This window comes from Nitratireductor sp. ATLC21 (assembly GCF_057196525.1).
Window position 1 is genome coordinate 388,539 of sequence record NZ_JBXUOU010000003.1, and the last position, 110,551, is coordinate 499,089.

112 protein-coding genes and 1 tRNA gene (2 of these 113 only partly in view) are annotated in these 110,551 nt (G+C 61.2%); 52 read left to right on the forward strand and 61 right to left on the reverse strand.

From position 1 onward, the window contains the following. Positions 1–328 carry the 5' end (the start) of an esterase-like activity of phytase family protein gene (locus tag AC2CHD_RS16325; protein WP_484554520.1) on the reverse strand. Its footprint begins 1,871 nt before the window's first position, so only the first 328 of its 2,199 coding nucleotides appear in the window; the start codon lies at positions 326–328; the stop codon falls past the left edge of the window. Positions 329–556: 228 nt separating this feature from the next. Between AC2CHD_RS16325 and AC2CHD_RS16330 the strand changes: the two genes are divergently transcribed. Then, complete coding sequence (locus tag AC2CHD_RS16330; RefSeq protein WP_484554521.1) at positions 557–1,270, forward strand: DUF1013 domain-containing protein; 714 nt, start codon at positions 557–559, stop codon at positions 1,268–1,270. A 45-nt stretch (positions 1,271–1,315) separates the two neighbouring features. On the opposite strand, the gene AC2CHD_RS16335 is transcribed toward AC2CHD_RS16330, so the two are convergent. The 5 genes from AC2CHD_RS16335 to AC2CHD_RS16355 all read right to left on the reverse strand — a co-directional run bounded on the left by AC2CHD_RS16335 (position 1,316) and on the right by AC2CHD_RS16355 (position 5,509). Further along, a complete protein-coding gene (locus tag AC2CHD_RS16335; RefSeq protein ID WP_229449605.1) occupies positions 1,316–2,026 on the reverse strand; it encodes a helix-turn-helix transcriptional regulator in 711 nt (236 codons plus the stop codon). A 12-nt stretch (positions 2,027–2,038) separates the two neighbouring features. After that, entirely contained in the window at positions 2,039–2,413 is a 375-nt protein-coding gene (locus tag AC2CHD_RS16340; RefSeq protein ID WP_484554522.1) for a VOC family protein, read from the reverse strand. A gap of 102 nt (positions 2,414–2,515) precedes the next feature. Then, on the reverse strand, positions 2,516–2,677 hold the full coding sequence (locus tag AC2CHD_RS16345) for a hypothetical protein (RefSeq protein ID WP_229449607.1): 162 nt from the start codon (positions 2,675–2,677) through the stop codon (positions 2,516–2,518). A 60-nt stretch (positions 2,678–2,737) separates the two neighbouring features. Beyond that, positions 2,738–3,532 (reverse strand): SDR family NAD(P)-dependent oxidoreductase, encoded by a 795-nt coding sequence (locus AC2CHD_RS16350; protein ID WP_229449608.1) that lies wholly within the window; start codon positions 3,530–3,532, stop codon positions 2,738–2,740. Positions 3,533–3,607: 75 nt separating this feature from the next. Beyond that, positions 3,608–5,509, reverse strand: coding sequence for a propionyl-CoA synthetase (locus AC2CHD_RS16355; protein ID WP_484554523.1), 1,902 nt, complete (start codon positions 5,507–5,509; stop codon positions 3,608–3,610). Between the two features lie 149 nt (positions 5,510–5,658). Between AC2CHD_RS16355 and AC2CHD_RS16360 the strand changes: the two genes are divergently transcribed. Next, positions 5,659–5,820 carry a hypothetical protein gene (locus AC2CHD_RS16360; protein ID WP_223021996.1) on the forward strand — a complete coding sequence of 54 codons (162 nt, stop codon included), beginning with the start codon at positions 5,659–5,661 and terminating at the stop codon, positions 5,818–5,820. 82 nt (positions 5,821–5,902) lie between these two features. On the opposite strand, the gene AC2CHD_RS16365 is transcribed toward AC2CHD_RS16360, so the two are convergent. The 5 genes from AC2CHD_RS16365 to tkt all read right to left on the reverse strand — a co-directional run bounded on the left by AC2CHD_RS16365 (position 5,903) and on the right by tkt (position 13,471). Next, positions 5,903–6,925, reverse strand: a complete 1,023-nt coding sequence (locus tag AC2CHD_RS16365; RefSeq protein WP_484554524.1) for a class I fructose-bisphosphate aldolase — start codon at positions 6,923–6,925, stop codon at positions 5,903–5,905. Positions 6,926–7,034: 109 nt separating this feature from the next. Next, positions 7,035–8,237: a phosphoglycerate kinase gene (locus AC2CHD_RS16370; RefSeq protein ID WP_484554525.1), complete on the reverse strand. Its 1,203-nt coding sequence runs from the start codon at positions 8,235–8,237 to the stop codon at positions 7,035–7,037. Between the two features lie 165 nt (positions 8,238–8,402). Then, positions 8,403–10,193 carry a potassium/proton antiporter gene (locus AC2CHD_RS16375; protein ID WP_229449612.1) on the reverse strand — a complete coding sequence of 597 codons (1,791 nt, stop codon included), beginning with the start codon at positions 10,191–10,193 and terminating at the stop codon, positions 8,403–8,405. Positions 10,194–10,332: 139 nt separating this feature from the next. Continuing rightward, the gene (gap, locus tag AC2CHD_RS16380; RefSeq protein WP_484554526.1) at positions 10,333–11,340 is read right to left on the reverse strand and encodes a type I glyceraldehyde-3-phosphate dehydrogenase; all 1,008 of its coding nucleotides are present in this window, start codon (positions 11,338–11,340) and stop codon (positions 10,333–10,335) included. A gap of 136 nt (positions 11,341–11,476) precedes the next feature. After that, on the reverse strand, positions 11,477–13,471 hold the full coding sequence (tkt, locus tag AC2CHD_RS16385; protein WP_484554527.1) for a transketolase: 1,995 nt from the start codon (positions 13,469–13,471) through the stop codon (positions 11,477–11,479). 444 nt (positions 13,472–13,915) lie between these two features. Here tkt and AC2CHD_RS16390 point away from each other — a divergent pair, with 444 nt between their 5' ends. The 10 genes from AC2CHD_RS16390 to leuC all read left to right on the forward strand — a co-directional run bounded on the left by AC2CHD_RS16390 (position 13,916) and on the right by leuC (position 21,080). After that, entirely contained in the window at positions 13,916–14,188 is a 273-nt protein-coding gene (locus AC2CHD_RS16390) for a DUF4164 domain-containing protein (RefSeq protein WP_229449615.1), read from the forward strand. 8 nt (positions 14,189–14,196) lie between these two features. Beyond that, a complete protein-coding gene (locus AC2CHD_RS16395) occupies positions 14,197–14,559 on the forward strand; it encodes a cell division protein ZapA (protein ID WP_484554528.1) in 363 nt (120 codons plus the stop codon). Between the two features lie 50 nt (positions 14,560–14,609). Beyond that, positions 14,610–15,179 carry a ribosome maturation factor RimM gene (gene rimM, locus AC2CHD_RS16400; protein ID WP_484554529.1) on the forward strand — a complete coding sequence of 190 codons (570 nt, stop codon included), beginning with the start codon at positions 14,610–14,612 and terminating at the stop codon, positions 15,177–15,179. After that, positions 15,176–15,877 carry a tRNA (guanosine(37)-N1)-methyltransferase TrmD gene (gene trmD, locus AC2CHD_RS16405; RefSeq protein WP_484554530.1) on the forward strand — a complete coding sequence of 234 codons (702 nt, stop codon included), beginning with the start codon at positions 15,176–15,178 and terminating at the stop codon, positions 15,875–15,877. Before rimM ends, trmD begins: the two co-directional genes overlap by 4 nt. Further along, entirely contained in the window at positions 15,874–16,227 is a 354-nt protein-coding gene (locus AC2CHD_RS16410; RefSeq protein WP_484554531.1) for a DUF4260 domain-containing protein, read from the forward strand. Before trmD ends, AC2CHD_RS16410 begins: the two co-directional genes overlap by 4 nt. Before the next feature lie 211 nt (positions 16,228–16,438). Further along, positions 16,439–16,963, forward strand: a complete 525-nt coding sequence (rplS, locus tag AC2CHD_RS16415; RefSeq protein WP_065817109.1) for a 50S ribosomal protein L19 — start codon at positions 16,439–16,441, stop codon at positions 16,961–16,963. A gap of 172 nt (positions 16,964–17,135) precedes the next feature. Next, on the forward strand, positions 17,136–17,945 hold the full coding sequence (locus AC2CHD_RS16420) for a transporter substrate-binding domain-containing protein (protein WP_484554532.1): 810 nt from the start codon (positions 17,136–17,138) through the stop codon (positions 17,943–17,945). Between the two features lie 68 nt (positions 17,946–18,013). After that, the gene (locus tag AC2CHD_RS16425; protein ID WP_484554533.1) at positions 18,014–18,829 is read left to right on the forward strand and encodes an amino acid ABC transporter permease; all 816 of its coding nucleotides are present in this window, start codon (positions 18,014–18,016) and stop codon (positions 18,827–18,829) included. A gap of 45 nt (positions 18,830–18,874) precedes the next feature. After that, complete coding sequence (locus AC2CHD_RS16430; protein ID WP_229449621.1) at positions 18,875–19,396, forward strand: MgtC/SapB family protein; 522 nt, start codon at positions 18,875–18,877, stop codon at positions 19,394–19,396. A gap of 265 nt (positions 19,397–19,661) precedes the next feature. Continuing rightward, entirely contained in the window at positions 19,662–21,080 is a 1,419-nt protein-coding gene (gene leuC, locus AC2CHD_RS16435; protein ID WP_484554534.1) for a 3-isopropylmalate dehydratase large subunit, read from the forward strand. A gap of 18 nt (positions 21,081–21,098) precedes the next feature. Here the strand turns inward: leuC and AC2CHD_RS16440 are convergent, their stop codons facing one another. Then, the gene (locus AC2CHD_RS16440; protein WP_229449623.1) at positions 21,099–21,692 is read right to left on the reverse strand and encodes a hypothetical protein; all 594 of its coding nucleotides are present in this window, start codon (positions 21,690–21,692) and stop codon (positions 21,099–21,101) included. 82 nt (positions 21,693–21,774) lie between these two features. Here AC2CHD_RS16440 and AC2CHD_RS16445 point away from each other — a divergent pair, with 82 nt between their 5' ends. Then, on the forward strand, positions 21,775–22,320 hold the full coding sequence (locus AC2CHD_RS16445; protein WP_229449624.1) for a DUF2975 domain-containing protein: 546 nt from the start codon (positions 21,775–21,777) through the stop codon (positions 22,318–22,320). Positions 22,321–22,325: 5 nt separating this feature from the next. Then, entirely contained in the window at positions 22,326–22,544 is a 219-nt protein-coding gene (locus AC2CHD_RS16450) for a helix-turn-helix domain-containing protein (RefSeq protein WP_229449625.1), read from the forward strand. Between the two features lie 52 nt (positions 22,545–22,596). On the opposite strand, the gene AC2CHD_RS16455 is transcribed toward AC2CHD_RS16450, so the two are convergent. Beyond that, positions 22,597–23,424: a COG3904 family protein gene (locus AC2CHD_RS16455; protein ID WP_484554535.1), complete on the reverse strand. Its 828-nt coding sequence runs from the start codon at positions 23,422–23,424 to the stop codon at positions 22,597–22,599. A gap of 9 nt (positions 23,425–23,433) precedes the next feature. After that, positions 23,434–23,799: a hypothetical protein gene (locus AC2CHD_RS16460; protein WP_229449627.1), complete on the reverse strand. Its 366-nt coding sequence runs from the start codon at positions 23,797–23,799 to the stop codon at positions 23,434–23,436. A 134-nt stretch (positions 23,800–23,933) separates the two neighbouring features. Between AC2CHD_RS16460 and AC2CHD_RS16465 the strand changes: the two genes are divergently transcribed. The 8 genes from AC2CHD_RS16465 to msrA all read left to right on the forward strand — a co-directional run bounded on the left by AC2CHD_RS16465 (position 23,934) and on the right by msrA (position 29,933). Further along, entirely contained in the window at positions 23,934–24,425 is a 492-nt protein-coding gene (locus AC2CHD_RS16465) for a GNAT family N-acetyltransferase (protein WP_484554536.1), read from the forward strand. Between the two features lie 55 nt (positions 24,426–24,480). After that, positions 24,481–24,801, forward strand: a complete 321-nt coding sequence (locus AC2CHD_RS16470) for a hypothetical protein (protein ID WP_484554537.1) — start codon at positions 24,481–24,483, stop codon at positions 24,799–24,801. Between the two features lie 225 nt (positions 24,802–25,026). After that, positions 25,027–25,434 (forward strand): succinate dehydrogenase, cytochrome b556 subunit, encoded by a 408-nt coding sequence (gene sdhC / locus AC2CHD_RS16475; protein ID WP_229449630.1) that lies wholly within the window; start codon positions 25,027–25,029, stop codon positions 25,432–25,434. Positions 25,435–25,436: 2 nt separating this feature from the next. Further along, the gene (gene sdhD / locus AC2CHD_RS16480) at positions 25,437–25,820 is read left to right on the forward strand and encodes a succinate dehydrogenase, hydrophobic membrane anchor protein (protein WP_229449631.1); all 384 of its coding nucleotides are present in this window, start codon (positions 25,437–25,439) and stop codon (positions 25,818–25,820) included. A gap of 8 nt (positions 25,821–25,828) precedes the next feature. After that, positions 25,829–27,679 (forward strand): succinate dehydrogenase flavoprotein subunit, encoded by a 1,851-nt coding sequence (sdhA, locus tag AC2CHD_RS16485; RefSeq protein WP_484554538.1) that lies wholly within the window; start codon positions 25,829–25,831, stop codon positions 27,677–27,679. 15 nt (positions 27,680–27,694) lie between these two features. Continuing rightward, entirely contained in the window at positions 27,695–28,243 is a 549-nt protein-coding gene (locus tag AC2CHD_RS16490; protein ID WP_484554539.1) for a hypothetical protein, read from the forward strand. Between the two features lie 8 nt (positions 28,244–28,251). Further along, the gene (locus tag AC2CHD_RS16495) at positions 28,252–29,034 is read left to right on the forward strand and encodes a succinate dehydrogenase iron-sulfur subunit (protein ID WP_065816939.1); all 783 of its coding nucleotides are present in this window, start codon (positions 28,252–28,254) and stop codon (positions 29,032–29,034) included. A gap of 257 nt (positions 29,035–29,291) precedes the next feature. Further along, on the forward strand, positions 29,292–29,933 hold the full coding sequence (gene msrA, locus AC2CHD_RS16500) for a peptide-methionine (S)-S-oxide reductase MsrA (RefSeq protein WP_484554540.1): 642 nt from the start codon (positions 29,292–29,294) through the stop codon (positions 29,931–29,933). Between the two features lie 54 nt (positions 29,934–29,987). On the opposite strand, the gene AC2CHD_RS16505 is transcribed toward msrA, so the two are convergent. From AC2CHD_RS16505 to AC2CHD_RS16515, 3 genes are all read right to left on the reverse strand, one after another. Next, entirely contained in the window at positions 29,988–31,109 is a 1,122-nt protein-coding gene (locus AC2CHD_RS16505; RefSeq protein ID WP_484554541.1) for a Glu/Leu/Phe/Val family dehydrogenase, read from the reverse strand. Between the two features lie 128 nt (positions 31,110–31,237). Continuing rightward, complete coding sequence (locus tag AC2CHD_RS16510; protein ID WP_404934907.1) at positions 31,238–31,675, reverse strand: OsmC family protein; 438 nt, start codon at positions 31,673–31,675, stop codon at positions 31,238–31,240. 46 nt (positions 31,676–31,721) lie between these two features. Continuing rightward, the gene (locus AC2CHD_RS16515) at positions 31,722–32,966 is read right to left on the reverse strand and encodes a ubiquinone biosynthesis hydroxylase (RefSeq protein WP_484554542.1); all 1,245 of its coding nucleotides are present in this window, start codon (positions 32,964–32,966) and stop codon (positions 31,722–31,724) included. Positions 32,967–33,091: 125 nt separating this feature from the next. On the opposite strand from AC2CHD_RS16515, the gene tesB reads away from it, so the two are divergent. From tesB to xth, 6 genes are all read left to right on the forward strand, one after another. Further along, positions 33,092–33,958 carry an acyl-CoA thioesterase II gene (gene tesB, locus AC2CHD_RS16520; protein WP_484554543.1) on the forward strand — a complete coding sequence of 289 codons (867 nt, stop codon included), beginning with the start codon at positions 33,092–33,094 and terminating at the stop codon, positions 33,956–33,958. 218 nt (positions 33,959–34,176) lie between these two features. Beyond that, positions 34,177–34,515: a P-II family nitrogen regulator gene (locus AC2CHD_RS16525; RefSeq protein ID WP_065816944.1), complete on the forward strand. Its 339-nt coding sequence runs from the start codon at positions 34,177–34,179 to the stop codon at positions 34,513–34,515. 28 nt (positions 34,516–34,543) lie between these two features. After that, on the forward strand, positions 34,544–35,887 hold the full coding sequence (gene amt, locus AC2CHD_RS16530; RefSeq protein ID WP_229449637.1) for an ammonium transporter: 1,344 nt from the start codon (positions 34,544–34,546) through the stop codon (positions 35,885–35,887). Between the two features lie 210 nt (positions 35,888–36,097). Next, positions 36,098–38,647 (forward strand): DNA translocase FtsK, encoded by a 2,550-nt coding sequence (locus AC2CHD_RS16535; protein ID WP_484554544.1) that lies wholly within the window; start codon positions 36,098–36,100, stop codon positions 38,645–38,647. Positions 38,648–38,753: 106 nt separating this feature from the next. Continuing rightward, entirely contained in the window at positions 38,754–39,389 is a 636-nt protein-coding gene (locus AC2CHD_RS16540) for an outer membrane lipoprotein carrier protein LolA (RefSeq protein WP_484554545.1), read from the forward strand. A gap of 135 nt (positions 39,390–39,524) precedes the next feature. Further along, positions 39,525–40,334 carry an exodeoxyribonuclease III gene (gene xth / locus AC2CHD_RS16545; protein WP_484554546.1) on the forward strand — a complete coding sequence of 270 codons (810 nt, stop codon included), beginning with the start codon at positions 39,525–39,527 and terminating at the stop codon, positions 40,332–40,334. A gap of 87 nt (positions 40,335–40,421) precedes the next feature. Here xth and AC2CHD_RS16550 read toward each other — a convergent pair whose 3' ends face one another. Both AC2CHD_RS16550 and AC2CHD_RS16555 read right to left on the reverse strand, forming a co-directional pair. Then, positions 40,422–40,877: a cyclic nucleotide-binding domain-containing protein gene (locus AC2CHD_RS16550; protein WP_229449640.1), complete on the reverse strand. Its 456-nt coding sequence runs from the start codon at positions 40,875–40,877 to the stop codon at positions 40,422–40,424. Between the two features lie 55 nt (positions 40,878–40,932). Further along, entirely contained in the window at positions 40,933–41,616 is a 684-nt protein-coding gene (locus AC2CHD_RS16555) for a response regulator transcription factor (protein WP_229449641.1), read from the reverse strand. A 156-nt stretch (positions 41,617–41,772) separates the two neighbouring features. Here AC2CHD_RS16555 and AC2CHD_RS16560 point away from each other — a divergent pair, with 156 nt between their 5' ends. Beyond that, positions 41,773–42,321, forward strand: a complete 549-nt coding sequence (locus tag AC2CHD_RS16560) for a L,D-transpeptidase family protein (protein ID WP_484554547.1) — start codon at positions 41,773–41,775, stop codon at positions 42,319–42,321. Between the two features lie 25 nt (positions 42,322–42,346). On the opposite strand, the gene AC2CHD_RS16565 is transcribed toward AC2CHD_RS16560, so the two are convergent. Further along, positions 42,347–42,928 (reverse strand): peroxidase-related enzyme, encoded by a 582-nt coding sequence (locus AC2CHD_RS16565; RefSeq protein WP_229449643.1) that lies wholly within the window; start codon positions 42,926–42,928, stop codon positions 42,347–42,349. A 123-nt stretch (positions 42,929–43,051) separates the two neighbouring features. On the opposite strand from AC2CHD_RS16565, the gene AC2CHD_RS16570 reads away from it, so the two are divergent. Further along, positions 43,052–47,836 (forward strand): NAD-glutamate dehydrogenase, encoded by a 4,785-nt coding sequence (locus tag AC2CHD_RS16570; RefSeq protein WP_484554548.1) that lies wholly within the window; start codon positions 43,052–43,054, stop codon positions 47,834–47,836. Between the two features lie 28 nt (positions 47,837–47,864). Then, entirely contained in the window at positions 47,865–49,265 is a 1,401-nt protein-coding gene (locus AC2CHD_RS16575; protein WP_484554745.1) for an MFS transporter, read from the forward strand. Positions 49,266–49,283: 18 nt separating this feature from the next. Here the strand turns inward: AC2CHD_RS16575 and purH are convergent, their stop codons facing one another. After that, a complete protein-coding gene (gene purH / locus AC2CHD_RS16580) occupies positions 49,284–50,900 on the reverse strand; it encodes a bifunctional phosphoribosylaminoimidazolecarboxamide formyltransferase/IMP cyclohydrolase (protein WP_484554549.1) in 1,617 nt (538 codons plus the stop codon). 141 nt (positions 50,901–51,041) lie between these two features. Here purH and AC2CHD_RS16585 point away from each other — a divergent pair, with 141 nt between their 5' ends. The 3 genes from AC2CHD_RS16585 (at position 51,042) to AC2CHD_RS16595 (ending at position 52,763) form a co-directional block, all read left to right on the forward strand. Next, positions 51,042–51,467, forward strand: a complete 426-nt coding sequence (locus AC2CHD_RS16585; protein WP_484554550.1) for a GNAT family N-acetyltransferase — start codon at positions 51,042–51,044, stop codon at positions 51,465–51,467. Between the two features lie 215 nt (positions 51,468–51,682). Next, positions 51,683–52,135, forward strand: coding sequence for an Lrp/AsnC family transcriptional regulator (locus AC2CHD_RS16590; RefSeq protein WP_229449647.1), 453 nt, complete (start codon positions 51,683–51,685; stop codon positions 52,133–52,135). Between the two features lie 4 nt (positions 52,136–52,139). After that, a complete protein-coding gene (locus AC2CHD_RS16595; RefSeq protein WP_484554551.1) occupies positions 52,140–52,763 on the forward strand; it encodes a LysE family translocator in 624 nt (207 codons plus the stop codon). On the opposite strand, the gene AC2CHD_RS16600 is transcribed toward AC2CHD_RS16595, so the two are convergent. Further along, positions 52,754–53,752, reverse strand: a complete 999-nt coding sequence (locus tag AC2CHD_RS16600) for a helix-turn-helix domain-containing protein (RefSeq protein WP_484554552.1) — start codon at positions 53,750–53,752, stop codon at positions 52,754–52,756. The genes AC2CHD_RS16595 and AC2CHD_RS16600 overlap by 10 nt on opposite strands. Positions 53,753–54,157: 405 nt before the next feature. On the opposite strand from AC2CHD_RS16600, the gene AC2CHD_RS16605 reads away from it, so the two are divergent. After that, positions 54,158–55,177 carry an alpha/beta hydrolase family protein gene (locus AC2CHD_RS16605; RefSeq protein WP_484554553.1) on the forward strand — a complete coding sequence of 340 codons (1,020 nt, stop codon included), beginning with the start codon at positions 54,158–54,160 and terminating at the stop codon, positions 55,175–55,177. A gap of 201 nt (positions 55,178–55,378) precedes the next feature. Here AC2CHD_RS16605 and AC2CHD_RS16610 read toward each other — a convergent pair whose 3' ends face one another. From AC2CHD_RS16610 to htpX, 3 genes are all read right to left on the reverse strand, one after another. Continuing rightward, a complete protein-coding gene (locus AC2CHD_RS16610) occupies positions 55,379–57,100 on the reverse strand; it encodes a heparinase II/III family protein (protein WP_229449651.1) in 1,722 nt (573 codons plus the stop codon). Positions 57,101–57,205: 105 nt separating this feature from the next. Continuing rightward, positions 57,206–58,585 (reverse strand): RsmB/NOP family class I SAM-dependent RNA methyltransferase, encoded by a 1,380-nt coding sequence (locus AC2CHD_RS16615; RefSeq protein WP_484554554.1) that lies wholly within the window; start codon positions 58,583–58,585, stop codon positions 57,206–57,208. Beyond that, complete coding sequence (gene htpX, locus AC2CHD_RS16620; protein ID WP_484554555.1) at positions 58,582–59,562, reverse strand: zinc metalloprotease HtpX; 981 nt, start codon at positions 59,560–59,562, stop codon at positions 58,582–58,584. The genes AC2CHD_RS16615 and htpX overlap by 4 nt, the downstream gene beginning before the upstream one ends. 121 nt (positions 59,563–59,683) lie before the next feature. On the opposite strand from htpX, the gene AC2CHD_RS16625 reads away from it, so the two are divergent. Both AC2CHD_RS16625 and AC2CHD_RS16630 read left to right on the forward strand, forming a co-directional pair. Beyond that, positions 59,684–59,890: a DUF1674 domain-containing protein gene (locus AC2CHD_RS16625; RefSeq protein WP_229449654.1), complete on the forward strand. Its 207-nt coding sequence runs from the start codon at positions 59,684–59,686 to the stop codon at positions 59,888–59,890. Positions 59,891–60,022: 132 nt separating this feature from the next. Continuing rightward, positions 60,023–60,388: a thermonuclease family protein gene (locus tag AC2CHD_RS16630; protein ID WP_484554556.1), complete on the forward strand. Its 366-nt coding sequence runs from the start codon at positions 60,023–60,025 to the stop codon at positions 60,386–60,388. A 530-nt stretch (positions 60,389–60,918) separates the two neighbouring features. Here AC2CHD_RS16630 and acs read toward each other — a convergent pair. Continuing rightward, the gene (acs, locus tag AC2CHD_RS16635) at positions 60,919–62,874 is read right to left on the reverse strand and encodes an acetate--CoA ligase (protein WP_484554557.1); all 1,956 of its coding nucleotides are present in this window, start codon (positions 62,872–62,874) and stop codon (positions 60,919–60,921) included. 295 nt (positions 62,875–63,169) lie between these two features. Here acs and AC2CHD_RS16640 point away from each other — a divergent pair, with 295 nt between their 5' ends. Beyond that, positions 63,170–63,442, forward strand: a complete 273-nt coding sequence (locus tag AC2CHD_RS16640) for an usg protein (protein ID WP_229449657.1) — start codon at positions 63,170–63,172, stop codon at positions 63,440–63,442. Positions 63,443–63,512: 70 nt separating this feature from the next. Here AC2CHD_RS16640 and AC2CHD_RS16645 read toward each other — a convergent pair whose 3' ends face one another. After that, positions 63,513–64,547: an aldo/keto reductase gene (locus AC2CHD_RS16645; protein ID WP_484554558.1), complete on the reverse strand. Its 1,035-nt coding sequence runs from the start codon at positions 64,545–64,547 to the stop codon at positions 63,513–63,515. A gap of 33 nt (positions 64,548–64,580) precedes the next feature. Further along, the gene (locus AC2CHD_RS16650) at positions 64,581–65,768 is read right to left on the reverse strand and encodes an MFS transporter (RefSeq protein WP_322340305.1); all 1,188 of its coding nucleotides are present in this window, start codon (positions 65,766–65,768) and stop codon (positions 64,581–64,583) included. A 122-nt stretch (positions 65,769–65,890) separates the two neighbouring features. Here AC2CHD_RS16650 and AC2CHD_RS16655 point away from each other — a divergent pair, with 122 nt between their 5' ends. Then, on the forward strand, positions 65,891–66,799 hold the full coding sequence (locus AC2CHD_RS16655) for a LysR family transcriptional regulator (RefSeq protein WP_484554559.1): 909 nt from the start codon (positions 65,891–65,893) through the stop codon (positions 66,797–66,799). A 130-nt stretch (positions 66,800–66,929) separates the two neighbouring features. Next, positions 66,930–67,313 carry a hypothetical protein gene (locus tag AC2CHD_RS16660; protein ID WP_484554560.1) on the forward strand — a complete coding sequence of 128 codons (384 nt, stop codon included), beginning with the start codon at positions 66,930–66,932 and terminating at the stop codon, positions 67,311–67,313. A 4-nt stretch (positions 67,314–67,317) separates the two neighbouring features. Here the strand turns inward: AC2CHD_RS16660 and AC2CHD_RS16665 are convergent, their stop codons facing one another. Next, the gene (locus AC2CHD_RS16665; RefSeq protein WP_484554561.1) at positions 67,318–67,980 is read right to left on the reverse strand and encodes a YggS family pyridoxal phosphate-dependent enzyme; all 663 of its coding nucleotides are present in this window, start codon (positions 67,978–67,980) and stop codon (positions 67,318–67,320) included. Positions 67,981–68,091: 111 nt separating this feature from the next. Here AC2CHD_RS16665 and leuS point away from each other — a divergent pair, with 111 nt between their 5' ends. The 3 genes from leuS to AC2CHD_RS16680 all read left to right on the forward strand — a co-directional run bounded on the left by leuS (position 68,092) and on the right by AC2CHD_RS16680 (position 72,416). Further along, positions 68,092–70,707 carry a leucine--tRNA ligase gene (gene leuS / locus AC2CHD_RS16670; RefSeq protein ID WP_484554562.1) on the forward strand — a complete coding sequence of 872 codons (2,616 nt, stop codon included), beginning with the start codon at positions 68,092–68,094 and terminating at the stop codon, positions 70,705–70,707. A 46-nt stretch (positions 70,708–70,753) separates the two neighbouring features. Further along, positions 70,754–71,299, forward strand: coding sequence for an LPS assembly lipoprotein LptE (gene lptE, locus AC2CHD_RS16675; RefSeq protein WP_484554563.1), 546 nt, complete (start codon positions 70,754–70,756; stop codon positions 71,297–71,299). A gap of 211 nt (positions 71,300–71,510) precedes the next feature. Beyond that, the gene (locus tag AC2CHD_RS16680) at positions 71,511–72,416 is read left to right on the forward strand and encodes a 1-acyl-sn-glycerol-3-phosphate acyltransferase (protein ID WP_484554564.1); all 906 of its coding nucleotides are present in this window, start codon (positions 71,511–71,513) and stop codon (positions 72,414–72,416) included. Positions 72,417–72,595: 179 nt separating this feature from the next. Here the strand turns inward: AC2CHD_RS16680 and fsa are convergent, their stop codons facing one another. After that, a complete protein-coding gene (fsa, locus tag AC2CHD_RS16685) occupies positions 72,596–73,249 on the reverse strand; it encodes a fructose-6-phosphate aldolase (RefSeq protein ID WP_065816969.1) in 654 nt (217 codons plus the stop codon). Between the two features lie 106 nt (positions 73,250–73,355). Here fsa and AC2CHD_RS16690 point away from each other — a divergent pair, with 106 nt between their 5' ends. Next, complete coding sequence (locus AC2CHD_RS16690) at positions 73,356–75,542, forward strand: primosomal protein N' (RefSeq protein WP_484554565.1); 2,187 nt, start codon at positions 73,356–73,358, stop codon at positions 75,540–75,542. A 22-nt stretch (positions 75,543–75,564) separates the two neighbouring features. Here AC2CHD_RS16690 and AC2CHD_RS16695 read toward each other — a convergent pair whose 3' ends face one another. Then, positions 75,565–75,960 (reverse strand): hypothetical protein, encoded by a 396-nt coding sequence (locus AC2CHD_RS16695; protein ID WP_229449668.1) that lies wholly within the window; start codon positions 75,958–75,960, stop codon positions 75,565–75,567. Beyond that, complete coding sequence (locus AC2CHD_RS16700; RefSeq protein WP_229449669.1) at positions 75,939–76,352, reverse strand: HEPN domain-containing protein; 414 nt, start codon at positions 76,350–76,352, stop codon at positions 75,939–75,941. The genes AC2CHD_RS16695 and AC2CHD_RS16700 overlap by 22 nt, the downstream gene beginning before the upstream one ends. Positions 76,353–76,471: 119 nt before the next feature. Here AC2CHD_RS16700 and AC2CHD_RS16705 point away from each other — a divergent pair, with 119 nt between their 5' ends. The 6 genes from AC2CHD_RS16705 (at position 76,472) to AC2CHD_RS16730 (ending at position 82,137) form a co-directional block, all read left to right on the forward strand. Further along, the gene (locus AC2CHD_RS16705) at positions 76,472–76,867 is read left to right on the forward strand and encodes an AGROH133_08824 family phage infection protein (protein WP_484554566.1); all 396 of its coding nucleotides are present in this window, start codon (positions 76,472–76,474) and stop codon (positions 76,865–76,867) included. Positions 76,868–77,093: 226 nt separating this feature from the next. Further along, positions 77,094–77,654, forward strand: coding sequence for a F0F1 ATP synthase subunit delta (locus AC2CHD_RS16710; RefSeq protein ID WP_229449671.1), 561 nt, complete (start codon positions 77,094–77,096; stop codon positions 77,652–77,654). Then, complete coding sequence (gene atpA, locus AC2CHD_RS16715) at positions 77,654–79,183, forward strand: F0F1 ATP synthase subunit alpha (RefSeq protein ID WP_229449672.1); 1,530 nt, start codon at positions 77,654–77,656, stop codon at positions 79,181–79,183. The genes AC2CHD_RS16710 and atpA overlap by 1 nt, the downstream gene beginning before the upstream one ends. Before the next feature lie 12 nt (positions 79,184–79,195). After that, positions 79,196–80,071 carry a F0F1 ATP synthase subunit gamma gene (locus AC2CHD_RS16720; RefSeq protein WP_229449673.1) on the forward strand — a complete coding sequence of 292 codons (876 nt, stop codon included), beginning with the start codon at positions 79,196–79,198 and terminating at the stop codon, positions 80,069–80,071. 23 nt (positions 80,072–80,094) lie between these two features. Then, the gene (atpD, locus tag AC2CHD_RS16725) at positions 80,095–81,633 is read left to right on the forward strand and encodes a F0F1 ATP synthase subunit beta (RefSeq protein ID WP_229449674.1); all 1,539 of its coding nucleotides are present in this window, start codon (positions 80,095–80,097) and stop codon (positions 81,631–81,633) included. A gap of 99 nt (positions 81,634–81,732) precedes the next feature. After that, positions 81,733–82,137 carry a F0F1 ATP synthase subunit epsilon gene (locus AC2CHD_RS16730; RefSeq protein ID WP_229449675.1) on the forward strand — a complete coding sequence of 135 codons (405 nt, stop codon included), beginning with the start codon at positions 81,733–81,735 and terminating at the stop codon, positions 82,135–82,137. A 103-nt stretch (positions 82,138–82,240) separates the two neighbouring features. Here the strand turns inward: AC2CHD_RS16730 and AC2CHD_RS16735 are convergent, their stop codons facing one another. From AC2CHD_RS16735 to AC2CHD_RS16795, 13 genes are all read right to left on the reverse strand, one after another. Then, positions 82,241–82,762: an RNA pyrophosphohydrolase gene (locus AC2CHD_RS16735; RefSeq protein ID WP_484554567.1), complete on the reverse strand. Its 522-nt coding sequence runs from the start codon at positions 82,760–82,762 to the stop codon at positions 82,241–82,243. Between the two features lie 17 nt (positions 82,763–82,779). Beyond that, on the reverse strand, positions 82,780–83,970 hold the full coding sequence (locus tag AC2CHD_RS16740; RefSeq protein ID WP_484554568.1) for a divergent polysaccharide deacetylase family protein: 1,191 nt from the start codon (positions 83,968–83,970) through the stop codon (positions 82,780–82,782). A gap of 149 nt (positions 83,971–84,119) precedes the next feature. Continuing rightward, complete coding sequence (locus AC2CHD_RS16745) at positions 84,120–85,445, reverse strand: S41 family peptidase (protein WP_229449678.1); 1,326 nt, start codon at positions 85,443–85,445, stop codon at positions 84,120–84,122. Further along, a complete protein-coding gene (locus AC2CHD_RS16750; protein WP_484554569.1) occupies positions 85,435–86,742 on the reverse strand; it encodes a murein hydrolase activator EnvC family protein in 1,308 nt (435 codons plus the stop codon). The genes AC2CHD_RS16745 and AC2CHD_RS16750 overlap by 11 nt, the downstream gene beginning before the upstream one ends. Before the next feature lie 158 nt (positions 86,743–86,900). Next, positions 86,901–87,383, reverse strand: coding sequence for a 23S rRNA (pseudouridine(1915)-N(3))-methyltransferase RlmH (rlmH, locus tag AC2CHD_RS16755; RefSeq protein WP_484554570.1), 483 nt, complete (start codon positions 87,381–87,383; stop codon positions 86,901–86,903). A gap of 60 nt (positions 87,384–87,443) precedes the next feature. Beyond that, entirely contained in the window at positions 87,444–87,818 is a 375-nt protein-coding gene (gene rsfS, locus AC2CHD_RS16760) for a ribosome silencing factor (protein WP_223022467.1), read from the reverse strand. A gap of 159 nt (positions 87,819–87,977) precedes the next feature. Then, positions 87,978–88,571, reverse strand: coding sequence for a nicotinate-nucleotide adenylyltransferase (locus AC2CHD_RS16765; protein WP_484554746.1), 594 nt, complete (start codon positions 88,569–88,571; stop codon positions 87,978–87,980). Between the two features lie 62 nt (positions 88,572–88,633). Then, positions 88,634–89,920, reverse strand: coding sequence for a glutamate-5-semialdehyde dehydrogenase (locus AC2CHD_RS16770; RefSeq protein WP_484554571.1), 1,287 nt, complete (start codon positions 89,918–89,920; stop codon positions 88,634–88,636). Further along, a complete protein-coding gene (proB, locus tag AC2CHD_RS16775) occupies positions 89,921–91,075 on the reverse strand; it encodes a glutamate 5-kinase (protein ID WP_484554572.1) in 1,155 nt (384 codons plus the stop codon). Between the two features lie 11 nt (positions 91,076–91,086). Then, the gene (gene obgE / locus AC2CHD_RS16780; protein WP_484554573.1) at positions 91,087–92,124 is read right to left on the reverse strand and encodes a GTPase ObgE; all 1,038 of its coding nucleotides are present in this window, start codon (positions 92,122–92,124) and stop codon (positions 91,087–91,089) included. A gap of 104 nt (positions 92,125–92,228) precedes the next feature. Beyond that, positions 92,229–92,822, reverse strand: coding sequence for a GNAT family N-acetyltransferase (locus AC2CHD_RS16785; RefSeq protein WP_223021921.1), 594 nt, complete (start codon positions 92,820–92,822; stop codon positions 92,229–92,231). Between the two features lie 123 nt (positions 92,823–92,945). Next, positions 92,946–93,215 (reverse strand): 50S ribosomal protein L27, encoded by a 270-nt coding sequence (gene rpmA, locus AC2CHD_RS16790; protein ID WP_484554574.1) that lies wholly within the window; start codon positions 93,213–93,215, stop codon positions 92,946–92,948. Between the two features lie 83 nt (positions 93,216–93,298). Beyond that, positions 93,299–93,970 carry a 50S ribosomal protein L21 gene (locus tag AC2CHD_RS16795; RefSeq protein WP_484554575.1) on the reverse strand — a complete coding sequence of 224 codons (672 nt, stop codon included), beginning with the start codon at positions 93,968–93,970 and terminating at the stop codon, positions 93,299–93,301. A gap of 258 nt (positions 93,971–94,228) precedes the next feature. Between AC2CHD_RS16795 and AC2CHD_RS16800 the strand changes: the two genes are divergently transcribed. Further along, positions 94,229–94,318: transfer RNA gene (locus AC2CHD_RS16800), tRNA-Ser, on the forward strand. 135 nt (positions 94,319–94,453) lie between these two features. Here the strand turns inward: AC2CHD_RS16800 and AC2CHD_RS16805 are convergent. After that, positions 94,454–95,272 carry a DNA adenine methylase gene (locus AC2CHD_RS16805; protein WP_484554576.1) on the reverse strand — a complete coding sequence of 273 codons (819 nt, stop codon included), beginning with the start codon at positions 95,270–95,272 and terminating at the stop codon, positions 94,454–94,456. A 171-nt stretch (positions 95,273–95,443) separates the two neighbouring features. Here AC2CHD_RS16805 and AC2CHD_RS16810 point away from each other — a divergent pair, with 171 nt between their 5' ends. Continuing rightward, positions 95,444–95,881, forward strand: coding sequence for a hypothetical protein (locus tag AC2CHD_RS16810; protein WP_484554577.1), 438 nt, complete (start codon positions 95,444–95,446; stop codon positions 95,879–95,881). Here the strand turns inward: AC2CHD_RS16810 and AC2CHD_RS16815 are convergent. The 15 genes from AC2CHD_RS16815 to AC2CHD_RS16885 all read right to left on the reverse strand — a co-directional run. Beyond that, the gene (locus AC2CHD_RS16815) at positions 95,874–96,854 is read right to left on the reverse strand and encodes a phage late control D family protein (RefSeq protein WP_484554578.1); all 981 of its coding nucleotides are present in this window, start codon (positions 96,852–96,854) and stop codon (positions 95,874–95,876) included. The two genes, AC2CHD_RS16810 and AC2CHD_RS16815, sit on opposite strands and share 8 nt — an antisense overlap. Continuing rightward, on the reverse strand, positions 96,854–97,114 hold the full coding sequence (locus AC2CHD_RS16820) for a tail protein X (RefSeq protein ID WP_370633413.1): 261 nt from the start codon (positions 97,112–97,114) through the stop codon (positions 96,854–96,856). The genes AC2CHD_RS16815 and AC2CHD_RS16820 overlap by 1 nt, the downstream gene beginning before the upstream one ends. Further along, positions 97,111–97,539 carry a phage tail protein gene (locus AC2CHD_RS16825; protein ID WP_459438210.1) on the reverse strand — a complete coding sequence of 143 codons (429 nt, stop codon included), beginning with the start codon at positions 97,537–97,539 and terminating at the stop codon, positions 97,111–97,113. The genes AC2CHD_RS16820 and AC2CHD_RS16825 overlap by 4 nt, the downstream gene beginning before the upstream one ends. After that, the gene (locus tag AC2CHD_RS16830; RefSeq protein WP_484554579.1) at positions 97,539–99,887 is read right to left on the reverse strand and encodes a phage tail tape measure protein; all 2,349 of its coding nucleotides are present in this window, start codon (positions 99,885–99,887) and stop codon (positions 97,539–97,541) included. The genes AC2CHD_RS16825 and AC2CHD_RS16830 overlap by 1 nt, the downstream gene beginning before the upstream one ends. Before the next feature lie 83 nt (positions 99,888–99,970). Further along, entirely contained in the window at positions 99,971–100,444 is a 474-nt protein-coding gene (locus AC2CHD_RS16835) for a hypothetical protein (RefSeq protein WP_484554580.1), read from the reverse strand. 5 nt (positions 100,445–100,449) lie between these two features. Then, the gene (locus AC2CHD_RS16840) at positions 100,450–100,968 is read right to left on the reverse strand and encodes a phage major tail tube protein (protein ID WP_484554581.1); all 519 of its coding nucleotides are present in this window, start codon (positions 100,966–100,968) and stop codon (positions 100,450–100,452) included. A gap of 14 nt (positions 100,969–100,982) precedes the next feature. After that, positions 100,983–102,257, reverse strand: coding sequence for a phage tail sheath subtilisin-like domain-containing protein (locus tag AC2CHD_RS16845; protein WP_484554582.1), 1,275 nt, complete (start codon positions 102,255–102,257; stop codon positions 100,983–100,985). A gap of 197 nt (positions 102,258–102,454) precedes the next feature. Continuing rightward, complete coding sequence (locus AC2CHD_RS16850; RefSeq protein ID WP_484554583.1) at positions 102,455–103,279, reverse strand: polysaccharide pyruvyl transferase family protein; 825 nt, start codon at positions 103,277–103,279, stop codon at positions 102,455–102,457. 84 nt (positions 103,280–103,363) lie between these two features. Next, complete coding sequence (locus tag AC2CHD_RS16855; protein WP_484554584.1) at positions 103,364–103,867, reverse strand: hypothetical protein; 504 nt, start codon at positions 103,865–103,867, stop codon at positions 103,364–103,366. A gap of 11 nt (positions 103,868–103,878) precedes the next feature. Further along, positions 103,879–104,847, reverse strand: a complete 969-nt coding sequence (locus tag AC2CHD_RS16860; protein WP_484554585.1) for a hypothetical protein — start codon at positions 104,845–104,847, stop codon at positions 103,879–103,881. Between the two features lies 1 nt (position 104,848). Continuing rightward, entirely contained in the window at positions 104,849–108,121 is a 3,273-nt protein-coding gene (locus tag AC2CHD_RS16865) for a DUF4815 domain-containing protein (RefSeq protein WP_484554586.1), read from the reverse strand. 9 nt (positions 108,122–108,130) lie between these two features. Continuing rightward, the gene (locus tag AC2CHD_RS16870) at positions 108,131–108,616 is read right to left on the reverse strand and encodes a hypothetical protein (RefSeq protein WP_229450237.1); all 486 of its coding nucleotides are present in this window, start codon (positions 108,614–108,616) and stop codon (positions 108,131–108,133) included. A 2-nt stretch (positions 108,617–108,618) separates the two neighbouring features. Then, the gene (locus tag AC2CHD_RS16875) at positions 108,619–109,419 is read right to left on the reverse strand and encodes a phage tail protein (RefSeq protein WP_484554587.1); all 801 of its coding nucleotides are present in this window, start codon (positions 109,417–109,419) and stop codon (positions 108,619–108,621) included. Then, positions 109,416–110,276, reverse strand: coding sequence for a baseplate J protein (locus AC2CHD_RS16880; protein WP_484554588.1), 861 nt, complete (start codon positions 110,274–110,276; stop codon positions 109,416–109,418). Before AC2CHD_RS16880 ends, AC2CHD_RS16875 begins: the two co-directional genes overlap by 4 nt. After that, positions 110,273–110,551, reverse strand: the 3' portion of a protein-coding gene (locus AC2CHD_RS16885; RefSeq protein ID WP_484554589.1) for a GPW/gp25 family protein. Its footprint extends 108 nt past the window's final position; only the last 279 of its 387 coding nucleotides appear in the window; its start codon lies beyond the right edge, outside the window — the gene reads right to left on this strand; its stop codon occupies positions 110,273–110,275. The genes AC2CHD_RS16880 and AC2CHD_RS16885 overlap by 4 nt, the downstream gene beginning before the upstream one ends.

The window sequence follows — 110,551 nt, forward strand, 5'->3', positions numbered from 1 at the left end:
TCACAGCCGCGATGGCTTTCTGGCCTGCCACACCCACTGAGGTCGGCTCACCCTCCAGCTTGAGCATGCCGCCTGCCTTCGGGGCCTTGGCGTCGCTGATATCCACGAAACCCACGCCACCCAGCGGACTGTCAGAGTAGATCAACATCTTTCCGTCAGCGCTGCGCGCGATGATCTCCGATGAGGTCTCGGTGGCCACGTCTGTCTCTGCCGGCAGGTTCTCTGCCACCGGAAACGTTGCGATACGGTTGAATGCCATGTCCGCATACGCAGGAAAAACGGCTGCTGTGCTTGCCAGCAGGCCCAGAACAATTGCTTGGCGTCCCATGTCTGAAAACTCCCTCAAGACCCATAGGAGCGGCACAATCGAGAGGGTTGATTTCAGCCCGATGACACAACAATGACGGTTCGGTGACACTCCCCAATTGAGGGAACGCGCATTTTGTTGCGTCTGCCGGGTGTTTCAGTTTATAACGCGGACGATATTTCCCAACATCGGTGGTTATGACCACCGCCCGCGCCAGGGACGCGGGCGAAGGAAGAGGATTCTTGAAACATGGCCAACACGCTTCTCATGCCCAAGGCCACCGCCGTTTGGCTGGTCGACAATACGGCGCTGACCTTTGATCAGATCGCCGAATTCTGCAAACTGCATCCTCTCGAAGTGGGTGCCATCGCGGATGGTGACGCTGCGCAGGGCATTAAGGGTATGGACCCGGTGATGACCGGACAGCTCACCCGCGAGGAGATCGCTCTCGGGGAGGAAAATCCGAACCACAAACTGCGCCTTTCGGAGCCGAAGGTTCGGGTGCCGGAGGCCAAGCGGAAGGGGCCGCGTTACACGCCGCTCTCCAAGCGTCAGGATCGCCCGAACGCCATTCTGTGGCTGGTGCGCAATCATCCTGAACTCAAGGATGCGCAAATTTCGCGTCTCGTGGGCACCACGAAATCCACCATTGAGGCTATCCGCGAGCGTACTCACTGGAACTCTGCGAACCTTGTTCCCATGGATCCGGTAACGCTTGGGCTTTGCTCGCAGATCGATCTGGATCTGGAAGTGCAGCGCGCGGCAAAATACCTCCCGCCGCAGGAGAGCACCGGTGAAACCCTGCTCCCGGCTTCGGAGACCGAAGATCTGCCGCTCGGTGAGCAGGCCGCCTCCGACACGTCTTCCGATGAGCAGGAACTGGACGCAGATGCCGTCTTCGCCAAATTGTCGTCGCTGAAGTCGAGCGATGCAGACGAAGAAGACGAGGACGAGCGGTCCTGAACCGACGATAGAGACGCTCCCCTGCCCGGTCAGGGGAGCGACGTCTCAGCTCGCACAAGCCCTGCCCATCATGGCTTCGTGCATCTCCATCCGCCTGTAGAAATCTGCAAGCTGCTTGCCGCGCTCAGGGCGGAATGTTCGCCCGGCGAGGGTCATGGTGGCGATCCGGTCGATGCGGAATGTGCGGAAATCTCCGCGTAATTCACACCACGCTACCAGTGTCCACACCTTCCCCCAGAACCAAAGGCCGAGCGGACGAACGTCGCGCCTGGAGGTGCGCCCGGCTTCGTCGCGGTAATCGATGGAAAGCACGTCCCGCGTTTCAACGGAGCGTTCCAGCGTGTCGATGGCCTCGCGCTCGATATCGCTGACGACCCAGCGGGGTGTGTGAATTTCGGTGCGTGCAATGCGGTCGCGCTCCGGCTCCGGCAGGACGGTTCCTATCTTCACCAGCGCCTCTTCCGCCGCACGGGCCATGGCGGCGCCGCCAAAGGCGCGGACCATGCGCGCGCCAGCCACCAGCGCCACGATCTCGTCACGCGTGAACATGAGCGGTGGAAGTTCGAACCCCTCCCGCATCAGATAGCCGACGCCAGCCTCGCCGTCGATTGGCACGCCGGTGGATTGAAGATCGGCAATATCGCGATAGATCGTTCGCTCGGAAACCTCGAGGCGTTCGCTCAAAAGACGCGCCGTAACCAGGCGCCCGCCCCGCAAATGCTGGACGATTTGGAAAAGTCGGTCAGCACGGCGCATGCGTTATTCTCCTCACGCAAAAATTCCGAAGCTGTTTCCGTCGGGGTCGAGACAATACACGAAACGGCCGGCAGGGATAGTGATTATGGGTGATACCAGTCTGCCACCATTTGTTGTGACACGCTCCATCGCGTCTTCCAGTGGTGGAGGGACGGCCAGATGGATCGTGGGGCCGGTTCCTTCCGGGGCTGGCTTGCCAGGGTAAATGTGTCCGGCTACGGAATCCTGCGGGTCGCTTGTGTCAAAAATCGCAAAAGGATTGGGACCATCCTCGCGCAGAACCAGCTCGTTCTGGACAACGGCGGCATAAAAAGACCGCGCCCGATCGAGATCGGCAACAGGTATCTCCGCCCAGACCACTGCGTTCAGGGGCAACGTATCGGACATGTTTCACAACCCTCCATTGTCTCAAGGCCACAATGACACAGCCCTCCTGACAACATTCCGTCAGGAGGGCTGCAAAGCTGCTGCCTGAGATCATTGGAGGGCTTATCGCCGGTATCGACTGGTCGGATCCCAGTCGATGTCGCGTTGCACTGTTATGGGCAGGTCGTTCAGCATCCGTCTGGTCAACCGACGCCGCCGGCGATCACGGGTTTGATCGGCCCAGCGGCGGACAGCACGAATGAAGCTTCCGGGGAAGTCTGGCATGGCGAAAATCTCCTGATTCTGGCCGGAGTATTATCGCTCTGCAGTGGTGACAGCGTTTTGTCAGGAGATTTCCGGCTTGACCTCGACCGTATAGTTCAACGGCAGCCGGCCGCCGTCGGCATAGATGGTCTGGCCGGTCACATAGCTGGAGTCATCGTCGGCCAGAAAGGTTGCTATCGATGCGATTTCGCCCGGTTCGCCAACACGCCCGAGCGGGGTGCGCGACAGCATACGGTTGCGTGCGGCCTGATCGCTGTTCACGCTGGCCAGCATGTCAGTTCCGATCGAGCCCGGTCCTATGGCGTTAACGCGGATGCCATAGGGCGCCAGTGCTAGTGCCATGACGCGGGTAAGCTGACTGACGCCGCCTTTGGATACCGTGTAGGCGATCTGCTCCGGAATGGCGAGAATGGCGTTGACTGACGACATGTTGATGATCGTGCCCGCTGCACCGCCGCCTTCGACCTTTTCCACCATATAGCGAGCGACCGCTTGCCCGGTGAGGAACGTGCCTTTGAGATTGGTGTCGAGAACCCGGTTGAAATCCTCTTCCTTCAAATCCAGGAAATCCGCCGCGTGTACGATGCCGGCATTGTTGACGAGAATGTCCACGTCGCCAAAGGCATCGATCGTTTCAGCCAACAGGTTGTGGACGTCGAGCCTCTTGCTCACATCTGCTTTCACGAAACGCGCATCGCCCAGCTTTTCGAGATCGGAAAGAGCCTGTTTGCCCTTCTCACTGTCCAGATCGGCGATCATGACCTTGACGCCATGGCGGAGAAAACGCTCTGCGATAGCATAGCCTATGCCGCCCGCGCCGCCTGTTACGATTGCCGTCTTGCCGTCCAGTGCCATAGTGAATCCCCGTGCCGAACACGGCTGGACCCTGCGACGAGGGGGGGCGAAGGTCAAGTGCCCGACAACGCTCAATCAGGAATCCGACTTGCCCAGCGCTTCGCTGATTTCGTCCAGTATGGAAGGGTCATCGATGGTGGCAGGCATTGTCCATTCCCGGTGATCGGCGATCTTCTGCATGGTGGCGCGCAGGATCTTGCCCGACCGCGTCTTGGGCAGCCGCTTCACTGACACCACTTTCTTGAAGGCTGCGACAGGTCCGATCCGCTCGCGCACCATGGCGATCAGTTCCTGCTCCACGGAGCCCATATCGGTCTGTGCCTTTCCGTGCAGCACCACGAAGCCGCAGGGCACCTGTCCCTTGAGCGGATCGGCAATGCCGATCACCGCACACTCGGCGACAGCCGGATGCTCCGCTACCACCTCCTCCATGCCGCCGGTGGAAAGCCGATGGCCCGCCACATTGATGATGTCGTCCGTGCGCGCCATGATGAAGAGATAGCCATCCTCGTCCAGCATGCCGGCATCTGCCGTCTTGTAGTAGCCGGGGAACTCGGAGAGATAGGCGTCGCGGAAGCGTTTGTCGTCGTTCCATAATGTCGGTAGCGCGCCTGGCGGCAGGGGGAGTTTCACCACCACATTGCCCAGCGTACCCGCCGGCACTGGATCGCCTGCATCGTCCAGAACCTGAACATCGTATCCCGGCATTGGCACGCCGGGCGAGCCATATTTAACCGGGAGCATCCCAAGTCCGACGGGGTCCTGGCTGATCGGCGCCCCGGTTTCCGTTTGCCACCAATGGTCGATCACGGGAACGCCCAATGTCCTCTCCGCCCATTTCACCGTGTCGGGATCGGCTCTCTCGCCCGCCAGGAACAGCGTGCGAAAGCCGGTGAGGTCGTGTGGGGCCAGCAATTCCGCGTCAGGGTCGGCCGTGCGGATCGCGCGAAACGCGGTCGGCGCGGTGAAGAGAGCGGCCACATTGTGCTCCGCGATCACCCGCCAGAACACCCCGGCGTCGGGCGTACCGACCGGCTTTCCTTCGAAAAGCACCGTGGTGCAGCCGTGAAGTAACGGCGCATAGACGATGTAGGAATGGCCCACCACCCAGCCCACATCAGAGGCCGCCCAGAATGTCTCGCCGGGTTCTATGCCGAACTCGTTGAACATCGACCATTTCAGCCGCACCATATGGCCGCCATTGTCGCGCACCACGCCCTTTGGCCGTCCCGTCGTGCCCGACGTGTAGAGGATATAGAGCGGGTCGGTTGCGAGCACCGGTTCGCAGTCCACCGCGCGGCCTGCCGAGCGCGCTGCGTCCACAAGCGCCGCGTAATCATGGTCGCGGCCTTCCGTCAGGTCGCAGCGCTGTTCCTCCCGCTGCAGGATCAGGCAGGCCTCCGGCTTCGCGGCACAGAGGCGGATCGCCTCGTCGAGCAGCGGCTTGTAGGCCACCACGCGGCCGGGCTCCAGCCCACAGGAGGCCGATATGATTGCCTTTGGCGCCGCGTCGTCGATGCGTGCGGCCAGTTCGCGGGCGGCGAATCCGCCGAACACCACCGAATGCACCGCGCCGATGCGCGCGCAGGCCAGCATGGCGAACACCGCCTCCGGCACCATGGGCATGTAGATGACCACGCGATCGCCCTTGCCGACACCGAAATCCTTCAAGACGGCTGCCAGCGCCGATACCTCGTCTTTCAGCTCGCCATAGGTGAAGCTTTTCTTCCGGCCGCTGATGGGGCTGTCGTGGACGAGGGCGGGCTGATCCTTGCGCCCGCCCTCTACATGCCGGTCCACCGCATTGAAACACGTGTTGCAGGTCGCGCCGGGAAACCAGCGTCCATAGACACCCGCCTTTGCGTCGAACACCTTTTCCCAGGGACTGAACCAGTCAATCTCGGCAGCGGCTTTCGCCCAGAATCCTTCGGGATCCTGCTGCCAGCCCGAATAGACCTCGTGATAGCGCGACGTCATCCCGCCTCCTCCCTGCGGTTTGAGCCTCTTTCCAAAGAGGTTAGCGGATCGGGAGGCTGCGCGTAAATCAGACTTGCGGCGAAGGCGTGCTTTTGACAGCCGCCCGCTGGATAGGCACAACAGGGTCTGACTTCGCGAATCGGGCCTTCATGACCAAGATCCTGCTTCTTCTCATTCTGGCGATGATGGTGGTGCACATCATCAAGCCGCTTGGCCTTCCAGGCCTGAGGCGTCGCGCCGATTTCTGGAAGCTGGCCCTGATCGCGCTGGCTGCGGTCTCGCTCACCATCCTTCTGCGTGGAGGAGAGTAGAGCTTCTCGCTCGCTGCAAAGAAAATGGCCCGCCAAGTTTCGTTGACGGGCCGCGATATGCGTTCTCTATGTGCCTGACTGATCAGGCAGCCTCGAGGTCCTGCTTCCACTGGCCGGTGGCGGCGAGACTGTTCATCTTCGCGCGGTGCGCGAAGGCTTTCTGCGCTGCTGCCACGTTTTCCTTCTTGCCGGCCCAGGTCTTGAGCGCGGCAGCCTGCAGCGCGCGACCGTAAGAGAAGGTTAGCGCCCACGGCATGTCGAAGCCGGCATTCATGAGCGAGAGATGCGCGGTTGCTTCCTCGTCCGACTGGCCACCGGACAGGAAGGCGATGCCGGGCACCGCGGCCGGCACGGTCGATTTCAGGCAGCGCACGGTCTTCTCCGCCACTTCCTCGCGGCTTGCCTTGCGGGCGTTCTTGCCGTCGATCACCATGTTCGGCTTCAAGACCATGCCCTCAAGCGAAACACGCGCATCGTAGAGCTCGGCAAAGACGGTTTTCAGAACCCACTCGGTGACCTCGTAGCAGCGGTCGATGGAGTGATCGCCCGGCTTGCCGTCCATCAGAACTTCGGGCTCCACGATCGGCACAATGCCTGCTTCCTGGCAAAGTGCCGCATAGCGGGCAAGGGCCTGTGCGTTCTGCTTCACGGCCCCCCAGCTTGGCAGATCTTTCGAAATCGAGATCACACCGCGCCATTTGGCAAAGCGCGCGCCAAGACCGTAATATTCCGCAAGACGTTCGCGCAGGCCGTCGAGACCTTCAGTGATGGTCTCGCCGTCGAAACCGGCCAGCGGCTTCGCGCCGCCATCGACCTTGATTCCCGGAACGGCGCCGGAGGCCTTGATGACATCCACCAGCGGTGTGCCGTCGGCGGCCTTCTGGCGGATCGTTTCATCGTAGAGGATAACGCCGGAGATGCAGTCCTTCATCGCCGCCTCGGCGCGGAACATCATCTCGCGGTAGTCGCGGCGGTTCTCTTCCGTCGATTCCAGGCCGATCGTGTCAAAGCGCTTCTTGATGGTGCCGGAGCTTTCATCCGCCGCCAGAATCCCCTGACCGGGGGTCACCATGGCGGATGCAATATCCTCAAGCCGTTCGCTCATTTCAGGTCTCCTGTCTGTTCATGACCGGGCGATAGCAGATGCCGATGACAAACGGAATGCGCCCTCAAGACCCCTAATCGATTGAAATGACAGACTATTCACATTTTGCTTAACGGGACTTCGAAAGTGCCTCCACACCGGGCAATTTCTTGCCTTCCATCCATTCCAGAAACGCGCCGCCTGCAGTGGACACGTAGGAGAATTCTTCGGCCACGCCGGCATGGTTCAGCGCCGCCACTGTGTCGCCGCCTCCGGCCACCGAAACGAGCAACCCTTCCGAGGTGCGGTGTGCCGCGTGTTTTGCCGCAGCAACGGTTGCCGCATCGAATGGTTCGATCTCGAAGGCGCCCAGCGGGCCGTTCCACACCACCGTGTCGGCGCGGTCGAGCCATTCGTTCACCTTCTCGATGCTCTTGGGGCCCACATCGAGAATCATGGCGTCTGACGGAACGCTTTCGATCGCAACCGTTTCGTTGTCCGCACCCGCCTTGAACTCGCGCGCGACCACGCCATCCACGGGGAGGACAAGCGCGCAGCCCGATTCTGCCGCTTCGATCATGATCTGCTTTGCCGTTTGCGCCAGATCGTGTTCGCACAAAGATTTGCCCACTTCCGTGCCGCGCGCGGAGAGGAACGTGTTGGCCATGCCGCCCCCGATCACCAGTGCGTCGACCTTCTTCACAAGGTTCATGAGGAGATCGATCTTGGTGGAAACCTTCGCTCCGCCGACAATCGCCAGCACCGGCCTTGCGGGATCGCCCAACCCCTTTTCCAGGGCTTCCAGTTCTGCCTGCATCGTGCGGCCTGCGTAGGCAGGAAGGAGATGTGCGATGCCCTCAGTGGAGGCGTGGGCACGGTGTGCAGCGGAAAATGCATCGTTCACATAGATGTCGCCGTTTTCGGCCAGCGCCTTTGCAAAATCCGGATCGTTCTTCTCTTCGCCTTCATGGAAGCGCGTGTTTTCGAGAAGCAGAATGTCTCCTCCTGCCATCTCGTTGATGGCGTCTTCAGCAGCATTGCCGATGCAGTCCCTGGCGAAATGGACCCGATGGTCGAGCACGCTTTCCACCGCATAGGCGATGGGCTCCAGTGAGGCTGCCGGATCAGGCTTGCCCTTTGGCCGGCCGAAATGCGCCATCAGGATCACCTTCGCGCCCTTGCCGGACAGCTCCTGAAGGGTCGGCGCAATGCGCTCAATGCGGGTTGTGTCGCTCACCTTGCCCTCTTTTACGGGCACGTTCAGGTCAACCCGCACGAGTACACGCTTGCCTGCGATATCGTTGAGATCGTCGAGGGTCTTGAAATCGGGCATGGCGCGTTGAAGTCTCCTGTAAGGGGTTGCTCGGGGTGGAGAAACCGTACGCCCGGAACCGCAGGTTGAAGGATGATGTGAATTCGTCGGGGACCATACAACGCCTTGCGGTTGGTGCAAGATGGAGGATGGGGATTCTAAGCCGACATCGACTATGGTTTCTGGCTATGGTTTCTGGAAAATGCGCCGCACGAGGTCGCGGGGGCTGAGCAGGAGCGGCAATCGGGTTTCCGGCGTCTGAGGTTCGACGGAAAGTCCCACCGAGCTGATCCGCCCGTTTTCGTCCACATCGCGCACGATCAGTTCGATCTCGCCCAGTGTCGTCCGGTCGCCATATTCGGCGCGGCCGCCCAGCCGTTCGCGTATCAGCTCGGCAATGGTTTTCTTCTGGTCTTCTTCGCTCAGACCGGTCGCATAAGCCGCCTCAATATCGGATGCTGGCCGCTCTGGGTCGACGGCAAAAGCGCCAAAAAACTCGGCGTCCTCGGGATCCATCTCCACGGGGCTGGCAAACAGCCGGTCGAGGAGACGGGGATAGCGATCAGGCACGAAGATATAAACGTGATCGCCGGCGGCCAGCCGCCCGGCATATTGATAGGTCATGGAGCGCCCGTCGCGCACCACGAGGGAAGGTTTCGCCCAGCGTGGAATCCGTTGGCCACGTTCCACGGGGCTTCCCGCCACAACGCGATAGGCAAGAAGCTCGTGGCGGGCCGAGCCTGGCAGTTCGAGCTCTACCTTGTTCAGCGGGCCCATCCGCGGTGGCAGTGTCAGCCCCAGCCGGCGCGCCAGCGGTCCCACCGTCCAGCCTTGCACGATCAGCGAAACCAGCACGATGATAAAGACGATGTTGAACAGGGGTCTGCCATTTGGCAATTCGTCGATCAATGGCGTGATCGCAAGCAGGATGGACACGGCGCCGCGCAGGCCCACCCATGATATGAAGGCGCTTTCCGCCGGGGAAAACCGGAACGGCATCAGGCACAGGGTCACCGCTATCGGCCGGGCGATGAAAATCAGGAAAAGGCCGATGAAGAGCGCAGGCAGCACGATCTCGGCAAATTGCGACGGCGTCGCAAACAGGCCGAGCACAAGAAACATGATGATCTGCGCGAGCCAGGTCACGCCGTCCTGAAAGCGTTTGAGCATGGCGGTCGAGCGGAGCTTGGCATTACCCGCAATCAGCCCGGCCACATACACGGCAAGAAAGCCCGAGCCGCCAACGGCACCAGCCAGCGCGAAGACGAGCAGGGACAGAGCCAGAACGAAGATCGGCAGCAGCCCCTGCTCGAGCCGGAGCCGGACGACCAGTCGCACGATGCTCCAGCCACCGAGAAGGCCGGCGATGAGGCCGATGCCCATTTGCTGCAAAAAACCGAGCGCCACGTCGGCCGCAAGTTCTCCCGCCTTGATGGCCTCGCCACCTGCGATGAGGCCGACGAGAGAAAGCGTGAGAAAGATTGCAATCGGATCGTTCGATCCGGATTCGACTTCCAGAGTGGAGCGCACGCGCTCGCGCACGGAGATGTTCCCCACTCGAAGCAGGAAAAATACAGCCGCTGCGTCTGTGGATGCCACGGTGGCGCCGAGCAGCAGGGATTCAAGCCAGCCGAAGCCGGTCACGTAGTAGGCTGCGACACCCACCAGGCCTGCCGTAAGCAGAACACCGATTGTTGCGAGAATGATTGCCGGCGCCGCAGCTTGGCGAAACGCAGCTATGGGCGTGCCGAAGCCTGAATCAAACAGGATCACTGCCAGCGCCAGCGAGCCGATGAAATACGCTATGGCTGCATTGTCGAAATCGAGTCCCAGACCGTCCGTTCCTGCAGCCAGTCCGATACCGAGGAAGATGAGAAGCAGCGGGGCGCCGAAACGGAAGGCGATCAGGCTGGAAAACGCTGCGAACAGCACGAGGGTCGTGCCCACCAGCGTTATAACGTAAATGCCCTGATCCATTCGCTTCTCTTCATCCCGCCTGCCGCAAGTTGCTGTTCTTTTTTCATAAAAGGTGCGGCGGAAGTGAGATGCAAGAGCCGGGCCAAAAGAAAAACGCCCGGCGCGGTGGCCGGGCGTTCTGAATGGCTTGAAAACCGTATCAGATGGTCTTGCCGAAGGCGACAGCCGTGTCGGCCATGCGGTTCGAGAAGCCCCATTCATTGTCATACCAGGACATGACGCGAACCAGATCGCCTTCGATCACCTTGGTCTGGTCGAGCGCGAAGGTGGAGGAGGCAGGGTTGTGGTTTAGGTCGATGGAGACGAGCGGTTCATTGGTGTAGGCGAGGATGCCCTTCAGGCTGCCATCGGCGGCAGCGACGAGCGCCTGGTTGACCTCTTCTACAGTGACCTTCTTCTTCGGAACGAACTTGAAGTCGATGACCGAAACATTGGGAGTCGGAACGCGGATGGAAACGCCGTCCAGCTTGCCGTTAAGCTCCGGCAGGACAAGGCCGACAGCCTTGGCGGCGCCCGTCGAGGTCGGGATCATGGACATCGCAGCGGCGCGGGCGCGATAGAGATCCTTGTGCATCGTGTCGAGCGTGGGCTGGTCGCCCGTATAGGCGTGAACCGTGGTCATGAAGCCCTTTTCGATGCCGAAGGCGTCGTTCAGGACCTTGGCCACCGGCGCCAGGCAGTTGGTGGTGCAGGAGGCATTGGAGACCACGCGGTGCTCGCTGGAGAGCTTGTCGTGGTTGACGCCATAAACAACCGTCAGGTCGGCGCCGGAAGCCGGAGCCGAAACCAGAACGCGCTTTGCGCCGGCATCGAGATGCAGCGATGCCTTTTCCTTGGCGGTGAAGATGCCCGTACATTCCATCACGATGTCGACACCCAGCTCACCCCAGGGCAGCTTGGACGGGTCGCGCTCTGCGAACACCTTGAAGGAATCGGAGCCGATGTTGATCGTGTCGCCGTCGACCTTCACCTCGGAGGGGAAGCGGCCATGCACGCTGTCATAGCGCAGGAGGTGGGCGTTGGTCTCGACGGGGCCGAGATCGTTGATCGCGACGATGTCGATATCCTTGCGGCCCGATTCATAGATCGCGCGTACGACATTGCGGCCGATGCGGCCAAATCCGTTGATGGCAACTTTGACGGTCATGAACTTCCTCCGGAGAGTGGGTGGCCGTGCGCAAGCACGGAAAGAGACGCCGTTTCATAGCGGCGTCAGCGTCAAGAATCCAGATGGCGGGGCGGCCATTCGTCCGCCCCAAACCAAAACAAGCCCGCTAGCGGCTTCAACCAAGCTCTGTCAGCCGCTTCTGGGCGGCATTTGCAGCAGCTTCGGCCGTGATGCCGAAATGCTTGTAGAGTTCCGGAGCGGGCGCACTGGCGCCGAACCCTGTCATACCGATGAAGATACCATCGGACCCGATAATTGCATCCCAGCCCTGTCGGATACCGGCTTCAATTGCCACCTTTACGGGGGCGTTGCCGATCACCGCTTTTCGGTAATCGTCGCTTTGCTGTTCGAACAATTCAAAGCACGGCACGGAAACGACGCGGGCCGGGTGGCCGGCGGCATCGAGAAGGGCCTTGGCATTCATCGCCACTTCCACTTCCGAGCCGGTGGCGAAGAGCGTCACCTTGGCTTCGTCTTCGGAACCGGCAAGTTCATAGGCGCCGCGCGCGCAGAGATTGTCGGTTTCGTGGCTGGTGCGCACCGGCGCAAGATTCTGACGCGAGAGGGCGAGCGTGGAGGGTGCCTTACGGCTCTCTATCGCCACCTGCCAGCATTCTGCTGTCTCGATTGCATCTGCCGGGCGGAACACGAGGTGGTTCGGGATTGCGCGCAGCGCTGCCAGATGTTCCACCGGTTGGTGGGTCGGGCCGTCTTCGCCAAGACCGATGGAGTCATGCGTCATCACGAAGATGGAACGGATCTGCATCAGCGAGGCGAGGCGCATCGCCGGGCGGGCGTAATCCGAGAAGGTCAGGAAGGTGCCGCCGTAGGGGATGATGCCGCCATGCAGCGTCATGCCGTTCATGGCTGCGGCCATGCCGTGTTCGCGGATGCCATAGTGGACATAGCGGCCGGAGAAGTCTTCGGCACTGATGGGGCCGGTCTGGCTGGTCTTGGTGTTGTTGGAACCAGTCAGATCCGCAGAGCCGCCGATGGTTTCGGGAAGAACGGCGTTGATGGCCTCAAGCGCCATTTCCGAAGCCTTGCGGCTCGCTACCTTTGGCGGTTCGGCTGCGAGCTTTTCCTTGTATTCGAGCATGGCGGCCGAGAAGGTTTCCGGCAGGTCGCCGCGCATGCGGCGCTCGAATTCGCCCCGCGTTTCCGCGTCGGCAGCCGCAAGGCGATCTTCCCAGGCCTTGCGCTCCTTGGCCGAGTGCAGACCGGCAAGGCGCCAGTCGTCAAGAATGTCCGAAGGAACGACGAAAGGCTCGGCATCCCAGCCCAGCGCCTTGCGCGCGCCGGCGATTTCTTCCGCACCGAGCGGGGAGCCGTGCACCTTTGCAGTGCCGGATTTGGTCGGCGCGCCGAAGCCGATGGTGGTGCGGCAGGCAATCAGGGTTGGTTTGTCCGCCTTCTTTGCGGCTTCAATGGCGCCGGCGATCGCATCCGGGTCATGGCCGTCGATGCGCATCGTGTTCCAGCCCGAAGCCTCGAAGCGCTCGCACTGATCGGTGGAGTCTGTCAGTGAGGTGGAGCCGTCGATGGAGATCTGATTGTCGTCGAACAGGACGATCAGCTTGTTGAGTTTCAGATGTCCGGCAAGCGTCAGCGCTTCCTGGCTGATGCCTTCCATCAGGCAGCCGTCGCCGGCCAGAACATAGGTGTAGTGGTCGACCAGATCGTCGCCGAAGCGCGCATTCAGAATGCGCTCGGCAATCGCCATGCCGACGGAGTTTGCAAGGCCCTGGCCCAGCGGTCCGGTCGTTGTCTCGATGCCAGCCGCATGGCCAAATTCCGGATGGCCGGCCGTGCGCGAGCCGAGTTGGCGGAAGTTCTTGATCTCGTCGATCGTGATATCTTCATAGCCCAACAGGTACAGCAGCGAATAAAGCAGCATCGAGCCATGGCCGGCGGACAGGACAAACCGGTCGCGGTCGGCCCAATCCGGGTTTTTGGGATCGTGCTTCATGAAGCGGGTGAAAAGCACCGTGGCAATGTCTGCTGCCCCCATCGGCAGGCCGGGGTGGCCCGAATTGGCCTTCTCCACCGCGTCCATCGAAAGGAAGCGGATCGCATTGGCCATCCGGTCGTGTTTGTCGCGTGAGATCATGATTGCTCGCTGGTCCGCTTTCGGCAGTTGTCGGGCAGACTGCACAGGCAGTGCCGGCCCTTTTGAAAAAGCAGGCGACACATAGCAGTTGCGGCCTTGAAGTCAACAAAGGGACGGTTTGCGGGCGTTTTGTTGCCCCTGGGGAAGGGGAATTTTGTATCAACCTTGTTACAGCATTTTGGGGGATTAGCCGTCGTGTTTTGTTGACGGAACCTTCACACGGCGCCTAATCTTTTCGGCGTAACTGGTTAGTAAGGCCAGCGATTCGCAGCCGAGGCTTCGTAAAAGCTGTCGTGCATTTGTCTGCCGGCACAGGTCCGGGTGCGTCACTGGGCGGATGAGAGTAAGCAAGATTGCCTGTGTCAAAACATTTGCGGAGACCGCATGCCTTGGCCGCATGGGTGGCTGGCTTGTCCCGGGAATGTTCGACGGGGGGTGGCGGCCATGAGTGGTGAAAGCACGCTCAAGGAGGCGATCGAGCGCCTGAGCAAGGCGTTGTCTTCGCTGGAGGATGCAGTCGATGCGCGCATGGAGCGGGATCGCGCCGTCGCCGATTCCGATGCCGAACTGCAGCGTATGAATGCGGACCGCGCGCGTCTCGCTCAGGAGATCGACAAATCCGAGGCACGCGCCAAGCGTCTCGAAGAGGTAAACCGCGAAGTCTCGCGGCGTTTGGTCACGGCCATGGAGACCATCCGTGCCGTGCTGGATCGGTAGGGCGGGCGATGGCACAGGTTACAGTCACGATCGACGGCAAGTCCTATCGCATGGCATGCGATGAGGGGCAGGAAGAGCACCTTGTCAATCTGGCGCAGCGCTTCGACCGATACATCACGCACCTGAAAGATTCCTTCGGTGAGATCGGAGACCACCGATTGTCAGTCATGGCCGGGATCATGGTGATGGACGAGCTTTCGGAGTTGCAGAAGCGGATGCGCACCATGGAGGGAGAGGTCGCGACGCTTCGCAAGACCCGTGACGAAGCGCTCAACCAGTCCGGCAAGAACGATGCGGCCGTGACCGGCGCGCTCAACGATCTCGCCACGCGCATGGAAAGTCTCGCTGGAAAGCTTGCCGGAAAGCCGTAAAACGGCGCATAAGCCTGTTTTTCCAAACGGCGTCATGGCAAATCAGGCAAATGAGCAAACAGAAGACAAGCGATAGCCGCATTCAGCTCGGTGTAGTCGGCGCCCCGCAGGGCTTGCGTGGAGAGGTGCGCGTCAAGGCGTTTACCGCCGACCCTCTGGCTATCGGAGATTATGGTCCGCTGACCACGGCGGATGGGCGCACACTGACCGTTCTAAATGTGAGGCCGGCAAAGAACGTGGTCGTGGCGCGCTTTGCAGAGATTGGCGACCGCACCTCCGCCGAGGCGCTGAACGGAACGGCGCTGTATGTCGAGCGCGAAGCGTTGCCGGATGATCTTGAGGAAGAGGAATTCTATCACGCCGACCTGATCGGGCTCGCGGTTGTCGATGACGCGGGAGAGCAGGTCGGGAAGGTGCGAGCGATGCACAATTTCGGGGGCGGTGACATTCTCGAGGTTCTGCTGGCTGAAGGTGGCTCGGCGATGGTTCCATTCACCCGCGCGGCTGTGCCTCATGTCCGCCTTTCCAAGGGCGAGGTCGAGATCGACCGTGTCGCGGCTGGCCTGGTAGAGGATGAAGATCCCGAGATTATGCGCGAGGGCGAGGGAGAGAGCCTGTGAGTTTCCGCGCGACGATCCTCACGCTTTATCCGGAAATGTTTCCAGGCCCGCTTGATGTTTCGCTGGCGGGAAAGGCGCGTGAGGCGGGGAAGTGGTCCCTGGAGACGGTCCAGATCCGTGACTTCGCCACAACGAAACACCGCAATGTCGATGATACGCCTGCCGGTGGGGGCGCGGGTATGGTCATGCGGGCCGACGTGCTCGCCCGCGCGATCGACCATGCCGCCCCCGTTGATGACCCGCGTCCGCGCCTCTTGATGAGCCCGCGCGGGCGGCCGCTCGATCAGCAGCGTGTGCGTGAGCTGGCAGCCGGGCCAGGTGCGGTCATCCTTTGCGGGCGTTTCGAAGGTGTCGATCAGCGTGTGATCGAGGCGCGCGCTCTGGAAGAGGTTTCTGTAGGTGATTATGTGCTTTCCGGCGGTGAACCGGCGGCCCTCGTGCTTCTCGATGCGGTGATCCGTCTTCTGCCCGGCGTGATGGGCAACGATGCCTCGGGCGAGGAGGAGAGCTTTGAAGGCGGGCTTCTGGAACATCCGCAATACACCCGCCCCCAGCTTTTCGAAGAAAGGCCCATTCCCGACATTCTCCTGTCGGGCAATCATGCGAAGATTGCCGCATGGCGACGGGCCGAGGCGGAAAAGCTGACGCGCGAGCGCCGGCCGGATCTCTGGTCGGTCTACAAGGACAGAGAAGAGTGAAACGGTTTCTGCAGGTTGAAAACGCGTTTCTGGCGCTTGTCGTGATGGTGCTCTACGGGGCCTCGGGTGGCGACTGGTGGCTGTTTGCGCTCCTGATCCTTGCGCCTGACCTGTCCATGCTCGGCTATCTCGCAGGGCCGCGCATCGGCGCCTGGTGTTATAATACCGTCCATAGCTGGATTGCGCCGGTAGTGCTCTATCTTATCGGTCTCTGGCTGGATGTGCCGCTGGTGCAGCAGCTTGCCCTCATTCTTGCCGCCCATATCGGCATAGACAGGGCGCTTGGCTACGGGCTGAAGCATGAAAGCGGGTTCAGGGACACGCATATGGGGCGGATCGGTTCAGACTGATTTCGGACGCCAGAATCGCTCTCTCATGTTGATTCCGGTTGGAATGTCGTGTATGTGCGCCGCACGTAAACGGCCAAGGCCGGTTTGGATCTAACCAAAGAACACGTGAATTCGCTCCTGTTCCTCCGCGTGGAGGGCACTCTTCAGGCGGTCTTGAACTGCCCTTGGGATGAGCGCTCTGACGGTTCGTGAAGAACAAGAGGACACAGAGATGGACATTATCCGTCAGCTCGAGGCCGAGCAGGCCGAGAAGATCGCTGCACAGCGTCAGCTTCCCGAATTCCAGCCCGGCGACACGGTTCGCGTTCTGGTGCGCATCACCGAAGGCACGCGCACCCGTGTGCAGGCCTATGAAGGCGTCTGCATTGCCCGTTCCGGTTCCGGCTTCCAGGAAAACTTCACCGTTCGCAAGATTTCCTATGGCGAAGGCGTCGAGCGCGTGTTCCCGGTCTACTCTCCGCTCGTCGAGGGCGTCGAGGTGGTCCGCCGCGGTAAGGTTCGCCGCGCGAAGCTCTACTACCTGCGCGATCGTCGCGGTAAGTCGGCCCGCATTACCGAGAACACCAGCGTGCGCGCACGCCGTCTGAACGACGCCGTGCGTCAGGCCGCTGCCGAAGAGAAGGCCCGCATCGAGGCCGAGAAGGTTGCCGCTGCCGAGGCGCTCGCCGCCGAGAAGGCCGCTGAAGAGGCTGCCAAGGCGCAGGAAGCTGCCGCAGCCGAGAACAACGCCGAATAGTCAGATTCGGCATCGAAACTCTTCGAAAGGCGCGCTTCGGTGCGCCTTTTTGCATTTGATGGCTCCGCTGCCGCGGTTTTGAAGCCGTCTTGGCTCTTTTACTCGAAAACGCTCTGCTTTAAGGAGAACCAATCACCCGGCCGAGCATCGGTCCGCCACAGGGAGATTGGTCATGACGTTGCGTACGTCCTTTCTGGCTGCGTCCTTCGCAGCCACTGCTTTCATGTTCTCAGGATTGTCCACCGCTGCTGCAGAAGACCTGCCCGATCTTCAGGGCCGTGAAGTGGTCGTGGTAACGGAAAACGCCTACCCGCCGCTCCAGTTCATCGACCCCACCTCGGGTGAGCAGGTCGGCTGGGAATATGATGCGGTGAACGAGATCGCGAAGCGGCTCAACGCCAGGGTGACCTATCAGAACACGAGCTGGGATGCGATGATCCAGTCTGTCGCCGACGGCCAGTACGACATGGGCATGACCGGCATCACCATCCGCGACGACCGCAAGGAAAAGGTGGATTTCTCCGATCCCTATATGCGTTCGGAGATGTTCATGCTCGTGCGCAGCGACGAGACGAACTTCACCGATGCGGAAAGCTTCGCCGCCTATGAGGATGGTCTGATGGGCGCGCAGCCCGGCACCTCGCCCTTCTACACCGCCGTTTATGAGGTGCTCGACGGCGACGAAGCCAATCCGCGCATCAAGCTGTTCGAGACTTTCGGTGCTTCCGTGCAGGCGCTGCGTGCGGGCGATGTGGACGTGGTTTTGACCGACAGCACGGGTGGCCAGGGCTATGTGGACGCGTCGAATGGTGCGCTGAAACTTCTCGGCGAGCCGCTCGGCTCGGAAGATTTCGGCTTTATCTTCGCCAAGGGGTCCGATCTTGTCGCGCCTTTCAATGCGGCCATCGCTTCGATGAAGGCGGATGGCACGCTGGACGCGCTCAACAAGAAATGGTTCCTCGAATACAAGATGGGTGAATAGGGCGTGGCTGATCCGCGCTTTGCCGGGTGTTCCGGTTGCTCATCCCTGCGTGACTGAAGCCGATGGCGGTGTCCGGTTCCAGACCCGTCGCCAAGCGGGATTTTCCCTGGTGGCTCGTTGCCGCCGGGATCATCGCTGCCGGCGTTGCCCTCCTTATCGCCACAAGCGATCTCTACACGCAGGTCTTCACGATCGTCTCAAGGGGCATCGGCATCACCGTCTTCGTTACGGTGGTGGGTTTCGCGCTTGCCACAGCGCTTGGGCTTGGCATCGCGCTGATGAGCCTTTCCGGGTCTCTCGCGCTTCGGCAGATCGCGCGATTCTATGTCGAGATCATTCGCGGCGTGCCGGTTCTTGTCCTTCTTTTCTGGATCGCGTTTGCCGGTGTGCCTCTCGTGGTCACCGGATGGAATGCGGTGACCGCCTCATTGCAGGAAGCTGGCCTTCTGGGGGAACTCAAGGTGCGGGACATCTCGCTCCTGTGGCGAGCGATCATCGCGCTTACCATCGGCTATTCCGCCTTCATCGCCGAAGTCTTCCGCGCCGGCATCCAGTCGGTCGACGAAGGTCAGGTGGAAGCAGCCAAGGCGCTCGGGCTTTCGCGCTTTCAGCGCTTCCGGCTTGTCATCCTTCCTCAGGCGATCCGCACCATCCTGCCGCCTCTTGGCAATGACTTTGTGGCCATGGTCAAGGACTCTTCGCTTGTCTCGGTGCTCGGCGTTGCCGACATCACCCAGATGGGCAAGATCTACGCCTCTGGCTCGTTCCGGTTTTTCGAGACCTATTCCATCGTTGCCTATATCTATCTCATTCTGACTGTTGGCCTCTCGCTGGCACTCCGTGCGCTGGAACAGCGCATGCGTCGGAGCCAGGCGCAGCCTTGAAACCGCCTGCTGGGAACCTTGGCGCTTCAGGCGCATTCCTTTTGCATGGATGCTCTGGTCGCGGAATTCACGCCTCAAACCACGTTGCCCTGGCAGGTCATCGTCGCACGGCTCGCAATTGCGGTCGTGCTTGGCGGCGTTCTGGGTTTCGAGCGCGAAATGGCCGACCGGCCTGCCGGCCTTCGGACACACATGCTTGTCTGTCTCGCCTCGGCCGTGTTCGCGATCATTGCACTCGAAATCGTGGCGATGCCCGTTTTCAGTGACGACCAGGTAAAGGCCGATCCGATCCGCCTCGTCGAGGCCATCACGGCGGGAGTTGCCTTTCTCGCGGCGGGTTTCATCATCTTCAAACGTGGCGAGATTCGTGGGCTGACCACGGGTGCCGGGATGTGGCTTGCCGCCGCCACTGGTTTGGCAGCCGGGCTGGGACTCTGGCTCATCGCGGGACTTGCATGTCTTCTCGGAGCGCTGGTTCTGGCGCTTATGCGTCGGCTCGAAACGCGCCTCGACCTTAAAGAGCCGAAGGCAAATGGCGAAGGCGGGACCAGCCCGCAGGACGGATAGATTGCCGATCCCATGAAAGGCTGGTATTAGCCCTCTCATGGAAGCACTTTTTGGAAACCCGGCCTATAAGGGCTTTGTTCTGCAGGACGTCAAGCGCCTGCCGAGCCGCTTTTTTGCGCGGGTTTCCGGCTCGCTTCTGAGCCGACTGCCTTAGGCGGACACGCCAACCGGCTCGCCATTCCCATCCAGTCAATCGATCGGGAATGCAACGAGACACAAGATTAGCCGGCCAGCCTTCCATTTCGCTCCGCTAGGGATGAATAAAATGACCAAAGCACGCACGCTCTACGACAAGATTTTCGACGACCATCTGGTCGATCAGCAGGATGACGGCACCTGCCTGCTCTATATCGACCGCCACCTGGTGCATGAAGTGACGAGCCCACAGGCCTTTGAAGGCCTGCGCATGGCCAGCCGCAATGTGCGCCATCCGGAAAAGACGCTCGCCGTGGTCGATCACAATGTGCCGACCTCGCCCGACCGCAAGTTCGGCATCAAGAATCCGGAAAGCCGCATTCAGGTCGAAGCTCTCGCGAAGAATGCAGCCGATTTCGGCATCGAGTATTATGACGCCAATGACGAGCGTCAGGGCATCGTGCACATTGTCGGTCCCGAACAGGGCTTCACCCTGCCGGGCATGACCATCGTTTGCGGCGACAGCCACACCTCCACCCATGGTGCCTTCGGCGCGCTGGCGCACGGCATCGGCACGTCCGAGGTCGAGCACGTGCTCGCCACCCAGACGCTGATCCAGCGCCGCGCGAAGAACATGCTGATCGAGGTGGATGGCAAGCTGCCGGAAGGTGTGACCGCGAAAGACATCATCCTCGCCATCATCGGCGAGATCGGCACGGCCGGCGGCACCGGCCACGTCATGGAGTATGCGGGTGAAGCGATTCGTGCGCTTTCCATGGAAGGCCGCATGACTGTCTGCAACATGTCGATCGAAGGTGGCGCCCGCGCCGGCCTCATCGCGCCGGACGAGACCACCTATGCCTATATAAAGGATCGCCCGCGCGCGCCGAAAGGCAAGGCATGGGACTTGGCGCTCGCCTACTGGGATTCCTTGCGCACCGACGAAGGGGCCGAGTTCGACCGTGTTGTCAAGCTCGACGCCGCCAATCTGCCGCCCATCGTCACCTGGGGTTCCTCGCCTGAGGATGTGGTTTCTGTCACCGGTGTCGTGCCGAACCCGGATGAGATTACGGAGGAGACCAAGCGCCTCTCCAAGAAGCGCGCGCTCGAATATATGGGTCTCACTCCGGGGACGAAGATCACCGACATTGCCGTTGATCGTGTCTTCATCGGCTCCTGCACCAATGGCCGCATCGAGGATCTGCGCGAAGCTGCGAAGATTGCCGAGGGCCAGAAGGTCAAGGACGGTCTGAACGCCATGATCGTGCCGGGCTCCGGTCTCGTGAAGGCGCAGGCCGAGGCTGAAGGGCTGGACAAGATCTTCAAGGCTGCCGGTTTCGACTGGCGTGAGCCGGGTTGTTCCATGTGCCTTGCGATGAACGACGACCGCCTGAAGCCAGGCGAGCGCTGCGCCTCCACCTCGAACCGCAATTTCGAGGGGCGTCAGGGCTTCAAGGGCCGCACCCACCTGGTTTCACCGGCAATGGCTGCCGCTGCTGCAATTGCCGGGCATTTCGTGGATATTCGGGAGTGGCCGCGGCAGGGCTAAGCCCCGCCGCTTCCACGCTCACTTACAGTCAGGGATGGCTGTGAAAGGTACGCCGGCCTGCCGGAAAACATCCGACAGTTTCATCGTGCCGGTCAAAGGGACCAGCGGGGCGTCTGCGTCGGCGCGCAGAAAGCCCTGCAGGGTCGCGACGGCAGGATCCAGTGGGCCTGTCTTGCAGCCTCCCGTTACAGACACGCTGATCGACCCTTTCCCGCCGGTGGCGGCCGCTTCTCTCGCTTCCCGCGCCTTTCTCAGCGCGTCCTTGAATCGGCTGCGGTCGGTTGGCGCAATCATCGCCAGTTCGTAATGACCCGTGGTCTCGGACGCGTTCGAACTTTTCACGTCCTGTTGGACCTTGGCGATGTCGAGAATGAAGGTTTCATCGATCGCCCATTCCCTGCGCTCGCTGGGAAGCTGCATCACCAGCACGGCATCGCCTTTCTGCAGACGCAAATTCCCATTGATCTTGACGGCGATCCCGAGCGTGGCCGGATCGGCGCTCAATGGATCAAAATTCTCTGCTCTGGCGGGGCCTGCCGCCAGGCTCAAGGTAAAAGCTGCCAGCGCACAGAGGGGGAGGGCGGTGCGGCCGATGGATTTTGGGGGAAACATGGAGATAGTCCTTTTGAAAAAGGTTGAAACAGGATAATTAATTATCGTAATACATTAATTAATGCAAGCAAGAGGTGATTTGATGCATGACGTAGCCGAATTGCGCCGTCTTGGGCGCCTGATGCAGCACATTGTCCTTGGTGTTGGCCTTCTGATCGCTCTTGCGGTTTGCTGGCTGGTGCTGACCTCGATCGGAGAGCAGGTTCGTTTCGAAGGTCTCGTTCGAAACGGGCTCTCCCTTTCCGGTCCGCTGACCTTTACGCCCGCGGCCGTGGGTGCCACGGTCGTGTTGATGGCCGTCCAATTCGGGTTGCTCGCGGCGGCGCTTTATTGTGTCTGGCGGATGTTTGGTGCTTTTGCAGCAGAGGAGCCGCTGTCGGTTGAATCTGCCCATTGGCTGCGCCGCGCCAGCCTTGCATTCGTGGCCGTGGCGGGAGGAAGCATCGTGTTGCAGACATTGATGATCCTGGTTCTGACCCTCGGCAATCCACCTGGTCAGAAGGCCTTGTCGATCGGGTTTGGAAGTTCCGAGCTTCTAGCTCTTCTCATCGCCTGCGTCATGTACATGGCGGGGCGGCTGATGGCGGTGGCGGCAGAGGTGCGTGCTGAACAGCGCGACTTTGTGTGATCGCCATGCCTATAATCGTCAATCTCGATGTGATGCTTGCACGCCGTAAGATGCGTTCCAAGGAACTGGCCGAGCAGATCGGCATCACCGAACAGAATGTTTCATTGCTCAAATCCGGCAAGGTGCGCGGTGTCCGCTTCGAGACGCTCGAAAGGATATGCCGTGTGCTTGATTGTCAGCCCGGCGACATTCTTGAGTACCAGCCGGACGTGGAGGAGGGCTGACAGGGCCCTTGCTGCGTCGGCTACCGGCCAATCTGTCACGGCACATGCCTGCCTAGTTCAGCGCCAGCGACCGGGTATCTGTGACAAGCCGATACGCTCTCATCTGCTCCGGAGAGAGCACGTAAAGCGAGCGTGGCGGGGTGTCGAGCGCATGCAGCCAAAGGGCGGGGTCGACACCCATTTCATCCAGATGGCGGGAAATCCTTGCAGTCACAAGCTGGGCGTCTGAAAGGGCCTGCCGAGGATCGGCAAGGCTGCCAGGGCTGTGGAACTGATGAACGGCGATGGTGGCGTCGCGGCTCACATGGCGCTTTGTGCCGCCGGCCAGTATCAGCGGGCATGAGGAGGCGCAGGTCGCATCTGCCCTGACGCTTGTCGACAAGCCGTGCTGGCGAATCAACCGCGCCATGGCCATGGCGTCGTTAAGCGCACCTCCGGGAGAATCGAGCGTGATGGTGGTGATTGGGGCTGCCGGTGCGTTCAGCACATCACGCAGGCGGCTGGCACTCCCCGGCTGGATCACGCCCTGGAGCGAGAGCACGCCGTTTCTACCGATTGTGAAAGTGAGGCTGGAAGCTGAAGAAGAAACCGGCGTCCGGGGCGGGGCGACATCCTCAGCGGGGCTTTGCCACAGAGGATGTCTGTTTTCGGCGCCAACAACAAGCTGCACGCGCTGCGCTGCATAATCCAATGCCATGCGCAAGCTTGCCTGCAGGCCTCCCTGCCGATCGGTCAGCTCTCGCAGTTCCATCCCGAGCACGACCGCGGCGCCAAGCGCTGCGCCCACCACGGCGGCACGCAGCACAGACCCGTCAAGGGGCGCAAGTGCCCGTCTTTTGGGGAACGTCCGATCGACGGATGCTGCAAGATGATTGGTCATGAATCGCAATCAATCGCAGGGGGAAACGAGCACGGGAAGCTCGCCCTCGGAAAGGCCGTACATATAGCCGCGCCCCTTGATCAGGACACCGGCGCTGCAGGGTGCCGCGCGGCGCAGATAGAGCTTGCCGCCGCTGCGTTCCAGATAGGCTGTCTGGCGCGGCGATTCGATCTCGAGCGCGCGATAGTCGTCAGCCAGGTGTCCCTTGCCGACCAGAATACGTTTGAAGCCAGCGCGGCTGTGGATCACCAGATTGCCATAGGCATCCGCATAGACCCGGCCACCGCCTGCGTCATAAAAACCTCCGGCTATAGCCGGCACAGTGATCGCTGCGGCCGCAAGGGCCGCTGCCACGAATAGAGGTCGTAAAGGCATGCGCCATCGCTCCTTGAATCCTCGTGGCCTCCTCATTCTCCACACATTAATCCTTTCTTAACCTTTGTCACGTGGAGCATGGTTCTCAAACATGCCGATTGACAGACGTGGTTAATTTCGGGGAAGGGTGCGCCATGGGCGAGAATCATCAGATCGACATCAATCCGCTGCGTCTCAAGGATGCGCATGTTCTGGCGCCCCTTCTGGCGGCCTACACGCAGTCGCTGAAGCGCGGTGCGCCGCGTCGCCCCGACGAATACTACGCCGAAACGCTGTTGCAGGATCGCGCCGTGGAGGTGGTTGGTGCCAGCCTCGATGGCGAACTCGTTGGCTTTGCGCTGTTCTACGATCTGCCGGACCCGGTTTCCGGCATGCGCCACGGGCTGGTCGACCATCTCTTTGTGCACCACGATCACCGCCGCAAGGGCATTGGCAAGGCACTGGTCGATGTTATTGCCGATCAGGCCGAAGAGCGCGGCTGGGCGCGGCTCGCACTCAATGCGCCGCGTCAGCCGGAAGAGGGGCGCAAGCTTTACGAGGTGATGGCTGCCCCTGCCGACTGGACCACACATGTCATCCGTTTCGAGCAGTCCACCGAACGTATGCCGGCTTCAGAGCGGAAATAGAGGCTTCCCAATGACGTTTTCAGGACCGCCTTCATGGCGAACGTGCCAGTTCGGCATGCTCGGTTTCTTGCTCATCGCATCTGGGTTGGGGGTGGCCAGTTGTGTCGCGCCATCCTCTCAGGAGGCGAACAAGGCCGCCGGCCTTCCTTTTTCAGGACCGGTCAAGCTGGCCTGCGATGACGGTATGGAGATGACGATCTCTCCAAGGCGGGGCGGTATCTCCGTGGTGAGTCCTCGGGGGCTGGAGCTGGATTTGCCGGCATCGCCACCGGGACAAAGCGTCCGTTATGGCGAGTCTCTCTATGCTGTCGTGATCGAGGGGAGCGAGGCGTTGTGGATGGTCAGTGGCAAGATACCCATCACCTGCCGCCGATAGCTTGAGGGCGCAAAACGGGAAAAAATTCGTTCAATCGTTTAAAGTCCCGCAGTCCGGCTCGTCCGCAGCACTCTTCGGAATATATTCGGCCAAAGGATTGCTTTTGCGGCTTTGACGCACTGCAAAAACCGCATTAGAAAGCCTCAGCCGCAGGGCGCGAGTTCGGGACCCGATGTCGCTCTCGCAACAGCCACCCCGCCGCGCCGGTATCGAATTGGGGAAGCCATGAGCAAAACCGCAACTGTGAAGGCCAGGCCGCTTTCGCCTCACCTGCAAGTCTATCGACTCATTCCGACAATGCTTATGTCGATCGTCCACCGCATCACCGGTGGCGCGCTTTATTTCGGCATGGTCCTGTTCGTCATCTGGCTTGCCGCCGCTAGCGGCTCGAAGGAAGCCTTCGACACCGTCAACGGCATCTACGGGTCATGGTTCGGCCGTCTCGTCCTGTTTGGTTTCACCTGGGCCATGATCCACCACCTGGTCGGCGGGCTTCGCCACCTCGTGTGGGACACCGGGCGCGGCCTTGAAAAGGCGACGGCCACGAAAATGGCCAAGGCCACCATCGCCGTCTCCATCGTGTTGACCATTCTGGTCTGGATCATCGGCTATGCCGTTCGTGGAGGGTTTTGATCATGAGCGACATGCGCACACCGCTCAACCGCGTTCGCGGTCTCGGTTCGGCCAAGGAAGGCACGGACCATTTCTGGCGTCAGCGCCTCACGGCCATCGCCAACATTCCGCTTGTCATCTTCTTCATCGGCTTTGTCATCGCCAACAATGGCGCATCCTATGAAGAGGTCCGCGCGGCCATCGCCAATCCGGTCGTCACCGTGCTTTTGGCATTTGCCGTCCTGTCGGTGCTCTATCACATGAAGCTCGGCATGCAGGTCATCATCGAGGATTATATCCACGGTGAGGGCGGCAAGGTCGCGCTCCTGATCGGCAACATCTTCTTCACACTCATTCTGGGCGTCGTTTCTCTCTTCGCCCTCGTCAAGATCGCCCTCGGAGGCTGAACCCGGTTATGGCAAAGGCAACAGAAAAGAAGGCGGGAAGCGCCTACACCTATGTCGACCACAAGTTCGACGTCGTCGTCGTCGGCGCTGGCGGTGCCGGTCTGCGCGCTACGCTCGGCATGGCCGAGCAGGGGCTCAAGACGGCCTGCATCACCAAGGTTTTCCCGACCCGTTCGCACACGGTGGCGGCGCAGGGTGGCATCGCCGCTTCGCTCAAGAACATGGGCCCCGACCACTGGCAGTGGCACCTTTACGACACAGTGAAGGGTTCCGACTGGCTCGGCGATGTCGACGCCATGGAATATCTCGCCCGTGAGGCGCCCGCCGCCGTCTACGAGCTCGAGCATTACGGCGTGCCCTTCTCACGCACCGAGGAAGGCAAGATCTACCAGCGTCCCTTTGGCGGCCACATGCAGAATTTCGGCGATGGCCCGCCCGTGCAGCGCACCTGTGCGGCGGCAGACCGCACCGGCCATGCCATCCTGCACACGCTCTACGGCCAGTCCGTCAAGAATCACGCCGAGTTCTTCATCGAGTATTTCGCGCTCGATCTCATCATGTCCGACGATGGTGTGTGCACCGGTGTCGTGGCGTGGAACCTTGAGGATGGCACGATCCATCGCTTCTCCGCCAAGATGGTGGTGCTGGCGACGGGCGGTTATGGCCGCGCTTATTTCTCCTGCACCTCCGCCCACACCTGCACGGGCGACGGCAACGGCATGATCGCCCGCGCCGGCCTGCCGCTGCAGGATATGGAGTTCGTGCAGTTTCACCCGACCGGCATTTATGGGGCGGGCTGCCTCATCACCGAAGGTGTGCGCGGCGAGGGCGGCTACCTGGTCAATTCCGAGGGCGAGCGCTTCATGGAGCGTTATGCGCCATCGGCCAAGGACCTTGCCTCGCGTGACGTGGTTTCGCGCTGCATGACCATGGAGATCCGTGAGGGCCGGGGCGTCGGCAAGAACAAGGATCACATCTACCTGCATCTCGATCATCTGGACCCGGCGGTCATCCACGAGCGCCTGCCCGGCATCGCCGAATCGGCCCGCATCTTCGCCGGCGTCGATGTGACCCGCGAGCCGATCCCGGTCCTGCCGACGGTCCACTACAATATGGGCGGCATCCCGACGAACTATTGGGGCGAGGTGCTGAACCCGACGAAGGATAACCCGGATGCGATCGCGCCGGGCCTGATGGCCGTTGGCGAGGCGGCCTGCGCCTCCGTGCATGGTGCGAACCGTCTCGGTTCCAACTCGCTGATCGATCTGGTCGTGTTTGGCCGCGCCGCTGCCATTCGCGCCGGCGAGGTGGTCGACCGAGAGGCTCCGGTTCCGGCGCTCAACGAGGCAGCCTGCGAAAAGATCATGGAGCGTTTCGACCGTCTGCGCCATGCATCCGGCTCCACGCCCACGGCGGAACTGCGCGAGAAGATGCAGCGCGCCATGCAGGAAGACGCCGCCGTTTTCCGCACGCAGGAATCGCTGGAGCAGGGCTGCGAGCGCATCAGCGCCGTCTGGAAAGAGCTTCCCGACGTCAAGGTCTCCGACCGCTCAATGATCTGGAACTCGGATCTCATGGAGACGCTGGAGCTGGAAAACCTGATGGCCAACGCCATCACCACGGTTTACAGCGCCGAAGCGCGCAAGGAGAGCCGCGGCGCCCACGCCCGCGAGGACTACAAGGACGGTCCGATGGGCGGCCGTAACGACGAGGAATGGCGCAAGCACACGCTGTCCTGGGTCGATGAGAGCGGCAAGGTCACGCTCGACTATCGTCCTGTCCACACCGACCCGATGCTCAAGCCGGAAGATGGCGGCATCGATCCCAAGAAAATCGCGCCCAAGGCGCGGGTTTACTGATTGCTGAGATATGCGATGGCATCGCTTGAGCGCGTCAACTTAGGCCTTTCAATTTTGGCTCTGCTAATTGCGGTGGGGTCTCTGGGGTTCTCTTGGTATGTTTGGAGGGATTCCGAGATGGAATCCCGACCACATATAAACATCCGTGTTTCTTTGTATGAAACGCGCTTGGGTAATGGGATTGTTGTTGCCAACTCAGGCCTTATGCCAGCGAAGATATATAGCCTTAATCTGCATGATGACATAGATAATAGCGTCGTAAAAGGCGCTATACTGGATATGAATTCTGTTGGTTTTTTGCACGATCATATTATCCGTCATGCATATCAGCAAGAGATCGTAGTTCACCCCGGCGGGGATGTGCCGTTACTTTCGATTGATAAAAATATAGGCCTAACGGACATACAAATATTGGACCGTAGATTTTCGGAGACGAGAATTGACGTTTGCTATTGCACGGTTTCAGATGTCAATTGCTGGAAATACTCTTGGCTATACAAGTTTCGGGATAACGGCTTGCGTGGTGAAGTGCCGGTTAAGAGCTGTTCGGCGGCAGAAAGCTAGGTGGAAAAATGGTTGAAATCACCCTTCCCAAGAATTCCCGCGTCAAGGAGGGCAAGGTCTGGCCGAAGCCCGAGGGCGCGACCAATCTGCGCGAGTACAAGATCTATCGCTGGTCGCCGGATGATGAGGAAAACCCGCGTGTCGATACCTATTATGTCGACATGGACGATTGCGGACCGATGGTCCTCGATGGGCTGATCTACATCAAGAACAAGATCGACCCGACGCTGACCTTCCGCCGCTCCTGCCGCGAGGGCATCTGCGGCTCCTGCGCGATGAACATCGACGGCACCAACACGCTGGCCTGCACCAAGGGCATGGATGAGGTGGCGCAGGACGCGGTCAAGATCTATCCGCTGCCGCATATGCCGGTGGTCAAGGACCTGGTGCCGGACCTTTCCGTGCCCTACGCACAGCTTTCCTCCATCGAGCCGTGGCTGCAGACCATCACGCCGGAGCCTGCGACCGAGTGGAAGCAGAGCCATGAGGACCGCACCAAGCTCGACGGGCTTTACGAGTGCATCCTGTGCTTCTGCTGCCAGACCTCGTGCCCGAGCTACTGGTGGAATGGCGAGCGCTATCTCGGTCCCGCCGTGCTGCTTCAGGCCTATCGCTGGCTGATCGATTCGCGCGACGAGAAGACGGGCGAGCGCCTCGACAATCTGGAAGATCCCTTCCGGCTCTATCGCTGCCACACGATCATGAACTGCACGCAGGCCTGCCCCAAGGGGCTGAACCCGGCCAAGGCCATCGCCAACATCAAGAAGATGATGGTCGAGCGCCGCGTCTAGAGCAATCCCAGGAAAAGTGGGATCCGGTTTTCCGTCCGGAATTGCGTAAAAACAACAAGATTGAGCATTTTCGCTTTCGGAGAAAAGCGGAACTGCTCTGGAACGCTCTCTTCCCTCCCTGCTCATCGATACGCTGAGCAGGGAGGATTGCTGCTCCCTCTCTCCAGTTTCAATCACCTCACGCAAGCGTGTAGCGGCTTGATTTGAATTTGCCGCCCGGCGCGGTAGCTCTGTGCGGGAACACAGGAGAGACATTGATGTTGCGACGTTCCCTTTTGGCCGCGGCCTTTTCCCTCACCGCCATGGTGGCTGTTTCGCAGCCGGCGTCGGCTGAAAAGCAGACGGCGATTTTTGCAGGCGGCTGCTTCTGGTGCGTCGAGGCCGATTTCGACAAGGTTCCCGGCGTGCTCGACACGGTGTCCGGCTATGCGGGCGGCAGCACGGAAAACCCGACCTACCGCACCTATTCCTCAGGCGGCCACCGCGAGGTGGTGAAGATCGATTTCGACGATGCGAAGGTCAGCTATGACCGGCTCCTGGAAATCTTCTTCCGTTCGGTCGACCCGACCGATGCCGGCGGTCAGTTCTGCGACCGGGGCGAGAGCTATTCAACGGCGGTCTATACGCTCAACGATACGCAGAAGGCTGCAGCGGAAAAAGCCAAACAGGAAGCAAATGCGGCACTCGGCGGCAAGGTTGCCACACCGGTTCTGGGGTCTGCCAAATTCTGGCCGGCGGAGGATTACCACCAGAACTATTATCAAAGCGACGAGCGCATTCTTTCCCGCTTTGGGCTGGTGAAGAAGAAGGACGCCTACAAGGGCTACCGCAAGGGCTGTGGCCGTGATGCGCGTGTTCGCCAGGTCTGGGGCGAGGCGGCCTTTACGGGGATCAAGTGATCCGCGTTGGAACGGAGCGGGTTGCGCTCGTCGAGCGTGCAACCCGCCAGTTGTTCAACGCTGCCGCGCTGCATTGATCCGCTCGAATGCGATCTCTGCCGCCACATCGTTGGTCGGACGTTTCTGCGCCTCGGCGCGCGCGAAAATATCGGTGAGCGTCTCGGGAATTTTCGCAACTTTTGCCATCGTGGCTTCGCGGTCGTAACCGCCGGGCGCGAGCTCGGCTGCGACATTCAGAAGCCCGCCGGCATTGATCACATAGTCCGGCGCATAGAGCACACCGCGCTCCATCAGGAGCCGGGCATCCTCGTGCCGCACGAGCGGGTTGTTGGCAGCACCCGCAACGATCTTCGCGCCGAGCAGCGGGATGTTTTCGGCAGAAAGCACGCCGCCCAGCGCACAGGGCGCGAACACATCAGCGTCTACCTTCAAGACATCGTCCAGCGCAACCGGGGTTGCGCCGAATGCGTCTTTCGCCTGTTCCATCCGGGCTACGTCGATGTCGGTCACCGAAAGCCCCGCGCCTTCCGCGTGAAGCTTTTCACAAAGTGTCCAGCCCACGGAGCCAAGCCCCTGTACGGCCACATGCACGCCGTCGAGCGTGGCAACACCACGATGCTTCAGCGCTGCCTTGATCCCCAGAAACACACCATGGGCGGTTACGGGCGAAGGGTTGCCGCTGCCGCCAGCGGTGGTGCCCGTCACATTGGGGGTACGTTCGCGCAGGAAATCCGCATCGGCAACCGTAAAGCCGACGTCCTCTCCCGTAAAATATTGGCCGTTCAGCGCTGCCAGCATTTCCGCATAGGCTTCAAGCAGCGCGGGCGTCTTATCGGTTTTGGAATTGGCGATGATGAGCGCTTTGCCGCCGCCGAAATCCATACCCGCTACGGCTGACTTGAAGGTCATCCCCCGCGACAGACGTAATACGTCGGTGAGCGCAGCCTCGAAGGTTTCGTGCGGCCACACGCGCGTGCCGCCGAGGCCGGGGCCAATTGCGGTGTTGTGGATCGCCACGATGGCGTTCAGGCCACGCTCCTCGTCGCGGCCGTGCCAGACGCGTTCGTGATTGTCGAACGCGTCCAGCTTCGCGGCCTCGGCCGTGATGTCGGTTATGGTGAGTGAGGATTTCTGTGCCGCGGTCTTCAATGTCCGCGGTGTCTGGGTCTGCAGCATGTCATTCCTCCCGAACGACTTGTTTCGTAAGGGAATTTTAGCTGCATCGCCTGATTTTTGGTTGCGAAGTGTTGCCATCGAACGACCTTCCATTGCGCCGGCCGACGGTTTTCATCGCGAAAGTGTCGTCAGCCGTATTTGGCGTCCAGCGTGATCTCGATTGCGCCAAGCGCCTTCGAGACGGGGCAGGAGGCCTTTGCCTTTTCGGCGATCTCCACGAATTTTGCCTCGTCGAGATCCGGCACCTTGCCCACAAGCGTTAGGGCGCTTTTGGTAATCTCGAAACCGCCGCCTTTGGCCGGCTGCAGGGAGACGTCGGCTCGCACGTCCAGCTTCTCCGCCGGTGTGCCGCTCTCGGCCAGCATGTGCGAAAGCTGCATGGCGAAACAGCCGGCATGGGCGCCCGCGATCAACTCTTCGGGATTGGTGCCCGTCTTGCCGCTCTCGTCCTCGAAACGGGCCTTGAAACCGAGGGGCAAGCCCGAAAGCGCACCGCTCTGCGTGTCGAGGCTGCCTGAACCCTCGACCAGCGATCCCTTCCAGGTGACGTCCGCATGCCGTTTCATAGCCATGATCTTCTCCTTGTGGACATAGTGCGTTGAAGCCGAAAGGCTAGATTGCCTCTCCGCGCAGCAGTCTCGGTGTGCCGGGGGCCAGTCCCGAGGCCTGCTGGATGAAGTAACGCTTCATGGCCGGCATTCGTTCAACCAGGCCAAGACCAAAATCACGCAGCGCCCGCACCGGGCCGATATCGTTGGAGAAGAGCCGGTTCAGAACGTCGGTCGTCACGCCCATCTGCACCGTGTCGAACCGCCGCCAGCGCTCATAGCGCTGCAACACGTCGAGCGCGCCGATGTCCTCGCCCAGTCGTTCGGCCTCGACAATCACCTCGGCCAGCGCTGCCGCGTCCTTGAAGCCGAGATTCAAACCCTGCCCCGCAATGGGGTGGATGCCATGCGCCGCATCGCCCGCCAGTGCGAAGCGCGGCTTCACGAATTCGCGCGCCAGCGTCAGCCCCAGCGGCCAGGCGCGGCGTGGGCCTTCCACGCGGATTTCGCCCAGTTTCAGGCCGAAGCGCAGCTCCAGTTCCTGCTCGAAGACGAGGTCATCTTCCTTGACCAGCCGGTCTGCATCTTCCGTGCGCTCGGTCCATACAATGGATGAGCGGTTGCCTGTCAGCGGCAGCGTGGCGAACGGGCCGGCGGGCAGGAAATGCTCTTCGGCGCGGCCATTGTGCGGGCGCTCATGCGCCACGGTGCAGACAATGCCTGACTGGCCGTAGTCCCACTTCACCGTCTTGATGCCGGCCATGTCGCGCAGGCGCGAGCGCACGCCATCGGCAGCGACGAGAAGACGCGTGCGGCATGTGGAGCCGTCTGCAAGGCTCACCCTCACATGCCCGCCCATGTCGGCAAAGCCGTCCACGGCCACGCCTTCGATGATCTCGATCCCGCTTTCGGCGGCGCGCGCGCGCAGTGCGCCGTTCATCACCTGGTTCGGCACCATATGGGCAAAGGGTTCGCCCTCTCCAGCCTCACCGCCGAAGGTGAGGAAAACCGGCCGCACCACGTCGGCGGTGCGCGAATCGGTGATCTCCATCTCGGTGATGGGCTGTGCCTCCGGTTCTATCTCCGTCCAGCAATCCAGCCGCTTGAGCATCCGACAGGCCGCAGCCGCGATTGCCGATGCGCGGCCATCGCGCTGCCACACGCCCTCTGGTGCTGCATCCACCAGCGCCACTTTAAGGCCGGGCTGTGCGCGGGCGATGGAAACAGCAGTCGCCAGGCCCACATAGCCGGCGCCGGCGATCAGGATGTCCAGTTCGCGCCCGGATGTCTGTTTCGTATTCCTGGCCATAGCGCCACCTCATTCGTCTTCAGTGATCCTGCCGTCTCTGACCCAATCCGGGGGCCTTGACTTGGTTCCCGCCTTCGTCTTGGACATCATCAGCCATAATATTCGCTGCCGGAGGGAAGCCATTCATGTCGTCGGCCATGCAAGACCTGCTTGCCATACTCGATCTTGAGACGCTCGAACACAATCTGTTTCGTGGTCGCAGTCCGCAATCGGCCTGGCAACGCGTTTTTGGGGGACAGGTCATCGGGCAGGCGCTTGTTGCCGCCCAGCGCACCGTCGATGCCGCCCGTCATGTCCACTCGCTCCATTGCTATTTCATGCGGCCTGGTGATCCGGCAGTGCCGATCATCTACGAAGTGGATCGCATCCGCGATGGCGGCAGCTTCACCACCCGCCGCGTGGTTGCCATTCAGCATGGCCACGCCATCTTTTCGCTCTCCGCCTCTTTCCAGAAAGAGGAGCCCGGCCTCGATCATCAGCTTCCCATGCCTGAGGGTGTCACGCCTCCGGAAAATCTGCGCACCCAGCGCGAGTTTCTGGCCGAGTTCGGCGAGCGTGTGCCGGAAAACATCCGTCGCTACTGGGCGCGAGAGCGCCCTATCGAGGTGCGCCCCGTCATCATCGAGCACTATACAAGCCGCGACAAGCTGCCGCCGCGCCAGGACGTGTGGATCCGCACCACGGGTCCGGTGCCCGACGATCGGGCTCTGCAGGCAGCTGTGCTCGCCTACCTTTCCGACATGACGCTGCTCGACACCTCCACCTTCGCTCATGGTCGCAACGGGTTCGATCCGGATATCCAGATGGCAAGCCTCGACCACGCCATGTGGTTTCATAGGCAACACAAACTCGATGACTGGCTGCTCTACACGCAGGACAGCCCATCGGCGCAGGGCGCGCGTGGCTTCTCCCGTGGCAGTCTCTATGCGCTTGATGGCACGTTGGTCGCGTCGGTTGCGCAAGAGGGGTTGGTGCGCCTGCGTACAAAATAGGCAAAATGCAACTTTTGCCTATTTATTAAGCATTTATAGAGGTGTCAGTTTTTCTTCCACCAGAGTAGGTGGATCTTTTTATTATATTTTTCAATAATTTGAGGCTGGTTCATTCGAACTGGCACGGCATTTGATTCTCCTTTGCTGTCGCGGTCCGCATGGCGGTTCGCGCGATGCAGGCAACCCGCGGGATCCCGCAACAGCAAAGGTGAACTGCCATGAAAATAGTGATGGCAATCGTCAAGCCCTTCAAGCTGGAGGCGGTGCGCGAAGCGCTCACCGGCCTCGGCATCCAAGGCCTCACCGTCACGGAGGTTAAGGGCTATGGACGACAGAAAGGACACACGGAAATCTATCGCGGCGCCGAATACGCCGTGACCTTCCTGCCCAAGGTGAAGATCGAGGTGGCGGTCGATTCCGACATGGTCGACCAGGTGGTTGAAGCCATCGTCGAGGCCGCCCGCACCGGACAGATCGGTGACGGCAAGGTCTTTGTTCACGCGCTCGACAAGGCGGTGCGCATTCGCACCGGCGAGTCCGGCGTCGAAGCCCTTTAAGCGGCAGCATATTCCGATGGAGAATCAGATGATGTATCGAACACTGAAGAGCGCTGCGGGTCCGCTGGCGCTGGGCGGGCTCGCGCTGGCGGCCATGTCCTTTCCGGCTCTGGCACAGGATTCCGCTGAGGCGGCCCCGGAATTTGCCTCGGCTTCCGAGACGGCGTTTATTTTCAACACGCTGCTCTTTCTCATGGGCGGTTTTCTCGTCATGTGGATGGCAGCGGGTTTTGCCATGCTTGAAGCGGGCATGGTGCGCACCAAGAATGTCTCCATGCAGCTTTTGAAAAACGTCGCGCTCTATTCCATCGCCGGCATCATGTACTGGGTGGTGGGGTACAGCCTGATGTATGTGGATGTGTCGAGCTATATCGGCACGTTTGCGCCCTATAGCTGGCCTGCTGCCGGCACGGCCAATGAGGGCGATTATTCCGTCGCCTCGGACTGGTTCTTCCAGATGGTCTTTGTGGCCACCGCCGCGTCCATCGTTTCGGGAACGCTGGCCGAGCGAATCAAGCTGTGGCCGTTTCTCATCTTCGTCGTGGTTCTGACCGGATTCATCTATCCGATCGCGGGTTCGTGGAAATGGGGTGCCGGCTGGCTCGACGCCATGGGCTTCCAGGATTTCGCCGGCTCCACGCTGGTTCACTCGGTGGGTGGTTGGGCGGCCCTTGCCGGAGCGCTCCTTCTAGGCGCACGCAACGGGAAGTTCGCATCTGACGGCAAGGTCACGCCCATTCCCGGCTCTAACATGGCCCTTGCAACGCTTGGCACTTTCATTCTCTGGCTCGGCTGGTTCGGCTTCAATGGTGCTTCGCAGCTCACCATGGGTACCAATGCCGATGCATCCGATATCAGCCGCATCTTCGCCAACACCAATCTGGCCGCTGCTGCAGGTGTCGTCGCCGCGCTGATCCTCACGCAGATCCTCTACAAGAAGGTCGATATCACCTTCGTGCTCAATGGCGCGCTGGCCGGTCTGGTGTCGATTACTGCTGAACCGCTCACGCCCAGCCCGTTCATGGCCATCGTCATTGGTGCCATTGGCGGTGTCATCGTGGTGCTCACCGTGCCGCTGCTCGACAAGCTGAAGATCGACGATGTTGTCGGTGCTATCCCGGTTCACCTGATTGCAGGTATCTGGGGAACGCTCGCCGTTCCGCTCACCAACAGCGGTGCCAGCTTCGGTGTCCAGATTGTCGGCATCGTTGCCTATGGTGTCTTCACCTTTGTCGTGTCCTTCGTGGTCTGGATGATCCTCAAGGCCACCATGGGACTGCGCGTGAGCCCAGAAGACGAGATGAGTGGTCTGGACGTGGCCGAGGTGGGTGTCGAAGCCTATCCCGAATTCATGCCCATGCATGGGCGCTGAACGCGCAAACACTTGCCTGACAATCGGCCCTCGGGCCGGTTGCCTTCCTGAAAGGGCCCGGTTCGCCGGGCCCTTTTTTAATGATCTGAGAAATTGCAACGCACCCCTCCATGGTTAATGCCGTCTTAACCATCCGCTCGCTAGGGTCTGAAACGAGTCATCACGGCGCGTTTCGCGTCGAAAGCAACGCGCGAGCGGAGAATTGAGCGCATGAGTTCCGGGTCTTCGGCATTCTTGGCGATGGATGAAAACAGCTACGGTCTGCAGGCTTTCCTGCGCCGTCAGGCAGCGCGTGCAGGCGGCCTTGCGCTGCTGGCCTTCGTGGCGTTCGGCGTGGCGGCGCTCGCCACCTGGAACGTGGCCGATCCAAGCTTCAGCCATGCCACCGCCAATCCCGTCACCAATGCGATGGGATATCCCGGGGCGGTTTTCTCCGATCTTGCCATGCAGTTTTACGGCCTGGCGGCGCTGATCGGGCTCGTGCCGGCGGTATGCTGGGGCGTGCTCCTTCTGCTGGGCCGTCCGATTGATCGCGCTGTGAAGCGGGCTGGTGCATGGTTCCTGGGCGCGGTTTTGGCTGCAGGCATAGTCGGCGCGTTCGCGCCGCCACCCACCTGGCCTTTGCCCACGGGTCTTGGCGGCGTACTGGGTGACATGATCCTCTCCGTTCCTGCGAAATTTCTCGGCGCGTATCCGCGCGGCTTTGCGGGTTTCGTGATCGCTGCAATTCTTGGCCTGCCGGCGGGCTGGCTCCTTGCCTTCGGCGCCGGCTTGCTTTCACGTCCCTCAGCCGACGACTTTGCCGAGGAGCAAGACGACGACGCTGCCTTCGATGCTTTGGATGAAGATGATGAAAGCGGAGGTTCGGTCATCCTTGGCTATATGGCCCATTGGTGGTTGTCCTTCTGCGCATTTTTCCGACGCAACCTTGTCCGTGCCGGTCCACGCGATAGCCATCGGACGCGAGCGATCGATCTGGACGAGGATGAAGAGACGGGCTTCGACGATTTTGATATGGATGCCCGGGTTGAGCCGGACTTCAACGAGGCGCCTGCAGCCCCCCGCGCGCGCGTGGAACCCGAGTTTGACGCCCCGGTGCCGCAGCCTGTTGCCGCACCATCGCGGCAGGCAGTGTCCGCACCTGCGACGCAACGGGTTGAGAATCCTGCACCAAGGCCGGCGGAAGGTGCGCGTGTTCGCCGCGAGGCACAGCCCTCCTTCCTCGACAGTGGAACTTTTGAACTTCCAGAACTCCATCTGCTTGCGGAACCAAAAACCTCGACAAAGGACCCTTCGCTTTCCCGGGATGCGCTGGAGCAGAATGCCCGCCTTCTCGAAGGCGTTCTGGAGGATTTCGGCGTCAAGGGCGAGATCATCCATGTGCGTCCCGGCCCGGTGGTCACACTCTATGAGCTGGAGCCTGCGCCCGGCATCAAATCGTCGCGCGTCATCGGCCTCGCAGACGATATTGCCCGGTCCATGAGTGCCATAGCGGCCCGCGTGGCCGTGGTGCCCGGCCGCAACGCCATCGGCATCGAACTGCCGAATTCTACGCGCGAAACCGTTTATCTGCGCGAGCTTCTGGCAAGCCGCGACTTCGAGGCGAGCAAGGCCAAACTGGCGCTTTCGCTGGGCAAGACCATCAATGGCGAAGCCGTAATCGCCGACCTTGCCAAGATGCCTCACCTTCTGGTGGCCGGTACCACCGGTTCGGGCAAGTCGGTCGCCATCAACACCATGATCCTGTCGCTGCTCTACCGCATGACGCCCGAGCAGTGCCGCCTGATCATGATCGATCCGAAGATGCTGGAACTGTCCATCTATGACGGCATCCCGCATCTCCTGACCCCGGTTGTGACCGACCCCAAGAAAGCGGTCGTCGCGCTCAAATGGACCGTGCGGGAGATGGAAGACCGCTACCGCAAGATGTCCAAGGTCGGTGTGCGCAACATCGAGGGCTTCAACCAGCGTGTCGTTGCCGCCAAGAAGAAGGGCGAGACGATAAAGCGCACCGTCCAGACCGGCTTCGACCGCGAGACGGGCGAGGCGATCTACGAGAGCGAGGATCTGGATCTCGAGCCGATGCCCTTCATCGTCGTCATCATCGATGAGATGGCCGACCTGATGATGGTCGCCGGCAAGGATATCGAAGGCGCGGTGCAGCGACTGGCGCAGATGGCGCGTGCTGCCGGCATCCATGTGATCATGGCCACGCAGCGTCCTTCGGTGGATGTCATCACCGGCACGATCAAGGCCAACTTCCCGACGCGCATCTCCTTCCAGGTGACGTCGAAGATCGACAGCCGCACCATTCTCGGAGAGCAGGGGGCGGAGCAGCTTCTGGGCATGGGCGACATGCTTTACATGGCTGGCGGCGGGCGCATACAGCGCGTCCACGGTCCGTTTGTTTCCGATGGCGAGGTGGAAAGCATCGTCAATCATCTGAAGATGCAGGGCGTGCCGGACTATCTCGACGCTGTCACCGAGGATGACGATGAGGAGGATGGCGGCTCAGCTGGCGGCGGCGGAGGATCCGGAGGCGGCAATCTGGGCGATTCTGCCGATCCCTACGATCAGGCGGTCGCTGTGGTTCTGCGCGACGGAAAGGCGTCCACCAGCTATATCCAGCGCCGTCTCGGCATCGGCTACAACCGCGCCGCGTCAATCATTGAACGCATGGAGGAAGAGGGCATTGTCGGCCCTGCCAATCACGCCGGCAAGCGCGAGATTCTCGTGCCCACGGAGCAGGATGAGGTCTGATGAGGCCGGGCATCGGAACCGGCTTCGGTATCGGCCGTTAACCTGCAGCCAAATTTCGGCCCTACTGGTTGGTTATCCGGGAGGGCAAATGTGGAGATCGAACACGATGAATTTTGGGGTAACCGACTTTCTGGCCCGGCGACTCGCGATCGCGGCGATGGCTTTGACGGCGTTCTGCGTTGTGCCTCTGGCAGCGCAGGCTGCACAGAGTGCCGACCAGATTGCGGCGCATTTTTCCAGCGTTCGCACCATGATGGGCGAATTTGTGCAATTCGGCCCGCGGGGTGAGCAGACCGGCGGCAAGTTCTATATCGAACGTCCGGGCAAGATCCGCTTTGACTATGAAGAGCCGTCAGGCTTCCGTGTAACGTCCGACGGAAGTTCGGTCGTCATCATGAACAAGAAGCTCAATACGGCGGATCTTTACCCGCTCTCGAAAACACCGTTGAAGCTGCTTCTTGACGAACGCATCGATCTTTCGGGCGACAAGGTTCAGACCGTACGTGAGGACAATGATCTGACAACGATCAAGATGTCCGACAAGTCCGTTTTCGGAGATTCGACCATCACGATGATGTTCGATACGAATTCATACGACCTGCGCCAGTGGACCATTACCGATGCACAGGGCAAGGACACGACGGTGATGATTTTCAACGTTCAGCAGGGCGTCACCTTCGACCCGAGTGTGTTCAAGATCGACTACCGTCGGGTCGACGCGATGAGCCGCAACAAGCGTTGATACCGACGCATTGAGATCTGGCCGGCCTGTGGACAGTCCGGCCTTTTCTTTTCCGGCAGGCCGATTTGCTTGTCATTCTTTCCTGTTCCGGGCAGGTTTGCGCTTCCTGCAAGCTTTCTAGCCCGGACTGCCTTCATGCCCTTCACCATCGCCACCTGGAACATCAATTCCGTGCGGCTGCGCATGCCGCTCGTCGAGCAGTTTCTGGAACGGTACAGCCCGGACGTCCTTTGCCTTCAGGAAACCAAATGTGCCGATGACCAGTTCCCCGCCGCCGCTTTCCGGAAGGCTGGATATGAGCACATGGCGATCCATGGTCAGAAGGGTTATCACGGTGTCGCCACGATCGCGCGCCGCCCTCTCAAACTCGTCGAAAAGCGCGCATTTTGCGGGATGGGCGATAGCCGACACATTTCCGTATCCCTTGATACGGGCGCGGGGCGCTCCGTCCTTCTGCATAATTTCTACGTGCCTGCCGGTGGCGACGAGCCGGATCCGGAGATCAATCCGAAGTTTCGCCACAAGCTTGACTTTCTTGCAGAAATGCATGCGCTGCGCGCTGAAGAAAGCGACAATTCGGGGAGCATTCTCGTCGGCGACCTCAATATCGCGCCGCTCGAAACCGATGTCTGGTCACACAAGCAGCTTCTCAAAGTCGTCAGCCACACACCGGTCGAGACCGAAGGGCTGGAAAGGCTGCGGAAGGAAGGCGGTTGGGTGGATCTGATGCGGCAGATTATTCCACCGGAAGAAAAAATCTTCACATGGTGGAGCTACCGCGCCAAGGACTGGGCGCTTTCTGATCGTGGACGCAGGCTCGACCATATCTGGTCGTCACCCAATCTTTCTCCGGCGTTGAACCGGATTGAAGTGTTGCGCGAGGCGCGTGGGTGGGACCGTCCATCGGACCATGTGCCTGTCATTGCAGGCTTTGACTTCGGCTGACCGTTTTTCAGGAATTTCACTGATTTTCAGCGAAAACGCCCTTTTTGGAGGAAAAAGGGCTGAAACGCGTTTGTTTCTACGGAAAAATCAATCGGCGAACCGGGCCGCGATTTGCTCCATTCGGGCGATCATGAGTTGCAGGTTATCGGCAATTCTCTCATGCAGACGGATTGCCGTTTCGGGAAACTCTTCAAGGATCCGATGAAAGCTTGAACGACTGATCCTCACAAGCCGCGTTTCGGTTTCCGCCATCGCGTTTGTCATACGGCGGCCTTCGGCGATCAGTGCGAACTCGCCCATCATGTCACCAGGGCCGAGCCGCTCGATAATCTGGCGTTCGCCATCCCGTTCGGTAAACAGCACAACGTTCCCGGAGGCGACGATAAAGGCGCAGTCGGCAGTTGCTCCTTCGGCATAGATTTCCCGTCCGGCGGAAAGCGTCATGCTTTCGGCGCCGAAGGCCATGAGGCGCAACTGTTCGCGCGTGAATCCTTCAAACAGACCCACGCCGGACAGAATGCGAATATCATCGTCCAGCGCCATTGACGTTGTCCCCGACCCGTTCCCGGCGATCCCCGAACGCCCTCATGGCGCAGTCTCACGGAACGAGCTTATAACCACCGCTTTCTGTCACAAGAATTTCAGCTTTGGAAGGATCGCGCTCGATCTTTTGCCGAAGACGGTAGACATGGGTCTCGAGTGTGTGGGTGGTAACGCCGGAATTGTAACCCCAGACTTCTTCCAGAAGGACGTCGCGTGTCACCACTTTCTGTTCGGCGCGATAGAGGTATTTGATGATCGCGGCTTCTTTTTCCGTCAGGCGAATCTTGCCGCCGCGTTCATCGATGAGGAGTTTCTGCGAGGGTTTGAACGTGTAGGGGCCAACGGCGAAGGTGGCATCCTCGCTCTGCTCGTGCTGGCGAAGCTGCGCGCGGATGCGGGCGAGAAGCACGGCGAATCGGAATGGCTTGGTCACATAGTCGTTGGCGCCGGCCTCAAGGCCAAGGATCGTGTCCGAATCGGTGTCCTGCGCCGTCAGCATGATGATCGGCGCGCGATAACCGCCCTTGCGCAAAAGCTTGACCGCTTCACGCCCATCCATATCCGGCAGGCCGACATCCATGATGAGCAGGTCGACAATCGCGTTGCGCGCAGACTGAATGCCTTTCGTCGCCGTGTCCTCCTGAAGAATGTCGAATTCCTCATAGAGCGACAGTTGCTCGACGAGTGTCGTCCTCAGGTCTTCGTCATCATCGACGATTAGGATGGTGCGTGACGTCATGGTTGTATCCACTATCCAGGAAAAAGGCTGCCGATTCAAATGGAATTGCAGTGTTGACCGTTCCCGCTTTATGCGGAACTTAACAGTGCGAGAACACCATGGCGAACATTTGTTCCAATCAATTTAACGTAAGCTGAGACGTGGGTTATCCTCAAGATGACGTGTGAAGCCGGCAAATCGATTGATCTGATCGAGGTGCGCCGCAGGCCGGGCAGGCCGACCGAGGGATTGATGGTGGTGGGGCCACTCGTCTTTCCATGCGCGCTGGGGCGTACAGGTACGACGATGCTCAAGCGCGAAGGGGACGGCGCCACTCCAATCGGAGATTTGCGGCTCCTGTCCGGCTATTTTCGTGGTGACAGAGCCCCTTCCGGCCCGCCCAGGAGCCGTTTTCCGCTGCGTCAGATCAAAGACGGAGATGGCTGGTGCGACGCGTCAGGCGATCGCAATTACAATCGCCCGGTCCGACTGCCCTATCGGGCCAGCCATGAACGCATGACGCGCGAAGATCGTCTCTACGATATCTGCATGGTGTCGGACTGGAACATGCGGCCGGCAATCCGCAATCGCGGCAGTGCGATTTTCTTTCATATTGCCAAGCCCGGTTTCCCGCCCACCGAGGGCTGCATAGCCGTATCGCCTCGCGCCATGGCACGCATTCTGCCGCTCATCGGCCCAACTACGCGAATCAGGGTGTATCGGTAGCCTTAATAGCGATGACCCTTTGCGGTCAGTCAGATGATGGTTGCCGAGCCATCGCATGATACTCCTCATTGGGATGCATATCGACGGCAGCGGCCATGCGGTTGGTCATGTTGAAGAAGCTGGCCACGGCGGCAATATCCCAGATGTCACGCTCGGAGAAGCCGGCAGCGCGGAGCGTCTCCCGATCCGTTTCCTCAATCTTTGCAGGGCTTTCTGTGAGTTTGACGGCGAAATCGAGCATTGCCTTTTGTCGCGGATCAAGTTTTGCGGCCCGATAATTCATGACCATGAGCTCGCCCAGTACCGGATCACCGGAAAGCTGGCGGACGGCCGCACCATGCGCAGTGAGGCAGTAGAAGCAATGGTTGATGCTGGAAACCGCAACGGCAATCATTTCGCGCTCAAGCTTCGTCAGACCCGAATCACCCAGCATCAGATCATTGTACATCTGCGTGAAGGCTCTGAGCTTGTTCTCATCGAACGCGTAGGCGCGCAGCACATTGGGCACCAGGCCAAGTTTCTCCTCGCATTTTTCGAAATAGGCTTGGGTTTCCTCGCTCAGTGCTTCGAGCGGAGGAAAATGCAGTGCAGTGACCGGTTTCGTCATGATGCAGACACCCTTTCGATAGGAATAGGTTGTATTCAGCCTGCACGGTGGAATGACGGGTCGTCAAACCGCTTTTGTCTGAATACGATGGGCCAGTTTGGTCAACCAACAGGGATTTTCGGCATGGTAGCCAAAGCAAAGACCTCCAAGACCGCGAAAAAGGGCGGACCGATGGGCAAGGTCCTGCATGAGATCATCAGCGCGCGGACGCCGGCGGAGGATCTTCGCCCCTATGACGAGGCAGCGCTGCTGCGCACGGCCGAGGATGCTGTCGCCGCCATCAAGGCTCACAAGCCGGGAACCAGCGTCGTGCGGATAGACAATGTTGCGGGGATCGAACGGCTTGGCCGCCCGGTCAGCGTGCTGACGGTCGTGAATGACAACATGCCGTTTCTGTTCGATTCGGTGCTGGGAGAACTCAGCGATTTCGGTGCTGAAGCGACACTCGTCGCGCATCCGGTTCTCGTGGTGCGTTACGGCAAGAAAGGCGTGGAAGAGATTGTCGGCGACGCAGCCGGCACAAAACCCGCTGCCGGTGAGGACAAGATCAGCCTCATTCACGTCCATCTTCCCCGATTGTCCGACGACCAATGCAAGGAGTTGGAAACGCGTCTCAACGCAACTTTGGCGCAGGTCCGTGCGGCAGTGGTCGACTGGAAGCCGATGCTTGCACGGCTCGACCAGCAGATCACCGAATTGCGCTATGCCCCCGTGCCGCTGGACAAGGATGCTGTTTCAGAAGCAATCGCCTTTCTGGAATGGTTGCGCGACCACAATTTCACATTCCTCGGCATGCGCGAGTTTCGGTATTCGGGAGGCGAGGAGAACGGGACGCTGGAACGTGCCAACAAGAAGGGGCTGGGCATTCTGGCCGATCCGGACGTTCTCGTTCTGCGCCGCGGCAAGGAGGCGGTTTCGACCACTCCGGAGATTCGCGCCTTTCTCCATGGTCCCGATCCGTTCATCGTGACCAAGGCCAATGCCAAATCGGTTGTCCATCGCCGCGCCTATCTCGACTATATCGGCGTCAAGACCTTTGACGACAAAGGAAAACTGACCGGCGAGCTGCGCATTGTCGGCCTGTTCACCTCCACGGCCTACACGCGATCAGTGATGAAGATCCCGTATCTGCGGTCGAAGGCGGAGGCTGTTATCGCCAAGTCCGGATTTGCGTCGACCGACCATTCGGGCAAGGCGCTGATCAACGTTCTGGAATCCTATCCCCGCGACGAGCTTTTCCAGATCGGTCTGCCGATCCTGCGCAAGCATGCGGAAGCGATACTGGCTCTTGGCGAGCGTCCGCGGGTGCGGGCCCTGTATCGCATCGATCAGTTTGACCGGTTCGTTTCGGTGATCGTCTTCGTGCCGCGGGACCGGTACGATTCCCAGGTGCGCATCGAGATCGGCAACTACCTCAAGACCGTCTTCAAGGGACGCGTCTCAGCCTATTATCCGGCGTTCCCTGAAGGGACACTGGCGCGTGTCCATTTCATCATTGGACGTTCCGGCGGCAAGACACCCCGCATCGATACGGAGACGCTCGAGGCGGGCATTCGCAAGATCGTGCGAACCTGGGACGATGCCCTGCAGGAAGCGCTGGAAGAAACCGGTGCAGACCGCAGGCTCGCAGCCGTTGCCGCGGCGTTTCCCGAGAGCTACCGCAACGGTTTTTCCGCCGAAACGGCACTCATCGATGCCGCGCGCATGGCCAAGCTCTCCGAGTCCAATCGGATCGCCATCGATTTTCACAGGCATGACGATCAGGATGAAACGCAGGCAGCGCTGAAGATCTACCATTACGGTACCCCGGTTCCGTTGACGGAGCGTGTTCCGCTGCTCGAGAACATGGGCTTCCGTGTCATCTCCGAGCGTACCTTCGAAGTCGGCGATGCAGATGACGAAGAGAGCGCCCAGATTTTCATCCATGACATGGAGCTGGAAAATGCGTTCGATGGACCGATAGACCTTTCTGACAACGGTGCGCTGTTCGAAGAACTGTTTCTTTCTGTCTGGCGCAAAGAGCATGACGACGACCGGCTTAACGCATTGGCTCAGAGAGCCCGCCTGCGCGTTGACGAGATCGCTATTCTGCGCGCCTACAGCCGCTTCCTGCATCAGGCGAGCATTCCGCAGAGCCAGGATTTCATCGCCGCGACGATGAATCGCTATCCGCATATCGCGCGAAAGCTGTTTGAACTGTTCGTACTGCGCTTCGATCCCGCGAAGGCGGGAAAACCCAAAGCACGCGACGAGGCAATGGCGCTGAAGAGCGCGATCGAGGCGGATCTCGATGCGGTGCCCAACCTCGATGATGACACGATCATCCGGCGCTTCCTCAACCTGATCGAGGCGACGCTGCGCACCAATCATTATCGGCCAAAAGCCGATGAGACTGTCCGGTCACTGGCGCTGAAATTCGATTCTCGCGCCATCACGGGCCTGCCCCAGCCGCGGCCGTGGCGCGAGATTTTCGTCTACGGGCCAGAGGTGGAAGGTGTTCACCTCAGATTTGGTCCGGTCGCGCGCGGCGGCCTGCGCTGGTCTGACCGGGCGCAGGACTATCGCACCGAGGTGCTGGGCCTGGTGAAGGCGCAGCAGGTGAAGAATGCGGTGATCGTGCCGGTGGGCGCGAAGGGCGGTTTCTACCCGCGCCGCCTGCCGGAGAATGGCAGCCGCCAGGAGGTGTTCGAGGCAGGACGCGCGGCCTACATCAACTTCATCTCCAGTCTTTTGTCGCTGACCGACAATCTGGATGGCGACAAGGTCATTCCGCCAGAAGGCGTGGTGCGCCACGATGGCAATGACCCGTATTTCGTGGTGGCTGCCGACAAGGGAACGGCGACCTTCTCCGACACCGCCAACGCGATCAGCCAGGCGCATGATTTCTGGCTGGATGACGCTTTCGCCTCCGGCGGCTCGGCAGGCTATGACCACAAGAAGATGGGCATCACCGCACGGGGCGCGTGGGAAGCGGTGAAGCGGCATTTCCGCGAGATGAACCGCGATATCCAGTCGGAGCGTTTCACGGCTGTGGGTGTGGGAGACATGTCGGGTGACGTCTTCGGCAACGGCATGCTGCTTTCTACCTGCACGAAGGTGGTGGCCGCTTTCGACCACCGTGACATCTTCATCGATCCGGATCCCGATCCAGCGGTCTCCTATGCCGAGCGCAAGCGTCTCTTCGACATGGGGCGCTCGAGCTGGCAGGATTACGACACGAGCAAGCTTTCCAAGGGCGGCATCATCGTCTCGCGGGCCCAGAAGTCGATCACGCTCAGCAAGGCGGCAGCAGACGCCATCGGGCTCGACAAGACGACCGCCTCGCCGACCGAGATCATGACCGCGATCCTTAAGGCACCGGTGGATCTCCTCTGGTTCGGTGGTATCGGCACCTATGTGCGCTCACACACGGAAAGCAATCAGGAGGTGGGCGACCGGGCCAATGACGCGATCCGCGTGACCGCGCGCGAAGTGGGCGCCAAGGTGATTGGCGAAGGCGCCAATCTGGGCATGACGCAACTTGCACGCATCGAGTTTGGCCTGCATGGCGGACGCTGCAACTCCGACGCCATCGACAACTCTGCCGGCGTGAACTCTTCCGACGTTGAGGTGAACATCAAGATCGCGCTGGCGGCGGCGATGCGCTCTGGCGCGCTGGAACGGCCGGCACGTGACAAGCTGCTCGCCGAGATGACGGACGAAGTCGCCGAGCTGGTTCTTGCCAACAACTATCAGCAGACGCTGGCGATCTCGCAGGTTCAGAAGCGTGGCATGCCGGAAATGCCGCACCAGGCGCGGATGATGACCCTGTTCGAACAGCGCGGTCTGCTCGACCGGTCGGTGGAGTTTTTGCCGGGGCCGCAGGAGCTGGCGGATCGGGAAAGCCGGGGCGAGCCGCTGACGCGTGCGGAAGTGGGCGTGCTGCTTGCCTATGCGAAGATCGTGCTTTTCGACGAGATTGTCGCCAGCAAGGTGCCGGACGCGCCCCATCTGGAAGAAGATCTTTTTGCCTATTTCCCAAGCCGCATGGCGAAGAAATACGAGAGCGAGATCCGGTCCCATCGATTGAAGCGCGAGATCATCGCCACGGAACTGGCCAATGACGTGATCAACCGCGGCGGACCGAGCTTTGTCACGCGGCTACAGGATCTGACGGGCCGGCCGGCAGCCGACATCGTTGCCGCCTTTGCCGTGGTGCGCGAAGGGTTTGAGCTGCGGAAAATCTACAGGGCCATCGATGCGCTGGACAACAAGATCGACGGCATGGCGCAGCTTGATCTCTATCAGATCGTCTGGCGGCTGATCTATTCGGCGACGTCCTGGCAGCTCAAGAACGACAGCGACAAGGAAACCGTCGGCGCGCGCATCGATCGGCTGCGGGCCGCGCGCAAGGCGCTGGAGGGCAAGCTCATGCCGATGCTGCCGGCTTTCATGCGCGAGCGCCTGGAAAACCGCCGTGGGCAGCTCGTGGCGCTTGGCGCGCCGGAGGATCTGGCGAAGAAGCTTGCGTTCCTTTCGGTCGCGGAGATGGTGCCCGATATCGAACTGGTGGCTGAAAAGGCCGGTGCGCCGCTGGAGAAGGCCGCCAAGGCGTTCTTCGGCATCACCGATGCGTTTCGCATCGGGCGTATCGAGGATGCGGCGCACACGATCGTGCCTTCTGACTATTATGACGGGCTGGCGCTTTTCCGCGCGACCGACATGATCAGCGCCGCGCGGCGCGGGATGACGATCGCCGCGCTTTCCGACTATGGCAAGGAGGAGGATCCGGCGGAAAAATGGGTCGAGGCTGGTGGGGAGCACGTGGTGCGCGTGCGCGACAGGCTGCAGTCTCTCGTGGAGGGCGGCGAGATCAGCGTTTCGCGCCTCACCGTGGCTTCGGGTCTGATGAGCGATCTGAGTGTCTGATCTTGCCGGGGCGCCGGAAGACGCCGGGATGAACATGCCGCCGGCGGAGCACGGAACCGTGCCCCGCCGGGGCATCTGGGGCTGGATGCTCTTCGACTGGGCGCAACAGCCCTTTCACACGCTCATCATCACCTTTGTCTTCGCGCCCTATTTCGCCTCCGCCGTCGCGCCCGATGCGGCGCGGGGGCAGGAACTCTGGGGGCTCGCCACGGGCATTGGCGGGCTCGCCATCGCGCTTTCCTCGCCGGTTCTGGGGGCGATTGCCGATGCGACGGGGCCACGAAAGCCGTGGATCTTCGTGTTCTCGGTGATCGGGGTTCTGGCCTGCGCCTCGCTTTGGTTTGCTGCGCCGGGGGGCGGGCATATGGGGCTGGTTCTGCTTGCCGTGGCGCTCGCCGTGTTCGGCATGGAGTTCGCTGCCGTTTTCAACAACGCGATGATGCCTGATCTCGTGCCGCGCGCGGAGCTGGGGCGGCTTTCGGGCTCGGCCTGGGGACTGGGTTATGTAGGCGGGCTCCTGTCGCTGGTGCTTGTGCTCGGCTTCATGGCGGCACAGCCCGATACGGGCCGCACGCTTCTGGGGCTGGAGCCGATCTTCGGGCTCGATGCGGCGGCGCGTGAGGGCGACCGGGCGGCGGGGCCGCTGACAGGCTTATGGTATGCGCTGTTCGTGTTGCCGATGTTCCTCTTCACGCCCGATGCGCCGCGCCGCAGGGCGGCGACGGGGGCGATCCGCGAAGGGCTTGGCCGGTTGGGCGCTACGCTGAAACGTCTGCCTGGCGAGCGCAGCTATTTCAGTTTTTTGCTCTCGTCCATGTTCTACCGCGATGCGCTCAACGCGCTTTATGCCTTTGGCGGCATCTATGCGGCGGGGGTGCTTTCCTGGTCGATCACGCAGATCGGGCTGTTCGGGATTCTGGCCAATGTCACCGGTGCGCTGGGCGCGTGGCTCGGGGGGCGGATGGACAGGCGCTTCGGGCCGAAGCTGGTGGTGAGCGTGTCCATCGTGGTGCTGACCATGTGCGCGCTTCTGGTGATTTCCACCACGCGTGAGGAGCTTCTTTTCATGCCGATCAGCGGGGCTGGAGCAAGCAGCCTGCCCGACATCGCCTTCTTCGTGGCGGGGGCCTTCATCGGCGCTGCGGGCGGTTCGATCCAGGCCGCCTCGCGCACGCTGCTGGTGGATCAGGTTTCGCGCGAACGGGTGACGGAAGCCTTCGGGCTCTACGCGCTTTCCGGCAAGGCGACGACCTTTATCGGGCCGTTCGCCATCGCCATTGCTACCGGGTATTTCGCTTCGGAAGCCTTTGGTTTCTCGGTCGAGGACGCGCAGCGGCTTGGCGTGACGCCGATCCTCGTTCTGTTCCTCATCGGGCTGGTGCTTCTGCCCTTCGTGAAGAGCAGGCATCAGGAGGCGGGCGCCTCCTGATCCTTTGCGGTCAGTGCTCTAGTGACGGAAGTGGCGCATGCCGGTCATGACCATGGCGATGCCGTGTTCGTCGGCGGCGGCGATGACCTCGTCGTCGCGCATGGAACCGCCCGGCTGAATGACGGCGGTGGCGCCGGCTTCCACGGCGGAGAGAAGCCCGTCGGCGAAGGGGAAGAAGGCGTCGGAGGCGACGACCGAACCCTTGGTCAGCGGCTCGGCATTGCCGGCAGCCTGTGCCGCGTCCTCGGCTTTGCGGGCGGCGATGCGGGCGGAATCGACACGGCTCATCTGGCCGGCACCGACTCCCACGGTCGCGCCGTCGCGGACATAGACGATGGCGTTCGATTTCACGTGTTTGGCGACGCGGAAGGCGAAGACGAGATCGGCCATTTCCTTCTCGCTCGGCGCGCGTTTTGTCACGACCCTGAGGTCAAGATCGTCGACCACGCCATTGTCGCGCGACTGGACCAGCAGGCCGCCGGCAACGGTCTTGACGGCAAGGCCGGGTGCGCGCGGGTCGGCAAGCCCGCCGGTGACGAGCAGGCGCAGGTTCTTCTTGGCGGCAACGATGGCGCGGGCCTCTTCGCTCGCGTCGGGCGCGATGATGACCTCGGTGAAGATCTTGACGATCTCGGTGGCCGCTTCCGCGTCGAGCGGGCGGTTGAGCGCCACGATGCCGCCGAAGGCGGAGACGGGGTCGCAGGCGAGCGCCTTCTCATAGGCCTCGCGCAGCGTCGCGCCCTCGGCCACGCCACACGGATTGGCATGCTTGATGATGGCGACGGCGGCGGAGCGCTCCGGCGAAAATTCGGAGACGAGCTCGAAGGCGGCGTCCGTGTCGTTGATGTTGTTGTAGGAGAGCTGTTTGCCCTGAAGCTGGGTCGCGGTGGCGACGCCGGGGCGGCTATCACCGGTGACGTAGAAGCCTGCCTTCTGGTGCGGGTTCTCGCCGTAACGCATCACTTCCTTGAGCCTGCCGCCGACGGCGCGGAAATCCGGCGCCTCGACCTCGAGCGTTTCAGCGAACCAGCCGGAGATGGCCGCGTCATAGGCTGCGGTGCGGGCGAAGGCCTTGGCGGCGAGTTCCTGACGCAGGCGGTAGGGCAGGGCGCCATCATTCTCGGCAAGCGCCTCGAGAATGCGGGCGTAGTCGGCGGGTTCGGTTACGACGGCCACATAGGCGTGGTTCTTGGCTGCCGCGCGCAGCATGGCCGGACCGCCAATGTCGATGTTCTCGACCGTGGTTGCATAATCGCCACCGCCGAAACGCACCTCTTCGAACGGATAGAGATTGATCACGAGAAGATCGATGGGCGCGATGTCGTGCTCTTTCATCGCGCCGGCATGGTCGGCATCGTCACGAATGCCGAGCAGGCCGCCATGAACACCCGGATGCAGCGTCTTCACGCGCCCGTCCATGATCTCGGGAAAGCCGGTCAGCTCTGAGACGTCGCGCACGGGGATACCCTCACCGGAGAGCGTCTTGGAGGTGCCGCCGGTGGAGACGATCTCGACATTGCGGTCCGAAAGCGCGCGGGCGAAATCGACGATGCCGCTCTTGTCGGAGACCGACAGAAGCGCACGGCGGACGGGAACAAGATCGGGTGCGGGAATATTCTTGGCGGCAACGGACATACGAGGCGGCTCCGGCTTCGGGGAAGAATGTGGGGGACGTACCGGCAGGCGGAGCTCAAATCAAGCTTGGCGGCAGGCGATTGGCTATTTTGGCTCATTATCGGCTTGCATCGGCTGTGCAAAAGAGCATTGGTGCTCGGCATGAGCGAAAAACCTGAGATCCTCTATGCCAGTGAGCCAGACCTTGAGGCCCGCGCGTTCGGACAGGTGCTGCAGGAGTCAGGGCTTGGCGCGATCCGACCCATTGACGATGAAGCGCGACTTCAGCGCATGATCGCGGGTGCCGGGCTCATCGTGACTGCGCGGCGAAACATAAATGAAAAGCCGCTCGTGGGCGTCGCCCGTTGTGTCACAGATTTTTCGTGGTGTGCCTATCTCTCCGATCTTGCCGTGTCTTCAAAAGCGCAGGGGCTGGGAATTGGCCTCGGTATGATCAATGAGACGCGGCGACTGCTTGGGCCGGAGGTTGCCCTGATCCTAGCATCTGTGCCTGAGGCTGCGGGCTTCTATGAACGCATCGGGATGGAACGGATCGATGATGCATTCTGGTTTCGCCGCGAGCGTTGAAGAGGCACCAGTCAGACCGAAGGGTGTATGCGGCATGCAATAAGGTCAGGAAGCGGAGTACTCGACAATGGCGGACGCCTGTGGCAATCAATGTCTGGCTTTCGGCGGGCGATATAAAAATTTTGCGGCAATACTAGCATTTTTCCGCATATTTTATTGACTATTCACCATTCTTCTGCAAATTATCCTGAAATTGGATTTGCGGAAGAATTGCCATGGATCAGATCGACCATAAAATCGTGACCCTGTTGGCGGAGGATGCCCGCCGCTCTCTGGCTGATATTGGTGGTGTGGTGGGGCTGTCAGCTTCGGCGGTCAATGAGCGCATTCGCCGGCTTTCGGCAAGCGGTGTTATCCGGCGTTTCACGGTGGATGCCGATCCGGCGGCGCTGGGCTGCCCGGTGCTTGTTTTCATCTGGGTATCACTGGTTCAGAACGTCAATGAAGAGGCGTTTCGCGTTTTTGCGGCTGCCCACAAGGCGGTAGAGGAATGCCACCATGTGACTGGCCCGTGGTCCTATCTCATCAAGGCGCGCGTGCCTTCACTCTCCGATGTGGAAAGCGTTCTCGAAGACATGAAGAAGCATGGTTTTCTGGCCCGCAGCGAGTCTGTCGTGGCCCTTTCGACGGTGGAGCCGGGATCTTTCGCGCCGGTTGAAAAGGGCTGACAAAGTGGATGCGCTGCTGTTCGGCAAGAGCGTGTTGCTTGGGCTGGCTGTCGCGGCGCCGCTTGGGCCCATCGGGGCATTGTGTGTGAACAGAACGCTTGAGCATGGCCTGTGGGCCGGCATTGCCGGCGGTCTGGGCACGGCCCTTGCAGATGCTCTCTATGCGGCGCTGGCGGCGGTCGGATTTGCGGCGTTTGCGGCAGCGCTAGCGATGGTCGATGCGCCGCTCAAGCTTGCCGGAGGCCTGTTTCTGGCATGGCTCGGCTGGAAAAGTTTTTCGGCACTACCGCCGCGGGCCGCTGCCAGGGCCCGGGCAAGCGATCTCTTCGGAACCGCCGTTGCCACCTTTTTCCTGACAATCACCAATCCGATGACCATTCTCGCCTTTGCGGCGATGTTTGCCGGTCTCGGGCTGGCGGATTCTCCACGCTCTAGCGATGCGGTGGCCGTGGTGACGGGCGTTTTTCTCGGCTCGCTTCTGTGGTGGTTTATCCTGAGTGGCGGCGTGGCGCTGGCGCGCGCGCGGCTGCCTGAAAGTCTGTCGCTTTGGGTATCGCGCATATCGGGAACGATCCTGTTTGCCTTTGCCGCTCTTGCGATCGGTTCGGCGTTACACGGCTATTCGTGAGCGGCGATCTTGGCGTTCCATTCGCGCGGCGTTGTTCCGGTGATGCGTCGGAACTCGCGGTTGAAATTGGATTTGGTGTTGAAACCGCTTGAGAGCATGGCTTCGGTGACATTGGCGCCATCTTCCAGTGCGCGGCAGGCGTGATGAATGCGATGCCGGTTGATGTAGCGAGAGACGTTTTCGCCACTGACCAGATTGATGGCGGAGGAGAGTTGTTTGACCGGTACGTGCAATCGTCGGGCGAGCCGCGCGAGCGTTAGGGACGGATCAAGATAAGGCCTGTCGGTCTGAAGGAGCGCATCGAGCCGCTGGACGAGATGGGCATCTTCCTCGCTGGGGTGGGGACTCTGTGGGGGAGACTCCGCCTCTGTCTCACCCATGGCATTGGGTGAAATGCTGAGCAATCCGATGGCAAGCAGTGCGGCCGACGAAAAGACGCTGACAATGACTGGCGGCAGCCCGGTCTGGCCGGTCATGATGGCGAGCGCAATGAGTGCGTCGCTGAGCGCCGACAGGATGAGGGCGAGGCCGATGCCACCCCAGATTCGGGCCGGCAGGCGTCCGGCCTCAAGCCGTGCCAGAGGCAGATCATCGTCGCTGCGGTGCAGCTTCACCAGAATGGCGAGACCATAGAGAACGAAGATGGCCGGGACCACCGTATCGAGCGTACCCGGCGCGAAGACGACGCAGAAAGCTGCAAAGGCAGGTGCTGCAAGGTGCACGAGATCGCGAGGCAATGAGAATGGGCGGAACGAGGCCGTCTGGAAAGCGAGCCATGACAGTGGCGGCACGAATGTGGCTGTGATGGGCTGAAGGGGCAGAAGTGCGCTGATGCCATAATATTGGCGCAGCGAAACGATGAGGCTTTGCAGCGCGCAGGCGGCAAGCACTGCCATCAGAAACGGTGGGCGCTCGCTGGAGAAGGCGATCCGGATCAGTAGCCCTGCGAGCACGAGGGCGACGATCATTGGAATGGGCAGAGCCAGCATGGGTGGAGCCTGCGCGTTGCTGCAAAGGCTCGCCTTGTGACATTGCACCGGGCCGGTGGCAATGTTTGCCGAAGCCCTGGTGCGTCTAGCGGGGTGAACGCCAGATCAAGCCTTATGCATCGGCACAGGGAGCAGAGTATCCCGAGATGTCGGCGCAGTGCGTGGTTCGACAGGCTCACCATGAGGAGCGTGGGCTCCGGTAGAAGCCTTTCGGTGATCAGCCAGACCACTCCCTTATGGTGAACCTGTCGTAGCGTGCAGCGGGCCGTGGTTGGGAAGCTGTTGGGTTCCGCATATCGCGGCGTCCGGTTCGAGGTGGATCGCCTGGTTCTAAAACCGGTTTCAGGTCGCGGGCAGAAGACGGATTGAGCAGTTTGGCGTCATCCAGATGAAAGGATGACGGATATGAAAAAACTGCTCTCTGCTTTTCTCATCGGCATGGGCCTGACGGGCGCAGCCATGGCTGGTCCCTATGCCGGATATGACCGGTTGACGGTGAAGGCGGATCACCGCCCATCGGTTCTGGCGGCCTCGGTGTGGTATCCAGCAGGTAAGGCGACCTATCGCGGCCTGGTGGGCGACAATGCTGTTTTTCAGGGCTCTTCGGCCTATGTCGGTGCCGCGGTGGCGGAGGGGCGTTTTCCGCTCTTCGTGCTCTCGCATGGCTCTGGCGGCAACATGGATGCCATCTCCTGGCTTTCCTCGGCGCTGGCGATGCGCGGCGCGATGGTGCTGGCGGTCAACCATCCCGGCAGCACGTCGGGCGATTCTTCTCCGCGTCGTTCACTGCGGCTCGATGAGCGGGCCGCCGATTTGAGCGCTGCACTCGACGCGCTGCTCGATGAGCCTGCGTTTGCCGATCACGTGGATCGTTCGCGCATTGCCGCGCTTGGCTTTTCGCTCGGTGGCGCCACGGCGCTGAACCTTGCCGGGCTGCGCTTCGACCGGGGAGCTTATGCGGACTATTGCGCGACAATGGGTGAGGATGGTCAGGACTGTGTGTTCTTCGCCAAGGGAGGCGTTGACTTCGCGGCGCTTCCGGAAGGGTTCGCCACCGATATGCGCGATGAGCGGATTCTGCAGGCCATCGCCATCGACCCCGGCATGACCTATGCGGCGACACCTGAGAGTGTTGGCAGAATGAAGATGCCGGTGTTGCTCATCAATCTCGGCCGGACGCATCTGTTCGAGGCGGCCGATGTGGGGCCGGGCGGGAGCAACCTCGCTGCAAGATTGCCCTCGGCGCTGCTGAAGACGATTGCACCGGCGCATCACTTCACCTTCCTTGCGGAGTGCAAGCCGGAAGGGGCAGCGATGCTCGCCGCGGAAAAGGACGACCCGGTATGCGACGATCCCGAAGGGACCGATCGGGCGGCCGTTCACAAGGCGATTGTCGAGGAGATCGCGGCGTTTGCCGGGCTTTGATCTGGCCTGATCATGTGGGGTTTTGAGCAGGCTTTGCTGCATTGACGTGGTGCGTGGTTCGACAAGCTCACCATGAGGGGCGGGGATGCAGCTTCAAGGGTGCTGTGGACTGGGTCGAAGATCCGAGGAACGGGTTTGCCAGCCACCACCACCCTCATGGTGAGCTTGTCGAACCACGCACCACGCCCAATCTGGGCCGATCTAGCCGTTGCCGTTTATGGCATGCGTCCTGCGGAGCCGCCAACGGATTTCCGGATGTTCGGAAGCCGTCGTGTAGAGCACGATCTGGCGGCTCCTGCGGGGGCCGCCAAGGCCGGCGAAGAAGATCGATTCTTCAACCACCGGAACAATGCCTTCAACGGTGAAGAGCCAGGTGTCGGTGGCCTCACCGGCGAGGATGTGGCGTCCTTCCGGATCCCGGAAAACGTCAATATCAGGGTGGATATGAAAACGCACGGCCACCGCATCATTGCCGATTGCCGTCGAAGCAGAACCATCGGGCCTGACCACGCGATCCACGCCTTCGAGCAGGGCCCCTTCCTCCGACAAGGAGAGGGCGCGTTCATGGATGAGCCCGAAACGTGAGACATAGCCATTGTGACTGGCAGTGAAGCGCTGGATACCGGCCCCGTCGTCGCGCCGGCACTCGACCCTGCGTGGTCCGCCGATCAGCGGAGTGCCGATCAGATCGCTCCATTTCGGTGAAAGGCTGAAGCGTGCCTGTGATGTGTCGTTGATTGTGATTGTGGAGTGCGCGGCCGTGGTGCGCGCCAGGGGGCGGTAGCTGTCGTCGCCGTAATTGTCGATGCCACTGTTGACCACGAACTGATGGCGGCCGGACGACATTTCAAACGACAGGCAGCCCGCATGGGCGAAATGGGAAAGATCGGCAGGAGGCGGTGCCGCCGTATCGGCGATGATGGTGGTGGCACCCAGCGCCAGACGCTCATAGCCTGAATGCGGCGCATGTAGAAGCGGTGCGCCTCCGGTATCATCGTAGCGCAGGATGGCGGCGACACTGTCGTGCTGGGTGATGCCCATCCCGTTGAAACGGGCGATGGAACCATCGCGATGGCGAAAGAAGCGCAAAGCCGGAAGCATGCGTTCGACGGCGTCGATGAGGGCCTGCGGGGGTTGCTCGGCCTGGTTCGTATAGGTCTGCCGAAGCGGCAGAAGGTCGGTCAGAAGCTCCATGATTGCGCGTGGATTGCGGGAGACATGGCCGCCATCGGCTAGGATCTGTCGCTCGAGCTCCTGTGCGAGATTGCGGCTGGCGGCCTTCACCGCCGTGGCGGGTGCGGGCAGCGAAAGGGCGCAGAATGCCAGCGCTATGCGCGCGCGCAGGCGATCTTCTCCATCAGGCATCTCACGGGCGTTGGTGCGCAGATAGCGCATCTGCACGGCGAGCATTTTCAGGAACTGGCGGTAAAACGGAAGCTCGGCGCCCTGCAACACGACGGAAGAATGCTGAAGCCAGGCGATGACGCGCCGGGATGTGGTGCCGGGCTCCCATGGCAACCCCGAAATGCGCTTGCCGTGAAGGGCCATCCATTCTTCCACCAGCGCGCGCGCATTGGCTGAGGCCAGATCGCTCTGGGCGGCCCGCATGTGGCGCAGCCAGCGGAAACCGTGCAACGCGTCCTGCCAGGCAAGGTCAGTGACCGGTACACGGAAGGGAGACTGGCCGCGTGTTTCAACAAGCTGGCCGGCGAGGAGAAACTGGCCGTGATAGATATCGCGTGCGACCTGGGGATCTGCGATGCGCAGGTCCGGCGGCGCGATGAGAACGCGTTCCGGGGTGCGGCCGGAATAGCGCCAGCGATAGGACGGGCCCGCGCGCAGACGCCGCCGCAGGCGCGCCCATGCTTGCCGCGCAACAAGGCCCCACAGCTCGTGGGGGGAGTGTCCCCGTGCTTGATCCACCGACCGACTTTTCTTTCCGTGACCCCAAATCAGCTGAGAGTCTAGTTGATTCAAGGATTTGTGCGAAGTTGAAATATATCAGCACACACAGATGGCAGGGCCAGCTCAGGGCTGGCGTATCACACGGGCGGCGAAGAAGCCGTCGAGACCCCGGGCGAGAGGCGTTTCGCCGAAACCATCCGCAGGCGTGGTTCGTAAAAAACCTTCCGGTGTGATGAAGGTGCTGATGCCAGGCGTTTCGTCGGGTTTTATCGGATCGAGCGAGACCTCTGATGTGTCTGCAAGGAACGCGTTGAGCATCGCCTCGCCTTCGGCGGGGTCGAGCGAGCAATTGGAAAAAACGATCCGGCCACCGGGCTTGACCAGCGTCACCGCATGGTCGAGCAGCGCGCGCTGGAGGGCGGCGAGCTTCTCGATGTCTTCGGGCGTCTTTGTCCACGGCACATCCGGATGCCGCCGCACCGTGCCGGTGGAGGAACAGGGCGCATCGATGAGGACGGCATCGAACGGGGTTTCAGGCTCGAACTTGCGGATGTCGGATTCGACGATCTGCGCTTCGAGGCGGAGGCGCTTGAGATTTTCAGCTAGCCGCTTGAGCCGGCTTTTGGACAGATCGACAGCGGTGACATCTGCGCCCGCATGAATGAGCTGCGCCGTCTTGCCGCCGGGCGCGGCGCAAAGATCGGCCACACGTGCGCCGGCGATGTCGCCGAGCAGTTTTGCGGGCAGGCTGGCGGCGGCATCCTGCACCCACCATGCGCCTTCCTCAAAGCCTGGCAGGGTGTCGACGCCGGCCTCGAGCTTTGCGATGCGGACGGTGCCCGTGGGAAGGACGATGCCGCCAAGCGCTTCGGCCCAGCGCTGCGGGTCTTGCCTGACAGTGAAGTCCACCGGCGGTTCCAGCCGGTGCATGGCGAGGATGGCGGCGGTCTTTTCCGCGCCATAGGACGCTTCCAGCCGCTCGGCAAACCAATCGGGTGCTTCACGCGTCTGGGCAAGGGCGGCGGGGAGCGCGCGTGCCTTGACGCGGATCAGATTGCGCAGCACGCCGTTGACGAGGCCTGAAAACCGGGCAAGACGCGGGTCGCTTTTTGCCTGGGTGACGGCGAGATCTACGGCGGCGCTGTCGGGCACGTCGAGAAACAGGATCTGCGCCGCGGCCACGTGCAATGCGTGCGAGAGCGCACGGGCATTGGCGGGCAACGGACGCTCCAGACGGCGGGAAAGCAGGGCCTCGATTGTGCTGCGGTGGCGGAGCGCGCTCATCAGGATGGCGCGGACGAGCGAGCGGTCCCGCGCATCGAGCGCGCGGAAACTGGGCTGGCCGTTGGCGGGGTCGGTTAGACCGTCGAGCGAGGCGTGGGCATCCACCACGGCGGCGAGCAGTTTCGTGGCCACGCGGCGGGTTTCAAGGCCGGGCTTGTCGAAGGTCTCAGGCGTGGGGCGGTTTCTGCCGGTGGCGCGGCGCGCAGTGGGGCGGCTCACGACCAGGGGCCTTTGCGCCCCTTGGCGTCACGACCCCAGCGGGGGTCGGGTTGAGGCCGGGGTTCGGGCGCTTCGGTCCGGGTGCCCCACGGGCCCTGATGCTCTTCGCGGGCCTGCGGCTCAGGCGTGGCGCGCATTTCGCCCGCCATCGCCTGAAGCGCGGCAATGCGATTGTCGGTGTCGGGGTGGGTGGAGAACAGATTGTCCATGCGCTCGCCCGAGAGCGGGTTGATGATGAACATATGCGCGGTGGCTGGATTGCGCTCGGCATTCTGATTGACCACCTGCTTTGCGCGCCTTGCGATCTTGTCGAGCGCGGAGGCAAGCCACAGCGGGTTGCCGCAGATCTCCGCCCCGCGCCGGTCTGCCGAATATTCGCGGGTGCGGCTGATGGCCATCTGCACCAGCATCGCAGCGAAGGGCGCAACGATCATCGCCACGAGAATGCCGATGAAGCCGAGCGGGTTGTTGTTGTCGCGGTTGCCGCCGAAGAACAGGGCAAAATTGCCGAGCATGGAGATTGCGCCGGCCAGCGTCGCGGTGATGGTCATGGTGAGCGTGTCGCGGTTCTGCACATGAGCAAGCTCATGGGCCATGACGCCTGCCACCTCCTCGTAGCTCAGGCGTTCGAGCAGACCTGTGGTGGCGGCCACGGCTGCGTTCTGCGGGTTACGCCCGGTGGCAAACGCGTTGGGCTGATCGTTCTGGATGAGATAGACGCGCGGCATGGGAAGGCCGGCGCGCGCGGCCAGATCGCGCACGATGCCGAAATATTCGGGCGCATTGCGCTCGTCCACCTCGACGGCATTGTGCATCCTGAGCACCATCTTGTCGGCATTCCAATAGCTGAACAGGTTCATGCCCGCTGCGATCAGGAAGGCGATCATCATGCCGCCGGTGCCCCCAATCAGATAGCCCACGACCATGAACAGCGCCGTCATCAGGGCCAGAAGCATTGCCGTGCGTATCATGTTCATCGTCGTCTCAAGCTCCGCAATGGAATGCGCCAGCGATTTTCCATGGCGCGACCAATCGCTTATATGATGGGGAACACGGTTCGTGTATTCAATATTTCCCCGTTTTCGAGAGGAATTTGCCGTGACAGACGAGACGGACAGACAGGCAGAGCAGCCGAAGAAGGCACTGACGCCTGCGGCAAGGCGCGCACTGGCGGAAGCCGAGGAACGGCGCAAGGCCTATGAGGCCGAGGCTGCGAAGGCACCAAAGGAGCTGGGCGGACGCGGCGGACAGGACCCGGCGCGCTATGGCGACTGGGAAGTGAAGGGCATCGCCACCGACTTCTGATTTCAGGTTGCGCGTTTCAGTTTAGAGGAATATATTCCTCTTATGCGCCCCCTCATCTCCAGACCTCTGTTTTCACTGTTGTTTGCCTGTGCGCTGAGCGCGCAACCAGCAGCCTTTGCCGCACGCAGAGACATGATTTCAGGTCCGGTGGAAGCCCGTGTTCTGCGTGTGATCGACGGCGATACTTTTGTGGCCGAAGCCCATGTCTGGCCCGGCCAGCGCATTACGGTGGGGGTGCGCATTCGCGGCGTCGATGCGCCCGAAATGCGAAGCCGCTGCGCTGCCGAGAAGGCTGCGGCGCGCGAGGCACGCATAGCGCTCGAGCGCTTGCTCGCCGAAGGGTCTGTCTGGATAAGCGACATCAGCGGCGGCAAGTATTACGGACGGGTGCTTGCCGACGTGGCGACGGAACCGGGCGGAGACGTTGCATCGCGTCTGCTGGATGCCCGGCTGGTGGCGGCCTATGGCGGCGGGCGGCGGGTTTCGTTCGTTTGTTGATGGTGGCGTGATTTGCGGATGCGTCGGCGCTCGCCCCTCATCCTCACCTTCTCCCCGTACACGGGGAGAAGGGGCTTCGAAGTCAGCGCCTTCCCATTGGATAGCCCTGTGTCACCCGGGTGCACAAAGAACGTGATGCAACGTTGGGATGACCGAAAGCCGGATTTCCGCTTTTGGGTCCGATGCTCGAGAAGGTCCCGGCAGGGGGATTAGGGACCAACGCCTTCTTTTCAAACACGGAACCCTGCCTCAAAACAAAAGGCCGTCCCCGAAGGAACGGCCCCGTGTTTTCGAATTCTCACGCGGTCATGGCTGGGCTGCAAAGGCAGTCCATCCGCGCTTCATGCGCTTCAGCGGGAAGACTGCTCCCCGCGAAGGCAATCCATCGAGACCACGCTTGAACGGAAATCACTCGACATTGGATCACCTCCTTTCGGTTCGTTGACGACACCACCAATGTGGAGGCGATACCGCCTTCCTGCAAGAGGTAAACGAAAAACGCCGCGCGAGCTGCGCGACGCTCAGGATTGTCAGCCCTTCTTGTTCTGGCGGTTTTCCACCAGATCATCGACCACGGCGGGATCGGCGAGTGTGGACGTATCGCCAAGCGCGCCGTAATCGTCTTCGGCGATCTTGCGCAGGATGCGCCGCATGATCTTGCCCGAGCGCGTCTTCGGCAGGCCGGGCGCGAACTGGATCTTGTCCGGTGAAGCGATTGGCCCGATCTCGCTGCGCACATGGGCGACAAGCTCTTTCTTCAACGCCTCGGAACCTTCCTCGCCGGCCATGAGGGTCACATAGCAGTAGATGCCCTGGCCTTTCACATCGTGCGGATAGCCGACAACGGCAGCTTCCGACACCTTGTCGTGGCTGACCAGCGCGGATTCGACCTCCGCCGTGCCCATGCGGTGGCCTGACACGTTGATAACGTCATCCACGCGTCCGGTGATCCAGTAATAGCCATCCTCGTCGCGGCGACAGCCATCACCGGTGAAATATTTGCCCTTGTAGGTGGAGAAGTAGGTCTGGACGAAGCGTTCGTGATCGCCGTAGACGGAACGCATCTGGCCCGGCCAGGAATCGGTGATGCACAGATTGCCGCTGGTTGCACCTTCCAGCACCTGCCCCTCGCCATCCACGAGCTGCGGCTGGACGCCGAAGAACGGGCGTGTGGCGGACCCCGCCTTGAGATCCGTGGCACCGGGAAGCGGTGTGATGAGGATGCCGCCGGTCTCGGTCTGCCACCATGTGTCGACGATGGGCGACTTCTTGTCGCCGACGACGTTGTAGTACCACTCCCAGGCTTCCGGATTGATCGGCTCGCCGACGGAACCCAGAATGCGCAGCGACTTGCGCGAGGCGCGGGTGACGAATTCGTCGCCGGCGCCCATCAGGGCGCGGATCGCGGTGGGAGCGGTGTAGAAAATGTTGACATTGTGCTTGTCGACCACCTGCCAGAAGCGGGAGGCGTCGGGATAGTTGGGCACGCCCTCGAACATCAGGGTGATGGCGCCATTGGCGAGTGGCCCGTAGACGATGTAGCTGTGGCCGGTGACCCAGCCCACATCGGCGGTGCACCAGTAAACGTCGCCTTCATGGTAGTCGAACACATATTCATGCGTCATCGAGGCGTAGACGAGATAGCCGCCTGTCGTGTGCAACACGCCCTTGGGCTTGCCGGTGGAGCCGGAGGTGTAGAGGATGAAAAGCGGGTCTTCCGCCTTCATCTTTTCCGGTTTGCAGTCCGGCTTCGCCTTGGCGGTTTCCTCGTGATACCAGAGGTCGCGGCCCTCGGACCAGTCGATCTTCCCGGCGGTGCGCTGAACGACGAGAACATGACGCACTTTCGCGCCCGCCTTTTCGGCAAGCGCCACGGCCTTGTCGGTGTTTTCCTTGAGCGGGATCTTCTTGCCGCCTCGCAGGCCTTCATCCGCGGTGATGACGAAATCGGACTGGCAGTCCTCGATGCGGCCGGCGAGCGAATCGGGCGAGAACCCGCCGAACACGACCGAATGCACCGCGCCGATGCGCGCGCAGGCGAGCATTGCATAGGTCGCCTCCGGGATCATCGGCATGTAAATGGTGACGCGGTCACCCTTCTTGACGCCGCGCGCCTTCAACACATTGGCGAGCCGGCAGACATGCTCGTAAAGCTCGTTATAGGTGATCTTCTTGTCGTCGTAGGGATTGTCGCCTTCCCAGATGATGGCGGTCTGGTTGCCGCGCTTCTTCAGATGGCGATCGATGCAGTTGTAGGCGACATTGGTGATGCCATCCTCGAACCACTTGATGGAGACCTTGCCCTTGAACGAGGTGTTCTTCACCTTGGTGTAGGGTTTGAACCAGTCGATGCGCTTGCCGTGCTTCTTCCAGAACTTCTCCGGATCCTTGACGCTGTCCTTGTACCATTTGAGATACGTCTCATTGTCGATGAGCGCGTTTTTCTTCCACGCGGATTTGACGCGGTGAACATGCACTTCGGACATTTTTCCTCCTCCGGATATGCGCTTGCCGGGCTCTGATCTGCGTTCTCCAACACAGCTCCCGCTGGCTCGCGCGCATTATTACCATTCTGCCTTCCGCTACAACATTAGACATTTGGTGGCAGCAGCTGAACGAGCGGAATCGCATGGGCCAACAGCGTTAGTATCCGCGTGAGCCGGCTGCTAACAATATGTATTTACACGATAAATTTACGCTCACGTGACAAGGTCTCACTGGACGGCGGTGTATTTTCACCGCACAATTTTTCAGTCCGGAACCGATTCGGAAAGGAAGCACATGCAGCAGACGGGCGAAATGGAGCTGATGCTCCGGGGCTATGGGCTGACGACGGCGGAATTTCTCTATCATCTGCCTGATCATCCGACGATCTTGCAGAGTTTTCTATGGCAGCACTACGACACCGCACCGGATTTTCCGGCGCTTTACCGGTTCATCGATTTCTGGAACTCGACGCTGGACGGCCCGCTTCATTCAGTGACCTACACGCATCGCAAGCTGATCTCGCCAAGTGAGTGGCGCAGCGTGGCCGGAGAGCTTGTCCTGCATTGATGCCTTTCGGGGCAGGCCGCTGCCGGACATGGAGCCTCCTCCTCACTCCATGCCCGGTTGCATCGCGGGGTCAGACGGCGGGCGGGCTGAGGCGGGCGAACGCCTCCTGCCGCCGGTAGGGGAAATAGGGATAGGCGGCATCGGTGAGGCTTGCCGCATCCAGCTTCGCGATCTGCTCATCCGACAGCGACCAGCCGATAGCGCCGAGATTCTGGCGTAGCTGCTCCTCGTTGCGTGCACCGACAATGACGGAGGAGACGCTCGGCCGGCGTGTAAGCCAGTTGATTGCTATCTGTGGAACCGTTTTCCCGGTTTCCTCGGCCACGTCCTCCAGCGCATCCACCACGCGATAAAGCTGTTCCTGGTCAACGGGCGGGCCGAAGCTGGCCGTATCGTGCAGGCGGCTGCCCTCGGGGAGGGGAACGCCACGACGGATCCTGCCGGTAAGCCGGCCCCAGCCGAGCGGACTCCAGACCAGCGCGCCGACACCCTGATCGAGGCCGAGCGGCATCAATTCCCATTCGTAGTCGCGACCGACCAGCGAATAGTAGACCTGGTGAGCGACATAGCGCTGCCAGCCATGACGCTCAGCGGCCGCCAGCGACTTCATCACCTGCCAGCCGGAAAAATTGGACACGCCGAGATAGCGCAATTTGCCGGCACGCACGAGATCGTCGAGGGTCGACAGAACCTCCTCGACCGGCGTCGCGGCATCGAAGGCATGCAGTTGCAGGAGGTCGATATAGTCGGTTCCGAGGCGTTTCAGGGCCGCGTCGACACTGCGAACGAGACGGGCCCGTGAGGTGCCGGCATCGGACGGACCCTCGCCCATGGGCAAGGCTGTTTTGGTTGAGATCAGCACCGCATCACGCCGGCCCCTGATCGCTTCGCCCAGAACCGTTTCGGAAGCGCCGTCTGAATAGACATCCGCCGTATCGAAGAGATTGAGCCCTGCATCGAGGCAGATATCGATGAGACGGCGGGCTTCATTCGCGTCAGTGGTGCCCCAAGCCCCGAACAGGGGGCCAGTGCCGCCGAAGGTCCCCGTGCCGAAGCTCAAGACCGGAACCTTGAGGCCCGATGCGCCGAGATTTCTGTATTCCATGGTTTGCTCCCTGGTTGGATAGAGGATGAAAGGTCAGGATGTGGCGGGGTCGCAGACGGCTTCCCGCGTTGTGCGCCGGTGCTCCATGCGCTGAGCGGCGAAAGCGACAGCGAAAGCCGCCATGGGCACAAGGCCGGCGATCCAGATGACGGCACCAAGGCCCGGGCCGCGGTCGATCACCGCGCCGCCCAGCCAGGCACCGATCGCATTGCCGAGATTGAAGGCGGCGATGTTGAAGGAGGAGGCGAGGCCCTGCCCGGCGCCCTCGGCTTTTTCGAGCACCCACATCTGCAGGGGCGGCACGGTGGCGAAGGCGGCAGCACCGAACACCCCGATGGCGATCACGGCGGTGACCTTTTCGTGGACGGCGAAGCTCATGACGAAAAGGACTGCAGAGAGCAGGGCAAGCGAGCCGAGAACGGCCGGTCCGAGCCATCGGTCGGCGAATTTCCCGCCGATGAGGTTTCCGGCGATGAGGCCGCCGCCGAAGACGAGCAGGATGGGTGAGACCGCGCTTTCTGAAAAGCCGGTGATGCGTGTGAGGATTGGCGCGATATAGGTGAAGGCAGCAAACACGCCGACCCAGCTCAGCACCGTTGTCAGAAGGCCGAGAAGCACTTGCGGGCGGGCCAGCACGGCGAGCGTGTTTCCGCTGTCGTCCTCACCAGCGGAAGCATCGTCGCGTGGAACAAAGGCGGCAATGATGGCCAGGGCTGCAAGGCCCACCAGCGTGACGGCCCAGAATGTGGAGCGCCAACCGAAAGCCTGACCGAGCCAGGTGCCGAACGGCACACCGAGAATGTTTGCCACGGTGAGGCCGGTGAACATGATGGCGATAGCCGAGGCACGCCTGTCGGGGGAGACAAGGCCAGTGGCCACCACGGAGCCAACACCGAAGAAGGATGCGTGTGCAAAGGCCGTCAGCACGCGCGCGGCCATGAGGGCCCAGTAGTTGGGCGCAAGCGCGCAGGCGAGGTTGCCGAGTGTGAAGATGACCATCAGGGCGATCAGCAGGGTCTTGCGGGACCAGCGCCCGGTCAGAGCGCCCAGGATGGGCGCGCCGGCCACCACGCCGAGCGCATATCCGGAAATGAGGAGACCGGCTGCGGAGATGGTGACATCAAGATCAGCGCTCACCTCCAGAAGCAGACCCATGATGACGAATTCGGTAACGCCGATGCCGAAAGCGCCGGCGGTCAGCGCGTAGAGTGCAAGGGGCATGTCAAAGGCTCTTGTCGTTGCGAAAGGGCGAATTTGGATTGATCACTTGCGTTTAGATGGACGTCTGCCGATTGATGAATTAGGCTTCGAAAAATAAAATCATCATGGAATTCAATTCATAAATGGCGCGTGTCGACATAAACCGTTCCGGTGAGATCGAAGTGTTCGTGCGGGTGGTGGAATTGCAGAGTTTTTCCGCCGCAGCGCGCGATCTGAAGATGACGCCGTCCGCCGTCAGCAAGCTGGTGGCGCGGCTCGAGGCCCGGCTTGGAACGCGGCTGCTGCGTCGCTCCACGCGCCGGCTTCAGATAACCCCGGAGGGAAGCGCTTTCTATCAAAGCGGTGTGCGCATTCTGGCGGATATCCAGGCGGCTGAGCAGGAAGCTGCGGCGGGATCCGCGCCGCGCGGGCGCCTCAGAGTCAACTCGAACGTGCCTTTCGGCCAGAACCGGCTGATCCCGCTGCTTCCAGAATTCACGGCCCGCTATCCGGATGTGGTGGTGGATCTGGTGTTGACGGACCGGGTGATCGATCTGATCGAGGAGCGGGCGGATGTTGCCATCCGTGCCGGAGCGCTCGCCGAATCGAGCCTGATCGCGCGCAAGCTTGGTGATAGCGGCATGGCCGTCGTGGCCGCGCCTTCATATCTGGAAGTACATGGACGACCGGAGAGCCCGGCCGACCTTGCCGGCCACGCGTTGCTTGGCTTCTGCTTTTCGCGCATTCATGAAGGGTGGCCCTTCATCGGACCGGAGGGGCTGAAAAGCAGCATCCCGCCCACTGCCGGCACGCTTGTCAGTGACGGTGAGGCCATGCGGTTGATGGCGCTGGCGGGCGCGGGCATCGCCCGCCATGCCCGCTGGCACATCCAGCCGGACATTGACGCGGGGCGGCTGGTGCCGCTCTTGGAGGATTTCAATCCGGGCGATCGCGAAGGTGTCTATGCGGTCTATGTCGGACACGGAAAATTCCTGCCGACCCGCGTCCGGGCATTCCTCGATTTTCTGGCCGAGAAGGTCAAGATCGCCTAATTCGGGCAGCCATTGTGCCTATATTCCTAACCTTCAGTCGCGGGTGTAAACTGCCGTGTTTGCAATGATCAGACGCGGAACCGGTGCGCGATCGTTCCAGTGGCCGCGTGTATTGGCGGAAGGGGCAGCTATGAACGGGCTTGCGAGGGTTTGCTGGATTACGGCTCCGCTTTATGCGGTGCTTGGAATGGTTTTCGGAATTTACATGTCGGCGTCGGACGATCACACGTTTTCGCCGGCGCATGGGCATTTGAACCTTCTGGGCTGGGTGACGATAGCGCTTTACGGCGCGTTCTACACTCTGGTGCCGGAGGCGGCGGCGAGCCGGCTTGCCAAGCTGCAGGTGCTGCTCGCCCAAATCGGCGTGATCGTCATCGTGCCGGGCATCGTTTTCGCGATTTCGGGAACAGGCGAGGGGCTGGCGAAAGCGGGATCGGTTCTTATCCTGCTCGCTGCGCTGCTTTTTCTTGTGATTGTTGTACGTGGGACGGGGCGTTCGGCAGCAGGCGCCTGAAATCTCAGCGCGCGCCGAAGATCGCGGATCCGACACGCACGCTGGTGGCGCCGAAAGCGATGGCCTTTTCATAGTCACCGGACATGCCCATGGAGCATTTCTCGACTCCGGCTTCGGCGGCGAGCTTTTTCAGCAGTGCGAAATGCGGGCCGGGGTTTTCATCAAGCGGAGGGATGCACATCAGCCCTTCGATGGCGAGGCCGTATTCCTCGCGGCAATGTTTGACGAAGGTGACGGCCTGGCGCGGGTCGATGCCGGCTTTCTGTTCTTCGAGGCCGGTGTTGACCTGGACATAAAGACGCGGGTGCCTGTCCTGTTTCTGCATCTCGGTCGAGAGCGCGCGGGCAATCTTTTCGCGGTCGACGCTCTCGATCACGTCGAACAGGGCGACGGCATCGGCGGCCTTGTTGGACTGCAACGGGCCGATCAGGCGCAGCTCAATGTCGGGGAAGGCTTCCTTGAGGCCGGGCCATTTCCCCTGGGCTTCCTGGACACGGTTTTCGCCGAAAACCCGCTGGCCGGCCTCGATGACCGGGCGGATCTGATCTGCATCGAAGGTCTTGGAAACGGCGACCAGCGTGACGGGCTCGCCTGAGCGGGCGGCGGCTTTCTCCGCTGCTGCGATCTTCGCTTTGACATCCTGCAGATTCTCGACGGCGTGGCTCATCGGTTCGCTGATCCCTCTTCCAAAAAGGCCTCTTGGAGTTGACGCTTCGGCGAAACCATGGTGAAGGTCCGCCAACATCATTTCCGCTTCTTATCTTGTGAAAATCCGGCCATGGCAACCGAACGTTACAATCCCCGTGTCGCAGAACCCCGCTGGCAGAAAGCCTGGGACGAGGCAAAGCTGTTCGAGGCCAGCAATGATGACGGGCGGCCGAAATACTACGTGCTCGAGATGTTCCCCTATCCATCCGGGCGCATTCACATCGGTCACACGCGCAATTACACGATGGGCGACGTGGTCGCGCGCTACAAGCGCGCCAAGGGCTACAATGTTCTGCACCCGATGGGCTGGGACGCGTTCGGCATGCCGGCAGAAAACGCGGCGATGCAGAACAAGGTGCACCCCAAGGAGTGGACCTATCAGAACATCGCGGTGATGCGCGATCAGCTGAAGACGTTCGGTCTGTCGCTCGACTGGAGCCGCGAGTTCGCCACCTGCGACGTGGATTATTATCACCGCCAGCAGATGTTGTTTGTCGACTTCTTCGAGAAGGGGCTGGTGACGCGCAAGACCTCCAAGGTCAACTGGGACCCGGTGGACCAGACCGTGCTTGCCAACGAACAGGTGATCGACGGTCGCGGCTGGCGCTCCGGCGCGGAAGTGGAACAGCGCGAGCTGGCGCAGTGGTTCTTCAAGATCACCGATTACGCGCAGGATCTGGTCGATGCCATCGACGATCTCGACCAGTGGCCGGAAAAGGTGCGCCTGATGCAGCGCAACTGGATCGGCCGTTCGGAAGGCATGCTGATCCGCTGGGCGTTTGCCGAAGAGACGGCGCCTGAGGGCGTGAACGAGCTGGAGGTCTATACGACCCGGCCCGACACGCTGTTTGGCGCGTCCTTCATGGCAATTGCCGCCGATCATCCGCTGTCAAAATCGCTGGCTGCCGGCAATGCCGAGCTTGCCGCATTCTGCGAAGAATGCCGCCGCATGGGCACCTCGGCTGCGGCGCTGGAAACGGCGGAGAAGAAGGGCTTCGACACGGGCGTGCGCGTGCGTCATCCTTTCGATCCGGAATGGACGCTGCCGGTCTATGTCGCCAATTTCGTGCTGATGGATTATGGCACGGGCGCGATTTTCGGCTGCCCTTCGGGCGACCAGCGCGACCTGGACTTCGCCAACAAATACGGCCTGCCGGTGACGCCGGTGGTGATGCCGGAGGGCGCGGATGCCGCGAGTTTCCAGATCACCGAAGAGGCCTATACGGATGACGGAGTGATGATCAATTCGCGCTTCCTCGATGGCATGAAGCCGAAGGCGGCGTTCGAGGAGGTGGCAAAGCGCCTCTCCTCTCAGACGATCAATGGCCGACCGGTGGGCGAGCGCAAGGTGAATTTCCGCCTGCGCGACTGGGGCGTTTCGCGCCAGCGCTACTGGGGTTGCCCGATCCCGATGATCCATTGCGACGATTGCGGTGTGGTTCCGGTCCCGAAGGCCGACATGCCGGTCAAGCTGCCCGACGACATCGAGTTCGACCGTCCCGGAAATCCGCTCGACCGCCACCCGACATGGAAGCATGTGAAGTGCCCGAAATGTGGCAGCGATGCCCGGCGCGAGACGGACACGATGGATACGTTCGTCGATTCGTCCTGGTATTTCGCCCGCTTCACCGCGCCCTGGGAGAATGACCCGACCGATCCGAAGGCCGCCAATGAATGGTTGCCGGTCGACCAGTATATCGGTGGCATCGAGCATGCGATCCTGCATCTGCTCTATTCGCGCTTCTTTGCCCGCGCCATGAGCGCGACGGGCCATCTGGATGTGGCCGAGCCCTTCAAGGGCCTGTTCACGCAGGGCATGGTGGTGCACGAGACCTATCGTTCATCGGATGGCCGCTGGCTGGCTCCGAACGAGGTGGAAATCACAGGCTCGGGCGATGGCCGCAAGGCGGTGGAGATCGCCACGGGTGAGCCTGCATCGATCGGCTCGCTCGAAAAGATGTCGAAATCCAAGAAGAACACGGTGAGTCCGGAGGACATTATCGAGTCCTTCGGCGCGGATACCGCGCGCTGGTTCATGCTGTCCGATTCCCCGCCGGAGCGCGACGTGGAATGGACGGACGATGGCGCGACCGGTGCGCATCGGTTCGTGCAGCGCGTGTGGCGGCTTGTTTCAGAGGCTGCCGAGCATGTCCGCGGTGTGGCGCCTAAGGCAGCTCATGAGGGCTCTGCCGTTGCAACGTCGAAGGCGGCGCACAAGGCCTTGAAGGCCGTGGGCGGGGACATTGAAAAACTGGCGTTCAACCGTGCCATCGCGCGCATTCACCAGCTCGTCAACGATCTGCAGGAGCCGCTGTCTGCGCTGGCGGACGCTGGTGATGCGTCGAAAAGTGCCGCGCGTGAGGCCGTTGAGATCCTCATTCACCTGGTCGCTCCTTTCATGCCGCATCTGGCCGAGGAATGCTGGGCAACAATCGGCGGTGAAGGACTGGTCGCGGCAAGTGCCTGGCCGGAATTCGATCCGGCGCTTGTCGTGGATAACGAGATTGTCCTGCCGGTGCAGATCAACGGCAAGAAACGTGGTGATTTGACAATTGCGCGCGACGCAGATCAATCTGCCGTCGAAGATGCGGTGCTCCAGCTGGACTTCGTCCAGAAGGCGCTGAACGGCGCGCAGCCGCGCAAGGTGATCGTCGTCCCGCAGCGCATTGTTAACATTGTTGCATGATGGGGTGGGGCGTCGACTGATGCTGTTTGGAAAACAGGGGGAAAGCTTGAACCCGACGTTTCGCGTTTCGATGCTGGCCGGTCTGGCACTTTCACTGGCCGTGGCGTCCGGTTGCACGGTGCGCCCCCTGATGGCGACGCCGGATGCAACGGAAGGCAGCTTTTCATCTTCGCCTGCCCTATCATCCATCGCTATCGCGCCCGTTGATACGCGTTATGGGCAGGAAGTTCGCAATCATCTGATTTTCCTGCTCAATGGTGGTGCCGGACAACCATCGAACGCACGCTACGCTCTTGAGCTTGCCGTGACGCGATCCAGTTCCGCGGCGGCGCGTGTTCAGGTGCGTACAGACAATGAGCCGACCTCCAGTCTTCTCACCATGACCGCGGGCTACACCCTGACCGAAAGCGGCACCGGCCAGGTGGTTGCCAAGGGACGCCGTCAGATTTCCTCTGCGTATGACGTTCCCCGGCAGGAGTTTGCTGCCCTGCGCGCCGAGCGCGATGCGGAGAATCGCGCTGCGCGCGAGCTTGCCGAGCAGTTGCGTCTTGCGCTGGGGCAGGATCTGGCACGATCTGGCAACGGTTTGTAACCGTGGTTTTTTGAATGCGCGGTTTCGTTGCAAATTGGCATTGCAATATTGCATTCGTGTCATTGCGTCGTCACAGTATTCGGTGAAACAGCCTGTGAGGCGTGATCTCTGAATGTTGCCCAATTTTCGTGGAAGTTCTTCTTCCGGCAAGACGAAGGAGCGGGATGACGGTCATGACCAGAACCGAAATGCTTCAGGGAGCACTTCGTCCATGGCTTTGCATACGACGCTGACCTCGGTCGCTGCGGTTCTTGGCAGCCGCGTTCTCGGTCGTGATGTCTATGCGCCCGAAACGCCTCATGTGGTGGATCAGCTCATTGCCGAGCGGACCACGCATCTCTCGCAAAACGTGCTCTGGCCGCTGGCCCAACCTTTTCTCTACCGCTTCCTGCACTATCGGCAGGCCGTGGTCATGGCCGACGAGGTCGCTGAATTATCGGGCTGGGATGCATTCGCATACATCAGCCGGCTCCTTTCGCTGGAAATCTCCGCGAGCGGGCTGGAGAACATACCAGCTTCGGGAGGTTTTATCCTCGCACCGAATCACCCGACAGGCATTGCGGACGGGATAGCCGTCTACGACATGATGAAAGCGCCTCGCCCGGATATGGCGTTTTTTGCCAACCGGGATGCCCTGCGTGTCAATCCGCGCTTCCGCGATTTGATCATTCCGGTGGAATGGCGCGCTGGAGAGAAATCCCATGCCAAGAGCCGCGACACGCTGGAAATGACCGCCAAGGCGTTCAACGCCGGCAAGGCCATCGTGCTTTTTCCCTCGGGGCGCATAGCCTATTGGAACAAGGACAAGCTGACCGAGCGGCCCTGGCAGCCTTCCGTGGTCGCACTGGCGCGGCGTTATCAGGTGCCAGTCGTGCCGATGAACATGACGGCGCGCAATTCGGGACTGTTCTATCTGCTCTCGCGCTACTCGAATGAGCTGCGCGACATGACGCTGTTCCATGAGCTTCTGAACAAGAAGGGCCGGGCGATCAGCATGGTGATCGGCAAACCGATCATGCCGGACGCGCTGGGTGAGGGAGAACCGGCGGATGTGGCCGCGCGCCTTCAGGAACATACCGTGCACCGGCTGCGCGAAGACCCGGACGCGACCTTCTAGGATTTGCGGCGAGCGTGCCGATTGGCGTGCGACGGTAGAAATCAGTTTTCGGAGAAGAAGGGCGCGCATGCTGTTGTTGCTGGCGCCGGCCCCTCATCCTCACCTTCTCCCCGCGGGCGGGGAGAAGGGGCTTCGATGCCAGTGAATTTCCTGCACCGATGTTTTCAGCGTCAGAAGCCTCAGCCGATCTTCTGGCCGGTCTTCGCCCAGTCGGCGAGGAAGGCTTCCAGGCCCTTGTCGGTGAGCGGGTGCTTGACCAGCGCCTTCAAAACGGACGGCGGCACGGTTGCCACGTCGGAGCCGATCAGGGCAGCCTGCTTCACGTGGTTTACGGTGCGGATCGAGGCAGCGAGGATTTCGGTGCTGAAATCGTAATTGTCGTAGATCGTGCGGATCTCAGCGATCAGGTCCATGCCATCGATGCCCATGTCGTCGAGACGGCCGATGAAGGGCGAGATGAAGGTGGCGCCAGCCTTGGCGGCAAGCAGCGCCTGATTGGCCGAGAAGCAGAGCGTGACATTGACGAGGCGGCCCGAAGAGGTGATCGCCTTGCAGGCCTTGAGACCATCCATGGTGAGCGGCACCTTGATGCAGATGTTGTCTGCGATCTTGGAGAGAATCTCTGCCTCTTTCATCATGCCTTCGAAGTCGGTTGCGGTCACTTCCGCGGAAACCGGGCCATCGACGATGTCACAGATTTCCTTCGTCACTTCCATGATGTCGCGGCCCGACTTCATGATCAGCGACGGATTGGTGGTGACGCCATCGAGCAGACCGGTGTCGCTCAATTCGCGGATTTCATTGACGTCGGCGGTGTCGACGAAGAACTTCATGGCAAACTCCTTAGGCAGTCCGAAGGCGGGGATTGAGAGGATGCACTTCCATCCTCCATATGTTCGGTCTTTGCTCTAATGCAAGAACAGGGCAAGGTCACGCCCGATGACAAAAGATTCGCCAATGAGCTCCGTTGTTCCGGTCATGGTGCCAATGCCGGCCGAGCGGCCCTACTCCTATGCGGTGCCAGAGGGCATGCGCGTGGAGCCGGGCTCCATCGTGCGTGTGCCGCTGGGGCCGCGTGAGGTGGCGGGGATTGTCTGGGACGGGCCGGGCGAGGCGGTGGCGGCGAAAAAGCTTCGGGCCATTGCCGGGGTCTTCGACTGTCCGCCGATCCCCGAAGAGATGCGCCGGTTCGTCGACTGGGTTGCCAATTACACGCTCTCGCCGCCCGGCATGGTGGCGCGCATGCTGTTGCGTGCGCCGGCGGCGTTCGATCCCGAACCGCCGACCGAGGGGCTGCGGCTTGTCGACGGGATGGGCCCCGACCGGCTGACGGCAGCCCGTGAACGCGTGCTGGAGATGGCCGCCGACGGCCAGGCATGGACCAAGGCGGGGCTCGCCCATGCGGCGGGCGTTTCCGCCAGCGTGATCGAGGGGCTGCGTTCGCAGGGTGTGTTCGAGACGGTTTCAATCCCGCCGCGCCCGGTGGTGGCTCTGCCCGATCCGACATTCGGACGCGCGACGCTGACCGATGGGCAGGCCGAGGCCGCCGAACGCCTGCGGGAAAAGGCCGGCACCGATGCCTTCAGCGTGACGCTGATCGACGGCGTGACGGGTTCGGGCAAGACGGAGGTCTATTTCGAGGCAGTGGCTGCGGCGCTGGAGCGCGGCAAGCAGGTTTTGATCCTGATTCCCGAAATTGCGCTGACACAGGCGTTTCTGGAGCGCTTTCACGACCGGTTCGGTGCGAAGCCCGCCGAATGGCACTCCGACCTTGCGCCGAAGAAACGCGAGCGTGTCTGGCGGCAGGTGGCGGAGGGGCAATTGCGGGTGGTGGCGGGGGCCCGCTCGGCGCTGTTCCTGCCCTTTCGCGAGCTTGGGCTGATCGTGATCGATGAGGAGCACGATCCGGCTTACAAGCAGGAAGACCGTGTTTTCTACAATGCGCGCGACATGGGCGTGGTGCGTGGGCACATTGGCGGCTTTCCGGTGGTGCTTGCCTCTGCAACGCCATCGCTGGAAAGCCGGGTCAACGCCAATCAGGGCCGCTATGAGCGGATCGTGCTGTCCTCGCGCTTTGCTGATGCGGCTCTGCCGGAGCTCGCCACCATCGACATGCGCAAGGCGGCGCCAGAGCGTGGCGGGTTTCTCTCGCCGGTTCTGATCGAGGAGATGAAGAAGACGCTGGCCAGAGGTGAGCAGTCGCTTCTGTTTCTCAACCGTCGTGGCTATGCGCCGCTGACGCTGTGCCGGGTGTGCGGGCATCGGTTTCAATGTCCCGACTGTTCGAGCTGGCTGGTGGAACATCGCTTTCGGCGGCAGCTTGTCTGCCATCACTGCGGCTACAACGAGCCGCGCCCGGAAGCCTGTCCGGAATGCGGAACCCTCGATCATCTGGTGGCCTGTGGGCCGGGGGTGGAGCGAATCACCGAAGAGGTGGACCAGCTTTTTCCCGATGCGCGCACCATCATGCTGTCATCCGACATGATGGGGGGCGTGAAGCGGCTGCGGCTGGAACTGGAGGCCATCGCCAAAGGGGAAGCCGACATCATCATCGGCACCCAGCTTGTGGCCAAGGGGCACAATTTTCCCGGCATGACGCTGGTGGGTGTGATCGACGCGGATCTGGGGCTGGCCAATGGCGACCCGCGCGCGGCGGAGCGCACCTTTCAGCTTCTGGCGCAGGTGACGGGCCGCGCGGGCCGCACGGGGCGCAAGAGCCTCGGCCTGCTGCAGACCTATCAGCCTGAGCATCCCGTGATGCGGGCGATCGTGACGGGTGATGCGGAGGCATTCTACGAGCGCGAGATGGCCGAGCGGGAACGGGCGGGGCTTCCGCCGTTTGGCAGGCTTGCCGGGATCATCGTGAGCGCGGCCACGCGGCAGGAGGCCGAAAGCCATGCCCGGGGGCTGCGACAAGCAGCACCTCGCGCCGATGAAGTGGATGTGCTCGGCCCTGCCGAAGCGCCGTTGGCGCTGGTGGCCGGGCGACACCGGTTCAGGCTGCTGGTTCACGGCACGCGCCGCTCGGACATTCAGGGCTTCCTGCGCGACATGATCAAGGGAGGGCCAAGGCCGCGCGGCTCGGTGCGGGTGCAGGTGGACATCGATCCGCAGAGTTTTCTGTGACGCGTTGTCTGTGGAGTGCGGCTTAAGCTGCTGCGGGGCTTTGCTTCGCACCGTCCATTCTCAGGACGATGCTTTCGGGCAGATAATAGCCGTTGAGCATGTTCGCGGAAAAATGAATTTCACTTGTGCCTGAAACCCTGATCGTCTTGCGCATGCTCTGGATTGCGGGATGCTCTTCGTGCACGAATTCGGTTGAGCTAGCGTCCAGTCCCGTAAGGTATTCGCTCGCGCCGATGGTTTCGGCCACGATCTGATAAAAGGCTCTCTTGTTCCGCATCGATCGGTCTGGAACGATCCAGAGCTTCCAGCGATCATTATCCGGAGAATGTACCCATAGCGCAGCCTGCGGCTTTACCGGCGTGGCGTCCAGAAGCTCGACAAGTTTCTGTCCCTTCGTCACCAGAAACGTGTGATCCATTTGAGAACTCCGCTTTCGGGATGCTCCACCGCTTCAATCAGTGTTTGAGCCTCAGCGTGAGTATAAGCCCTGTAGCGTGCATCGGGAAGCCATTCGCGGACAATCGCCCAACTTGCGGAAAATGCTGGATCGGCCTCAAGCTTGCTTTTGAGTTCAAGCGAGAGCCCTGCCAGCCCTACCAGGGTGGGAAAATCATGAGAATAGACACTCCTGACGAGAGCTTTGTCGGGAAGCGTTTCGGAGATGATCTGCTGTACGATACAAGCCTTGAGCGCCAGTTCCACGGCATATCCGCACAGGTAGTACGCGCTTGAGGTTCGTTTGTGCGCGAAGAGGATCTTGGCGTCTTCCAGCTTCGATTGAGCGGCCAACCGCAGTTCATCTCGATTCAACGGCTGATCTCCTCCCGCGAGATATCCGTTTGTGTCACGCACTCTAAAGTTGAAAATTGTTTGAAGTCCAGAATCATATTATCGCAGGCACTCGACGAACTTCGATCAGGGGCACAAGAATGACCTTCTCCTTTCCATGGCCGGTAACCCAGGGCGAATGGCTGGCATGGTCGGCGGCGGCGGCGACGATCTTCATCGGACTGTTCGTCATGTTCATGCCCAGACTGGCACTGAAACTTTTCCGGCTGCAGCCGGCTGCCGAGCGCACAGAAATGCTGGTGGTGCCGCGCGCCATCATTGGCGGGTTTTATATCGGCTTCGGACTGGCGGCGATGATGCTGGCGCAGCCCTTCATCTATCTGGCGCTGGGGGCAGCTTGGGCGGTATCGGTTTTCGGCTGTGTGATCTCGATGCTCTCGGATGGAGCGAAGGCGCTTTATAGCTGGCTGTTTTTGCTCCTGTCGCTCGTTCTGGCGGTGTTGCCGCTGGCCTTCGTGATGGGATTCGTCGCCTGAGGGGTCAAAAATGCGTCGAAACTGCGACAAAGCAGCCGGTTTGCCGGCGGCTATGCGTGTTGCGACTCTCGGAAGCCTGTGCTAGACGGCAATCGGCTTTCAGCAGAAGGACATGCTTCATGTCTTTTTGCGAGGGGAAAAATTCAATCAGGTCAGAGATTTAGCCCGAGCTTGGCGCTCCAGCAGAAAATCTTTTGGCCTTCTAGGCGTGAGAGATGACCATCCCGTGGCACAATCTGGCTCCATGATTTCCGGAATGGCAGGGCGCTACGCTGGTTCGCTTTTCGAACTGGCGAAGGAAGCCAAAGCGATTTCCACAGTCGAGGCCGATCTCGACCGTTTCGAGGCACTGCTCGAGGGCAGCGATGATCTGCAGCGCCTGGTCAACAGTCCGGTGTTCTCTGCCGACGACCAGTTGAAGGCTGTCGGCGCCGTTCTTGACAAAGCCAAGATCACCGGGCTGGTCGGCAATTTCCTGCGCGTTGTTGCGAAGAACAGGCGTCTGTTCGCCGTTCCGCAGATCATTCGCGCGTTCCGCCAGATTGCGGCTGAAGATCGCGGTGAGACGACGGCGGATGTGACTGTAGCGCATGCGCTCAATGCGACGCAGGAGAAGGAACTGAAAGCCGCACTGAAAGCAGTGGCCGGCAAGGACGTTTCAATCAACGTAACCGTTGATCCCTCCATTCTCGGCGGGCTGGTGGTCAAGATGGGCTCGCGCCAGATCGACACATCGCTCAAAACCAAACTCAATTCGCTCAAGCTTGCACTGAAAGAGGTCGGCTGATGGACATCCGTGCGGCGGAAATTTCCGCAATTCTGAAGGATCAGATTAAGAACTTCGGCAAGGAAGCCGAAGTTTCAGAAGTTGGCCAGGTGCTCTCCGTGGGCGACGGCATTGCCCGCGTCTATGGTCTGGACAATGTCCAGGCCGGTGAGATGGTGGAGTTCCCCGGCGGCATCCGTGGCATGGCGCTGAACCTGGAAGTCGACAATGTCGGCGTCGTTATCTTCGGTAGCGACCGCGACATTAAGGAAGGCGACACGGTGAAGCGCACGGGCGCCATCGTGGACGTTCCGGTCGGCCCGGAGCTGCTTGGCCGCGTTGTTGACGCGCTTGGCAACCCGATCGACGGCAAGGGCCCGATCAAGGCGAAGAAGCGCGCCCGCGTTGACGTGAAGGCGCCGGGCATCATCCCGCGCAAATCGGTTCACGAGCCGATGTCGACCGGTCTTAAGTCCGTTGACGCCCTGATCCCGATTGGCCGCGGCCAGCGCGAGCTCATCATTGGCGACCGCCAGACCGGCAAGACCGCCATCGTTCTCGATACCTTCCTCAACCAGAAGCCGCTCAACGACGGTGACGACGAGAGCCAGAAGCTCTACTGCGTCTATGTCGCCGTTGGCCAGAAGCGCTCCACGGTTGCACAGCTTGTGAAGGTTCTGGAAGAGCGCGGCGCTCTCGAATACTCGATCATCGTCGCCGCCACCGCTTCCGACGCCGCTCCGATGCAGTTCCTGGCTCCGTTTGCCGGCTGCGCGATGGGCGAATATTTCCGCGACAACGGCAAGCATGCCGTGATCGCCTATGACGATCTGTCCAAGCAGGCCGTCGCCTACCGTCAGATGTCGCTCCTGCTGCGTCGCCCGCCGGGCCGCGAAGCTTACCCGGGTGACGTCTTCTACCTGCACTCCCGCCTGCTCGAGCGCGCGGCGAAGATGAACGACGAGCAGGGCGCCGGTTCGCTCACGGCTCTCCCGGTCATCGAGACGCAGGCCAACGACGTGTCGGCCTACATTCCGACCAACGTGATCTCGATCACCGACGGTCAGATCTTCCTCGAGACCAACCTGTTCTTCCAGGGTATCCGCCCGGCCGTGAACGTCGGTCTGTCGGTGTCGCGCGTCGGCTCCGCAGCCCAGATCAAGGCCATGAAGCAGGTTGCCGGCTCCATTAAGGGTGAGCTCGCCCAGTACCGTGAAATGGCTGCGTTCGCGCAGTTCGGTTCTGACCTCGACGCCTCGACCCAGCGCCTGCTCAACCGCGGTGCACGCCTGACCGAACTCCTGAAGCAGCCGCAGTTCTCGCCGCTGAAGACGGAAGAGCAGGTTGCCGTGATCTTTGCCGGTGTGAATGGCTATCTCGACAAGCTGCCGCTTGGCGATGTCACCCGTTTCGAGCAGGGCCTGCTTTCGCACATGCGTGCGGATGGCAAGGACGTGCTGGAAGCGATCCGTAAGGAAAAGGCGCTTTCCGACGATCTGCGTGAGAAGCTCAAGGCACAGATCGACGCATTCGCCAAGAACTTCGCCTGAGGCTGAGCGAGCATGGCTTCCCTCAAGGAACTTCGCAACCGGATCGCCTCGGTCAAGGCGACGCAGAAAATCACCAAGGCGATGCAGATGGTCGCCGCGGCGAAACTGAAGCGCGCCCAGGAGGCGGCCGAGGCTGCGCGGCCCTATGCCGAACGCATGGGAACCGTGCTCGCCAACATCGCCGGCGCCGTGTCGGGCACCGACGCGCCGCCGCTGATGGCCGGCACCGGCAAGGACGACGTGCATCTCCTGGTCGTCGCCACGGCCGAGCGCGGCCTTTGCGGCGGCTTCAACAGCCAGATCGCCAAGAAGGCGCGCGAGCACATCCGCGCGCTTCTGCGGGACGGCAAGACGGTGAAGGTGCTCTGCGTCGGCAAGAAGGGGTACGACATCCTGCGTCGTGACCATGGCGACCTGATCATCGATCGCGTGGATCTGCGCGAGGTGAAGAAGATCGGCTTCGAGAACGCGCATGAGATCGCCCGTCAGGTGATCGGCCTGTTCGAGAAGGGCGAGTTCGACATTTGCACGCTTTTCTACTCCGAATTCCAGTCGGTAATGTCTCAGGTGCCGACCGCGCAGCAGATCATTCCTGCCGCGGTTCCGACAGGTGAGGCTGGTGAAGGATCGGATGCGGTTTACGAATACGAGCCGGATGCGCCTTCCATTCTTGCCGATCTGATCCCGCGCAACATCTCGGTGCAGATTTTCCGTGCGCTTCTTGAGAACGCAGCCGGTGAGATGGGCGCCAAGATGACCGCCATGGACAGCGCAACGCGCAACGCAGGCGAGATGATCGACAAGCTGTCGATCACCTACAACCGTCAGCGCCAGGCGCAGATCACCAAGGAACTGATCGAAATCATTTCGGGCGCGGAAGCGCTCTAACGGACCGAAGAGGTTAAACGAACATGGCCAAAGCAGCGACCCCGAAGACGGCGTCCGCGACTGCCGCAAAGAAGGCGGCTCCGGCACGCAAGACGGCTTCCACCCGCAGCACCGCAGCAAAGAAAGCAACCGGCGCGGCCGGCACGATCCGTCAGGTTATCGGCGCCGTTGTCGACGTGCAGTTCGAGGATCACCTGCCGGCGATCCTGAACGCGCTGGAGACCGAGAACCAGGGCAACCGCCTTGTGCTCGAGGTGGCGCAGCATCTCGGCGAGAACACGGTCCGCTGCATCGCCATGGACTCCACCGAGGGCCTCGTACGCGGCATGGAAGTGCGCGATACGGGCAACCCGATTGCGGTTCCGGTTGGTGACGCCACGCTCGGCCGCATCATGAACGTGGTCGGTGAGGCCATCGACGAAGCCGGTCCGGTGAAGGGCGACGGCACCCGCGCCATCCACCAGCCCGCTCCCGACTATGTGGACCAGTCCACCGAAGCCGAAATTCTGGTCACGGGCATCAAGGTTGTGGACCTGCTCGCTCCTTACGCCAAGGGCGGCAAGATCGGCCTGTTCGGCGGCGCCGGCGTTGGCAAGACGGTTCTTATTCAGGAGCTGATCAACAACGTTGCCAAGGCGCATGGTGGTTACTCCGTGTTCGCCGGCGTGGGTGAGCGTACCCGTGAAGGCAACGATCTCTACCACGAGATGATCGAATCCGGCGTGAACAAGGACCCGGCCAAGAATAACGGCTCTACCGAAGGCTCCAAATGCGCCCTCGTGTTCGGCCAGATGAACGAGCCGCCCGGTGCTCGCGCCCGCGTTGCTCTGACCGGTCTGACGGTTGCCGAGCACTTCCGCGACCAGGGCCAGGACGTTCTGTTCTTCGTCGACAACATCTTCCGCTTCACGCAGGCGGGCTCCGAGGTGTCGGCGCTTCTCGGCCGTATTCCTTCGGCCGTGGGCTACCAGCCGACGCTGGCGACCGACATGGGCGCGCTGCAGGAACGCATCACCACCACCACCAAGGGCTCGATCACCTCGGTGCAGGCCATTTACGTGCCCGCCGACGACCTGACCGACCCGGCACCGGCAACCTCGTTCGCCCACCTGGACGCAACGACCGTGTTGAACCGTGCCATTTCGGAAAAGGGTATCTACCCGGCCGTGGATCCGCTCGACTCCACCTCGCGCATGCTTGACCCGATGATCGTCGGCGAAGAGCATTACCAGGTGGCACGTCAGGTGCAGGAGATCCTTCAGCGCTACAAGTCGCTGCAGGACATCATCGCCATTCTCGGCATGGACGAGCTTTCCGAAGAGGACAAGCTCACGGTTGCCCGCGCCCGCAAGATCGAGCGCTTCCTGTCGCAGCCGTTCCACGTGGCCGAGGTCTTCACCGGTGCGCCTGGCCTGTTCGTTGATCTCGAAGACACGATCCGCTCGTTCAAGGGCCTCTGCAACGGTGAGTACGATCACCTGCCGGAGGCGGCATTCTACATGGTCGGCACCATCGAGGACGCCGTCGAGAAAGCCCAGAAGCTGGCAGCGGAAGCAGCCTGATCCGAAGCGAATAGCGAATAGGGAGTAGCGAATAGGGAGAGCGGAAGCGATCGGGCGAAGTGCATTCGCTATTCGCTATTCACTATTCGCTAGAGAAAGATGGCAGAAGCCTTCAAATTCGATCTGGTCTCGCCCGAGCGGCTCCTGGTTTCCCAGGATGTCGAATCGGTGGTCATTCCCGGCACCGAGGGCGAACTGACCGTCATGGCGACCCATGCGCCGACCATGACCAGCATCAAGCCGGGCGTGGTCACTGTCTCCGCCGATGGCAAGACGGAACGCTATGTCGTGTTTGGCGGTTTCGCCGATATTCTTCCGGACAGCTGCACCGTGCTGGCTGAATCGGCTGTGCACGTGGATGACATCAATCGCGAAGATCTTGCGCGCCGCATCCAGGATGCCCGTGAAGATATCGAGGATGCCAAGGATCACGAGTCGCGCATGCGCGCCGAAGAGTTTTTGCATCAGCTGACAACGCTGGAAGGTGCAATCCTTCCTGCCTGAATAATCATTTGTTCAACAAAAAAGCCGGGCCCAGCGCCCGGCTTTTTTGGTTTAAGCGGTTCGGGTTCGGTCAAGGCGAGGTCTTCGGCTCCGACCAGATCCTTCAAGGGGCCAGATGTCGGAAGGCGTCGACGACGCTGTCATAGACCTTACGCTTGAAAGGCACGATCAGCTCTGGCAATTCCGTCATGGGTTTCCATTCCCACATGTCGAACTCAGCCTCATGGCCACCCGGTGGCGGGTTGATGGCAATCTCGCTTTCCGGTCCTTCGAAACGGAGAGCGAACCATTTCTGCTTCTGGCCGCGGTACTTGCCTTTCAATGCCACGCCGATGAGATGTTCGGGCAAATCATAGGTGATCCATTCGGGGGTTTCCGCGAGAAAGGAGACCGACTTCATGCCTGTTTCCTCGTAAAGCTCACGGTAGGCTGCTTCGCGCGGGTCTTCGCCTTTGTCCACGCCGCCCTGCGGCATTTGCCAAAGTTGAGTCGCACCGGAGAGTTCGTGCGTATCGGGCTGCACGATGCGTCGGCCCGCCCAGGCAAGGCCCTTGTCGTTCAGCACCATAATGCCCACGCACGGGCGATAAGGCAGATCATCTGCAGAAATAGTATTCCTGGCCATTGCTGGGCTTTCCAATCTTATCGGGGCTGGGGATCAGCGGCGAGCGCTGAGATGGGAACGAGCTCTATACCGCGGGCGGACACCTCAGCGGCCCACTCGGCGACAGCATCGATGGTTTCACCGAATGCCGAGCCGGTGCCGATGGCGAAGCCACGTGCCCGCGAAATGCGCTCCAATTCATCGAGCTTCTTGAGAATTTCACCACGGTCTGGTCGACGGTTGTTGCCGGTGGGATCGATCAAGACATCCGATGCGGCAAACGGTACGCCTTCCTGAAGCGCCAGTTCCTGCGCGACGCTGCGCGCTGATGTTCCGTCGTCGATATACATCAGGCCTCGCTGTCCGAGCTCTGCCATGATCTCATCCATGGGCTCCGCTTCTGCGGTGAAACGCCCGCCCATGTAATTCATGATGCCGGTGTAGTTCGTGATCCTGGAGAGCGCCCAGCGAAGCCGGGACAGGTTCTCCGCTGGTGACGCGTCGACGGTCAGCGTATTCCGTCCGGGATTCGGCGAGGGATAACCGAAGGGTTCCATCGGTACCTGAAGAACGATCTCGTGCCCTGCCTTGCGCGCTGTCTGCATCCAGCGTCCAAGACTGTTGCCAGATGGAGCGAAGGCAAGCGTGATCTCGGGGCGGAGTGTCTCAATTGCCTCCTGGGTGGTTGTCTGAGATAGGCCCAGACCGCCTATGATGATGGCGATCCTGGCTCCGCGTGTGCCGGACCAGGCCCGAGCATAGACATCGAACGGACGACGGCCTCCCGCATCACGCACCGGGAGCGGACCCGTTTCCGATTCCTCGATCAGGGCGCGGTCGGGCAGATGCGCAAGCCTTGGGTGCTGTCCCACGGCCGACGGATCGCGGATGACAATCACACCGTTCTCGGTGGCTCCATTTTCCAGAGGCTCTTTGGGTCCCAGGCGGGTGATCGATGCGTTGGGAGCGCCCGGTTGGGAAACGCCCTTCGCCGGTTCAGGTGTGGTTGTTTCGGCAACGCTCTGCTCCACCGGCTCCGTGACGGCAATCGCGGCAGGCGTCCGAAAGGGGCGGTCGCGCAGCGCTACGGCAGTGGAAACTCCAAAAACGGCAATCGCGGCAAGGCTGAGCGCTATGCGATCGGCGGTGAAGAAGCCACGGCGCTTCGGCTTTTTCGGCCGGTCATCGCGGCCCAGCGGCCGGTCTATGTCTCTGTTCCTCGAAATCATACCCACCCGTTACGATGGCCGAGGGCCAAAAATCCAGACCGGTCGTCTCCTTCGTGGAAGGATTGCCGCTCTTAGTATTCATATTCCGGCACCTGGTCTCGCCGGGCGCCATCGCCGATTCGTTGAAACCGGCGATGGATGATCGATGTTTACTGATTCATGACCGCTTTGTCAGGATTTGGCGGAAAGGCGGGGTCAGTTTTCTCGCCGCGGAGCAATTCAAGCGCTGCCTTGAGCTGGACGTCATCCTTGGCATCCGGCGGGACGTAGGCGATCGAGCCGGAGCCCTCCTCGTTTTCTTCCTCGCCCTTGATGTGCCCGCGAAGGTCCGACTCGCCCCGACGCAGGTCGCGCCCCTGTAACTCTTCGGGAAGCGGCTGATCGACCTTGATGTCGGGCGTGATGCCTTTGCCCTGGATCGATTCTCCTGAAGGCGTGTAGTAGAGCGCGGTGGTGAGGCGCAGGGCGCCGTTCTCGCCGAGCGGAATAATGGTCTGCACCGAACCCTTGCCGAAGGACTGGGTGCCGAGCACCGTCGCGCGGCGATGATCCTGTAGCGCGCCGGCGACAATCTCGGAGGCACTCGCAGAACCGCCGTTGATCAGCACGATCACCGGTTTGCCGTTGAGCACATCGCCGGGCCGCGAATCGAAGCGCGCAATGTCGTTTGCGTCACGCCCTCGTGTGGAAACGATCTCGCCACGGTCGAGGAATGCATCGGAAACGCTGACCGCCTGATCGAGCAGACCGCCGGGATTGAGACGCAGATCGAGCACATAGCCCTTCAGCTTGTCGTCGGGCACCTCTTTGCTGATCGTATCAATGGCGCTCATCAGGTCGTCGAAGGTCTTTTCGGTGAAGGACGTGATCTTCAGATAGCCGACATCCTCCTCCACACGGTATTTGACGGCTTTCACCTTGATGATGTCGCGCACGATCGTCAGCTCGATCGGCTTGTCTGCACCTTCGCGCAGGATGGTCAGCTCGATCGGCGTGTTGACCGGGCCACGCATCTTGTCGACGGCGTCGTTGAGCGACATGCCGCGGACTTCTTCGCCGTCGATCGCGGAGATCAGGTCGCCGGCCAGAACACCGGCGCGTGAGGCGGGTGTGTCGTCGATGGGAGAGACGACCTTCACGAGTTCATTGTCCATGGTGACTTCGATGCCCAGGCCACCGAATTCACCCTTGGTCTGGACCCGCATGTCCTTGGCGGCTTCCGCATCGAGATAGGAAGAGTGCGGATCGAGCGAGGTCAGCATGCCGTTGATGGCACTCTCCACCAGCTTCTTGTCGTCCGGCGGGGTCACATACTGGGCGCGCACGCGCTCGAAGATGTCGCCGAAAATCGCAAGCTGCCGGTATGTTTCCGAACCAGCGGCGTTTGCCGAGAAGCCGCTTGTTCCGTGGAAAAGAGAGACCGCGGATGCGCCCATCAGGGCGCCGGCAAACAATAGCGACAAGTTACGTTTCATTTCCTGTCCTTCCAGAGTGTCCCGGAGCCCACCAGGGTTTAGGATCGATCGGTTTTCCGTTCTTCCTGAACTCGACATACAGCTCGGGCGTAAGATCTTCAGTTCCCGGGCCTGCGATGCTTGCCAGGCGAGCTTCCCCCATCATGCCGATTGGTTCGCCCGCCAAAACGGATTGCCCCAGCGTCACGCTTACCTTAGCCAAGCCGGCAAGCACGATATGATAACCGTCGCCGGCATTGAGTATCAATAGCTGACCATAGGAACGAAACGGTCCTGCGTACAGTACCGTCGCCCCCGCGGGTGCCGTAACGATTGCGCCGGATTGTGTTCTTAGAATGTCGCCCTGCAACGGTGCGCCAGTGTCGTCATCTTCACCGAACCGGGCTACGAACTGACCGGCAACGGGCAAGGCAACCCCGCCTGTCCGCTTGGCGAAGGAAGCGCCGGCACCGAGACGGTTCTCAGGCGAAGTCGGCTCGTTGAGCCGTCTTGCACGCTCGGCTTCGGCCTTGCGCAGTGAGGCGATTTCGTTTTCCAGCGAGCCGATCAGCTCCTGCAGGCTGGTGGCGCGCGCGGCGAGCGCCTCGGCCTGCTGCTGCTCGGCTGCCATGCGGTTTTCGGCTTCCTGCTGGAGACGCTTCTTCTCGTCCAGCAACAGGGCGAGCCGCTTTTTTTCTTCGGCCTGTTCGGTCACGGTTTTTTGAAGTTTGTCGCGCTCACCTTCGATCGACGTCACGATACGGGAAAGATCGCGCAAATCGCCGATGAGAATTTCCGTTTCCGCACGCAGCTCCGGCACCACCGCGCCGAGAAGAATGGCACTGCGCACTGATGCCAAGGCGTCTTCGGGGCGAACGAGAATGGCCGGCGGCGGGTTGAGGCCCATGCGTTGAAGAGCACCGAGCACTTCGGCCAGAACGCCGCGGCGCGACTGGAGCGATTCGCGCAGATAGCTCTCTTCGTGGCGAAGCTTGCTCAGCCGCAGCGAAATCGTATCGATATCCTCGCTCAGCTTGCGTTCCGTCTTTGCTGCCTGGATGAGGGCCGCCGTAATCGCGGCATTGTCGTCTTTAATGGCGTCTATCTCGGCCGCGATCTCGGCCAGCCGTTTTTCCGTCAGCGCAATCTCGCGGTTGACGTCCTTAAATTCGACCTGGCTCTTGTTGTGCTGGGTCTCAAGAACCTGAATGCCATCCTGCGCGGGAGCGGGGGCAGGCAGAACGCAGAAGATCGCCACAGCAGCAGCGGCCGTCCCGAGACGGGCGAGATATGGGCGCGGCGCGAGCGCATTCTTCATCCCTGGTCTGCCGTTTTACGCGAAGTGGAAGTCGTTCGGAGACAGCATATGCCAAGTTTCCTTAAGGAAACATCAACCATGTGGTAACCGGTTGCAATTTTTGGTTGTATTTTGCCGGGCGTCAATGCGCGTCTGTGAAAACAGCGGCTGCGCGAGGTTCAATCCCGGTGATAGGGGTGGCCCGAAAGGATGGTCGAGGTTCGGTAAAGTTGTTCAGCAAGCATCAGGCGAACGATCTGATGCGGCCATGTCTGTGCACCGAAGGCTATCGTGCGGTCGGCTGCCTGGCGCAGTCCATCATCGTGCCCGTCCGGCCCGCCAATGACGATCATGAGATTGCGGCGGCCCTGATCGCGCAAATCCGCGATGGCTTCGCTCAGTTGCCTTGATGTGAGATTCTTCCCGCGCTCGTCGAGCAGAAAGAGCGCTGATCCCTCCGGGCGCATCTGTGCGATCTTGCGACTTTCCTCGCGACACCGCTCTTCAGCGGACTTGGCGCGACTCTCGACGATCTCACTGACACCGGAAAACTCGAGGCCCACAAAAGGACCGCCTTTGGCGAACCGTTCCAGATAACGGTCCGTCAAATCCCTCTCGGGGCCGGCCTTCATCCGGCCCACGGCGCAAATGGCAATATGCATTCCAGCCTCTCTGCCCGGTGGGCGGAGGTGGCTCAAAGACACCGTCGCGGCAGACGGTGCTCAGTGAACCGTTTCATCCTCCAGATCGGGGGCCTGCCACATCTTTTCGATGTTGTAAAACTCCCGAACCTCAGGGCGGAAGACGTGAACGACAATGTCGCCCGTATCGATCAACACCCAGTCGGCGCCGCTCAGACCTTCGACCTTGGCGTTGCCAAGACCGGCCTCCTTGAGCGCGCGGATCAGATGATCCGCCACGGCCGCCACATGGCGGTGCGAACGCCCCGACGCAATGATCATGTGATCGGCGAGCGGGGATTTGCCCTGGATGTCGATGGAGATGATGTTTTCCGCCTTGGAGTCTTCCAGACTCGCGAGGGCTGTTTCAACGGCCTGGGAAACCAGATTCCGACTGGCCTCGGCCGGCGAAGGCATCATGTCAGCCTTCTTCGTCATTGCTGTTCTCAGTGTCTTTCCTTTCCAATAAGAACAAGCTCACCGTCGACCACCATGCCGACGATACCCAATAGATAGGCAGAGTCTGTTAACAGTTTCAAGACATGGCCGTTCACATGTTTGAACGGAGCTTATCGATCACCTGGCCTCTTTTGCCGCGTTTCTGATGGCTGTTGAGGATAGCGAGGAGCGTGGCCCATGGATGAATGTCCATGCCGGTGGCCGCCTGCGCACCAGGATCGGCGCGTCGTCTTCATCGATCCGGGCATGGTCGAACGTCTTCGCCATGGTGGAGGACAGGAAGGCCAGCGTCGCCCCGGGACGGTCGATCACCGCAATGGGCATGGAGCGCACGATGTCGCGCCAGCGTTCCCAGCGGTGAAAGTCGCGCAGGCTGTCGGCGCCCATGATCCAGACAAAATCGACACCGCGATTGCGCGTTTGAACAAGATCTATCGTGTCTGCAGTGTAGCGAATCCGGTGGCCGGCCTCGAAGGCTGTCACCTTCACGCGTGGATCGCTGGTGCACTTCTCCGAAAGTGCGACCCGTTCGGAAAGCGGTGCAAGTTCACGATGGCTCTTGAGCGGGTTTCCCGGCGTGACGATCCACCAGAGCTGATCGAGCCTCAGGCGCCGCATAGCGATCTCGGCCACCAGCGCGTGACCCGCATGGGGAGGGTTGAACGACCCCCCGAAAAGCCCCACCGCCATGCCCGGCTCCACATGGGGCATACGCAGATAGCGTGCCGGGAGGGATGGGGGCAAAGCGGGAGAAGGCATGAAACTGTCCGGGTTCACGGTCGTGTCTGGCCGGAGCCGCGAACGCGGTATTTGAACGAGGTGAGCTGTTCGACGCCCACCGGACCGCGCGCATGCATCTTGCCGGTGGCAATTCCGATCTCCGCGCCCATGCCGAATTCGCCGCCATCGGCGAACTGCGTGGAGGCATTGTGCAGAAGAATGGCCGAATCGATCTCGTTGAAGAAGCGCTCGACGGCTGCCGCATCCTTCGCGACGATGGCCTCGGTGTGGTGCGAGGACCATGTGCCGATATGGCGGATTGCCTCATCGACGCCGTCGACAAGCTTCACCGAGATGATGGCGTCGAGATATTCCGTCCCCCAGTCTTCCTCGGTTGCGGGGGTCGCCGATGAAAAGCGGGCACAGACCTCCTCATCGCCGCGAATGGCGCAGCCGGCCTCTTCCAGGGCGGAGAGAACCGGAAGCAGAAGCCGGTCGGCTGCTTCCCGATCCACGAGCAGGGTTTCGGCGGCGCCACAGATGCCGGTGCGCCGCATCTTGGCATTGACGGCGATGGAGACCGCCATGTCGGTGTCGGCCGAGCGGTCGAGGTAAAGGTGGCAGATGCCTTCCAGATGGGAAAAGACCGGGACGCGTGCATCGCTCTGCACACGCTCGACAAGGCTGCGTCCACCGCGTGGGACGATCACGTTGACATTGCCGCCAAGGCCTTTCAGCATCTCGCCAACGGCGGCGCGGTCGGTGACCGGCACGCGCTGGATGGCGTCGGCCGGCAGGCCGGCCTTCTCAAGTCCTTCGACGAGGCAGGCATGGATGGCGGCAGATGAACGGGCGGAATCGGACCCACCGCGCAGGATCACCGCATTGCCGGCCTTGAGGCAGAGTGCGCCTGCATCGGCGGTCACGTTGGGGCGGCTTTCGTAAATCACACCGATGACACCAAGCGGCGTGCGCACGCGCTCGATCTGAAGGCCGTTCGGACGCTCCCAAGCGGCGATCACATCGCCGACCGGGTCTTTCAGCGCGGCGATGGCGCGGATGCCTTCCGCCATGCCGGCGATGCGCGCGGGATCGAGCTTAAGCCGGTCGAGAAGGGCGGGCGACAGGCCGGCCTCTTCGCCGCGCGCCATGTCTTCGCGGTTGGCCTCGAGGATCGCCGCTTCATTGCGCGTGAGCGCATCGGCCATGGCTTCCAGTGCGGCGTTTTTGCTCTGTGGCGTGGCAATGGACAACGGGCCTGCGGCAGCGCGGGCGCGGGCTCCCAGATCGTTCATCAGCGCGGCAATGTCCGCGCTGCCCTGCCTGTTTTCCATCAGCATTCAGCCCTCCGCCTTTTCCTTCAGCTGGTGCCGCGCATGGGGCGCCGTCACCAGATCGTCGCGGTGCACCATGGCAGCCCGCGCTTCATATCCGAGCACTTCGGCAATGTCGCCGCTTTTCAGTCCGGCGATTCTTACGGCATCGGAAGCGTCATAGGCAACCAGCCCGCGCGCCACCTCACGCCCGTCGGGCCCGTGGATGGCCACGGTGTCGCCGCGCGCGAAACTGCCGGAAACATGGGTGACGCCGATGGGCAGGAGCGAGTTTCCAGCCGCAAGCGCCAGAACCGCACCGGCATCGACCGTGATGGTGCCTGCCGGCTCCAGCTGGCCGGCGATCCATGTCTTGTAGGCGCGCACAGGTGTGTCGCTCGCCCTGAAGAGGGTGGAGCGGGCGCCATTGTCGATTGCCGCAAGTGGGTTGAGGCGCGTGCCCGAGGCGATCACCATCGCGGTTCCTGCCGCCGTGGCAATGCGGCCTGCATCGAGCTTGGTGCGCATGCCGCCGCGCGACAGTTCCGATGCCGCAGCGCCGGCCATGGCCTCGATCTCCGGTGTGATGGCGTCGACTACGGGGATGAAACGCGCATCGGGGTCGCTTGCCGGCGGGGCCGTATAGAGACCGTCGACATCGGAGAGGAGGACCAGAAGATCGGCACCGAGCATGGTGGCGATGCGGGCGGCGAGGCGATCATTGTCGCCATAGCGGATTTCGCTGGTTGCGACCGTGTCATTCTCATTGATGACGGGAACGACGCCCATCTTGAGAAGCGTGGAAACGGTGGCGCGTACATTGAGATAGCGGCGGCGCTCTTCCGTATCACCGAGCGTTACGAGGATCTGGCCGGATTTCAGCCCGCGCTTGCGCAGCTCCTCATCCCACGCGCCGGCGAGCGCGATCTGGCCCACGGAAGCCGCGGCCTGGCTTTCTTCCAGCTTCAGCGTGCGCCGCTCGATACCGAGGATGGTGCGGCCCAGCGCGATGGCTCCGGAAGAGACCACCAGCACCTCCACACCATCGGCATTGAGCGCGGCAATGTCATCGACCAGGGCGGAAAGCCATTCGCGCTTCAGGCCCTTCTTGCGGTCCACCAGAAGGGCGGAGCCGATCTTGACGGTGATGCGGCGGTGACTGCTGAGCGCGGGGCGGGTCATGCGGGATTTGCCTATTTCTGCCAGCGGTCGTCAGCCGCGTCTGCATCTTCTTCTTCGGCGCGCGCGTCCTGAATGATCTTCATCAGGGCGCGCAGCACGTCCTGCACGCCCTCGCCGGTGGCGGAGGAGAGGAGGAGGGGGGGCTTTCCGCAGGCTTCTGCAAGGGCTGCCTGCTTTTCGGCCCGCGCTTCGTCGTCCAGAAGGTCCACCTGGCTGAGTGCGACGATCTCTGCCTTGTCGGTGAGGCCGTGGCCATAGGCGGCAAGCTCGCCGCGTATCGTGTTGTAGACGGCGGCGGGGTCTTCCTCGCGCGCTGAGACGAGGTGGAGCAGAACGCGCGTGCGCTCCACATGACCGAGAAACCGGTCGCCAATGCCGACGCCCGCATGGGCGCCTTCAATGAGGCCGGGGATATCGGCCATGACGAATTCGCGCGCGTCGATGCGCACCACACCCAGATTGGGGTGCAGCGTCGTGAACGGATAGTCGGCAATCTTGGGCTTGGCCGCGGTGACCGTGGCGAGGAATGTGGACTTGCCGGCATTGGGCAGGCCAACCAGACCGGCATCGGCGATGAGCTTCAGGCGCAGCCAGATCCATGCCTCTTCTCCCGGCAGGCCGGGATTGGCGCGGCGCGGCGCCTGATTGGTGGAGGATTTGAAATGCTGGTTGCCGAAACCGCCATTGCCGCCGCTGGCCAGCTTGAAGCGCTGGCCAATCTCGGTCAGGTCGCAAATGAGCGTCTCGTTGTCTTCCTCGTATATCTGCGTGCCGACGGGTACTTTGAGAACAACATCCTCGCCCTTGGCGCCGGTGCGGTTTCGGCCCATGCCGTGCACGCCGGTCTTGGCCTTGAAGTGCTGCTGATAGCGGTAGTCGATCAGCGTGTTCAGGCCCTGCACGGCCTCGACCCAGACATCGCCGCCACGTCCGCCATCGCCGCCGTCAGGGCCGCCGAACTCGATGTATTTCTCGCGCCGGAACGAAACGGAGCCCGCGCCGCCATCGCCGGAGCGGATATAGACCTTGGCCTGATCGAGAAACTTCATGGGTTTGATCGTCTTTCCGTAACGTTGCGCAGAACCGTCTACAGCATCATGCGTCGAAGTGCGAGAGCAGACAGGGTTTCAGGCCCGTCTGTTCTCCCTTCGATTCAGGCGCCCCAGCTTCTGAGGCTCACCCAGGTGCTGCGATCGAGCTGGTAGCGTTCCACAGCCACCTTGCCTGCAACCACCGAATCCATCATGCCCTGCCCGGCATACTGAAAACCGCATTTGTGGATCACGCGCCGCGAGGCGGTGTTGGTGACGCGGCAGGAGACATTCAGCCGGTCGATATCCGTGGCGCGGAAGGCGAGATCGACCAGGGCATGGGCTGCCTCTGTGGCATATCCGCGGCCCCAATAGGGTTCGCCGATCCAATAGCCGATTTCCAGCCCGTTGGAGCGGTTCTCCAGACCGGCGCAGCCGATGAAGGCACCGGTTTCCGACAGCGTGACCGCATAGGTGCAGCCATTGATCTCGCCGGCGCGAATGCGGCTGAGGAAACTGTGCGCATCGTTCACGCGGTAGGGATTGGGCATGCGGCCGAGCATTTCGGCCAGGCGCCGATTGTTGGCGAGTTCCACCAGTTCTGTGACGTCATCGTCGCGCGGGATGCGCAGAACGAGGCGCTCGGTGACGAGAACCGGGCAATCTATTTCAACTCTGGGACTTTCACTCTCGATGTCTTCACTTTCGGCAACCATCGCTTTTTCCTCCGGACAAAAAGAAAGGGGAGATGGCGACCCATCTCCCCTTTCGAACCTATTTCCGGAATGTCCAGACACCGGTCCCCGAGATGGGTCGCCGGTGTTGGTGAAGCGGACCGGCTACTCCGCTGCCTCCGTAATCGGGTTTACGGACACGTAGGTTCGACCATTGGCTTTTTTCGCGAAGGAGACAGCACCTGCCTCTTTCGCAAAAATCGTATGATCCTTGCCCATGCCGACATTGATGCCGGGATGCCATTTCGTGCCGCGCTGACGGATAATGATGTTGCCGGCGATAACCTTCTCGCCGCCGAACTTCTTCACACCAAGGCGTTTGGACTCGGAATCGCGACCGTTGCGCGACGAACCACCAGCTTTTTTGTGTGCCATAATCTTGCTCCTTTGCGCCCGTCGAGAGCGCTTGCATTCCTAATGCGCTGTCAGGCGCTGAATTTCAACCCTTTGGCGAAGGATTATTTCGCCAGTTCCTTGGCCTGCTCGCGCCAGTCCTTGATCTGGTCGGCGCTGAAAGGCATGGCCTCGTCGATGCGCACCACGTCCTCGTCGGTGAGGGCGGCCACCTGAGCGTAGGTGGTGATGCCCTGCTCGGCGAGCTGGCCGGCTGCAACCGGGCCGATGCCCTTGATCTTGGTCAGATCGTCGGGCTCTCCGGCCGGAGCGGTGAAGAGCGGAGCAGCCGCAGCGGGCGCTTCCGTCTTTGCCTCTGCCTTTTTGGGAGCGGCTTCCTTCTTCGGAGCAGCTTCCTTCTTGGCAGGCTTTTCCTCGGCCTTGGCAGCCGGCTTCGCAGCGGCCTTCTTCGAGGGCTTCGCGCCGCCGGTCAGGATCTCGGAGATCCGCACGGTGGTCAGAAGCTGGCGATGGCCGCGCTTGCGGCGCGAATTCTGGCGGCGACGCTTCTTGAACGCGATGACCTTCTTGCCGCGGCCCTGCTCGACCACCTCGGCGGCCACACTGGCGCCATCGACGAGCGGCGCGCCAATGGTCACGTCCTCGCCTTCGCCAACGGCCAGAACGTCTGCAAACTGAATGATCTCACCGGGCTCGCCGGTGACGCGCTCGACCTGAAGCAGGTCGTTTGCGGAAACGCGGTACTGTTTACCGCCGGTCTTGATGACTGCGAACATCTTTTTGCCTTTCAGTGTCCGGTCCGGCTTGGGTCCGCATGGTGCGGCCTGCCGTCTTTTTGCCAGTCTGGATGGTTAAACAACAAACGGCGCAGGGGTTTTCCCGCGCCGCAGGTCGCGTGTCCATAACGGAAGAGGTCTGGAAGGTCAAGCAGAGGCGGGAAAAATGCGGCAGATTGGCTTCGATTGGCCCTTGTATCGAAACCGATCACCGGTTATCTAGTGCGCCGCGCTGGCAACAGCAGACCAGCATCTCGCGGAGAGGTGGCTGAGTGGTTGAAAGCACCGCACTCGAAATGCGGCATACTCGCAAGGGTATCGGGGGTTCGAATCCCTCCCTCTCCGCCATGGCCTTTTAGCTCCCCCGGGTTTTTTGTGAAGCGGCTGTAGCCGGTCGCGCGGATTTGCAATTTTGTCACCGGCTTTTTCAACACTCACAGTTTCTTGAAGCCCCCTCAAAGGGTGTTTGAAGGGGCCTCTACTTTAACCCTGATCTTCGGCCGAGGAAATGATCAGCTCCTTCGCCCTCGTACCGTTGCCGGCTGAGATGGAATAGGTCAGCTCGGCGCCCTCCATATCAAACCCTGAGAACAGTTCCCGGATCTGCGGCACATCGTTGATCGAGAGGATGAACCGTCCCTTCAGCCGGCCGAGCCGATCGGCCATGAGGGCGAACTGGTCGCGGTCGAACAGGGCACGGCCGTAGTCGCCCTCCGAGCCGTAATAGGGTGGGTCGAGATAGAAGAGCGTGCCCGGCCGGTCATAGCGCTCGATGAAGTCCAGCCAGTCCAGGTTCTCGATGACGACGCCCGCCAGGCGCTCATGCACCTCTTCCAGCATGGGAGCCAGCCGCGTGAGATTGAAGCGCGCGGGACGGCTCCGGTCGACGCCAAAATTCTGCCCAGCCACCTTGCCGCCGAACGCCAGGCGCTGCAGGTAGAGGAAGCGCCCGGCGCGCTCCAGATCGGTCAGCGTGGTGGGGTCGCTCGCCTTCAGACGTTCAAACTCACGGCGCGACGTAATCTGGAAGCGAAGCGTGTCCATGAACTGCGGATAATGGCGCTGAAGGATGCGGAAGAGGTTCACCACTTCGCCATTGCGGTCGTTGATGACTTCAGCGTCGGGCATCAGCTGACGGCGGAAGAAGACGCCGCCCATACCGACAAACGGCTCCGCATACAGCGAATGAGGCGTGGCGGCGATGCGCTCGCAAAGGCGGCGAGCGAGCGAGCGTTTGCCGCCGATATAGCCGGCCACAGGCCGAACGGGAGTGACGGGAGAATGGTCGTTGTAGAGATGCATGTCTTTTCTAGGAGAATCAGACACACTCCGGTCGCTCGAAAGAGCAGCGGGTGTGGCGGTTGTTTCGTGTGATCGTCAGGCGGGGTTGGTTTGGCGACTGGACCCGCTCGTCGGAGCTAATGCTCCGGCCACCCGTCCGCTTGTTGAGTTGGGTGAAAGATGGGATCGGACATGTTCCAAGAATGGCTGACATTTGCGGGAGTGCTTTGCGCGACGGCTAGCGCGTTTCTAACAGCTATCAACGGTACGCAGCTTCTTGGCCGCCTGCTGGAATGGCATGCAGAGGCTGTCTTTCGCGATTTGGAGAAGGACGAAAAAAACTCACGCCGCAGCGGAATAGTTAAAGCCATGTCCATCGTCGGCAGTAAGCATGTTTCTCCGCACGATTGGCTACGTTCAACTTTGGGCCTTTCGCCTGTCGTGGTGACCAAAGACGACCTGTCACTCAATCTGGGAGCTGGTGTACGAAGCAAAGCCGAGATCGACGCTGTACTGCGTGATTGGATAGAACACCCGCGCCCGCTAAATCGTTCGGCGTCGCTATGGGCGATCGGACTATTGTTGCTCGGTGGCCTTCTCGCGATCTTCGGTACGTTTCCGCTCATCTAAATTCGCGCCCGCTTTCCGGTGCCTCCAGTTCGATTGTGGTCATGTATGTGTCGTCGTAGCGATGCTCGACGCTGGCCGCGCGCCACTCGCCATTGGCCTCTTTTCGCCCACCCGTGAAGATGATCGGCGTGTCGGCCATCATCTCCGGCATGCCGGCAAGCGTGATGGAGCCTGAGCCGGTGGCGCGGCCGAGGCGGCTGCCTTCGGCGCTGGCCGCTTTCTGCGCTTCAGCGGCGTTGGCGTAGGTCGTTCGAAGGCGCTTTACGGGGCCTTTGAGGCCGGTTTCAAAGTCTTCGTACTTGATCTCGTTGCGCGCCCGGTCGTACCAGCCCGCCTGTGTCTTGCCGTAGCGCGGTCTAGGCTCGATCGAGATGGTGCCGCTCTCGCAGTCGCTCTTGTCGATGGTAATGGGCGGCAGTACACCGCGCTCTAGGAAGAGGAAGCGGTTTCCCTTGACCGAGAATTGGCCGCCGCAGCGGTCAGCCAGGCGGGTGAGGAAGTCAACGGTCGATTGCTCGGTGCGGGCGATATAGGGCAGCTGCAGCCCGGCAAGGCCGGGGCTGATCTTGGCTTCATAACCATGGCGGCCAGCCAGCTCCTGGACGATGTCTCCCACACTCTTCTCGTCAAAATGTTCAGACAGGGGTTCCTTCACATCGGAGCGCATGTCGGCCGAGCGACAGGAGAAGCGGAGAAACTCGCCGCGCGGGCCGAAGGCGTAATCCGCCTTCTCGAAAATGAAGACACCCATCTTCCATGTGCTGGCACCGCGAAAGCCGAACCTAACCGAGATCTCGGCACCCATCTCGGGAACCTCGATCAGGTTGTTCTCGTCATCGAACTCGAGCTCGCATGTGTCGGCTTCCTGGCCGGGCGCGTCGTAGATCGAAGCCGAGACCAGAAGCGAATAGAAGGCATCGCTCACAGTGCGGCCGGCGACGCTCACTTCAATGAATGGATGCGTGCGGGTCATCAATCCCAGAGCCTCACGGTTGCGGCTTCCTGGATGATGACGAACTCCGGCATATTGATCTCCGTGCCGCGCGGCAGCACCGGACCGAGGCGCGCAAGGCCCGGATTGGCCACCAGCGTGGCCTCCATAAAGCCGGGCAGCTTGCCGGCTTGCCGGCGGTCTCGCAGATGCGCCAGGGCGTATTCAAAGCACACCTGATCGAGCATCATGTCTTCGAGCGGAACCCGAACACGCCCTGCAGGGATGATACGGGCGCTCATGAGAACAGCCCCACTGGCGAGCCGGTGCCGGGTGCAGGCGCGACCTCGATATCGAAGCTCAGCCGCCGCCCATAACCTTGCCGGTTGATGCTTGTCTGCCGGTCACGCACCGAGAGGATCACCACGCGGCCGAACACCTGCGCGGCTGTGGCGACAGCGATCGACCAGCCGATCATGAGAACCGGCTGGGCAGCGGCCTGCGTGGCGCGGATCGCTTCGAACTCCTGCCGGCCGCCGAACTCGTCCGGATAAAGAAGGCCAGAGATCCTGATCGGATCCTCGCCATAGCCGGTGAACTGCCGGCCTGGCCGGTTGCCAAAGCGGGGAATGGCCGGCCAGTGCGTTTCCGTCTGTCGCTCGATCTCCTGAAAATTGAGCGGCGCGATCTCGAAGATGTGCGGGCCAAGGGCAAGCAGCGGTGTCATTACTCAGTGCCTCCATGCAATGCGCCGGTTCGCGCGGTGGCGATCGAGCTGCCTACGCCGCTGCCGGCGCTCGCGCGGGCGGGCTGAGCCGATGAGAGCCTTGAGGCTGCAGCTCCGATGGCGCGGGCAGCGTCTTTCAGCATGGCGGCAGACTGCGCCGCTCCCTGCTCAAGCGCGTTGGCGGCTTTCTGGCCTCCCTGTTCGACAGCCGTGCCGCCGCGCGCCAGACCATCGGACGCCTGCGAAGCGGCCCGATCCATCCCGGCTAGCATCTGGTCGAATGCGCCGCCGCCGGCGCCCTGACCGGCATCTGCGGCATTGGCCGTGTTGGCACGGCCGCTGATGGCTTCGGAGCGCTTCTGTGCAGCAGTGTCCTCCGGGCTCTCGTTGGTCATCCAGGACGGCAGGGACGGCAGTGTGAATTCGAAGGAGAAGGCATTCTTCAGCCATTCGACCTTTGACTGCACCCATGCCTCAAGCTGGGCCCAGCCCTCGGTCAGACCGGCAAGTGTTCCATCCACGGCGTTGCCTGCAAGCCCCGATGCGGCGGCGACCAGGTCCGAGGCCCATTTGCCGACATCGATGGTGGCCTGTGCATACCAGGCCTCGACCGCGCCCCAGCCTTCAGTGATGCGGGCGAGAAGCACCTCGGCTGGAACCTCACCAGCCTCCATGCCCATCTGCTCGTTCGACCAGCCTTTCACCGACTGCCAGAGCTTGCCGAACGAACTCTGTTCTACGCTCTCTTCAAGCTTCTTGAACGCGGCCTGGTTCTGCCGGATTTGCTCAAGCCGCTCTTCTGGTGTGCGGCCCATGTCGTCGAAGAACTCGAAGGCCAGCGGGATCACCCAGCTTGCTGCCATCCCGGCGCGCAACGCGTTGGGCAACCCGCCGACCTTCGACACGAGTTTGTCGACGCCACGCCATGCGAGACCGGCGGCGCGGCCGACACCCCGAATTGAACCTGAAACGAGACGCCAGCCGAGGGCCACGTTCCGGCCCGCCTCGTTGAACTTGAGGAAGAAGCCAAGAAGCCTGATGAGGGGCAGGCGCACAGCGGCCACGGCAAAGCCGATCAGGCGCGCGCCAATCGCGAAGGCCATCAGTGCTGCAATCGTCTTGACGATCGCGCCTGTCAGCTCCGGATTTGCAGCGGCAAACTCTGCAAACCTGTCGATGAGCTGGCCGAGTTGATCAGCCAGCGCCAGAGCCTGTGGCAGAAGCTGATCGCCCAGGACGATTGCCATGCGGGTCAATTTGCCAACGAGCAGATCCCACTTCTTCTCTGCGCCTTCGGCCTGCTTGGCTGCTTCCTCGACCGCCGATCCGGCATAGGCCGTCTTGTCTGCAACCAGGTCTAGCGCCTGCGCGAGCAGATCAGGGTTGCCGAGCAGCTTTGCGAAATCGTCCGCGAAGTCACGGCCGACCAGCTCGATCAGGGCCTCCATGCCTTGCGGTTTCTTGGCCAGCGTTTCGAACAGCTGGATCAGCGCGGCCGGCGCGTCGGTCTCCATCGACTTCAGGAAGGCTTCGCGGTTCATCCCGACCGATTGGAACGCCTGGTCGATCTTCTTGCCGCCCGACAGGATCCGGGTTGCCATGGCGGTGAAACCGCGCGCCGCTGTTTCGGGCACGATGCCGGCGGCGATCATGGAGGCACCGACAGCGGTTGCCTCGGTTGCCGTCAGCTTGAAGATGGCTGCCGCGCCAGCGGAACGGTTGGTGAAGTCGGTGAGCTCGCTGGCCTTCGCGGCCATGTTGTTGGAGAGGTGGTTCGTGGCGTCGCCAAGATCCTCGATCCCGTCCTGGTTCAGCTTGTAGACGTTGCGCAGCTTGGCAAAGCGCTCACCGATCAGGCCGCCAGCCATGTCGAAGGCCACGGCCGCGTTGGCAACGTATGTGGTGAAGGCTTCCAGATCGCTTTCAGGAACACCGCCCTGTGCAGCCTCGGACATCAGCTCGACCAGCTCGCTCGCCGCGATCGGGATCAGCGCCGAGGTGTCGAGCGCGAACTTGCGAAGCTGGCTCAACCGGCTTTCGGTGACATCGAGCACCTTGTCCAGGCCACGCATGGACTGGTCGAACTGCCCGGCCTTAACGATGGGGGCGGCAAGTGTCATCGCCATGCCGAACGCACCGAGCAGTCGACCGCGTGCGTTGTTTAACGCCGTTTCGGCATTCCTGGTCGCGGTCTCGATGTTGTCTACGGAGAAGCCCTCGCGGATCGCTCCGCCGAAGCCGCGCTTGAACTCGTGTGCCTTCTCACGGATCCCGCCCAGCGCGCCCGCGATCTTCTTCGCGGGCGCGGATGCCTGGTCAATGAGGCGGATGAGAAGGGAGACGTCCATCGATCAGGGCTCCGGGAAGCGGGCTTGCAGATGCCGGGCGAGATGCGCGTGAGCGATGACGAGTTCGATCCAGTCCGTCTCGTCTAGCTCGTGAGGGAGTTTCCGGAACTGGTGTCCGATATCTGCCGCCACGCCGTAGACGCTGCGGACTGGAGTCCCGGAAAAAAACCGAGAAACGCGGTCCCAAGCGCCGGCAGGTCGATCACGTCGATGTCATCGATCACGGAAGCGGGTTCCTCGCACATGTCGGCGATGAGCTCGGTCAGTTCGTCCAGGCGCTCCACCGTGAAAAGCCCTGCGACCACCTTGGCGAGCATTTCCCGGCCGCCGCTTTCCACCTTCGCCTGGATGCTGGACGCTGCATCATCGCCATCAGCCAGGAGAAGCGAAAGAAGGTCGCCGCCGACCATGGCGGCCAGCCGTTTGGTGTGCCGCGTCTTGGGGCGGCGGATGGTGATCGTGCTGCGCTCGGCTTCCTTGCCGTCAGCGTCCTTCACGGTCACCGGAACCTGAAGGGGAACTTCGATCTTCAGTTTCAGGGCGTCATTCTTGCTCATGGCGCTCACCCGAACAGGATACGGCGGCGGGTTTCGTTGACCGGCGCGAAGTTGCGGATGTCCCATCCACCCTTCTTGAAATTGAAGCGGTGCATGACGCGGCTGTCCCAATACTCAGTGTAGCTCCAGATCGACTTGATCTCGTGGTCATAGCCGGTGGCCTTGCCGCCTTCGAGCTGCTCTCCCTCGATCTTCGACAGGCGGCCGGTGATGTCGATCGCGTGCTCGTGTTCGGTGCCGTCCTCTTCCGAGATCACCAGCTTCTTGCCGGTGAAGTTGTTCCGGACGCCGGGAGCGCCACCGAACAGGCCGAGCGTTTCCGGCGTGTGGCTCTTCAGCTTGAAGGGCATGGTGAGCGCTTTCGTTCCGAGCCCGGCGACCTCAATTTCGAGGTCGGAGCCACCGGGCTGGAAGCTTTCCATGATCTCTTCCAGCGTGGGCAGTTTCAGCGTCTCGATGTCGAGCGCTAGGTTGGTGTTGTCGTTGACGTAGAGCGTGAAGCCCCGGACGATGCGAAGGGTCATGAAACGTGCTCCCGTTAGCCGGAGATGTAGTCGGCGATGCTGCCGGAGAACTCGACCGAGATGCGGCGCTGGATGTCCTCGGCGAGCGTGTCGAAATAGTCTTCGTTGCGGCGCGAACCGAAGATCAGGTCTTCGAGCGGCGGCGTCTCTTCCGCATCGAATTCAACGCGCAGCTTGCCATCGCGCAGCGAGGCGTTGGAGTTGAGACCGCGATCCCAGAACACATTGCCGCCGAGGATCGCGCCGACCACCGTCAGTTCATCGAGGAACGCTTGCAGCGAGCGCATGACCGCCAGGACATGCTGCGATGAAAGGTTCTCATCATTGGCCCAGGGGCGGAAGGACGCGACAATCGCCTTCTCGATGGTGGCGCGGGTGCGCACGACATTGATGAACTTCCAGAGCGGATCATCGGACGCCGTGCGGTTGCCCCACAGGATCCGGCCATTGGCGGCATACTGGCCACCGACGCCTTGGACCACGCGCGAGGGAATGAACGTGGCGATGCCGGCCTCATTGAGGAGGTTCGCCTCGTGATCGATCTCTCCGTCGAAATAGGTGATGGGACGGGCCGTGCCGAGAACGCCGAGCGCTTCCTGGTTGGACGGAGACCAGTAGGGACCGCCCTTCAACTTGTCCTTCTTCACGATAAGGCCGGCCGCGAAGGGAGAGGCGGGTTTCGAGACTATGGTTTCGCCGCTTGCAACCCGCACGAACGGGTCCAGCAGGTAGGTGTAGCGCGATGAGAAGTCGGCGCGGTAGGCGAGGCTTGAAGCGCTGTCGGTGCCGCCCGTATCGAACACGGCCATCGCCTTCAGCTTCGCGGCCACTTGCTCAAGGGCATCTGCCACCGGGTTCTTTGCGTCGGCCACGCGGCCGGCCGAGTATCCCGGTGCGAGCAGAATATCCGGCTCGACCCCAACGTGCCCGGATGCGTAGGAAAGTGCGTGGACGCCGGTCATGGACGCGGCCGAGCCGATCAGGTTTGCCCTGGTGGCGTCTTCATCGGCCCCTTCCTCTACACGGACGAAGACCATGCGGCCTTCGACACCCTGGGCCCGAACGGCGTTCACGATGTCGATTGCGTTGCCAGTGGCTCCCAGGGCGGCGACTTTGTCGGCCTCATGGGTGAAGAAGGCAACGGGCTCGTCGGGCGGGAACACGTTCGCGTCGGCGTCCGGCGCGACTACGGCCGCGCCGATGGACGAGACATCAGCTACGGCAATCGGGCGCGGTTCGTTTCCGGACTGGATGACGCGGACGCCGTGGTTGTAGGGGGCAGTGGCCATAAATCGCTCTCCAATGCCGTTTGAGACGGGTTCAAAGGCTTTGTGAGAGGATAGGTTTTGGGCAAACAGAAACGCCCCTGACAATGTCAGGGGCGATGCATGTGCAGAGTGAAATAACACTCAGATGTTAGCGGCAAAGACTGCTTTCGCCAAGCCGTGAAGGGCTCTGTATCTCCGATAGCGACCGTCTACTTCGCTTATGTCTGCTTTAGTTCCACACCATGCTTAGAAAGCTGTGAGCGAAGGTTGGAGATAATTCCCGCCTTCATCACTTCGAAATCAACCGGCTGGATGTTCAGGTTTTTGATGTCTGTTTTCGGGAAGAAGCGTGTTCGGATCGAGGGTATTCCCAACAGGTCAATCACCTCTGTGCGCCCCTCTCTCACACCAGTATAGACCACTGGTATTCCCATGGCTGCGCATGGCATCGCGCAATGAATCCGACTGGTGACGACCAGCCCTGCCTCTTCGCGATAGTAGTCAAGCAACTCCTGCGCCATCGTGAACTTGGTATCGTTCGAGAGATATGGATCCACGACGTGTGATATTTCCACCCGAACCCGCCGCTGATGTCGCGGAAAGTGCTTCCGCGGCTGGTCTACCAGAACAAATTTCGGATCTCTTGGCTCTGTGTGGCGCCGTGGAAAAGTCATCGTAGCGCACCCGCTCACATACGCATCCACACCCCATGACTTTACAGTGTCTGCTGTCGCCTGATCCCTGCAACCAATTGGCTCAAAGCGCTTGAAGTAGTCAGCGTGCTGTTTATAGACCTCCGCGGTCTCTGGCGTCATATGAAAGCCGAAGAAAATTGGAGTGATGTCGGGTGCCGGCGGCCAGTTCTGTGGTTCCATCGAAAACCAGCCGTTCATAACCACCGCACAGGGCTCTCCGCTGTATTCGCTCAGAAAGTCCCGATCGACCAGATCAAATTCTTGCCCAATATGCTGTGCAACCGCCAATGTCTGAATGTTATCTCCAATATTCACAGTGTTGGAGAACCCAAGCAAAGAGATTTTCATACTCGCCCCGGAGCTATCTATTGTCGGGGGCCTATTCAGCAAAATGCCTTCGAACTATCAAGCACTTCTTGGCGAGCCTCATAATCAAATCAAAAGGGCGGCATCCCACATAGCGTCAACCTGCTCAGGTGTAAGGTTCAACGCGTCGCCAATCTGCGAAATCAACGAATGTGTCCGCTCAAAGGTGGTTGCGTATTCCCACTCGACCTGTGCAATCTCACGTTCGCCCGGATCGGAAATGCTATCAATGGCTGCCTGCACTGAAGCGAGCGATATACCGTTCGCGATCAATCCTAGTCGAAGCTGGCGCGCGGACAGCGATGGCATCGTCTGCCGAAGCTGCTCACTCGTCGGCGGAACATATGGCACCACTGGCTTGCCTTCCGAGATCCACTCAGCAACTGCCAGAACAACCTGTGGTGACAGACCGAAGGTATCTTCCGGAACAACTCCATACTCGGCATCGGTCACAGTCTCGATGAGTTCTCCCGTTTGCGGGTCTAAGAGCTCGAAATCTAGCGTGGCCACAAAAACATCAGCCTTGTCTGTGGCGCGCACAGCCTTCAGGGACAGGAGATTGGGCTTCATCTTTTATACTCCTATGCGACTCTCTGCGCCATTATGCTCCAAGCACCACCGCCAGCGTATTCGCCGCGCGAACGCCATGTACCGCTAAGAACGGCACCGCCGCCATTTGTCGAAAACCGGTTGTCACCCCACAAACGGACTGACACTGAAGAGTTCCTTATTGCGCCAGCATCGTGGAGCAGCAAAACTTGGCCGACTGGAAAGTTAGTGTTGTTCTTAGCGCTGCCGGAATACATCAATTCAGGCGCCAATGCAGAGGCAACTTGAGCAGGTGTCGACGGTCGAATGTAGTTGTTCGAACCGGTGTCGATCTGCGTCATGAAGAACCCAATGTTTCCGTTCGTGCTGTCATATTCCGAACGGAAGAGGCGGGCAGAAATATCACCTGAACTGTCGCGTTGCGCGTAAGTGTTTCCGCTAGCGCTGGTGGAGCCGGATATACCGTTAAGCTTGGCGCTATCGGCTGCTTTGCCACCGGCAGGTAGAAAGGCAGATGCGCTCTCAACGGCGGCAGAACCAAGTCCTAGGTTCGAACGGGCTGTGGCCTTGTCAGGCAGATCCGAAAGGTTGAGCGACTTCACAAGCTTGGTTGCCAGTGAGTTCGTTACCGTGGTGGCGAAGTTTGGGTCGTTTCCCATCGCCGTGGCGAGTTCCTGTAGCGTGTCGAGCGCACCCGGCGATCCGTTGATCAGCGCATTGATTGCGGCATCGATGTCGGCCGCCACCTTCGTGTCGATCTCGGTTTTCGTGTAGGCGTCGGTGATCCCGAACCCGGCGACTGTCGTCGGCCGCCCTGTCAGGTCACCATAACCGTGCGTGTGCGCGTCGTAGGCCGCATTGAGCGCCGCCAGGGCATCGCTGATTTCCTTTGCCTTGGTGTCGGCCTGATCCAGCGCGGTTGCCACGCGCTGGATCTCGACAATCTGCGATGCGCCGGGCGTTCGGGGTTTCGGCCAGTTGTAGTTTGCGGTGTTGGACACCTTACACCTCCGTTGTGACCATGCGCAGGCCGCTCAGATACGGGCGCGCCGCCGGCGTGCCGGTCAGCGTGATCCGCGTCTTCGCGTCCTGCGGCGCATAAGGGGTTCGTTGATAGGTCTGCTCCACCACGCCGTCGCCAAGAGGGCGCGCACTGGAGACAGAGGCCGCTACGAAGTCACCGGGTTCTCCGATCTCCACGGTCACCGTGGAGCCGGTTGGCAGGAACGCATCGAACGTCACCGACGTTCGGTCGGCTCCGTCAGCCTCGACCACGCGGCTTTCATAGTTGGCCGAGGTCTGCAGCTCTCCTTCGATTAGCTGCACGTCTGGGAAGAGAAACGGTGTCGTCAGTTCGGTTCCCGTCAACACGGCCGCCACCTGGATGGTTTCGTTCTCGATGAACTCGTCCAGGCGAATGCGCTGTCCTGGCGTCGCAGAGATCACCTCCCCGTTGGGGCGCGTCAGGCGGATGGTGACATCCGTTTGGTTGTCTGGATACTCGACCCCGGCACTTACGATGATGTCGGACATCTTCGTCGCCGTGAACGCGCCAACCGGCACTGTTTTCTCTACAGGATTGAACCGCGCTGCGAGCAACTGGAACCACAGGTCCGTCTCGTTGTGGGGTGTCCATGTCGAAGCGTTCGAGGAAGAGAGCAAAGCGCCGACAACGAAGGGCTGTTCGGTTACAACCTCGCCGCTTTGATCGATGCGCCCAACACTGGCTACTGCAAGTGAATGCTCAGGGTCGTCTGTCAACACAACGAACGCAAACTCGCGACCCCGCTCGAGAAAAACTGGAACGGAGAAGGAGGCAGTGAAAATCTCGCCTTCTTCGATGTCCGTGCCAGGCACGAATGCCTCTGCCAACACGATCCGGTTGGGAATGCCCACATCTGTCTGACGGAGCTGGACCAGTATTGCGTTCGTAGCAGACCCCTTCTTTGCACACCTCAGGCGGACACCCGTGATGCAGCGGTCATTTGCGAGCGTGAATGTCTGAGCGAGCGGGTCGTTGCTGCCGTTGTCGCGCTGGTTTGGATCGACAGAACGGTCCCAGCCAATTGTAGCAGTGGTATTGTTGATCACCTGCGGTGGATTGATCGGCTGCGGCATGTCCGCTGTTGTCGTGCCAAGGGTGGAAACCAGGCGCCATTCCTCAACGGTGATCGTGCCCCGGCCGACATAGGTCGTTGATGCCCGCGTGCCGGCACTCCCGAAGAACCGGACGAGCTTCGCGCCTGCGGGAATGTCTGCTGGAATGTCGAAGCTCCCGGTGACAACGCCATCAGCATCGGCAGGCGCGTGGCCCGTCAATGCGATCTCGACATCATCGAATGTCGCGCGCTCGATGACTTCGTCTTGGATGAACCCTTCCAGCCTGAAGTTGACGGCTCTTTGCCTGATCATGCCGGCCGGGCGCGTGGTCGTTCGGACAAGCTCCACTTCCTGTTCGAGCGAAACGCCTGTGATGGCCTCGCCCTCTGCGGCCTCAAACGCCTGGGACTGCGGGGACGTCCATTGAGTTTCCGTTTCGGTCCAAATGTCCGACGATGGCTCAAGGGTAGCGCGACCCGGCATCGGCGTGAACGTCGCATAAGGGTTGATCTTCATCCCGTGCGTGTGGCGGAGCTGCGAGATGATCGCTTCATTGGTGAAGTCCAGGTGCTGGACGGAGATCAAGGCGGGAAACTCATGGACCTGGGCAAGAACCGGCAAGCGAAGACGCCCGCCAAAGCTCGCAGCTGTCTGTGCTACACCCTGATCGCGCATGTCGTCGTCGAGGAACGGATCAACGAAGACACCACGTTTGGCGGAAACCTCACGAGCCGTCACGTCTGATTTCAGGCGCTCCTGCGCTACCAGATCATAGATGTCGAGCAACGCCCGTTTCATGGCGTTGATCTCGCTATAGGGGACGTTGCGAACCGCCGACTGGACGATGGTCGGTGCGATGCCCCAGCGATTGATTACGCGCGCCAGTTCCAGGTGCGTCGAAGGGATGATCGCGGAACGGGGACGGGAGAGCGCGGAATTGCCTTTGACATAGGTGAGCAAACCCGACTGATCCATTGCGATCACGTCAATGCGCGGCAGCTTGTAAGTGTAATCGACCAGCGCGTTGGTGCCCTGTGTCGCGCCGGTGACTGTCACGGTGTCGCGGGACATGAGGTCGGGAGCGACGTTCTGGTAGTAGCGATATTTGACGGTGTAGGATGAACCGGGGTTTGGCTCGGCACCGCCTGGCGACCAGTCGATCTCTCCAGCGGACAGCAGCCAGTCTGCCGGAGAGGTGTAGGTCGTGCCGCCCTGTTTGATTTCAAGAACGCTCTCGACCGAAGCGTTCGTCAGGGCGTCTGAAGCCCCGGAAAATGCACCGTGAACCACCGTTTCAGTCGTCTCCACGATGATAGTGATTTTCGAGACATCTGCGATGGGCGAGCGCGAGAGCGTGAATGTCTGTGTGCCGCCGCTTGGCTCGGTGAATGCTTGCGGCTCGGCCGAGACCTCGCGCAGGTCCGGTTCTTCAGGCACACGAAGTCGCAGGCTTTGAGAACGCGGCAAGCGTCGGCCACCCACATAGGCGACACCTTCCGAAACAGTAAAGACCTGTTCGCCCTCTCCGTTAAGACCGAGTGCACCGACCTCGCAGCCGGAGAAGACATAGGCGCCATTGCTTTCCGAACTGTACGCAGCGAGCGCCTGGTAGATTTCCGAATATTCGGTGTTGGTCTCGTTGGTGATGATGGTGCCATCTTGCATGTTGAAGACGGAAACCAGAGGAGCGCTCTCTCCATCCACCGACGTTCCCCAAAATGCATCGAAGCGGATCCGCGCTGCGCCGGGTTCCATGTAGGACTCACTGCCCTGCAGGTGACCTTTGAGGCCAGGGTCTTCGACATCGGTGACCACGCTTTCCGTAAGGCGAATGCCGATCATCACGGTCCCGGTGGCGGGCAGTTCAAACTGCGCGGCTTCGACATCGTGAACGAGACCGCCGACATAGATTGCGCATTCGGGCAGACGCACAGTCACGCTGATTTCGCCCTCACCTACGGGGGTGACGACCGGATCGTCACCACGCACAATGCGACCATCCTGAAGGATGTATTCGGCGACACGGCGCAGCTTGTCATCAGCCTGCGATTGCATCTCGTTGAGTTCGGCCGATTGCAGATATCGCTGCTCATCGGGGAACGCGACCGCGAAGTGCTTTGTGCTTCTGTCGAAGCGGTCAGTGTATCCGGGGCGCTTGATCAAGCTCTGGGTCATGAGGCGGGCCTATAGCGTGATGATGTAGGTGAAGCGCTGCTCAAGCGATCCGTCCCGGATCACCGAGTTGAACCGATCGACCTGCATGAGCCGGCCATAGTCGACGATGTCCGCATCGGGGATGTACATCTGACCGGCCGGCACGGCCGGGGCGAGTTCGGTTCCATGGAAAAGGCCGGTTTCGCGCAGGGTGTGGCCATCGCCGTCAGCAAGGTCGAGCTTGAAGTCAAGGAATACGTAGCGCGTCGGTTGTGCAGAGAACGACCATTTGGAACCGTCCGCCATGGTGATGCCACCGGCCGGATCCTCTGCGGCGAACTGGATGTCGCGAAGGCGCGTGACGCCGACCCGGTCAACAAGGTTTGTGTCAGTGGGGGAAGGCGGGACAGGTACCGTGTCCCAGGCCACGTCACCTTCTCCCACGCCGAGGAAGAAGGTCTCGCCAAGAAGCAGCTGTGCAGCTACCTGTCGACCACCGAGTGTCCATATTGCCATTTCTAGTACCTCACTTGCACGCGCGGTGTCGGCTGCTCGAAGGGCAACTCGACGAAGGGCGCATTCTGGAAAGAGATGTTCTTTGTGGTGTCGGCAGGCTGTGTTGAGTAGCTAAGGCTAAGTGAAGAGCGCTGCTCGGTACCGGCGGCCGCGTTGGTGCGCCGCCGCCGCCAGTGGAACGTAGCCTTCAGGCCGGCCAAGCCGATACCTGTTACGGCGTCAGTCCTCTCTCCATGGCTCACCCGAAGAGAAAAGACAGGACCGCCATCATGGATGCGGACGCCCGACCACGAGTTGAGAAGAGCGCCGCCGTTCAGCTGCGATCCGTTGAGAAGGAAAGCGCGCTTGTCGAAGCCGGCTGTGACGCGGGCGAGTTCGGAGCGCAGTGGCTTGGTGGCGCGCGCCACTTCCGTCATCGGTCTGGCGAATGCGGTGGAACGGCGCTCGTCCTGAAGATGGACCTGGAACCACCACCATTTGAAACGAAGAGGCGACATCTCCTCGATCTCGCCGTCGCAGCCGACCCATCCGAGCGCTCGGTGCATGGCAGAAGGAGTTCCCCGGCTGCGCTGCCAGAGAATGCCTTCGGAAAGCGCAACACGCAGATCCGGCAGATAGTCGGCAATCTCGGTAAGCCCGTACTCCTCGATCATGTAGGGCAACAGCGCATCAGTCGGGTTGAATTTGAAACCGCGTAGTGCCTCAATGGCAGGAGCGAGCTCCGGCGAGCGATCGAGCGCTTCCGACAACGCGCGTTCGTACCGCGTCGCGTTGTTTGGTTGAAGGTGGCGGCGCTCGCTCAATAGTCCCGCCCCATGAATGTCAGATCGATATCACCGAGCGCGATGGCGGTTCCCGGCGCAGCGACAACCGGGGAGGAGGGAACCTCAATTTCGACCCGTTTGACGCCGGAAACGTGGAGCCGGGCCTCGATCCAAGATGGTTCAAGGTCAAAGCCGATACCGGTCTCCCGCTCCCAGGCCGCGCGCAACTCATCGGCAAGTCGATCGAAGGTCGCGATGGGAGCGGAAGGCAGCAGCCAGATGCCCGCTTTCACGGGAAGGGTCTGCGACACCGCCGACTGCACCACGATCGTGTCATTCAGGAGCCGCACCCGGTCGCTCTGCACTTCGGCGCTCACGGCATCGAGCATTGCCGCATCCGGGACACCGCCGGCTTCGCTTGAAAGGACGGCGACATGAATGATCGGCAGGAACACATCGCGGAACACGGCGACATCGCGGATCCGAACGTCCGCGCGCCTGGCGGCCTGGGCATACCAGAAAGATGAGCCACCAGGCGAGCGCGCCTGAATGGCAAGGCTGGTGCGCAGGCGAAGCGCGTCGTCGCGCTCGTCAGCAAGCCGGGTCACGTCATAGAACGCGGCCACGTGATCGAGGTCGGAGCCGCTTGAGAAGGCAACGAGATTGGCCTTCGCCGCGTCATTGATTGCAGCCCGGAGAAGGTTTTCCCTGAAGCTGTTTGTCTCGCCCTGAATAACGGCCGGCTCATAGGCCGTGTTCTCTACATCGAAAGGAATGCCGGCGGCCTGAAATCGCGACTTCATGTCCGCCAGCACTTCCGTAAGAATGGCCTCGACATCGAGCGCTTTGATCATCTCGGGTGGTGGCAAGTGCGAAAATGGGTTTGCAGTCGTCATGCGATTGCTCCCTGAATGTCGAGCCGCGCCTGCCGATCTTCGCGGATCGAGAAATCGCCGAGATGGCCACGCGGGAAAAAGACGCCGTCAAGCAGGAAGACAAATCGGCCGGAGCGGCCGGCTTCGACAAGCTCGACGGTGCGCAGACCGAAGCCGGGTTCGCCGCTATCGGGATCCGCGAGCGCTTCGGCGATGGCTACGTAGACTTTGAAGATCGTGCGAGGGTCGGCATTCTGGTCCTGGAGTTCAGGAACGAGGCAGCCCAAGTGCCGGCG

Coding starts and splice junctions, on each gene's coding strand:
- AC2CHD_RS16330 (WP_484554521.1), top strand. CDS start 557: ATGGCCAACACGCTTCTCATGCCCAAGGCCACCGCCGTTTGGCTGGTC.
- AC2CHD_RS16335 (WP_229449605.1), bottom strand. CDS start 2,026: ATGCGCCGTGCTGACCGACTTTTCCAAATCGTCCAGCATTTGCGGGGC.
- AC2CHD_RS16340 (WP_484554522.1), bottom strand. CDS start 2,413: ATGTCCGATACGTTGCCCCTGAACGCAGTGGTCTGGGCGGAGATACCT.
- AC2CHD_RS16345 (WP_229449607.1), bottom strand. CDS start 2,677: ATGCCAGACTTCCCCGGAAGCTTCATTCGTGCTGTCCGCCGCTGGGCC.
- AC2CHD_RS16350 (WP_229449608.1), bottom strand. CDS start 3,532: ATGGCACTGGACGGCAAGACGGCAATCGTAACAGGCGGCGCGGGCGGC.
- AC2CHD_RS16355 (WP_484554523.1), bottom strand. CDS start 5,509: ATGACGTCGCGCTATCACGAGGTCTATTCGGGCTGGCAGCAGGATCCC.
- AC2CHD_RS16360 (WP_223021996.1), top strand. CDS start 5,659: ATGACCAAGATCCTGCTTCTTCTCATTCTGGCGATGATGGTGGTGCAC.
- AC2CHD_RS16365 (WP_484554524.1), bottom strand. CDS start 6,925: ATGAGCGAACGGCTTGAGGATATTGCATCCGCCATGGTGACCCCCGGT.
- AC2CHD_RS16370 (WP_484554525.1), bottom strand. CDS start 8,237: ATGCCCGATTTCAAGACCCTCGACGATCTCAACGATATCGCAGGCAAG.
- AC2CHD_RS16375 (WP_229449612.1), bottom strand. CDS start 10,193: ATGGATCAGGGCATTTACGTTATAACGCTGGTGGGCACGACCCTCGTG.
- gap (WP_484554526.1), bottom strand. CDS start 11,340: ATGACCGTCAAAGTTGCCATCAACGGATTTGGCCGCATCGGCCGCAAT.
- tkt (WP_484554527.1), bottom strand. CDS start 13,471: ATGATCTCACGCGACAAACACGACCGGATGGCCAATGCGATCCGCTTC.
- AC2CHD_RS16390 (WP_229449615.1), top strand. CDS start 13,916: ATGAGTGGTGAAAGCACGCTCAAGGAGGCGATCGAGCGCCTGAGCAAG.
- AC2CHD_RS16395 (WP_484554528.1), top strand. CDS start 14,197: ATGGCACAGGTTACAGTCACGATCGACGGCAAGTCCTATCGCATGGCA.
- rimM (WP_484554529.1), top strand. CDS start 14,610: ATGAGCAAACAGAAGACAAGCGATAGCCGCATTCAGCTCGGTGTAGTC.
- rplS (WP_065817109.1), top strand. CDS start 16,439: ATGGACATTATCCGTCAGCTCGAGGCCGAGCAGGCCGAGAAGATCGCT.
- AC2CHD_RS16420 (WP_484554532.1), top strand. CDS start 17,136: ATGACGTTGCGTACGTCCTTTCTGGCTGCGTCCTTCGCAGCCACTGCT.
- AC2CHD_RS16430 (WP_229449621.1), top strand. CDS start 18,875: ATGGATGCTCTGGTCGCGGAATTCACGCCTCAAACCACGTTGCCCTGG.
- leuC (WP_484554534.1), top strand. CDS start 19,662: ATGACCAAAGCACGCACGCTCTACGACAAGATTTTCGACGACCATCTG.
- AC2CHD_RS16440 (WP_229449623.1), bottom strand. CDS start 21,692: ATGTTTCCCCCAAAATCCATCGGCCGCACCGCCCTCCCCCTCTGTGCG.
- AC2CHD_RS16445 (WP_229449624.1), top strand. CDS start 21,775: ATGCATGACGTAGCCGAATTGCGCCGTCTTGGGCGCCTGATGCAGCAC.
- AC2CHD_RS16450 (WP_229449625.1), top strand. CDS start 22,326: ATGCCTATAATCGTCAATCTCGATGTGATGCTTGCACGCCGTAAGATG.
- AC2CHD_RS16455 (WP_484554535.1), bottom strand. CDS start 23,424: ATGACCAATCATCTTGCAGCATCCGTCGATCGGACGTTCCCCAAAAGA.
- AC2CHD_RS16460 (WP_229449627.1), bottom strand. CDS start 23,799: ATGCCTTTACGACCTCTATTCGTGGCAGCGGCCCTTGCGGCCGCAGCG.
- AC2CHD_RS16465 (WP_484554536.1), top strand. CDS start 23,934: ATGGGCGAGAATCATCAGATCGACATCAATCCGCTGCGTCTCAAGGAT.
- AC2CHD_RS16470 (WP_484554537.1), top strand. CDS start 24,481: ATGCTCGGTTTCTTGCTCATCGCATCTGGGTTGGGGGTGGCCAGTTGT.
- sdhC (WP_229449630.1), top strand. CDS start 25,027: ATGAGCAAAACCGCAACTGTGAAGGCCAGGCCGCTTTCGCCTCACCTG.
- sdhD (WP_229449631.1), top strand. CDS start 25,437: ATGAGCGACATGCGCACACCGCTCAACCGCGTTCGCGGTCTCGGTTCG.
- sdhA (WP_484554538.1), top strand. CDS start 25,829: ATGGCAAAGGCAACAGAAAAGAAGGCGGGAAGCGCCTACACCTATGTC.
- AC2CHD_RS16490 (WP_484554539.1), top strand. CDS start 27,695: ATGGCATCGCTTGAGCGCGTCAACTTAGGCCTTTCAATTTTGGCTCTG.
- AC2CHD_RS16495 (WP_065816939.1), top strand. CDS start 28,252: ATGGTTGAAATCACCCTTCCCAAGAATTCCCGCGTCAAGGAGGGCAAG.
- msrA (WP_484554540.1), top strand. CDS start 29,292: ATGTTGCGACGTTCCCTTTTGGCCGCGGCCTTTTCCCTCACCGCCATG.
- AC2CHD_RS16505 (WP_484554541.1), bottom strand. CDS start 31,109: ATGCTGCAGACCCAGACACCGCGGACATTGAAGACCGCGGCACAGAAA.
- AC2CHD_RS16510 (WP_404934907.1), bottom strand. CDS start 31,675: ATGAAACGGCATGCGGACGTCACCTGGAAGGGATCGCTGGTCGAGGGT.
- AC2CHD_RS16515 (WP_484554542.1), bottom strand. CDS start 32,966: ATGGCCAGGAATACGAAACAGACATCCGGGCGCGAACTGGACATCCTG.
- tesB (WP_484554543.1), top strand. CDS start 33,092: ATGTCGTCGGCCATGCAAGACCTGCTTGCCATACTCGATCTTGAGACG.
- AC2CHD_RS16525 (WP_065816944.1), top strand. CDS start 34,177: ATGAAAATAGTGATGGCAATCGTCAAGCCCTTCAAGCTGGAGGCGGTG.
- amt (WP_229449637.1), top strand. CDS start 34,544: ATGATGTATCGAACACTGAAGAGCGCTGCGGGTCCGCTGGCGCTGGGC.
- AC2CHD_RS16535 (WP_484554544.1), top strand. CDS start 36,098: ATGAGTTCCGGGTCTTCGGCATTCTTGGCGATGGATGAAAACAGCTAC.
- AC2CHD_RS16540 (WP_484554545.1), top strand. CDS start 38,754: ATGAATTTTGGGGTAACCGACTTTCTGGCCCGGCGACTCGCGATCGCG.
- xth (WP_484554546.1), top strand. CDS start 39,525: ATGCCCTTCACCATCGCCACCTGGAACATCAATTCCGTGCGGCTGCGC.
- AC2CHD_RS16550 (WP_229449640.1), bottom strand. CDS start 40,877: ATGGCGCTGGACGATGATATTCGCATTCTGTCCGGCGTGGGTCTGTTT.
- AC2CHD_RS16555 (WP_229449641.1), bottom strand. CDS start 41,616: ATGACGTCACGCACCATCCTAATCGTCGATGATGACGAAGACCTGAGG.
- AC2CHD_RS16560 (WP_484554547.1), top strand. CDS start 41,773: ATGACGTGTGAAGCCGGCAAATCGATTGATCTGATCGAGGTGCGCCGC.
- AC2CHD_RS16565 (WP_229449643.1), bottom strand. CDS start 42,928: ATGACGAAACCGGTCACTGCACTGCATTTTCCTCCGCTCGAAGCACTG.
- AC2CHD_RS16570 (WP_484554548.1), top strand. CDS start 43,052: ATGGTAGCCAAAGCAAAGACCTCCAAGACCGCGAAAAAGGGCGGACCG.
- AC2CHD_RS16575 (WP_484554745.1), top strand. CDS start 47,865: ATGAACATGCCGCCGGCGGAGCACGGAACCGTGCCCCGCCGGGGCATC.
- purH (WP_484554549.1), bottom strand. CDS start 50,900: ATGTCCGTTGCCGCCAAGAATATTCCCGCACCCGATCTTGTTCCCGTC.
- AC2CHD_RS16585 (WP_484554550.1), top strand. CDS start 51,042: ATGAGCGAAAAACCTGAGATCCTCTATGCCAGTGAGCCAGACCTTGAG.
- AC2CHD_RS16590 (WP_229449647.1), top strand. CDS start 51,683: ATGGATCAGATCGACCATAAAATCGTGACCCTGTTGGCGGAGGATGCC.
- AC2CHD_RS16600 (WP_484554552.1), bottom strand. CDS start 53,752: ATGCTGGCTCTGCCCATTCCAATGATCGTCGCCCTCGTGCTCGCAGGG.
- AC2CHD_RS16605 (WP_484554553.1), top strand. CDS start 54,158: ATGAAAAAACTGCTCTCTGCTTTTCTCATCGGCATGGGCCTGACGGGC.
- htpX (WP_484554555.1), bottom strand. CDS start 59,562: ATGAACATGATACGCACGGCAATGCTTCTGGCCCTGATGACGGCGCTG.
- AC2CHD_RS16630 (WP_484554556.1), top strand. CDS start 60,023: ATGATTTCAGGTCCGGTGGAAGCCCGTGTTCTGCGTGTGATCGACGGC.
- acs (WP_484554557.1), bottom strand. CDS start 62,874: ATGTCCGAAGTGCATGTTCACCGCGTCAAATCCGCGTGGAAGAAAAAC.
- AC2CHD_RS16640 (WP_229449657.1), top strand. CDS start 63,170: ATGCAGCAGACGGGCGAAATGGAGCTGATGCTCCGGGGCTATGGGCTG.
- AC2CHD_RS16645 (WP_484554558.1), bottom strand. CDS start 64,547: ATGGAATACAGAAATCTCGGCGCATCGGGCCTCAAGGTTCCGGTCTTG.
- AC2CHD_RS16650 (WP_322340305.1), bottom strand. CDS start 65,768: ATGCCCCTTGCACTCTACGCGCTGACCGCCGGCGCTTTCGGCATCGGC.
- AC2CHD_RS16655 (WP_484554559.1), top strand. CDS start 65,891: ATGGCGCGTGTCGACATAAACCGTTCCGGTGAGATCGAAGTGTTCGTG.
- AC2CHD_RS16660 (WP_484554560.1), top strand. CDS start 66,930: ATGAACGGGCTTGCGAGGGTTTGCTGGATTACGGCTCCGCTTTATGCG.
- AC2CHD_RS16665 (WP_484554561.1), bottom strand. CDS start 67,980: ATGAGCCACGCCGTCGAGAATCTGCAGGATGTCAAAGCGAAGATCGCA.
- leuS (WP_484554562.1), top strand. CDS start 68,092: ATGGCAACCGAACGTTACAATCCCCGTGTCGCAGAACCCCGCTGGCAG.
- AC2CHD_RS16680 (WP_484554564.1), top strand. CDS start 71,511: ATGGCTTTGCATACGACGCTGACCTCGGTCGCTGCGGTTCTTGGCAGC.
- fsa (WP_065816969.1), bottom strand. CDS start 73,249: ATGAAGTTCTTCGTCGACACCGCCGACGTCAATGAAATCCGCGAATTG.
- AC2CHD_RS16690 (WP_484554565.1), top strand. CDS start 73,356: ATGACAAAAGATTCGCCAATGAGCTCCGTTGTTCCGGTCATGGTGCCA.
- AC2CHD_RS16695 (WP_229449668.1), bottom strand. CDS start 75,960: ATGGATCACACGTTTCTGGTGACGAAGGGACAGAAACTTGTCGAGCTT.
- AC2CHD_RS16705 (WP_484554566.1), top strand. CDS start 76,472: ATGACCTTCTCCTTTCCATGGCCGGTAACCCAGGGCGAATGGCTGGCA.
- atpA (WP_229449672.1), top strand. CDS start 77,654: ATGGACATCCGTGCGGCGGAAATTTCCGCAATTCTGAAGGATCAGATT.
- AC2CHD_RS16720 (WP_229449673.1), top strand. CDS start 79,196: ATGGCTTCCCTCAAGGAACTTCGCAACCGGATCGCCTCGGTCAAGGCG.
- atpD (WP_229449674.1), top strand. CDS start 80,095: ATGGCCAAAGCAGCGACCCCGAAGACGGCGTCCGCGACTGCCGCAAAG.
- AC2CHD_RS16730 (WP_229449675.1), top strand. CDS start 81,733: ATGGCAGAAGCCTTCAAATTCGATCTGGTCTCGCCCGAGCGGCTCCTG.
- AC2CHD_RS16735 (WP_484554567.1), bottom strand. CDS start 82,762: ATGGCCAGGAATACTATTTCTGCAGATGATCTGCCTTATCGCCCGTGC.
- AC2CHD_RS16740 (WP_484554568.1), bottom strand. CDS start 83,970: ATGATTTCGAGGAACAGAGACATAGACCGGCCGCTGGGCCGCGATGAC.
- AC2CHD_RS16745 (WP_229449678.1), bottom strand. CDS start 85,445: ATGAAACGTAACTTGTCGCTATTGTTTGCCGGCGCCCTGATGGGCGCA.
- AC2CHD_RS16750 (WP_484554569.1), bottom strand. CDS start 86,742: ATGAAGAATGCGCTCGCGCCGCGCCCATATCTCGCCCGTCTCGGGACG.
- rlmH (WP_484554570.1), bottom strand. CDS start 87,383: ATGCATATTGCCATTTGCGCCGTGGGCCGGATGAAGGCCGGCCCCGAG.
- rsfS (WP_223022467.1), bottom strand. CDS start 87,818: ATGCCTTCGCCGGCCGAGGCCAGTCGGAATCTGGTTTCCCAGGCCGTT.
- AC2CHD_RS16765 (WP_484554746.1), bottom strand. CDS start 88,571: ATGCCCCATGTGGAGCCGGGCATGGCGGTGGGGCTTTTCGGGGGGTCG.
- AC2CHD_RS16770 (WP_484554571.1), bottom strand. CDS start 89,920: ATGCTGATGGAAAACAGGCAGGGCAGCGCGGACATTGCCGCGCTGATG.
- proB (WP_484554572.1), bottom strand. CDS start 91,075: ATGACCCGCCCCGCGCTCAGCAGTCACCGCCGCATCACCGTCAAGATC.
- obgE (WP_484554573.1), bottom strand. CDS start 92,124: ATGAAGTTTCTCGATCAGGCCAAGGTCTATATCCGCTCCGGCGATGGC.
- AC2CHD_RS16785 (WP_223021921.1), bottom strand. CDS start 92,822: ATGGTTGCCGAAAGTGAAGACATCGAGAGTGAAAGTCCCAGAGTTGAA.
- rpmA (WP_484554574.1), bottom strand. CDS start 93,215: ATGGCACACAAAAAAGCTGGTGGTTCGTCGCGCAACGGTCGCGATTCC.
- AC2CHD_RS16795 (WP_484554575.1), bottom strand. CDS start 93,970: ATGTTCGCAGTCATCAAGACCGGCGGTAAACAGTACCGCGTTTCCGCA.
- AC2CHD_RS16805 (WP_484554576.1), bottom strand. CDS start 95,272: ATGCATCTCTACAACGACCATTCTCCCGTCACTCCCGTTCGGCCTGTG.
- AC2CHD_RS16810 (WP_484554577.1), top strand. CDS start 95,444: ATGTTCCAAGAATGGCTGACATTTGCGGGAGTGCTTTGCGCGACGGCT.
- AC2CHD_RS16815 (WP_484554578.1), bottom strand. CDS start 96,854: ATGACCCGCACGCATCCATTCATTGAAGTGAGCGTCGCCGGCCGCACT.
- AC2CHD_RS16820 (WP_370633413.1), bottom strand. CDS start 97,114: ATGAGCGCCCGTATCATCCCTGCAGGGCGTGTTCGGGTTCCGCTCGAA.
- AC2CHD_RS16825 (WP_459438210.1), bottom strand. CDS start 97,539: ATGACACCGCTGCTTGCCCTTGGCCCGCACATCTTCGAGATCGCGCCG.
- AC2CHD_RS16830 (WP_484554579.1), bottom strand. CDS start 99,887: ATGGACGTCTCCCTTCTCATCCGCCTCATTGACCAGGCATCCGCGCCC.
- AC2CHD_RS16835 (WP_484554580.1), bottom strand. CDS start 100,444: ATGAGCAAGAATGACGCCCTGAAACTGAAGATCGAAGTTCCCCTTCAG.
- AC2CHD_RS16840 (WP_484554581.1), bottom strand. CDS start 100,968: ATGACCCTTCGCATCGTCCGGGGCTTCACGCTCTACGTCAACGACAAC.
- AC2CHD_RS16845 (WP_484554582.1), bottom strand. CDS start 102,257: ATGGCCACTGCCCCCTACAACCACGGCGTCCGCGTCATCCAGTCCGGA.
- AC2CHD_RS16850 (WP_484554583.1), bottom strand. CDS start 103,279: ATGAAAATCTCTTTGCTTGGGTTCTCCAACACTGTGAATATTGGAGAT.
- AC2CHD_RS16855 (WP_484554584.1), bottom strand. CDS start 103,867: ATGAAGCCCAATCTCCTGTCCCTGAAGGCTGTGCGCGCCACAGACAAG.
- AC2CHD_RS16865 (WP_484554586.1), bottom strand. CDS start 108,121: ATGACCCAGAGCTTGATCAAGCGCCCCGGATACACTGACCGCTTCGAC.
- AC2CHD_RS16870 (WP_229450237.1), bottom strand. CDS start 108,616: ATGGCAATATGGACACTCGGTGGTCGACAGGTAGCTGCACAGCTGCTT.
- AC2CHD_RS16880 (WP_484554588.1), bottom strand. CDS start 110,276: ATGACGACTGCAAACCCATTTTCGCACTTGCCACCACCCGAGATGATC.